Annotated in this window: 115 protein-coding genes and 2 tRNA genes (2 of these 117 running past the window's edge); 63 read left to right on the forward strand and 54 right to left on the reverse strand. The window is 59.2% G+C overall.

The features are described 5' to 3' along the window. The 8 genes from radA to rpsF all read right to left on the reverse strand — a co-directional run. Window positions 1-54, reverse strand: partial view of a DNA repair protein RadA gene (gene radA, locus ACP7B1_RS16870; protein ID WP_346304874.1) — the beginning only. The gene continues 1,347 nt to the left of window position 1, outside the view; 54 of the gene's 1,401 nt are visible here — the first part of the coding sequence; it begins with the start codon at window positions 52-54; its stop codon lies beyond the left edge, outside the window. Beyond that, window positions 54-1,220, reverse strand: coding sequence for an alanine racemase (gene alr, locus ACP7B1_RS16875; RefSeq protein ID WP_346304873.1), 1,167 nt, complete (start codon window positions 1,218-1,220; stop codon window positions 54-56). The genes radA and alr overlap by 1 nt, the downstream gene beginning before the upstream one ends. A gap of 4 nt (window positions 1,221-1,224) precedes the next feature. Then, complete coding sequence (locus ACP7B1_RS16880) at window positions 1,225-2,724, reverse strand: replicative DNA helicase (RefSeq protein ID WP_346304872.1); 1,500 nt, start codon at window positions 2,722-2,724, stop codon at window positions 1,225-1,227. A 314-nt stretch (window positions 2,725-3,038) separates the two neighbouring features. After that, window positions 3,039-4,319, reverse strand: a complete 1,281-nt coding sequence (locus ACP7B1_RS16885) for a class I SAM-dependent methyltransferase (RefSeq protein ID WP_403172094.1) — start codon at window positions 4,317-4,319, stop codon at window positions 3,039-3,041. Between the two features lie 191 nt (window positions 4,320-4,510). Beyond that, window positions 4,511-5,080 (reverse strand): 50S ribosomal protein L9, encoded by a 570-nt coding sequence (gene rplI / locus ACP7B1_RS16890; protein ID WP_288194111.1) that lies wholly within the window; start codon window positions 5,078-5,080, stop codon window positions 4,511-4,513. A 19-nt stretch (window positions 5,081-5,099) separates the two neighbouring features. Further along, entirely contained in the window at window positions 5,100-6,074 is a 975-nt protein-coding gene (locus ACP7B1_RS16895; RefSeq protein ID WP_346307611.1) for a DUF2232 domain-containing protein, read from the reverse strand. A gap of 159 nt (window positions 6,075-6,233) precedes the next feature. Beyond that, a complete protein-coding gene (rpsR, locus tag ACP7B1_RS16900) occupies window positions 6,234-6,482 on the reverse strand; it encodes a 30S ribosomal protein S18 (RefSeq protein WP_027229803.1) in 249 nt (82 codons plus the stop codon). Beyond that, window positions 6,482-6,907: a 30S ribosomal protein S6 gene (rpsF, locus tag ACP7B1_RS16905; RefSeq protein ID WP_105735802.1), complete on the reverse strand. Its 426-nt coding sequence runs from the start codon at window positions 6,905-6,907 to the stop codon at window positions 6,482-6,484. The genes rpsR and rpsF overlap by 1 nt, the downstream gene beginning before the upstream one ends. A gap of 851 nt (window positions 6,908-7,758) precedes the next feature. Here rpsF and fabD point away from each other — a divergent pair. From fabD to gmk, 8 genes are all read left to right on the forward strand, one after another. Further along, the gene (gene fabD / locus ACP7B1_RS16910) at window positions 7,759-8,703 is read left to right on the forward strand and encodes an ACP S-malonyltransferase (RefSeq protein ID WP_346305585.1); all 945 of its coding nucleotides are present in this window, start codon (window positions 7,759-7,761) and stop codon (window positions 8,701-8,703) included. 17 nt (window positions 8,704-8,720) lie between these two features. Next, window positions 8,721-9,458, forward strand: coding sequence for a 3-oxoacyl-[acyl-carrier-protein] reductase (gene fabG, locus ACP7B1_RS16915; RefSeq protein ID WP_346305584.1), 738 nt, complete (start codon window positions 8,721-8,723; stop codon window positions 9,456-9,458). A 106-nt stretch (window positions 9,459-9,564) separates the two neighbouring features. After that, the gene (locus tag ACP7B1_RS16920; protein ID WP_346305583.1) at window positions 9,565-12,045 is read left to right on the forward strand and encodes a beta-glucosidase family protein; all 2,481 of its coding nucleotides are present in this window, start codon (window positions 9,565-9,567) and stop codon (window positions 12,043-12,045) included. A 320-nt stretch (window positions 12,046-12,365) separates the two neighbouring features. Beyond that, a complete protein-coding gene (locus ACP7B1_RS16925; protein ID WP_008128530.1) occupies window positions 12,366-12,602 on the forward strand; it encodes an acyl carrier protein in 237 nt (78 codons plus the stop codon). Window positions 12,603-12,716: 114 nt separating this feature from the next. Next, the gene (fabF, locus tag ACP7B1_RS16930) at window positions 12,717-13,979 is read left to right on the forward strand and encodes a beta-ketoacyl-ACP synthase II (protein WP_223611243.1); all 1,263 of its coding nucleotides are present in this window, start codon (window positions 12,717-12,719) and stop codon (window positions 13,977-13,979) included. Window positions 13,980-14,073: 94 nt separating this feature from the next. Further along, window positions 14,074-15,300, forward strand: coding sequence for an endolytic transglycosylase MltG (gene mltG / locus ACP7B1_RS16935; RefSeq protein WP_223611242.1), 1,227 nt, complete (start codon window positions 14,074-14,076; stop codon window positions 15,298-15,300). 54 nt (window positions 15,301-15,354) lie between these two features. After that, window positions 15,355-16,242, forward strand: a complete 888-nt coding sequence (locus tag ACP7B1_RS16940; protein ID WP_426137139.1) for a YicC/YloC family endoribonuclease — start codon at window positions 15,355-15,357, stop codon at window positions 16,240-16,242. A gap of 2 nt (window positions 16,243-16,244) precedes the next feature. Next, the gene (gmk, locus tag ACP7B1_RS16945) at window positions 16,245-16,901 is read left to right on the forward strand and encodes a guanylate kinase (protein ID WP_105735787.1); all 657 of its coding nucleotides are present in this window, start codon (window positions 16,245-16,247) and stop codon (window positions 16,899-16,901) included. A gap of 200 nt (window positions 16,902-17,101) precedes the next feature. On the opposite strand, the gene rsmA is transcribed toward gmk, so the two are convergent. The 6 genes from rsmA to ACP7B1_RS16975 form a co-directional block, all read right to left on the reverse strand. Further along, on the reverse strand, window positions 17,102-17,923 hold the full coding sequence (gene rsmA / locus ACP7B1_RS16950; RefSeq protein WP_346305581.1) for a 16S rRNA (adenine(1518)-N(6)/adenine(1519)-N(6))-dimethyltransferase RsmA: 822 nt from the start codon (window positions 17,921-17,923) through the stop codon (window positions 17,102-17,104). Continuing rightward, window positions 17,920-18,945, reverse strand: a complete 1,026-nt coding sequence (gene pdxA / locus ACP7B1_RS16955; protein WP_346305580.1) for a 4-hydroxythreonine-4-phosphate dehydrogenase PdxA — start codon at window positions 18,943-18,945, stop codon at window positions 17,920-17,922. The genes rsmA and pdxA overlap by 4 nt, the downstream gene beginning before the upstream one ends. A gap of 15 nt (window positions 18,946-18,960) precedes the next feature. Further along, window positions 18,961-19,908: a peptidylprolyl isomerase gene (locus ACP7B1_RS16960; RefSeq protein WP_346305579.1), complete on the reverse strand. Its 948-nt coding sequence runs from the start codon at window positions 19,906-19,908 to the stop codon at window positions 18,961-18,963. A gap of 155 nt (window positions 19,909-20,063) precedes the next feature. Further along, window positions 20,064-22,409 carry an LPS-assembly protein LptD gene (locus ACP7B1_RS16965; protein ID WP_426137142.1) on the reverse strand — a complete coding sequence of 782 codons (2,346 nt, stop codon included), beginning with the start codon at window positions 22,407-22,409 and terminating at the stop codon, window positions 20,064-20,066. Window position 22,410: 1 nt separating this feature from the next. After that, window positions 22,411-23,499: an LPS export ABC transporter permease LptG gene (gene lptG, locus ACP7B1_RS16970; protein WP_346305547.1), complete on the reverse strand. Its 1,089-nt coding sequence runs from the start codon at window positions 23,497-23,499 to the stop codon at window positions 22,411-22,413. Continuing rightward, entirely contained in the window at window positions 23,496-24,707 is a 1,212-nt protein-coding gene (locus ACP7B1_RS16975) for an LptF/LptG family permease (protein ID WP_346305548.1), read from the reverse strand. The genes lptG and ACP7B1_RS16975 overlap by 4 nt, the downstream gene beginning before the upstream one ends. 269 nt (window positions 24,708-24,976) lie before the next feature. On the opposite strand from ACP7B1_RS16975, the gene ACP7B1_RS16980 reads away from it, so the two are divergent. The 4 genes from ACP7B1_RS16980 (at window position 24,977) to ACP7B1_RS16995 (ending at window position 28,283) form a co-directional block, all read left to right on the forward strand. Beyond that, window positions 24,977-26,473, forward strand: a complete 1,497-nt coding sequence (locus ACP7B1_RS16980) for a leucyl aminopeptidase (RefSeq protein WP_346305549.1) — start codon at window positions 24,977-24,979, stop codon at window positions 26,471-26,473. A gap of 218 nt (window positions 26,474-26,691) precedes the next feature. Continuing rightward, window positions 26,692-27,141 (forward strand): DNA polymerase III subunit chi, encoded by a 450-nt coding sequence (locus ACP7B1_RS16985; RefSeq protein ID WP_105735768.1) that lies wholly within the window; start codon window positions 26,692-26,694, stop codon window positions 27,139-27,141. 3 nt (window positions 27,142-27,144) lie between these two features. Next, window positions 27,145-27,735, forward strand: coding sequence for a hypothetical protein (locus ACP7B1_RS16990; RefSeq protein WP_346305550.1), 591 nt, complete (start codon window positions 27,145-27,147; stop codon window positions 27,733-27,735). Between the two features lie 2 nt (window positions 27,736-27,737). Further along, window positions 27,738-28,283 carry a GNAT family N-acetyltransferase gene (locus tag ACP7B1_RS16995; RefSeq protein ID WP_426137144.1) on the forward strand — a complete coding sequence of 182 codons (546 nt, stop codon included), beginning with the start codon at window positions 27,738-27,740 and terminating at the stop codon, window positions 28,281-28,283. On the opposite strand, the gene ACP7B1_RS17000 is transcribed toward ACP7B1_RS16995, so the two are convergent. Beyond that, window positions 28,262-28,897 (reverse strand): metalloregulator ArsR/SmtB family transcription factor, encoded by a 636-nt coding sequence (locus tag ACP7B1_RS17000; protein WP_346307794.1) that lies wholly within the window; start codon window positions 28,895-28,897, stop codon window positions 28,262-28,264. The genes ACP7B1_RS16995 and ACP7B1_RS17000 overlap by 22 nt on opposite strands. Before the next feature lie 118 nt (window positions 28,898-29,015). Here ACP7B1_RS17000 and ACP7B1_RS17005 point away from each other — a divergent pair, with 118 nt between their 5' ends. Further along, window positions 29,016-30,443 carry an MFS transporter gene (locus tag ACP7B1_RS17005; protein ID WP_346307793.1) on the forward strand — a complete coding sequence of 476 codons (1,428 nt, stop codon included), beginning with the start codon at window positions 29,016-29,018 and terminating at the stop codon, window positions 30,441-30,443. Window positions 30,444-30,709: 266 nt separating this feature from the next. Further along, complete coding sequence (locus ACP7B1_RS17010) at window positions 30,710-31,000, forward strand: GIY-YIG nuclease family protein (RefSeq protein ID WP_346307792.1); 291 nt, start codon at window positions 30,710-30,712, stop codon at window positions 30,998-31,000. A gap of 169 nt (window positions 31,001-31,169) precedes the next feature. On the opposite strand, the gene ACP7B1_RS17015 is transcribed toward ACP7B1_RS17010, so the two are convergent. Beyond that, window positions 31,170-33,068: an ABC-F family ATP-binding cassette domain-containing protein gene (locus ACP7B1_RS17015; protein ID WP_346307791.1), complete on the reverse strand. Its 1,899-nt coding sequence runs from the start codon at window positions 33,066-33,068 to the stop codon at window positions 31,170-31,172. A gap of 216 nt (window positions 33,069-33,284) precedes the next feature. On the opposite strand from ACP7B1_RS17015, the gene ACP7B1_RS17020 reads away from it, so the two are divergent. Then, window positions 33,285-33,977: a glutathione S-transferase family protein gene (locus ACP7B1_RS17020; protein ID WP_346307790.1), complete on the forward strand. Its 693-nt coding sequence runs from the start codon at window positions 33,285-33,287 to the stop codon at window positions 33,975-33,977. 246 nt (window positions 33,978-34,223) lie between these two features. After that, window positions 34,224-34,646 (forward strand): nucleoside-diphosphate kinase, encoded by a 423-nt coding sequence (gene ndk, locus ACP7B1_RS17025; protein ID WP_077114036.1) that lies wholly within the window; start codon window positions 34,224-34,226, stop codon window positions 34,644-34,646. 65 nt (window positions 34,647-34,711) lie between these two features. Here the strand turns inward: ndk and ACP7B1_RS17030 are convergent, their stop codons facing one another. The 6 genes from ACP7B1_RS17030 to ACP7B1_RS17055 all read right to left on the reverse strand — a co-directional run bounded on the left by ACP7B1_RS17030 (window position 34,712) and on the right by ACP7B1_RS17055 (window position 39,451). After that, on the reverse strand, window positions 34,712-35,143 hold the full coding sequence (locus tag ACP7B1_RS17030) for an META domain-containing protein (RefSeq protein ID WP_346306800.1): 432 nt from the start codon (window positions 35,141-35,143) through the stop codon (window positions 34,712-34,714). Then, window positions 35,140-35,619: a molybdenum cofactor biosynthesis protein MoaE gene (locus tag ACP7B1_RS17035; protein WP_346306801.1), complete on the reverse strand. Its 480-nt coding sequence runs from the start codon at window positions 35,617-35,619 to the stop codon at window positions 35,140-35,142. The genes ACP7B1_RS17030 and ACP7B1_RS17035 overlap by 4 nt, the downstream gene beginning before the upstream one ends. 4 nt (window positions 35,620-35,623) lie before the next feature. Then, window positions 35,624-35,881, reverse strand: coding sequence for a molybdopterin converting factor subunit 1 (gene moaD / locus ACP7B1_RS17040; RefSeq protein ID WP_346306802.1), 258 nt, complete (start codon window positions 35,879-35,881; stop codon window positions 35,624-35,626). 4 nt (window positions 35,882-35,885) lie between these two features. Next, on the reverse strand, window positions 35,886-36,470 hold the full coding sequence (gene pgsA / locus ACP7B1_RS17045; protein ID WP_105735750.1) for a CDP-diacylglycerol--glycerol-3-phosphate 3-phosphatidyltransferase: 585 nt from the start codon (window positions 36,468-36,470) through the stop codon (window positions 35,886-35,888). A gap of 111 nt (window positions 36,471-36,581) precedes the next feature. Then, the gene (uvrC, locus tag ACP7B1_RS17050; protein WP_403172477.1) at window positions 36,582-38,690 is read right to left on the reverse strand and encodes an excinuclease ABC subunit UvrC; all 2,109 of its coding nucleotides are present in this window, start codon (window positions 38,688-38,690) and stop codon (window positions 36,582-36,584) included. After that, on the reverse strand, window positions 38,687-39,451 hold the full coding sequence (locus tag ACP7B1_RS17055; protein WP_403177523.1) for an SDR family oxidoreductase: 765 nt from the start codon (window positions 39,449-39,451) through the stop codon (window positions 38,687-38,689). The genes uvrC and ACP7B1_RS17055 overlap by 4 nt, the downstream gene beginning before the upstream one ends. A gap of 501 nt (window positions 39,452-39,952) precedes the next feature. Here ACP7B1_RS17055 and ACP7B1_RS17060 point away from each other — a divergent pair. Further along, window positions 39,953-40,594, forward strand: a complete 642-nt coding sequence (locus tag ACP7B1_RS17060; protein ID WP_223611223.1) for an outer membrane protein — start codon at window positions 39,953-39,955, stop codon at window positions 40,592-40,594. Window positions 40,595-40,657: 63 nt separating this feature from the next. On the opposite strand, the gene ACP7B1_RS17065 is transcribed toward ACP7B1_RS17060, so the two are convergent. From ACP7B1_RS17065 to ACP7B1_RS17080, 4 genes are all read right to left on the reverse strand, one after another. After that, window positions 40,658-41,254 carry a glutathione S-transferase gene (locus tag ACP7B1_RS17065; RefSeq protein ID WP_346307861.1) on the reverse strand — a complete coding sequence of 199 codons (597 nt, stop codon included), beginning with the start codon at window positions 41,252-41,254 and terminating at the stop codon, window positions 40,658-40,660. A 254-nt stretch (window positions 41,255-41,508) separates the two neighbouring features. Further along, window positions 41,509-42,258, reverse strand: a complete 750-nt coding sequence (locus tag ACP7B1_RS17070) for a ribonuclease T2 (protein WP_346305701.1) — start codon at window positions 42,256-42,258, stop codon at window positions 41,509-41,511. Between the two features lie 13 nt (window positions 42,259-42,271). Beyond that, window positions 42,272-42,721, reverse strand: a complete 450-nt coding sequence (locus ACP7B1_RS17075) for a hypothetical protein (RefSeq protein WP_346305702.1) — start codon at window positions 42,719-42,721, stop codon at window positions 42,272-42,274. Between the two features lie 60 nt (window positions 42,722-42,781). Beyond that, on the reverse strand, window positions 42,782-43,642 hold the full coding sequence (locus ACP7B1_RS17080; protein ID WP_346305703.1) for a 23S rRNA (adenine(2030)-N(6))-methyltransferase RlmJ: 861 nt from the start codon (window positions 43,640-43,642) through the stop codon (window positions 42,782-42,784). An 82-nt stretch (window positions 43,643-43,724) separates the two neighbouring features. On the opposite strand from ACP7B1_RS17080, the gene ACP7B1_RS17085 reads away from it, so the two are divergent. Together ACP7B1_RS17085 and ACP7B1_RS17090 are read left to right on the forward strand one after the other, a co-directional pair. Continuing rightward, window positions 43,725-44,255, forward strand: a complete 531-nt coding sequence (locus ACP7B1_RS17085) for an NADPH-dependent FMN reductase (RefSeq protein ID WP_346305704.1) — start codon at window positions 43,725-43,727, stop codon at window positions 44,253-44,255. A gap of 102 nt (window positions 44,256-44,357) precedes the next feature. Next, window positions 44,358-45,200: an EamA family transporter gene (locus tag ACP7B1_RS17090; RefSeq protein WP_346305705.1), complete on the forward strand. Its 843-nt coding sequence runs from the start codon at window positions 44,358-44,360 to the stop codon at window positions 45,198-45,200. 3 nt (window positions 45,201-45,203) lie between these two features. Here the strand turns inward: ACP7B1_RS17090 and ACP7B1_RS17095 are convergent, their stop codons facing one another. Further along, a complete protein-coding gene (locus ACP7B1_RS17095; RefSeq protein WP_346305706.1) occupies window positions 45,204-45,851 on the reverse strand; it encodes a glutathione S-transferase family protein in 648 nt (215 codons plus the stop codon). 159 nt (window positions 45,852-46,010) lie between these two features. Here ACP7B1_RS17095 and ACP7B1_RS17100 point away from each other — a divergent pair, with 159 nt between their 5' ends. The 3 genes from ACP7B1_RS17100 (at window position 46,011) to ACP7B1_RS17110 (ending at window position 48,811) form a co-directional block, all read left to right on the forward strand. Further along, window positions 46,011-48,122, forward strand: coding sequence for a molybdopterin oxidoreductase family protein (locus ACP7B1_RS17100; RefSeq protein WP_426137150.1), 2,112 nt, complete (start codon window positions 46,011-46,013; stop codon window positions 48,120-48,122). An 81-nt stretch (window positions 48,123-48,203) separates the two neighbouring features. Further along, a complete protein-coding gene (locus tag ACP7B1_RS17105; protein WP_346305708.1) occupies window positions 48,204-48,509 on the forward strand; it encodes a type II toxin-antitoxin system RelE/ParE family toxin in 306 nt (101 codons plus the stop codon). Then, the gene (locus tag ACP7B1_RS17110) at window positions 48,506-48,811 is read left to right on the forward strand and encodes an addiction module antidote protein (protein ID WP_346305709.1); all 306 of its coding nucleotides are present in this window, start codon (window positions 48,506-48,508) and stop codon (window positions 48,809-48,811) included. Before ACP7B1_RS17105 ends, ACP7B1_RS17110 begins: the two co-directional genes overlap by 4 nt. Window positions 48,812-48,828: 17 nt before the next feature. Here ACP7B1_RS17110 and purN read toward each other — a convergent pair whose 3' ends face one another. Then, complete coding sequence (purN, locus tag ACP7B1_RS17115) at window positions 48,829-49,452, reverse strand: phosphoribosylglycinamide formyltransferase (protein WP_346305710.1); 624 nt, start codon at window positions 49,450-49,452, stop codon at window positions 48,829-48,831. Continuing rightward, window positions 49,449-50,510 carry a phosphoribosylformylglycinamidine cyclo-ligase gene (gene purM / locus ACP7B1_RS17120; RefSeq protein WP_403172589.1) on the reverse strand — a complete coding sequence of 354 codons (1,062 nt, stop codon included), beginning with the start codon at window positions 50,508-50,510 and terminating at the stop codon, window positions 49,449-49,451. The genes purN and purM overlap by 4 nt, the downstream gene beginning before the upstream one ends. Before the next feature lie 181 nt (window positions 50,511-50,691). On the opposite strand from purM, the gene ACP7B1_RS17125 reads away from it, so the two are divergent. Genes ACP7B1_RS17125 through hdaA form a run of 3 tightly spaced genes read left to right on the forward strand, consistent with a single transcriptional unit; the run spans window position 50,692 to window position 53,116 of the window. Next, window positions 50,692-51,270 carry a CDP-alcohol phosphatidyltransferase family protein gene (locus ACP7B1_RS17125; protein ID WP_346305711.1) on the forward strand — a complete coding sequence of 193 codons (579 nt, stop codon included), beginning with the start codon at window positions 50,692-50,694 and terminating at the stop codon, window positions 51,268-51,270. Beyond that, complete coding sequence (locus tag ACP7B1_RS17130; RefSeq protein ID WP_346305712.1) at window positions 51,221-52,396, forward strand: AI-2E family transporter; 1,176 nt, start codon at window positions 51,221-51,223, stop codon at window positions 52,394-52,396. The genes ACP7B1_RS17125 and ACP7B1_RS17130 overlap by 50 nt, the downstream gene beginning before the upstream one ends. Window positions 52,397-52,429: 33 nt before the next feature. Continuing rightward, window positions 52,430-53,116 carry a DnaA regulatory inactivator HdaA gene (gene hdaA / locus ACP7B1_RS17135; RefSeq protein WP_403172614.1) on the forward strand — a complete coding sequence of 229 codons (687 nt, stop codon included), beginning with the start codon at window positions 52,430-52,432 and terminating at the stop codon, window positions 53,114-53,116. 45 nt (window positions 53,117-53,161) lie between these two features. Here the strand turns inward: hdaA and ACP7B1_RS17140 are convergent, their stop codons facing one another. Next, window positions 53,162-53,557: a hypothetical protein gene (locus tag ACP7B1_RS17140; RefSeq protein ID WP_223611209.1), complete on the reverse strand. Its 396-nt coding sequence runs from the start codon at window positions 53,555-53,557 to the stop codon at window positions 53,162-53,164. A 350-nt stretch (window positions 53,558-53,907) separates the two neighbouring features. Here ACP7B1_RS17140 and ACP7B1_RS17145 point away from each other — a divergent pair, with 350 nt between their 5' ends. From ACP7B1_RS17145 to ACP7B1_RS17160, 4 genes are all read left to right on the forward strand, one after another. Further along, complete coding sequence (locus ACP7B1_RS17145) at window positions 53,908-55,029, forward strand: helix-turn-helix transcriptional regulator (RefSeq protein ID WP_346305524.1); 1,122 nt, start codon at window positions 53,908-53,910, stop codon at window positions 55,027-55,029. 648 nt (window positions 55,030-55,677) lie between these two features. Continuing rightward, window positions 55,678-55,754: transfer RNA gene (locus tag ACP7B1_RS17150), tRNA-Pro, on the forward strand. Between the two features lie 76 nt (window positions 55,755-55,830). After that, on the forward strand, window positions 55,831-56,136 hold the full coding sequence (locus ACP7B1_RS17155; RefSeq protein ID WP_105735719.1) for an ETC complex I subunit: 306 nt from the start codon (window positions 55,831-55,833) through the stop codon (window positions 56,134-56,136). A gap of 72 nt (window positions 56,137-56,208) precedes the next feature. Continuing rightward, window positions 56,209-56,285: transfer RNA gene (locus ACP7B1_RS17160), tRNA-Arg, on the forward strand. Between the two features lie 109 nt (window positions 56,286-56,394). Here ACP7B1_RS17160 and ACP7B1_RS17165 read toward each other — a convergent pair. Beyond that, the gene (locus tag ACP7B1_RS17165) at window positions 56,395-56,820 is read right to left on the reverse strand and encodes a hypothetical protein (RefSeq protein WP_346305523.1); all 426 of its coding nucleotides are present in this window, start codon (window positions 56,818-56,820) and stop codon (window positions 56,395-56,397) included. Between the two features lie 11 nt (window positions 56,821-56,831). Here ACP7B1_RS17165 and ACP7B1_RS17170 point away from each other — a divergent pair, with 11 nt between their 5' ends. Continuing rightward, window positions 56,832-57,074 (forward strand): hypothetical protein, encoded by a 243-nt coding sequence (locus tag ACP7B1_RS17170; protein WP_346305522.1) that lies wholly within the window; start codon window positions 56,832-56,834, stop codon window positions 57,072-57,074. A 245-nt stretch (window positions 57,075-57,319) separates the two neighbouring features. Further along, the gene (locus tag ACP7B1_RS17175) at window positions 57,320-59,140 is read left to right on the forward strand and encodes an HAD-IIIC family phosphatase (RefSeq protein ID WP_346305521.1); all 1,821 of its coding nucleotides are present in this window, start codon (window positions 57,320-57,322) and stop codon (window positions 59,138-59,140) included. Between the two features lie 172 nt (window positions 59,141-59,312). Here ACP7B1_RS17175 and ACP7B1_RS17180 read toward each other — a convergent pair whose 3' ends face one another. Next, on the reverse strand, window positions 59,313-59,945 hold the full coding sequence (locus ACP7B1_RS17180; protein WP_346305520.1) for a LysE family translocator: 633 nt from the start codon (window positions 59,943-59,945) through the stop codon (window positions 59,313-59,315). A 426-nt stretch (window positions 59,946-60,371) separates the two neighbouring features. On the opposite strand from ACP7B1_RS17180, the gene ACP7B1_RS17185 reads away from it, so the two are divergent. Then, window positions 60,372-60,560, forward strand: a complete 189-nt coding sequence (locus ACP7B1_RS17185) for a hypothetical protein (RefSeq protein ID WP_346305519.1) — start codon at window positions 60,372-60,374, stop codon at window positions 60,558-60,560. Window positions 60,561-60,760: 200 nt separating this feature from the next. Beyond that, the gene (locus ACP7B1_RS17190) at window positions 60,761-61,192 is read left to right on the forward strand and encodes a DUF2750 domain-containing protein (protein ID WP_346305518.1); all 432 of its coding nucleotides are present in this window, start codon (window positions 60,761-60,763) and stop codon (window positions 61,190-61,192) included. A 275-nt stretch (window positions 61,193-61,467) separates the two neighbouring features. On the opposite strand, the gene ACP7B1_RS17195 is transcribed toward ACP7B1_RS17190, so the two are convergent. Beyond that, entirely contained in the window at window positions 61,468-61,923 is a 456-nt protein-coding gene (locus ACP7B1_RS17195) for a pyridoxamine 5'-phosphate oxidase family protein (protein WP_346305517.1), read from the reverse strand. A gap of 264 nt (window positions 61,924-62,187) precedes the next feature. Here ACP7B1_RS17195 and ACP7B1_RS17200 point away from each other — a divergent pair, with 264 nt between their 5' ends. The 3 genes from ACP7B1_RS17200 to ACP7B1_RS17210 all read left to right on the forward strand — a co-directional run bounded on the left by ACP7B1_RS17200 (window position 62,188) and on the right by ACP7B1_RS17210 (window position 63,654). Then, a complete protein-coding gene (locus ACP7B1_RS17200; protein WP_346305516.1) occupies window positions 62,188-62,541 on the forward strand; it encodes a hypothetical protein in 354 nt (117 codons plus the stop codon). A gap of 121 nt (window positions 62,542-62,662) precedes the next feature. Beyond that, on the forward strand, window positions 62,663-63,205 hold the full coding sequence (locus ACP7B1_RS17205; protein WP_346305515.1) for a phosphatase PAP2 family protein: 543 nt from the start codon (window positions 62,663-62,665) through the stop codon (window positions 63,203-63,205). Between the two features lie 137 nt (window positions 63,206-63,342). Then, entirely contained in the window at window positions 63,343-63,654 is a 312-nt protein-coding gene (locus tag ACP7B1_RS17210; protein WP_223615683.1) for a PepSY domain-containing protein, read from the forward strand. 88 nt (window positions 63,655-63,742) lie between these two features. Here ACP7B1_RS17210 and ACP7B1_RS17215 read toward each other — a convergent pair whose 3' ends face one another. Then, window positions 63,743-63,976, reverse strand: a complete 234-nt coding sequence (locus tag ACP7B1_RS17215; RefSeq protein ID WP_346305514.1) for a hypothetical protein — start codon at window positions 63,974-63,976, stop codon at window positions 63,743-63,745. A gap of 91 nt (window positions 63,977-64,067) precedes the next feature. Between ACP7B1_RS17215 and ACP7B1_RS17220 the strand changes: the two genes are divergently transcribed. Next, window positions 64,068-64,379, forward strand: coding sequence for a DUF982 domain-containing protein (locus ACP7B1_RS17220; RefSeq protein WP_346305513.1), 312 nt, complete (start codon window positions 64,068-64,070; stop codon window positions 64,377-64,379). Window positions 64,380-64,443: 64 nt separating this feature from the next. Here ACP7B1_RS17220 and ACP7B1_RS17225 read toward each other — a convergent pair whose 3' ends face one another. From ACP7B1_RS17225 to ACP7B1_RS17250, 6 genes are all read right to left on the reverse strand, one after another. Next, complete coding sequence (locus ACP7B1_RS17225) at window positions 64,444-64,572, reverse strand: hypothetical protein (protein WP_264319180.1); 129 nt, start codon at window positions 64,570-64,572, stop codon at window positions 64,444-64,446. Between the two features lie 287 nt (window positions 64,573-64,859). Further along, window positions 64,860-65,135, reverse strand: coding sequence for a hypothetical protein (locus tag ACP7B1_RS17230; RefSeq protein ID WP_346305512.1), 276 nt, complete (start codon window positions 65,133-65,135; stop codon window positions 64,860-64,862). Window positions 65,136-65,189: 54 nt separating this feature from the next. Continuing rightward, window positions 65,190-65,381: a hypothetical protein gene (locus ACP7B1_RS17235; RefSeq protein ID WP_346305511.1), complete on the reverse strand. Its 192-nt coding sequence runs from the start codon at window positions 65,379-65,381 to the stop codon at window positions 65,190-65,192. A 357-nt stretch (window positions 65,382-65,738) separates the two neighbouring features. Beyond that, complete coding sequence (locus ACP7B1_RS17240; RefSeq protein WP_346305510.1) at window positions 65,739-65,888, reverse strand: hypothetical protein; 150 nt, start codon at window positions 65,886-65,888, stop codon at window positions 65,739-65,741. 253 nt (window positions 65,889-66,141) lie between these two features. Next, window positions 66,142-66,615 carry a hypothetical protein gene (locus tag ACP7B1_RS17245; RefSeq protein ID WP_426137152.1) on the reverse strand — a complete coding sequence of 158 codons (474 nt, stop codon included), beginning with the start codon at window positions 66,613-66,615 and terminating at the stop codon, window positions 66,142-66,144. A 346-nt stretch (window positions 66,616-66,961) separates the two neighbouring features. Then, the gene (locus ACP7B1_RS17250; protein WP_163363974.1) at window positions 66,962-67,141 is read right to left on the reverse strand and encodes a Flp family type IVb pilin; all 180 of its coding nucleotides are present in this window, start codon (window positions 67,139-67,141) and stop codon (window positions 66,962-66,964) included. 734 nt (window positions 67,142-67,875) lie between these two features. Between ACP7B1_RS17250 and ACP7B1_RS17255 the strand changes: the two genes are divergently transcribed. Continuing rightward, window positions 67,876-68,589 carry a hypothetical protein gene (locus ACP7B1_RS17255; protein ID WP_403172700.1) on the forward strand — a complete coding sequence of 238 codons (714 nt, stop codon included), beginning with the start codon at window positions 67,876-67,878 and terminating at the stop codon, window positions 68,587-68,589. An 81-nt stretch (window positions 68,590-68,670) separates the two neighbouring features. On the opposite strand, the gene ACP7B1_RS17260 is transcribed toward ACP7B1_RS17255, so the two are convergent. Continuing rightward, window positions 68,671-68,997 (reverse strand): hypothetical protein, encoded by a 327-nt coding sequence (locus ACP7B1_RS17260; protein ID WP_403172707.1) that lies wholly within the window; start codon window positions 68,995-68,997, stop codon window positions 68,671-68,673. A gap of 379 nt (window positions 68,998-69,376) precedes the next feature. On the opposite strand from ACP7B1_RS17260, the gene ACP7B1_RS17265 reads away from it, so the two are divergent. Then, window positions 69,377-69,727 (forward strand): hypothetical protein, encoded by a 351-nt coding sequence (locus tag ACP7B1_RS17265; protein WP_223615692.1) that lies wholly within the window; start codon window positions 69,377-69,379, stop codon window positions 69,725-69,727. A gap of 86 nt (window positions 69,728-69,813) precedes the next feature. Here the strand turns inward: ACP7B1_RS17265 and copM are convergent, their stop codons facing one another. The 3 genes from copM to ACP7B1_RS17280 form a co-directional block, all read right to left on the reverse strand. Continuing rightward, window positions 69,814-70,194 (reverse strand): CopM family metallochaperone, encoded by a 381-nt coding sequence (copM, locus tag ACP7B1_RS17270; protein WP_403172716.1) that lies wholly within the window; start codon window positions 70,192-70,194, stop codon window positions 69,814-69,816. 61 nt (window positions 70,195-70,255) lie between these two features. Next, window positions 70,256-70,615, reverse strand: a complete 360-nt coding sequence (locus ACP7B1_RS17275; RefSeq protein ID WP_346308328.1) for a hypothetical protein — start codon at window positions 70,613-70,615, stop codon at window positions 70,256-70,258. 55 nt (window positions 70,616-70,670) lie between these two features. Further along, complete coding sequence (locus ACP7B1_RS17280) at window positions 70,671-71,849, reverse strand: cystathionine beta-lyase (RefSeq protein ID WP_223615695.1); 1,179 nt, start codon at window positions 71,847-71,849, stop codon at window positions 70,671-70,673. 134 nt (window positions 71,850-71,983) lie between these two features. Here ACP7B1_RS17280 and ACP7B1_RS17285 point away from each other — a divergent pair, with 134 nt between their 5' ends. The 6 genes from ACP7B1_RS17285 to ACP7B1_RS17310 all read left to right on the forward strand — a co-directional run bounded on the left by ACP7B1_RS17285 (window position 71,984) and on the right by ACP7B1_RS17310 (window position 78,061). After that, complete coding sequence (locus ACP7B1_RS17285; RefSeq protein ID WP_346308329.1) at window positions 71,984-72,781, forward strand: phosphatase PAP2 family protein; 798 nt, start codon at window positions 71,984-71,986, stop codon at window positions 72,779-72,781. A 232-nt stretch (window positions 72,782-73,013) separates the two neighbouring features. Continuing rightward, complete coding sequence (locus ACP7B1_RS17290; RefSeq protein WP_223615697.1) at window positions 73,014-74,042, forward strand: amino acid ABC transporter substrate-binding protein; 1,029 nt, start codon at window positions 73,014-73,016, stop codon at window positions 74,040-74,042. Between the two features lie 122 nt (window positions 74,043-74,164). After that, window positions 74,165-75,358, forward strand: coding sequence for an amino acid ABC transporter permease (locus tag ACP7B1_RS17295; protein ID WP_403172745.1), 1,194 nt, complete (start codon window positions 74,165-74,167; stop codon window positions 75,356-75,358). A 2-nt stretch (window positions 75,359-75,360) separates the two neighbouring features. Then, entirely contained in the window at window positions 75,361-76,518 is a 1,158-nt protein-coding gene (locus ACP7B1_RS17300; protein ID WP_346306216.1) for an amino acid ABC transporter permease, read from the forward strand. An 11-nt stretch (window positions 76,519-76,529) separates the two neighbouring features. Beyond that, window positions 76,530-77,333 carry an amino acid ABC transporter ATP-binding protein gene (locus ACP7B1_RS17305; protein ID WP_112524097.1) on the forward strand — a complete coding sequence of 268 codons (804 nt, stop codon included), beginning with the start codon at window positions 76,530-76,532 and terminating at the stop codon, window positions 77,331-77,333. Beyond that, a complete protein-coding gene (locus ACP7B1_RS17310) occupies window positions 77,330-78,061 on the forward strand; it encodes a TIGR02117 family protein (RefSeq protein ID WP_346306214.1) in 732 nt (243 codons plus the stop codon). Before ACP7B1_RS17305 ends, ACP7B1_RS17310 begins: the two co-directional genes overlap by 4 nt. Here the strand turns inward: ACP7B1_RS17310 and ACP7B1_RS17315 are convergent. Together ACP7B1_RS17315 and ACP7B1_RS17320 are read right to left on the reverse strand one after the other, a co-directional pair. Further along, entirely contained in the window at window positions 78,022-79,299 is a 1,278-nt protein-coding gene (locus ACP7B1_RS17315; RefSeq protein ID WP_346306213.1) for an FAD-dependent monooxygenase, read from the reverse strand. The two genes, ACP7B1_RS17310 and ACP7B1_RS17315, sit on opposite strands and share 40 nt — an antisense overlap. Then, on the reverse strand, window positions 79,300-79,548 hold the full coding sequence (locus ACP7B1_RS17320; RefSeq protein WP_288194980.1) for a zinc-finger domain-containing protein: 249 nt from the start codon (window positions 79,546-79,548) through the stop codon (window positions 79,300-79,302). 337 nt (window positions 79,549-79,885) lie between these two features. On the opposite strand from ACP7B1_RS17320, the gene ACP7B1_RS17325 reads away from it, so the two are divergent. Together ACP7B1_RS17325 and ppx are read left to right on the forward strand one after the other, a co-directional pair. Further along, window positions 79,886-82,087 (forward strand): RNA degradosome polyphosphate kinase, encoded by a 2,202-nt coding sequence (locus ACP7B1_RS17325; RefSeq protein ID WP_403172789.1) that lies wholly within the window; start codon window positions 79,886-79,888, stop codon window positions 82,085-82,087. Then, window positions 82,084-83,595: an exopolyphosphatase gene (gene ppx, locus ACP7B1_RS17330; protein WP_346306212.1), complete on the forward strand. Its 1,512-nt coding sequence runs from the start codon at window positions 82,084-82,086 to the stop codon at window positions 83,593-83,595. The genes ACP7B1_RS17325 and ppx overlap by 4 nt, the downstream gene beginning before the upstream one ends. Before the next feature lie 10 nt (window positions 83,596-83,605). On the opposite strand, the gene ACP7B1_RS17335 is transcribed toward ppx, so the two are convergent. After that, window positions 83,606-84,508 carry a DMT family transporter gene (locus ACP7B1_RS17335; protein ID WP_346306217.1) on the reverse strand — a complete coding sequence of 301 codons (903 nt, stop codon included), beginning with the start codon at window positions 84,506-84,508 and terminating at the stop codon, window positions 83,606-83,608. 95 nt (window positions 84,509-84,603) lie between these two features. Then, complete coding sequence (gene rnd, locus ACP7B1_RS17340) at window positions 84,604-85,761, reverse strand: ribonuclease D (RefSeq protein ID WP_223615704.1); 1,158 nt, start codon at window positions 85,759-85,761, stop codon at window positions 84,604-84,606. Window positions 85,762-85,986: 225 nt separating this feature from the next. Between rnd and aspS the strand changes: the two genes are divergently transcribed. Beyond that, window positions 85,987-87,777, forward strand: a complete 1,791-nt coding sequence (gene aspS / locus ACP7B1_RS17345) for an aspartate--tRNA ligase (RefSeq protein WP_346306211.1) — start codon at window positions 85,987-85,989, stop codon at window positions 87,775-87,777. Window positions 87,778-87,854: 77 nt separating this feature from the next. On the opposite strand, the gene ACP7B1_RS17350 is transcribed toward aspS, so the two are convergent. Next, window positions 87,855-89,054, reverse strand: coding sequence for a hypothetical protein (locus tag ACP7B1_RS17350; RefSeq protein ID WP_346306210.1), 1,200 nt, complete (start codon window positions 89,052-89,054; stop codon window positions 87,855-87,857). 221 nt (window positions 89,055-89,275) lie between these two features. On the opposite strand from ACP7B1_RS17350, the gene parC reads away from it, so the two are divergent. The 4 genes from parC (at window position 89,276) to ACP7B1_RS17370 (ending at window position 96,767) form a co-directional block, all read left to right on the forward strand. Beyond that, window positions 89,276-91,558, forward strand: coding sequence for a DNA topoisomerase IV subunit A (gene parC / locus ACP7B1_RS17355; protein ID WP_346306209.1), 2,283 nt, complete (start codon window positions 89,276-89,278; stop codon window positions 91,556-91,558). A gap of 113 nt (window positions 91,559-91,671) precedes the next feature. After that, the gene (locus tag ACP7B1_RS17360; RefSeq protein ID WP_346306208.1) at window positions 91,672-92,370 is read left to right on the forward strand and encodes a TetR/AcrR family transcriptional regulator; all 699 of its coding nucleotides are present in this window, start codon (window positions 91,672-91,674) and stop codon (window positions 92,368-92,370) included. A gap of 48 nt (window positions 92,371-92,418) precedes the next feature. After that, on the forward strand, window positions 92,419-93,621 hold the full coding sequence (locus ACP7B1_RS17365) for an efflux RND transporter periplasmic adaptor subunit (protein WP_346306207.1): 1,203 nt from the start codon (window positions 92,419-92,421) through the stop codon (window positions 93,619-93,621). Further along, on the forward strand, window positions 93,618-96,767 hold the full coding sequence (locus ACP7B1_RS17370; RefSeq protein ID WP_346306206.1) for an efflux RND transporter permease subunit: 3,150 nt from the start codon (window positions 93,618-93,620) through the stop codon (window positions 96,765-96,767). The genes ACP7B1_RS17365 and ACP7B1_RS17370 overlap by 4 nt, the downstream gene beginning before the upstream one ends. 6 nt (window positions 96,768-96,773) lie before the next feature. Here the strand turns inward: ACP7B1_RS17370 and ACP7B1_RS17375 are convergent, their stop codons facing one another. From ACP7B1_RS17375 to hemB, 5 genes are all read right to left on the reverse strand, one after another. Further along, window positions 96,774-97,673 (reverse strand): DMT family transporter, encoded by a 900-nt coding sequence (locus ACP7B1_RS17375; RefSeq protein WP_346306205.1) that lies wholly within the window; start codon window positions 97,671-97,673, stop codon window positions 96,774-96,776. Between the two features lie 262 nt (window positions 97,674-97,935). Beyond that, window positions 97,936-98,682, reverse strand: a complete 747-nt coding sequence (locus ACP7B1_RS17380; RefSeq protein WP_223615712.1) for an arginyltransferase — start codon at window positions 98,680-98,682, stop codon at window positions 97,936-97,938. A gap of 142 nt (window positions 98,683-98,824) precedes the next feature. Further along, a complete protein-coding gene (locus ACP7B1_RS17385; protein ID WP_346305626.1) occupies window positions 98,825-99,253 on the reverse strand; it encodes a hypothetical protein in 429 nt (142 codons plus the stop codon). A 47-nt stretch (window positions 99,254-99,300) separates the two neighbouring features. Further along, a complete protein-coding gene (locus tag ACP7B1_RS17390; protein ID WP_426137167.1) occupies window positions 99,301-99,714 on the reverse strand; it encodes an RDD family protein in 414 nt (137 codons plus the stop codon). A 140-nt stretch (window positions 99,715-99,854) separates the two neighbouring features. After that, on the reverse strand, window positions 99,855-100,892 hold the full coding sequence (hemB, locus tag ACP7B1_RS17395) for a porphobilinogen synthase (RefSeq protein ID WP_403172845.1): 1,038 nt from the start codon (window positions 100,890-100,892) through the stop codon (window positions 99,855-99,857). Window positions 100,893-101,051: 159 nt separating this feature from the next. Between hemB and ACP7B1_RS17400 the strand changes: the two genes are divergently transcribed. The 11 genes from ACP7B1_RS17400 to ACP7B1_RS17450 all read left to right on the forward strand — a co-directional run. Beyond that, window positions 101,052-102,107 carry an enoyl-CoA hydratase/isomerase family protein gene (locus ACP7B1_RS17400; protein ID WP_346306100.1) on the forward strand — a complete coding sequence of 352 codons (1,056 nt, stop codon included), beginning with the start codon at window positions 101,052-101,054 and terminating at the stop codon, window positions 102,105-102,107. Continuing rightward, window positions 102,104-102,532: a DUF6163 family protein gene (locus tag ACP7B1_RS17405; RefSeq protein ID WP_346306101.1), complete on the forward strand. Its 429-nt coding sequence runs from the start codon at window positions 102,104-102,106 to the stop codon at window positions 102,530-102,532. The genes ACP7B1_RS17400 and ACP7B1_RS17405 overlap by 4 nt, the downstream gene beginning before the upstream one ends. Before the next feature lie 138 nt (window positions 102,533-102,670). Beyond that, window positions 102,671-103,186: a transcriptional regulator LdtR gene (gene ldtR, locus ACP7B1_RS17410; protein WP_105735615.1), complete on the forward strand. Its 516-nt coding sequence runs from the start codon at window positions 102,671-102,673 to the stop codon at window positions 103,184-103,186. 314 nt (window positions 103,187-103,500) lie between these two features. Next, window positions 103,501-104,790, forward strand: a complete 1,290-nt coding sequence (locus ACP7B1_RS17415; protein ID WP_374042779.1) for a L,D-transpeptidase family protein — start codon at window positions 103,501-103,503, stop codon at window positions 104,788-104,790. 187 nt (window positions 104,791-104,977) lie between these two features. Further along, on the forward strand, window positions 104,978-106,288 hold the full coding sequence (gene glyA / locus ACP7B1_RS17420) for a serine hydroxymethyltransferase (RefSeq protein ID WP_403172868.1): 1,311 nt from the start codon (window positions 104,978-104,980) through the stop codon (window positions 106,286-106,288). Between the two features lie 499 nt (window positions 106,289-106,787). After that, window positions 106,788-107,270: a transcriptional regulator NrdR gene (gene nrdR, locus ACP7B1_RS17425; protein ID WP_105735609.1), complete on the forward strand. Its 483-nt coding sequence runs from the start codon at window positions 106,788-106,790 to the stop codon at window positions 107,268-107,270. Window positions 107,271-107,275: 5 nt separating this feature from the next. After that, window positions 107,276-108,385, forward strand: a complete 1,110-nt coding sequence (gene ribD, locus ACP7B1_RS17430) for a bifunctional diaminohydroxyphosphoribosylaminopyrimidine deaminase/5-amino-6-(5-phosphoribosylamino)uracil reductase RibD (protein ID WP_346306103.1) — start codon at window positions 107,276-107,278, stop codon at window positions 108,383-108,385. 10 nt (window positions 108,386-108,395) lie between these two features. Continuing rightward, window positions 108,396-109,010, forward strand: coding sequence for a riboflavin synthase (locus tag ACP7B1_RS17435; RefSeq protein ID WP_223615720.1), 615 nt, complete (start codon window positions 108,396-108,398; stop codon window positions 109,008-109,010). A 56-nt stretch (window positions 109,011-109,066) separates the two neighbouring features. Further along, the gene (gene ribH / locus ACP7B1_RS17440; protein WP_091883905.1) at window positions 109,067-109,528 is read left to right on the forward strand and encodes a 6,7-dimethyl-8-ribityllumazine synthase; all 462 of its coding nucleotides are present in this window, start codon (window positions 109,067-109,069) and stop codon (window positions 109,526-109,528) included. Between the two features lie 4 nt (window positions 109,529-109,532). Further along, on the forward strand, window positions 109,533-110,039 hold the full coding sequence (nusB, locus tag ACP7B1_RS17445; protein WP_223615721.1) for a transcription antitermination factor NusB: 507 nt from the start codon (window positions 109,533-109,535) through the stop codon (window positions 110,037-110,039). Between the two features lie 366 nt (window positions 110,040-110,405). Next, window positions 110,406-112,371 carry the 5' portion of a sodium-translocating pyrophosphatase gene (locus ACP7B1_RS17450; RefSeq protein WP_346306621.1) on the forward strand. The gene runs 191 nt beyond the window's last position, so 1,966 of the gene's 2,157 nt are visible here — the first part of the coding sequence; it begins with the start codon at window positions 110,406-110,408; the stop codon falls past the right edge of the window.

The following is a 112,371-nucleotide window of genomic DNA, read 5'->3' on the forward strand; positions in this document are numbered from 1 at the left end:
CGTATGCACGGCACCGCAGTTCTGGCAGATGAATTGAATTCTTGCCTTGGCCATCAGGCGCCTTTTCCGGAATAGAGGTAGCGGCGGTGATAGCGGTTGCCCAGGCTGGTCAAAAGTTCGAAGCCGATGGACCCGGCGGCGCGCGCCGCGTCATCCAGGGCGATATTGCCACCGAACAGCTCGACGTGATCGCCGGGTTTGACGGCGTCCTCGGGAAGATCGGTGATGTCGAACGACGTCAGGTCCATGGTCACCCGGCCGATCACCGGCACCTTGCGTCCGGCGACAAAGCCTTCGCCGCCCTTGGGCACGACGTTGCGCAGGGGCGTGCCGCTGCCCGACAGCGAGCGCAGATAGCCATCGGCGTAGCCGGTCGAGCAGATGGCAATCCGGGTTTCGCGTTCCAAGAGCGCGGTGGCGCCGTAACCGGTCGTCTCACCCTTGGGGCTGGTGCGGATCTGCACGACGCGCGCTTCCAGCGTCACCACGGGGCGCATGGGATTGGCGACGCCGGCCAGCGCCTCGCCGCCATACATCGCAATGCCCGGACGGCTCAGGTCACCGCCATTGCTGATCGTGTGAAAAATGCCGGAGGAGTTGGACGCGCTTGATTCAATGCCTGCAAAAGCGGTGCGAAGCATTTGAAATGACTCGATCTGCTGCCGGGTGAGGCGATGACCGGGTTCATCGCCGGTTGCCAGATGCGTCATCACCAGCACCGGCATTTCGCGGCCAGCGGCAGCAAAGTCGAGTGCTTCGGCCATGGTCAGTCCCAGCCGGTTCATGCCGGTATCCACATGCAGGGCGTAGGGCAGCGTCAATCCGCTCGCGGCATTGGCGCGGCTCCACAGGCCGATTTCGTGCAGTGAGCCGAGGACGGGGATCAGCCCCGATGCTTCGAACACCGGGCGCGCGTCGGCAAACAGGCCGTTCAGAACGAAAACCCGTGCATCCGGCGCGGCGGCCTTGACCCGCAGGCCCTCCTCGACCAGTGCCACGAAGAAGGTCCGGCAGCCGGCGTCGCGCAGGACAGGCACGACATGGCCGATGCCGAGCCCGTAGGCGTCGGCCTTGACGACGGCGCTCGCCTGCGCCGGTTTCGATTTTTCCGCAAGGAACGTCCAGTTGGCCACGAGCGCATCGAGATCGATGGTAAGCCGCCCGCCCGCGAGACGAGGATCGGCGCCTGCGGTGGTGACGTGAGGTTTTGTGCTGTTCAATTGATTACTCGAAGCGTTCTGGCAGGTGTGAATCTTCCGCAAGGTCGGTGAACCGGGTGAATTCCGCCTGGAAGGCCAGCTTCACCGTGCCCGTCGGGCCGTGACGCTGCTTGGCGATGATGACTTCCGCCTTGCCCATGGCCTCCTTGAGGTCGGCCTGCCACTTGAAATGCTCCTCGGTGCCTTCCTTCGGCTCCTTGTTCTTGATGTAGTATTCGTCGCGATAAACAAAGATCACCACGTCGGCGTCCTGCTCGATCGACCCGGATTCGCGCAGGTCGGAGAGCTGCGGGCGCTTGTCTTCGCGGCTTTCCACCTGACGGGAGAGCTGTGACAGCGCGATAATCGGGGTGTTGAGTTCCTTGCCGAGAGCCTTCAAGCCCGTGGTGATTTCGGTGATTTCCTGAACGCGGTTTTCCGACGCCTTTTTGGACGAGCCCTGCATCAGCTGGATATAGTCGATGACCAGAACGTCAAGGCCGCGCTGGCGCTTCAAACGCCGGGCGCGGGCGGCCAGCTGCGCAATGGAAATACCACCGGTCTGGTCGATATAGAGCGGCACCTTCTGCATGTGCTGCGAGCAGGCGACGAGCTTTTCAAATTCGGCCTCGTTGATTTCACCGCGGCGGATTTTCGATGAACTGATCTCCGACTGCTCGGAAATGATACGCGTCGCCAGCTGTTCCGACGACATTTCGAGCGAGAAGAAGCCGACAACGCCGCCATTCTTGGCCTTGATCGTCCCGTCCGCCAATTGCTCGGACTCGTAAGCCGCGGCGATGTTGAAGGCGATGTTGGTGGCAAGCGAGGTCTTGCCCATGCCGGGTCGTCCTGCAAGCACGATCAGATCCGACGGCTGCAGGCCGCCCATGCGGTTGTCGAGAGAATGGATGCCGGTGGAAACGCCGGACAGGTGCCCGTCGCGCATGAAGGCGGCGTTGGCCATGTCGACGGCGGTTTTCACCGCATCGGTGAAGGTCTGGAAGCCGCCATCGTAGCGGCCGGTTTCCGCCAGTTCGAACAGGCGGCGCTCGGCATCCTCGATCTGGCCCTGCGGCGCCACGTCCACCGGCGCGTCATAGGCGATATTGACCATGTCCTCGCCGATGGTGATCAGCGCGCGGCGCGTGGCAAGATCATAGATGGCGCGGCCATAGTCCTCGGCATTGATGATGGTCACAGCTTCGGCGGCAAGGCGCGCCAGATACTGCATCACCGTCATCTCGCCGACTTTTTCCTCCACGGGCAGGAACGTCTTCAGCGTGACGGGATTGGCCATCTTGCCCATGCGGATCATGTCCGACGACACGTCGAAAATCTTGCGGTGCAGTGGCTCGTAGAAATGCACTGGCTTGAGGAAGTCGGAGACCCGGTAAAACGCATCATTGTTGATGAGAATGGCCCCGAGCAGCGCCTGTTCGGCTTCGATATTGTTCGGTGCTTCACGGTAAAGCTTGTCCGCGTTGTCCCGTACCTCGATGAATTTGCGTGCTGCCTCAGCCATGGTATTTTTTCCCGTTCGAATTAACTATGGCCTTCGGCGTGAATCCTAAGCAATGGAGCATTGCCAAAGCACAGGCTTAACCCCGCTATCCACAGCAGCGGAAAAGATTGGCTTTATTTCTTACCTGATTCGCGCCTCGATGATTCTAAGCCATCTGGCAGCCCGTGGGGAGGCTTAAGCGCGTTCTCCTGCCAATGTCCACCGCGCACTTGCCAGAATGCGCGATCACGATACAAAAACCGGGCGCGATTCATGCATTGGCCCGCCGCGATCAGCACGATCGCGACGGGCCAATGGGTTTGCTGCGGCGGGCGTCAGCGCCCGGCAGCCGATTCCCGGTTGTCGACCTGGGTATTGGCGCAGCTGCGCTCGCTTTCCAGCCGCTTCAGGCGCTTTTCTTCCTTCTCGATGTAGTTGCGCGTCAGCGGCACCGATTCCTGCCGGTGCGCCAGCTGGATCTGGAACACCATCAGGTTCTGCCAGCGGAAGGCTGATTCCGATGCGGCGAGATAGAATTCCCACATGCGGCAGAAACGTTCATCATAGATCGCCTTGGCCTTGTCGCGGTTCGCCATGAACCGCTCACGCCAGATGCGCAGTGTGTCAGCATAGTGCAACCGCAGGATTTCGATGTCGGTGATGACCAGCCCCGCCTTTTCGATCTGCGGAAGCACCTCCGAGAGCGCGGGAATGTAGCCGCCCGGAAAGATGTACTTCTGGATGAAGGCATTGGTATAGGACGGCCCGTCCGACCGGCCGATCGAATGCAGGAGGAAAACCCCGTCCTTCTTCAACAGCCGCGCCGTATGCTGGAAATACTCGGCGAAATGCCCGACGCCGACATGCTCGAACATGCCGACGGAGACAATCCGGTCAAAGCTGTCGTCGATGGTCCGGTAGTCGCGCAGGTCGAAGCGAGCCTGTGTCGACAGGCCCTCGTCGATGGCCCGCTTGTTGGCGATGCCATGCTGTTCGTGCGAGAGGGTGACACCCAGCACATTGGCATCGAGATGACGGGCGAGGTAAAGCCCGAGACCGCCCCAGCCGCAGCCGATATCGAGGGTCCTGTGGCCTTTTTCGACCAGAAGCTTGGCCGCGATATGCCGCTTCTTCGCCAGTTGCGCCTCTTCGAGGGTCGCATCTGGATGCTCGAAATAGGCGCAGGAATACTGCATGTCCGGGTCGAGAAACAGGCGGTAGAGCTCTTCCGACAGGTCGTAGTGCCGCTGCACATTGCTGGATGAACGGGTGAGATTGTTCATCTGGTGCAGGCGGCGGGTGGCACGGCGAATGCCCTCCAGCGCCAGCATCCATGGCTCGCGTGCCGCGGTGGCGCCGGTGTTTTCAAAGATGATCTTTAGGACGTCGTAGATATCGCCGTCGAGAACATCGAGTTCGCCGTTCATATAGGCTTCGGCGAAATGCAGGGACGGGTCGAAGGCAATCCGCCGTTCGGCCGCAGCCGTGTTGATGCGGAAGTGGATCGGTTCTCCGGTCCCGTCACCAAAGGTGCGCTTCTGGCCGGATGAGTCAGTAATCGAAAGTGTACCAGTGTGGATGAGCCGCGAAAGCGCAGCCCTAAGAATGGCATTCATGAACAATCTCCATCATTGACGATAGAGCTCGGCCATTATGAGGCTCGGGATTGAGCCAAGGTCGGGCGTGGGTAGGATAAACAAATTTACCCGTTTTTTTGATTCTGCAAAGCAAAAAAACACCCGGCATCTCTGCCGGGTGTTTTATGGTAAAGCAAACACCACTCCTGCGAGCGGTTTTTGCTTTGAAATCAGGCGTTTTCTTCGCCTTCTTCGTCTTCGTCGAAGAATTCGTCGGAAAGCGGTGCTTCTTCAATGCCATAGATCGCTTCGGCGGAGGTGAGGTCTTCACCCTTTACCTGACGCTCGGCTTCATCGGCCGTACGGGCAATGTTGATCGTAACCGTTGCTTCAACTTCCGGATGCAGAACCAGAACGATCTTGTGCAGGCCGATCGTCTTGATTGGCGTGTTCAGTTCAACCTGGTTGCGGTTGATCGAGAAACCTTCCGCCGTGATCAGGTCGGCAATGTCGCGGGTCGTTACTGAACCGTAGAGCTGACCGGTTTCACCGGCGGAGCGAACGGCGACGAATGTCTTGCCGTCGAGCTTGTCGGCGATTGCCTGAGCTTCGGTCTTGCGCTCGAGGTTGCGGGCTTCGAGCTGGGCGCGCTGGCCTTCGAACTTCTTCTTGTTGGCTTCGTTGGCACGAAGCGCCTTGCCCTGCGGCAGAAGGAAGTTACGGGCAAAGCCGTCCTTTACCTTGACTGTTTCACCCATCTGGCCGAGGCGGCTGATGCGTTCGAGAAGAATGACTTCCATGTGAGTTTTCCTTTCAAGTTCAATTGTCGTTATTGGGTGGGGTATCGGTATTCACAGCCTTCGAAACCGGCGCGTTGCGCGATGTGTCAAACAGACCGGCGAGAAGGAAGACGAGAAGCGCAAAAATAAAGAGAAACACGGCGAGATAGGCGAACCACAGCGCAAACGGCCGCCAGGTGGCGCCGCGCGTGCGGGCATGCAGCATGCCGAAGCCGGCCAGGACGAACCCGGCGCCGAGGGCACCGGCAACCGCCGTTGCCGCGTAGCCGGGACCGCCCGGCAGAAACGCAGCGGCGCAGGCGACGGCAAAAACGACAAGCGCCGGGCGCGGCATGCGCAGGGCACGCGGCCAGTCGTCCCGCGGGCGGCGCAGTTTGCCCGAGGCAGCGGTCAGGCGCAGGGCGATGTACAGATTGGCGATGATGACGCACAGCCACGCGGCGGGCTGCAGGGCCGGCAGGACGCGCACGACGAATTGCGCCATGCTCTGCGTCAGGTCGGCATTGGCCGCCAGTTCCGGATTGCTCACGGCCAGCTGCTGGGTCAGCGCCTGCGCCAGCTGGCGGGCAAAGTCTTCGCTGAAGCCGATCATGACGCCGATGACGATGAAGGCGGCGGCGACAACAAGCGCCAGCCGCAGCAATGTATCGGCGAGGGGATACCAGACATAGACGTCCTTGGGTCCACCAATCTCGGCGGCCGGACGGGCAAGGCCGGTGAAATAGGCGCCGACGGCGGCGGGCAGGGCGGTGATGAGCACGACGACGACGGCGGCCGTCGGGGCGGCGATGACGGACACCGCAACAGCCACGGTCAGCGCGGCGATGAAGCCGCAGGCCGTGCCCCAGCCCAGCGCCGCGACAAAGATCGGCAGCGGCGAAAACAGCAGCAATATCATGGCAAGGCTGGAATTCACGATAACACCGGTCGTCAGCAGCGCAGCCGCAAGGCCCGCCAGCACACCAATGCCGATATCTGTTCCAGTCAGTTTCATGTCGCTCGCTGTCCTGCTTGTTGAAGCAGTTAGAGGTGGTTTTTCAACCGATCCCTCAACTTGGGTTTTCTGGTGTGCCTGACCGCGCCCATCGCGGAAGGCTGTGTTGCCCCGGAGGGCAGAAGGCGGCGGGATGAAATCCTGCCGCCTTCGATAGTCTTACTTTACCACGTATGGCAGCAGGCCGAGGAAACGGGCGCGCTTGATCGCCTGGGCGAGTTCGCGCTGCTTCTTCTGGCTGACAGCCGTAATACGGGAAGGAACGATCTTGCCACGCTCGGAAATGTAGCGCGACAGGAGCTTGATGTCCTTGTAGTCGATCTTCGGCGCATTGGCACCCGAGAACGGGCAGGTCTTGCGGCGGCGATGGAACGGACGACGGGTCGGGATCTGATTGATATCAACCATTATTCTGCTCCTTCACCGGCTTCGTTGTCACGCGGGCGGCGTGGGCGGCGCGGACGATCGTCATCACGGCCACCGAACTTGTCGTCGCGTTCGCGGCGATCGTCACGGCGTGCAAGCATGGCCGACTGGCCTTCTTCGTGCTCTTCAACGCGGATCGTCATGAAGCGCAGAACGTCTTCATTGATGCGCTGCTGGCGCTCAACTTCGGCAACGGCAGCTGCCGGAGCATCGATGTTGAGAAGCGAGTAATACGCCTTGCGGTTCTTGTTGATGCGGTATGTCAGGGCGCGGAGGCCCCAGCTTTCAATACGCCCGACTTTGCCGCCATTGGCCTCGATGATACCCTTGTACTGTTCTACAAGCGCATCGACCTGCTGCTGCGAAATGTCCTGTCGAGCAAGGAACACATGTTCATAAAGAGCCATTGTCTTTGCCTTTCTTCGTTAATATTGCCCGGAATCAACGGTAAACCTCTGCGAATCTCTCTGCCGGGTGACCGGGGAAGAAAGGACGCTGATGGAGACGATCGAGAGCGGAGACACGGGAGGCTGAAGCTTTTACGCTTCCACGGATCGAAATCCGGCCCTCCGTTCAGCCCCCAGCTGACGCCGAGCAATGAACGGGCGGCTTATACGGGCAAATGGCAAAAGACGCAACCCGCCACGGACGTTTTATATTGCAACGCGACATGCCGGGCAGTTTATGGGGATTTGTAGTCCGTGGTGCGTGGTTCGACAAGCTCACCATGAGGGAATCCGGTGCTCTGCAAAATGCAACTTCCCTCATGGTGAGCTTGTCGAACCACGCACCACAGTTTTGCCATCTCAAATAAAAACCACGCCAACTTATCCACGTTCTCCCAACCTCGCTTATTCTTCTCGTGTCCTTTCCGGCGGGAATGCTTCCGGAAACCTTCGAAAGTCGGGAAAGGATCGGCGCTTCGGCCCTGCAGGGAGGAACCTGTGCGGCCGGGGAGGTTTGGCCCAATGGATGCGCATTGGGTAAAACCCTCAAAAACGCCGAGGCGGGTGGTCCCCAGGATCGCAAGCATTGCATACCACATACCCCAAGACCCGCGTTCCAGGGACCGCCCGTCTTTCCCACCTTTCAACAGCCAGACGCGACAGCGGGCGTGGCGCTGAAAACCCGTTATTCCGCCTATTATAATGTGCATGTGCGGCCGGTACGGCGCATGAAAGCTTGACTTCGGGCTTGCCGATAGGCACATCGCGCGGCAGATTGACGACGATAAAGCAGAAATCCGGAGGCACGCCCCATGTCCATAGCATTCACCTTCCCCGGTCAGGGCAGTCAGGCCGTCGGCATGGGCAAGGCATTGGCCGACAATTTTGCCGAAGCCAAAGCGGTGTTCGACGAGGTCGACGATGCGCTTGGTGAAAAGCTCTCCGCCATCATCTGGGACGGCCCGGAAGAAACCCTGACACTGACCGCCAATGCGCAGCCGGCCCTGATGGCGGTGTCCATCGCTGTCATCCGCGTGCTGGAAGCGCGCGGCATATCGATCAAGGACAAGGTCGCCTATGTCGCCGGTCATTCGCTCGGCGAATATTCGGCGCTGTGCGCTGCCGGTACATTCTCGCTCGCCGATACGGCGCGGCTCCTGCGCATCCGCGGCAATGCCATGCAGCAGGCGGTTCCCGCCGGTGCTGGTGCCATGGCCGCCATCATCGGGCTTGAGCACGAGGTTGTCGCCGCTGTCTGCGCCGATGCCGCGCTCGAAGGCCCGGTGCAGATCGCCAATGACAATGGCGGCGGCCAGATCGTCATTTCCGGGTCGAAGGCACCGGTCGAGGCGGCCGCCGCGCTGGCGACGGAACGGGGCGCCAAGCGCGCCATCATGCTACCGGTCTCCGCACCTTTCCATTCCGCGCTGATGGCGCCGGCCGCCGATGCCATGCGCGAGGCGCTGGCCAATGTGGCCAAGCACGATCCGGTGGTGCCGCTGATCGCCAATGTGCGCGCGGCTCCGGTGACGTCGGCCGATGCAATCGCAGCCTTGCTGGTTGAGCAGGTAACAGGCCAGGTCCGTTGGCGCGAGACGGTCGAGTGGTTCGGCGCCAATGGCGCAACGACACTCTACGAGATTGGCGCAGGCAAGGTTTTGACCGGCCTGGCACGCCGCATCAACAAGGACATTTCCGGTGTCGCCGTCGGCACGCCGGAAGATATCGAAGCAGCTGTTGCTGTACTGAACGTTTGAACGGAAGGGATTGAGCAATGTTTGACCTGACAGGCCGCAAGGCTCTCATAACCGGCGCCAGCGGCGGTATCGGCGAATCCATTGCCCGCGCGCTGCATGCGCAGGGCGCCATTGTCGGCCTGCATGGCACACGCGTCGAAAAACTCGAGGCGCTGGCAAACGAGCTTGGCGACCGGGTCAAGATTTTCCCGGCCAACCTGTCGAACCGCGATGAAGTGAAGGCGCTGGGCGAAAAGGCCGAAGCCGATCTCGAAGGCGTCGAAATCCTCGTCAACAATGCCGGCATCACCAAGGACGGCCTGTTCGTGCGCATGAGCGATGCCGATTGGGACAATGTGCTGGAGGTCAACCTGACCGCCGTGTTCCGCCTGACCCGCGAACTGACCCATCCGATGATGCGCCGCCGCTATGGCCGCATCATCAACATCACCTCCGTTGTCGGCGTGACCGGCAATCCGGGCCAGACCAACTATGTCGCGTCCAAGGCCGGCCTTATCGGTTTTTCCAAGGCGCTCGCGGCTGAGATCGCCAGCCGCAACGTCACGGTCAATTGCGTTGCACCCGGTTTCATCGAATCGGCCATGACGGACAAGCTGAACGACAAGCAGAAGGAAGGCATCATGTCCGCCATCCCGATGCGCCGCATGGGGACAGGCGAAGAGGTGGCATCCTCCGTGGTCTATCTCGCCAGCAACGAGGCTTCCTACGTCACCGGCCAGACGATCCACGTCAACGGCGGCATGGCGATGATCTGAGCCAGGTCAGGTCAGCCAGTATTTGAAAGCCCCGGGCGGAAACGTCCGGGGCTTTGTTTTTCACTGTACGAATGAGCCTGACCCTAGACCTTTGTAGAATTGATTTTTGCCTGAATTATTTCGACCATCAAAACAATTATACCAAGAACATTTCGAGGAGGAAATTGTTTTGAAAAAATCCATATGGAACGCGCTCGTTTTATCTCTCATTCCGATTTTCACGGCCGCTTGCAACAACGACGAAAAATCAGCAAGCGATGGTACGGGAACCTATTCGGCCGGCGCGACGGCTGAAATCAGCCAAAACACCGCTGTTCCGGAGATCGCGCAGCCTCCCGCGGGGGGCGGTGAGCCTAAGCCGAACAAAGCGGATGCCCGGAAAGCAGATGCAGGCAGCGACGAACAGCGTGCAGTTGACCCTGCCGATGTTCGTGCCGCCAGTCTCGTTGCGCAAATGTCGCTCGATGAGAAGCTGCAATTTATCCGCACGGATCACAAGACTATGGGTGATACCGGCGGGGGCGGGGCTGGGCACATTCCGGGGCTGCCACGACTCAATATTCCGGAGCTGACGATAGCCGACTCATCGACGGGCTCGGGCGCGTTGAAGCTCGCCAGCACGACTTTCCCGGCAACGCTTGCTGTTGCGGCAAGTTGGGATGAAAAACTTTCTTATGATTACGGTGTTGAAATCGCCAAACAACTGCGCGCGCAGGGATATGGCATGGGGTTGGGCGGCGGCGCCAACATGGTTCGCGATCCACGTTCGGGTCGCATGTTTGAATATCTGGGAGAGGATCCAGTCCTTGCAGGCAAGCTTTTGGCGTGGCGTACGAAAGGCACCCAGAGCCAGCAGGTAATTGCAACGATCAAACATATGGTGGGTAATGAACAGGAGGCTTATCGCACGACAGGCAGCAGCGCCATCGACGAACGCACGCTGCGGGAGATTTACATGCTGCCCTTCGAGATTGCCGTTCGGGAGGCCGAGCCAGGCAACGTCATGTGCTCGTACAACAAACTCACACTTGATAAATATCCCGCCGGCATACCGGCTTGCCAGCACTATCACACGTTGACAGAAATTCTCAAGAATGAGTGGGGGTTCAAGGGGCAGGTTCAGACTGATTGGAAAGCCATACATTCTACCGCTGGCGCGATCAATGCCGGTGTCGATGAGGAAGAGGATTGGCAGGCGGCTGATTATTTTCTTGCCGAAAAAGTGAAGCCGCTTCTGAATGACGGAACCATCCCCATATCGCGTCTGGACGATATGGTACGGCGCAAGCTGCGAACGATGATTAAGGTCGGTGTCATGGACAATCCGCCGGTCGATAACAAAGTCGCAGACTTTAAACCGCAAACCGATTTCGAAAGCGGGGCAGCCGTCGCGCAAAGAGTGGCTGAAGAATCGATTGTTCTGCTTAAAAATGAGCAAGCACGAGCGCCGCTCAGTGCCGCACCCAATGCACACCTCCTGCCATTGAACGCAGTGAAACTGAAAAAGATCGCGGTTATTGGCGCCCATGCGGATGACGCAGTCTTGTCCGGGGGCGGTTCTGGAACAACCAGACACCCGGTCTGGGGCAATTACGACACGTGCGGGGATGTGAAACTGCATCAAAATGGCTGCGGCTGGTGGGCTGTTCCGTGGGCGCTGGTACGAACGTCGATCGTTCGGGCAATCAAGGACGCCGCACCGAATGCCGAGGTAAGTTATGGCGGAAACAGCGACCGTGCTCAGCCGTTTCGTCCCTACACGGCACAAGAAATAGATGCTGCCGTCGAGCTGGCGAAAACATCAGACGTGGCAATTGTCGTTGTCGCTCAGCCCTCAGGCGAGGACGTGACGTCGCTCTCGCTCAGTTTGAGCGTTGTTCGCGATGGCAAAGGCAATCCCAGCAATCAAGACGAATTGGTAACGAAGGTAGCTGCTGTCAATAAAAACACGATCGTCATCATCGAAAGTGGAAATCCTATCCTGATGCCTTGGATCGATAATGTGTCAGCTGTTCTGGAAACCTGGTATCCTGGTGAAAATGGCGGACCGGCTATTGCGAATATCTTGTTCGGCAAGATCAACCCTTCAGGAAAACTGCCGATTACCTTTCCGAAAAAGGAAACTGACACCCCGACAGGTGGTGGCGCCTGGTCTGAAAATCCGGTTTATTCCGAAAAACTCAATGTCGGGTATCGCTGGTACGATGCGAAAAGCGTGGAGCCGTTGTTTGAATTCGGCTTTGGTCTGTCTTACACCAGTTTTGCATATTCGGATTTACGGATGGATACGGACGGAACGGACGGCACGAAAACAGTATCCTTTTCCGTTGAAAATACCGGTACGGTTTCCGGAAAAGAGGTGCCGCAGGTCTATATCCAGTTTCCTTCAGCAGCGGGGGAGCCACCTAAACGGCTCGTCGGTTGGGAGAAAGTTGATCTGAAGCCTGGCGAAAAGAAAAAAGTGGCTGTTAAAATTCCACCTCGAATGCAGAGCATCTGGGATACCGATAAGAATACATGGAAACTGGTGCCGCCCAGCAAAATTATGGTGGGTGCCTCATCACGCCAGATCAAACTGGAGCTTTGAACTGCGACAACGACCGATTGCATCAAGCTGTTCGCTCGCTCCTTTGGTCACGCGTATTCCGCCCGGCTGCACCTTTGCGCCGGGCGTTTACGTCGCAATCACATTTATGCGATTGAGACCGTGAATAAAGCGTGATAAGTCGCGCACCAAGTCAGGGTGTCAAATCGATTTGATGCCTTTTCCATTCCGCGAGGAAGAAGTGGCTGGGATGAGGGGTTTTAGCTGTTAAACAAGGCTGACCTGCCATCTTATTGCTTGATTAGAGTCATCCGTGCCGCTAACCAAGGCATGGAGAAAAACAAACAGGTTGAGGTTTCCACATGAGTGATACTGCAGAACGCGTCAAGAAAATCGTTATTGAACATCTGGGCGTTGATGCCGAGAAAGTCACCGATGGTGCGAGCTTCATCGACGATCTGGGCGCAGACAGCCTTGATACTGTCGAGCTCGTGATGGCTTTCGAAGAAGAATTCGGCGTTGAAATTCCTGATGATGCTGCCGAGACAATTCTGACAGTCGGCGATGCCGTCAAGTTCATCGATAAAGCACAAGCCTGATTTTCATTCGGCCCGGCAGCGCAGGCATTTTGACAGGCGGCAGATTGCCTTTGTCGGAACCTGCGCAGGGCCCTTGGAAAATATCATGCTGAATATGACATTGAAGGATCGGCCATGAGGCGCGTTGTCATAACCGGCCTTGGGCTGGTTTCTCCTCTTGCATCCGGTGTTGAGCACACATGGTCCCGCCTTCTGGCTGGCCAGAGCGGTGCCCGGCGGGTCACAGAGTTTGAAGTTGAAGATCTGCCTTGCAAGATTGCCTGCCGCATTCCAGTCGGCGATGGCTCCGATGGCACATTCAATCCGGACGATTGGATGGAACCGAAGGAACAGCGCAAGGTTGATCCCTTTATCATTTATGCCATGGCTGCCGCTGATCAGGCGCTTGCCGATGCCAAATGGGCACCGGAAAGCGACGAGGATCAGATCGCCACGGGCGTTCTCATCGGTTCGGGTATCGGCGGTCTCGAGGGCATTGTCGAAGCCGGCTATACGCTGCGCGACAAGGGTCCACGCCGCATTTCGCCGTTCTTCATTCCCGGACGTCTGATCAATCTGGCTTCCGGCCAGGTCTCCATCAAGCACAAGCTGCGCGGCCCGAACCATTCGGTTGTCACCGCCTGCTCGACCGGCGCGCATGCGATCGGTGATGCGTCGCGTCTCATCGCCTTCGGTGATGCCGATGTGATGGTTGCCGGCGGAACGGAATCGCCCGTCAGCCGCATCTCGCTGGCCGGCTTTGCCGCCTGCAAGGCCCTGTCCACAGCCCGCAACGATGATCCGACAGCGGCCTCGCGTCCCTACGACGATGACCGCGATGGTTTCGTCATGGGCGAGGGTGCCGGTATCGTCGTGCTGGAAGAGCTGGAACATGCGCTGGCCCGCGGGGCGAAAATTTACGCCGAGGTCATCGGCTACGGCCTGTCCGGCGATGCCTATCACATCACCGCTCCGTCCGAGAGCGGCGAGGGTGCGCAGCGCTCCATGGAAATGGCGCTGAAGCGCGCAGGCATTACCCCGGATCAGGTCGACTACATCAATTCGCACGGCACATCGACGATGGCCGATACGATTGAGCTGGCGGCCGTTGAACGCGTTCTGGGCGATGCCGCTCCGAAAGTGTCGATGTCGTCGACAAAGTCTTCCATCGGTCATCTTCTGGGTGCAGCCGGTTCGACAGAAGCCATCTTCTGTGCGCTGGCCATTCGCGACAATGTCGCTCCGGCCACGCTCAATCTGCACAAGCCATCGGTCGAGACAAAGATCGATCTGGTCCCGCACAAGCCGCGGCATCGCACCGTCGATGTTGCTCTCTCCAATTCCTTTGGTTTTGGCGGTACCAACGCTTCGCTGGTTTTGCGGCGTTATCAACAGTGATTGAAGCAATGGCGGAAGCGTTTTCGCGCTTTCGCCATATTCGCAATCAAAATAATACCGGTTCCAACCGGAAAAACATGCTCGAGGTGCCCGTGTGAGCTCAGATCAGCAGTCTGAAGAGACGAACGGTTCAGCCGCCGCCAGCGCGCCGGAGCGCAATCCGATTGTCCCGCAGTCGGCATCCGAGGCCTTGCGCCCCGAACCGGGCACGCCGCCGCCCGCACCCCGGCGCCGCTCGCGCCGTGCGCGCAGCCAGATCGTTGTCTTCGCCAATTTCATGCTGTCGCTCGTGGTTCTTCTGGTGATTGCAGCCGCTGCTGCGGTCTATTTCGGCAAAGTTGCCTTCAACGAACCCGGCCCGACGGAAGTCACCACCAATTATGTCGTCAAGAACGGCAGCGGCATCGTCGAAATCGCCGATGGCCTCGAACGCCGCGGCATCATCACCGACGGCCGCGTGTTCAAATATGGCGTTCAGGCCTATGGCTTTCAGCGTGACATGAAGGCCGGCGAGTACGAGATCAAGGCGCACGCCTCGATGCGTGACATCATGGACCTGCTGCGCAGCGGCAAGTCTGTCCTGCATTCGCTGACCGTTCCCGAAGGCCTGACCGTCGACCAGATTCTGCAGCGTGTCAGCGAGGATGATGCGCTGGTGGGGGCATTGCCGGCTGTCGTTCCGGCGGAAGGCACGCTGTTCGCCAACACGCAGCGCTTCTCCCGCGGCATGACGCGCGAGGAAATCATCAAGAAGATGCAGGCCGACCAGAAGAAGCTGGTCGAGGATATCTGGGCGCGCCGCGACCAGAGCATCCCGCTCAAGACCATCGAGGAATTCGTCACGCTGGCGTCCATCGTCGAGAAGGAGACCGGCAAGGCCGATGAGCGTCCGCGCGTCGCCGCCGTGTTCATCAACCGCCTGAACAAGCGGATGCGCCTGCAGTCCGATCCGACGATCATCTATGGCCTGTTCGGCGGCAAGGGCAAACCGGCCGACCGCCCGATCCTGAAATCGGATCTGGAGAAGCCGACGCCCTACAACACCTACACGATCAATGGACTGCCGCCCGGGCCGATTGCCAATCCGGGTCGCGATGCGCTGGAAGCGGTTGCGCATCCCTCGCAGACCAAGGACCTCTACTTCGTGGCCGATGGAACCGGCGGGCATGTCTTCGCCGAAACGCTGGATGACCACAACGACAATGTGAAGCGCTGGCGCACCGTCGAGAAGAACCGTGTCGACGAGGCTGCCAAGGCCGCCACCGGCGACAAGAATGCCAAGCCGTCTGCGGCAGACGACAGCGCGCCGACACAGGAATAATGTCTGAAGGCCTGGTTTCGATCAGGCCTTGTCCTTTCGGACTTTGGGGGAAAAATGTCATTGCAAAGCATGACGGGTTTTGCCCGTCACCTCCGGAACAGCGCCGGGGCGCAGATTTCATGGGAAATCAAATCGGTGAACGGCAAGGGGCTCGATGTGCGGTTCCGGCTGCCCGCGGGGTTCGAAGCCGTGGAGCAGAAGGCGCGCGCGCTGTTCAGCCAGCATTTCAAGCGCGGCAATTTCCAGGCGACCCTGACCGTTGACCGCAGCGCCGGGGATGCCAGGGCGCTCATCAACGAACCGCTGCTGAGGGAACTGGCAGGGATCGCCGCCCAGCTGCGTGCGGACTTCGGTCTGGCACCGTCCACCCCGGAAGGCCTGATGGCGCTGCGCGGCGTTCTGGAAGCGCCGCAGGACGTGCTGACAGATGAAGACCAGGCCGAGATCGAAGCGGCCGTGCTGGCGGTCCTCGACGAGACGCTGGTGCAGCTTGCGCGCAACCGCGAGACCGAGGGCAAGGCGCTGGGTGATATACTGAGCACCCAGATCGATGCGGTGGAACGGCTGACCGGGGAGGCGCGGCGCGATCCGAGCCGGACACTCGACGCCGTCCGGTCGAGACTGGCGGCACAGGTTGCACTGCTGCTCGATGCATCTCCGGCTCTCGATGAAGCGCGCCTGCACATGGAGGCGGCGTTTCTCGCCACCAAGGCCGATATCCAGGAAGAGCTGGACCGTCTGGAGATGCACGTGGCCGCCGCGCGCACGCTGCTGCGCGATGGCAACGGTGTCGGGCGCAAGCTGGATTTTCTGACACAGGAATTTAACCGCGAGGCGAATACACTCTGCTCCAAGTCCAATGCGGCCTCCATCACGTCGATTGGACTTGACCTCAAGGCGGTTGTGGATCAATTGCGCGAGCAAATACAGAATCTGGAGTAAACATGCTCAACGCCTCAAACAGCATCAAGCGCCGCGGCCTCATGCTGGTGCTGTCGTCGCCATCGGGTGCCGGCAAGTCGACGATTGCCCGTCTGCTGCTCAACGACAAGGAAAAGCTCGAGCTGTCGCTGTCGATCAGCGTGACCACCCGTCCGCGCCGCGCCAGCGAGATCGACGGCGTGCATTATCACTTCATTTCGGTGCGCGAATTCGAGCGCCTGCGCGACAGCGATGAACTGATCGAATGGGCTGAAGTGCATGGCAATTTCTACGGCACGCCGCGTGAGGCGGCGGAAAACGCCCTGGCCGACGGGCAGGACATGCTGTTCGACATCGACTGGCAGGGCGCGCTGCAGTTGCAGGACAAGATGAAGGGCGACGTCGTCAGCATCTTCATCCTGCCGCCGTCGATGGCCGACCTGAAGCTGCGGCTGCATCGCCGCGCCGAAGACACCGAAGAAGTCATCGACATGCGCCTGCGCAATGCGCGCAACGAGATCGAGCGCTGGCGTTCCTATGATTACGTCATCGTCAACAAGGATCTGGAACGCGCCTATCACGAGGTCCAGTCCATCGTGACGGCCGAACGCCTGCGCCGCGACCGTTGCCCCGGCCTGTTCGATTTCGTCAGCGGCCTGCTGGATGAGAAGATCGATTAACGGCGCAGGTTATCTGATATCTGCAGGAACATTGTGCGTGGTTCGACAAGCTCACCATGAGGAAGAGTGAGGATTGCAGGGAGCTTTATTCTGCAATGTTTCCGACTAGCCCTGCAGCCCACCCATCTCCCTCATGGTGAGCTTGTCGAACCACGCACAGTGGTTATGCAAGATTTACCAATGGTTTCCCTAACCCATACCTAAACCGCGTTGGCCAGCGCTACAAACTCTGCAATGGACAGTGTTTCGGCGCGGCGTGTGGGATCAATCCCGACTTTGGCCAGAAGCGCTTCACCGCCGAGCGGCTTGATGCTCTGGCGCAGCATCTTGCGGCGCTGGCCGAAGGCGGCCTGCGTGACGCGGCCGAGCATGGTCGCATCGCAGGCGAGCGGCTCGGCGCGCGGAATGAGGTGAACCACCGAGGACGTCACCTTCGGCGGCGGGGTAAAGGCCTGCGGCGGCACGTCAAAGGTTATTTTGGCTTCCGTGCGCCAGCCCGCCAGCACGCCGAGGCGGCCATAGGCATCAGAGCCAGGCTTTGCCACGATGCGCTCGGCCACTTCGCGCTGGAACATCAGCGTCAGCGAGGCATAGAAGGGCGGCCACGGCTCGCTCAACAGCCAGCCGATCAACAGCTGCGTGCCGACATTGTAAGGCAGGTTGGCGACGATCTTGACCGTGCCGTTCCCCGCCAGTGCCTTGAAATCCGTCTCCAGCGCATCGCCTGATATGACCTGCAGGCGGCCGGGATAATGATCGGAAATTTCCTGCAGCGCCGCCAGGCAGCGCTCGTCGCGTTCAATGGCAATCACTTGGGCACCCTGCGCCAGCAGGGCGCGGGTCAGGCCGCCGGGGCCAGGGCCGACCTCGATGACGGTCTGGCCCTGCAGATCGCCGGCCTGCCGCGCGATCTTGGCGGTCAGGTTGAGATCGAGCAGGAAGTTCTGGCCGAGGGATTTCTTGGCCATCAGTTCGTGCCGGTCGATCACATCGCGCAGAGGGGGGAGGCTGTCGATGCTCATGCGGCGTTGTTTTCCGGGCTGGAGCGATGGGAGGCGAGTTCACCCGCCAGGCGCAATGCGGCGATGAAGCTGTCCGGCTTGGCCTTGCCCGATCCGGCGATGTCGAATGCGGTGCCGTGGTCGGGCGAGGTGCGCACGAAGGGCAGGCCGAGCGTCACGTTCACGCTGTCGTCGAAGCCCAGCGTCTTGGCCGGGATGAGCGCCTGGTCGTGATACATGCAGATCGCCGCGTCATAACCGGCACGCGCCGCCGGATGGAACATGGTGTCTGCCGGCAGCGGCCCGCGTGCATCGATGCCTTCCTTGCGCAGGATCTCAACCGCCGGGCGGACGATCTCTTCGTCTTCCAGGCCCATGGCGCCGCCTTCGCCCGCATGCGGATTGAGCCCGGCAATGGCAAGGCGTGGATTGGCGATGCCGAACTGGCTTTTCAGCGCCTGCGCCGTGATGCGTGAAATGGTGACGATCCGGGCGGTATCCAGCACTTCTGGAACACGGGCAAGGGCAATGTGGATGGTCACAGGAACCGCGCGCAGCAGGGGCCCCGCCAGCATCATGACGGGTGTGACCTCGCGGCCGAACCGCTCACTGGCCAGATGCGCCAGGAATTCCGTATGGCCGGGAAAGCGGAACCCTGCCTCATAGAGCGGCTTCTTGGCGATGGGGCAGGTGACGACGGCACTGGCACGGCCGGAAAGCGTGTATTCGACGGCGCGCTCGATCGCCTCGATCGTTCCGGCGGCATTGTCGGCGAGCGGAATGCCGGGACGGTCGATTTGGCGGTTTTGCAGGGGAACAACCGGTAAAGCCTGCCCGAAAACCCTGTCGGCATCCTCCGGCGTGGTGATTTCGATTGGGCAATCCATGCCGAGCCGCGCCGCACGTGCGGCGATGAGCTTTTCGTCGCCAAGCAGAAAAAACGCCGGCAGGCGCGCCGACGCGCGCAATGCCCATGCGGCAAGCGCTATGTCAGGTCCGATTCCGGAGGGATCACCGGAGCTTACGGCGAGGATGCTGCTCATGGGAAGGCAATACCATCATCGATTGACGATGGATGCCTTTTTCCGCAGATCATCGAGATATTGCTTGTTGACCGCTTCCGCCGTGGCATCGGGCTTCTGGTTGGCCGCTGCCGCTTCCTGCGAGAAAACAAGGCGGGCGACGCGGTCATCGGAAAGCTGGCGCGTTGCGCAGACACCGAGGAATTCGACGCCCTTGTCGGTGTCGAGTGTGGTGGTCGCGTGTCCGGCGGAGGTGGCGGTGACCTGTTTCGACCATTCCGGCGGCAGTTCCTGTTCGACGAAACGGCCGAGATCGCGGACGGTCACGTCCAGTATGCCCTTTGCCATATCGCGCGTTGAGTCACAGCCATTGAACTTGGCGCGCAGCGCATTGGCCTCGTTGCGGCGCTTGGCGATGTTGCCGCGATCGGCGGCCGGAACAACGAAAATGACCTGCTGCAATGTGAATTCGGTCGAGACAGGCTTCTTGCCGCCGTCCTTCAGCATGCGCTGCACGGCATCCTGCTCGGACACGCGGCTGCCGCCCTGCGACCGGTTGCGGGTGCCAAGCGCGCGGCCCCAGCCCATCTGCAGGCGGATATATTCCTTGAAATGGTCGGCAGTCACACCTGCCTTGTCGAGGACACCGGTGAGCTGGGCGAGGGTCATCTTGTTGTTGGTGGCAAAGCGCTCGAAGGCCTGATTCACTTCGGTATCGGAAACGACGATGTTCAGCCGCCGCATTTCCTGGCGTTTCAGCATGTCGTCGGTGAGTTCCTCACGCGCCATCTGCGGCAGGTTGCCCTTCTTGTGCTGCAGCTTCAAGAAGGCTGCGCGCCGGGCAATGTCATAATCGGTAATCGGCATTCCATTGACGATTACCTTGACGTCGCTCGCTTGCGCAGGCAACGAAATGCCGGCCGCCAGGCCCGAGCCCAAAGCGGTAACAATCGCCGCCGCAAGAATGTGCTTCCTCACCATCATGTTCCACATTATCCGATCATTATGGATCTCTTTTGACCATTTTGACAAAAATGACCGGTAAAATCCATTCCTGTGAGATTCATTTCCGTCTTATTGCCGTTTTACTAAGGCAAAAGCATGACTGGCCGCAAGGGCGGCCAGTTGAAAAGAAATAATCAAATGCCGCCAATATCGACAGGCTTGCCGAATTCCCACAGCGTACGGAAGGAGATCTGGAAACCGTATGTTGTTGTCGTGTCGCCGGCTGTGCCAGTGCCGGTGATGGGCCGTTGCTGCGTATAGTACATCTGGTAGGTGAAGCACTCATCGTCATAGGCAATCGCTGCCGTGCGCTTCACCAGTGTGTCATGCACGATATCGTAGGTGCCCGAGCCGAGAAGACGCCAGTTCGGTGTCAGCTTGGCCGTGCCGCCAAGGGTGACTTCCTGCCTGTCCTCGGTGAAGCCATAGGTGGGCTGAGCGCCGATGAATGCGTATTTCCCGAAAACCGAGCCGTATTTGCCGGCGCCCGTCGCCGCAACTTCGGCACGATGAACCTCAAATGTGTCTTTGTCGAAGCGGCCGCCCGTCGTCAGCGTATAGGCACCGTAGTTGGCGCCGATCATCGCAACATAGTCGGAACGAGCCGTTTCCAGTCCCGATTCTGCGCCCGCATTGACAAAATCCTGCGAGGCAAAGGAATTCACGCCGCCAAGCTGGAACGATTGACCGGCAATACCGTTGAGCGACAGGCCGTTGTTGAACGTGCCGGAATAGCGAATACCCAGATTGGCGCGTGTGCCACCCTCGACCCGGTCGTAACCGGAGAACTTGTCCCGTTCGAACAGGCTCGAGGCATCGAAGACGAAGCTTTGTGCATCTTCGTTCGGCATCTGGCCGGCATAGGGCTCGTTGTTGCGGACAAAGAGCTGTGCCGTCGGTTCGAGCACGTGGGTTGAATTGGCTGCTGTGAACAGGATCGGGTATTTAGCTTCGAGCCCGGCGGTTGCCATGCCGCGGAAGGCCTGATCGCGGTTTACGCCAACGGAATTCGAGTCGACATACATGCCATCGCCGCGCAGCGCGAGAATGGGTGTCAGGACAAGGCCGCTATCGGTAATGAATGTACGCTTCCACTCGACTTCGCCGGTGATACGGCCGTCATTGCCCTTGATGCCCGAGAGATAGCCGGAGCGTGTCAGACCTGTCGATGCCGTGCCATCTTCCTTGTCGCGATACAGCGCCTGTACGTTCAAGTTGAAGTTCAACTCGCCGCCGGCAAGAGGCTGGGTGGGGATATAGGCATAGTCGAGACTTGGCAGGACCCAGGGCTGCTTGTTCTCAGACGAAGCCGAGTTTGAATCCGAGTAACCTTCCTGAACGTGAAACTTGTAGAGCCGCAGGTCAAAATAGTTCCGGTCATGCAGACCGGTCAGGTAGATCTGGTCGGTCTTGTTGTAGTCCGCATAGCCTTCGAGGCCATAGCGGTAGGCAAAGGCCTTGTCCGACTGCACCATCGCATCCCAGCCGAGGGTCCAGCGCGGGTTGATGTGAATCGCACCCTTCGAACCGATCATTCCGCGGCCGGTATTATCGTGGTCTTCCTGATCGTTGGTCGCGTCGAACTCGCCGGGCTTCTGCTGGCTGATGCCCGCGACACGGATGCTGTACTCGCCGTTTTCCAGGCGATGGCGCCATTCCGCGTCGGCCAGGAAACCCTGCTTCGTATAGCCGGTGCCGGTCAGCGTCAGGTCATAATTGGGGGCGAGCGCCCAGAAGTAGGGAACGCTGACGCCATAGCCGAGATTCGTCTCGTATCTGTAACTCGGCATCAGGAAGCCACTTTTGCGCTTCACGGTCGGATCGGCGATTTCAAACGCCGGCAGGAAGGCCAGGGGCATGCCGAACAGCTCGAAGCGTCCGCGCTCGAACCGGATGGTCTTGTTCTTGCCGTTCCAGACGATCTTCTGGGCGCGCACCTGCCAGAGCGGAGCCTTGCCCGGCTTGTCGCGGCAGGGCTCGCAGGCGGTATAAATACCGTTGTTGAACTTGGTGATTTCACCGCCGATGCGTTCGGCGCTTTCCGCCGCGAAGCGTGTGTTATCCGCAGCCTCGACGCGCAGCGTGTTGACGAAACCTTCCTTGAAATCATCGGTGACATCGAGATTTTCCGCATAGATGCGGTTGCCGTCCTTTTCGACGATCTCGACCTTGCCGACGGCCTTCAGGCGGCCGGTCTTCTGATCATAGGTGACCTGACGGGCAACGAGGCGGTTGCCGTCATATTCGATCTTCACGCCGCCGACGGCTGAAATCGTCTTGGCGTTGATATCATAGACGAGTTCATCCGATTCCAGCAGCATCTGCGCATTCGGATTCGTCTTGAAATTACCTGCGAGGGCATCATTTGTCTGGGCCAAGGCCGGGAACGAAATCCCGCCTGCAAGGCATAGCACGGCCGTCCCGCACATAAGCCGTGCGAGCCACGTCGGCAACACCGAGCGCGTTACATTCAATCCCACTCTAACCATCCTCCTTGTGCAGCAGAAAGGAGACCCCAAAAAAAGTTGCGATCAGGACCGGAGTCCAAGCGGCAACGAAAGGCGGAACGAATCCCGCATTTCCGAAAGCCTTGACCACAACTGTGACGACATAAAGCACGAAGCCCGCGAGGACGCCACCCAGAATCATCGTTCCAGATTGGCCAAAGCGAACAAATTTCAGCGAAACCGTCGCGGCGATTAGGGTCATCGCCATTAAAAGGGCAGGCAAAGCCAGCAAAGACTGGAAATGCATGTCAAAAGCATTGGCTGGATAGCCAAAAGAGCGAGCTGCGGCAATTTTGTTACGCAGCTCAAAAAAAGGAATTGTCTCTGGCCGGGCCAGACTTTCTTCAACGAATTCAGGCCGAAGATGCGTTGCGATGCGGACGTCGCCCGGTGAAACAGGTGTCTCGCCCAGCACGAATTTCGTCACGTCCGTCAACTGCCAGTAGCCATCTTCCAGGTCAGCGGTTTTGGCGTCGAGACGCTCGATAATGTCCTTGTTCTTGTCCAGCCGGATGAAGGAAGCATCGACCAAACGCAACCCGCGGTTGACGATATTCTTGGCACCGATGATGGTCTCGCCTTCATCGGTTTTCTGGCGCAGCCACGGCACACGATCATCGGTTGTATCGTTGGTTTTTCCGCTGCGCCAGGCCGCCTGAACGGCCTCGCTTTTCTCAAAGCCATAGGCGGCGAGGGGATTGACGATCAGGACGGCGAGAAGGCCGAACAAAAACGCACCGGTGCAGGCGGGCAGGAGAAACTGCCAGGCCGAGACACCGACGGAGCGTGCCACGACAAGCTCGTACTTCCGGTTCAGCGAGATCAGCGTGGTCATCGCCGAAAACAGCGCGATGAACGGAAACACCTGCTGCATGATGTAGGGAATGCGCATCACGGACAGGCCGAATGCCTGCATGGAGGAATATTCCGGCAGGGCGGCCAGCTTGCTCGACAGCTCGGTGAAATCGAGGATAAGGGCGAGCGCAAAACTTCCCATGAGGAAATAGCAGGTGATCGTCACGTAGCGGAGAAAGAAGTAACGTCCGAGTGTCCAGCCTATCATTCGTCACGCGCTCCACGTCCGGAGCGGGGATTTAGCAGCTTTGTCCTGACACCTGCAAGGGCCGCCTGTGGTGACGAAAACCCGTTCTTGAAGAAGTCGGCCAGCTTTGCCGGCATGCCGATCTGACGATTCGTCGCCAATGCATAGATGGCCGACAGGGTAACAAGGATCGGGAAAACAAAGAGGAAGGGAATGACGTTTTCATTCTTTTCCGAGGCCTGCCCGCTGGAATAGCTGATCCAGAAGACGATCAGGCTCAACGTGATCGCCGTGAAGGAGGCGGAAATGCGCGCCTCGCGGTGCGAACGCGAATCCGCGGCGGCGGCGAGCGAAATGAAGGCGAAAACGATGGGATACATCCAGTCGGTCAACCGTTTGGCCAGCTCCGAGGTGTAGCGCAGCGGTTTCTGTTGATAGACCGTATCGTTCGGGTCCGGGTTCATCAGATAGTTCAGCGGACGATCCTTCGGGAAGATGGTGACGTCCTTATCGTCCGATGGTAAAAATTCAGCAAGATCAAGAGCATAGGTGTTGAACTTGATGATCGACACATCGCCGGTCTTCACGTCGCGGCGGTCGATTTCGCCGTCCTTCATGACCAAAAGGCTCTGGTTGCCCTTGTCGACGACGAGGCCGTCCTTCGAATAGTAGAGGAGGTCGGTCACCGGATCGCGCGAATCGGACACGAACAGCCCCTTGATGGCGCCGTTGGCATCGCGGCTTTCAATCTGCAGATAGAGATCCTTGTCCAGCCGCTGGAACGAGCCCTGCTGCACGACGAGATTGATCACGTCGGAGCGGGCGTCGGCCAGCATCTGCCGCATGCTCATCTGCGAATACGGGGCGATGAAATTGGCGATGACGAATGAAAGACCGGCAACGAGGACGGCAAAAAGCAGGACGGGCCGGATGACCGTGGAGCGCGGCGCGCCCGAGGCATTGATGACGACGAGTTCCGAATCCTGGTTCATCGTCGACAGCGTCTGCGTCACGGCAATGACCAGCGCGAACGGCATGACGACGGGAAAAGCGGCGGGAAGCAGGTTGGAGCTGAACTTCAGGATGTAGAAGAAGCTCTGGCCGCTGGTGGTCAGGAAGTTGATGCGGCCGAGGACCTGGACGATCCACGTAATGCCGACTGCTGACAGGAGGACTGCCAGAAACATGACGACGATGCGTCGCAAGATGTAATACTCAATCAGGCGCATGTCATGTTTCGCAAAAGAGTTCCGCCACCTTGTTTGTCGACTTGCCGCTCACGGATGAACGACCATTTCATGTATGCCATGCAATCCATGGCATTATTTTGCCGCACTATGGGACGAACCCGTTATATGTTCAATCTAGTCAGGCTTGGCTAAAAATAGGCGAAGAAAGCTGGTTAACAAGGTGTTAGCGCCCGATACCTATCGTTACCCACTTCATTCATCAACTTTGATGAATTAGGAAGTCACAATTTGTTCAATCTGGAGATATCATGTCCAAACGACCATCCATCAGTTTTGCAAAGTTTGCTGCCGTCGAAAACGGAACCGCAATTTTGCTTCTGGCAGCCGAAGGCAAGGCCGCGCAGGAAGCCGAATCTGTCGTCGGGCAGGCGTTGCTGTCGCGTATCATCGATGTCTCGGATTTCAAGGGAAAACTTGCGGCGAGCCTGAGCACGCTTGCGCCTGGCGGCACCGAGCTTGACCGCCTGGTCCTGGTCGGCGCCGGCGATCCGGCCAAGCTGAAAGCCGATGACTGGCTGAAACTGGGCGGTTCGGCCTTCTCGAAGATCGGCAAGGCCAAGCATGTTTCCGTGGTTCTGGCGTTGCCGGATACGGACGTGTCGGGTGAAAATGCCGCGGATTTCGCGCTGGGCATCCTGCTGCGCGCCTATACGTTCGACAAGTACAAGACGAAGAAGGGCAGGAATGACGAGAGCCGGGACGACAAGTCCTCGGCCAAGATCACCCTTCTCGTGGCCGATCCGCAGGCGGCAAAGAAGGCCTTTGCCAATGCCGAAGCCGTGGCGGAAGGCGTTATCCTGGCGCGCGATCTCGTCAATGAACCCGCCAATATTCTCGGACCGGTAGAATTTGCCGAACGTATCGAGGAACTGAAGAAGCTCGATGTGAAGGTCGAGATTCTCGACCCCAAGGATATGAAGAAGCTGGGCATGGGCTCGCTGCTCGGTGTCGCCCAAGGGTCGGTGCGCCCGGCACGGCTTGCGATCATGGAATGGCAGGGCGGTAAGGGCAAGGAAGCGCCCATCGCCTTCGTCGGCAAGGGTGTGGTGTTCGATTCCGGCGGTGTCTCGATCAAACCGGCCGCCGGCATGGACGAGATGAAGGGCGACATGGGCGGCGCGGCCGCCGTCACCGGCCTCCTGCATACGCTGGCAAGCCGCAAGGCCAAGGTCAATGTGGTCGGCATCGTCGGCCTCGTTGAAAACATGGTCGACGGCAATGCCCAGCGTCCCGGCGACATCGTAACCTCCATGTCGGGCCAGACCATCGAGGTGCTCAACACCGACGCGGAAGGCCGGCTGGTGCTGGCGGATGCGCTTTACTATTGCAACGAGCGTTTCCAGCCGAAATTCATGGTTAACCTCGCCACGCTGACCGGTGCGATCATGGTTGCGCTCGGCCAGTCGCATGCGGGGCTGTTCTCTAATGACGACACGCTGGCGGCGCAGCTGTTCGATGCGGGGCAGTCGACCGGCGAGAAAGTGTGGCGCATGCCGCTCGGCGCGGAATATGACAAGCTGATCGATACCAAGAATGCCGACATGAAGAACATCGGCACCCGCTTTGGCGGCGCCATCATCGCAGCGCAGTTTCTGAAGCGGTTTGTCGGGGATACGGCCTGGGCGCATCTGGATATCGCCGGTACCGCCATGGGCACACCGGCCAGCGAGTACAACCAGTCCTGGGCGTCCGGTTTCGGCGTCCGCCTGCTTGACCGGCTGGTCCAGGACAATTTCGAAGGCTGACGAAACTGTGGTGCGTGGTTCGACAAGCTCACCATGAGGGGTGTGGTTTGGTTGCAAAGCCAATCGCGAACGTCGCGGAGTAAGGCTCCCTGCAATCCACTCCGTCCCTCATGGTGAGCTTGTCGAACCACGCACCACGCACCACCCAATCTTTGACGAATCGGTCCAGGACTGCTTCAACGAAGTGACACTGGCGCGTTTTTGAGCCAAGAGAGACAATGACCGAAATCCTCTTCTACCACCTGACTGAATCGACACTGGAAAACGCGCTTCCGGGTCTGGTCGAGCGCTCGCTGAGCCGCCAGTGGAAGGTGGTCATCCAGACCGGATCGCAGGAGCGGCGCGACAGTCTCGACAATCATCTGTGGACCTGGTCGGATGCGTCGTTTCTGGCCCATGCCACGGATCAGGAGCCGCACCCGGAGGAGCAGCCGGTGATACTGACCACGGGCGAGGGCAATCCGAACGGGGCCACGGTACGCTTTCTGGTGGATGGCGCGGTTCCGGCACATGTCGAAGCCTATGAACGGCTGGTGCTGATGTTCGACGGGCATGACCAGATGCAGCTCGAACAGGCGCGAGAGCAGTGGAAGCAGTTGAAGGCCGGGGGGCACACGCTGACTTATTGGCAGCAGAATGCCGAGGGCCGCTGGGAAAAGAAGGCCTGAGAGATGCGCAAGCTGCTGCTGTTGCTCCTGCTCGCCGGCGTGGCGCTTGGAATTGGCTATCCCTGGTACGCCTATAATTTTTCAGGCAGCGAGCTGGGGTCGTGGCGGGTGTTTGACCGGCCCGGCCCGTACAAGCCCGTGACGGTTTCGTTGAAGGCCAGTGACGGCCCGGTGCGGATCTTTGCCGACATGCAGCCGCTGCGCAGTTTCATTCCGGCCGAAGGGCGCACCGCGCTGACCTCGGTCGTATCGCGGGACGGCCGGGATGTGCTGGTCAAGACGCTTTCCTATGTCAATGCGCAGGCCGCCAACCGGGGATCGCCGCAGGGGCCGCGCTTCTATCGCGACCGGATCGGCGATATCGATCCCGTGGTACCGGGCGATTATATCATCAGAATCGGACCCGGCGATGCCGATGGCCTCGACGTGGCGCAGGTGGATATCGTCCTGCGCAAAGGGGCGGTCAGCATCGACAAGCGCTTCGTTCCGGCTGGCCTGACCATGATCGCCGTCGGTATTTTCGGCTTGATCCGCCTGGGACGCCGCAAGGCCAACCCCAACAGCACGCCGCCAACGCCCAAATGGGGACGCTGATCGTGTCGCCGGGCACTGCCTGCCCGACACTGCTGACGCCGCGCTTGCGCCTGCGTCCGTTCGAAAGCCGCGATGAAGCCGGGCTGCACGCCTGCCTCGCGAACGAAACGCTGACGCGGTATTGGGGCTTTACCGCCTGCACGACCATGGAAGAAACGCGGCGTTGCCTGCGCATCCTGGCAAAGACCACGTCGCCCTATGATTCGATGGCCTGGGCTGTGGCCGACAGGACCACGGACGAGTGCATCGGCATGGTGAACTACCATCACCGCGAGGTCAGCAATCACCGGCTTGAAATCGGCTACATCCTGCGCCGCGAGTGGCACGGGCAGGGGCTGATGAGCGAGGCGGTCAAGACGCTGATGGATTACTGTGTGGCCCATCTGAAGGCGCATCGCATCACGGCGATCATCCATCCCGACAACACCGCTTCAATCCGGCTGGCCCTGCGGCTGGGTTTTCGCTGCGAGGGCGGGCCGATGCGCGATTATTGGCGCGTTGGCAGAGGCTATATGAGCCCGATGCTCTACAGCTTCATTGCCAGCTGAGGGCTGTCCCCCGGCCTTTCCGTGATCCGGTAAGCGCAGCGCCGGGCGCCCTTCAATATATGCTCGAAGCGCCTGATCTCGACATCGGGACCGAGCGCCGCCTGAAACACGTCGAGCTCCGACCGGCACAGTTTCTGGCATGCCCTGGCGGCCACGCAGATCGGGCAGTGGTTTTCCACCAGAACCAGCGCACCCGCCGCATCGCGGGTTGTTTCTGCCATATACCCTTCGGCGGAGCGTATGTCCGCCAGATGCTGCACCCGTTGCTCGAGGGAGCCCGCGTCGGCGAGTTCCCTGCGATAGTGGTCGAGCGTGGTGGCCTCGCGGTGCGCGATCAGCTTGTCAAGCCCCGCATCGCCGAACACGGCTGATATGGACGCCAGGATATCGGCTGTCAGCGCCGCGTGATTGTCGGGAAACTGCCCGTTGCCACTGTCGGTCAGGTGCCAGAAGCGTTTCGGGCGGCCGACGGTCTCGCGGCTGTCTTCAAAGGCGACGAGGCCATCCTCATGCAGCCGCCCAAGCATCTGCCGCACCGCAACGGAGGTAATGCCGAGACGATCCGCCAGGGACGCGGCGGTCTGCGCGCCGGCGACTTTCAGGGAATAGAGCATGCGATTTGTCGTTCGATCCTGCATACCGGCAATGTAACAAAAATCTTTTTAAAAAGCGATTGCTTATTTTATTAAGCGGAATATAAAAACATAAAACTTATTTAATTGAGGTGACGCCATGCATGACCCCGACGATACAGCCAGCGATGCCCGCTGGTCCGAGCTGCTGACCCCGCAGTTTTCCGCCGCAACCACGACGCTTTGCCTCGGCGTGGCGCTGTTTGCCTTCAACGGGTTTCTCGTTTCCACCTCCCTGCCGACGGCCGTGCGCGAGATCGGCGGGCTAAAACTGATTTCCTGGGCCTTCACGCTCTATCTCGTCCTGTCCATCGTCGGCGGTGCCAGCGGCGCGCTGCTGAAGGGCAGGCTCGGCCCGCGCCGGGCATTGGTCGGCGCTGCCATCGTCTTTCTCGCGGGCACGCTGATCGCCGCCTTTGCTTCGTCGATGACGGAAGTGCTGATCGGCCGCGCCCTGCAGGGGCTGGGCGAGGGCGTGATCGCCGCCATCTGCTATGCGCTCATTCCCGACCTGTTCCCGTCGCGCCTGGTGGCAAAAGTGTTTGGCGCCGAAGCCGTCGTCTGGGCCATCGCGGCCTTCGGCGGTCCGCTGGTTGCCGGGCTTTTGACGGAAACCGTATCCTGGCGCGCCGCTTTCCTCGTCAATGTTCCCATGGCGCTGATCTTCATCGCGCTGGTGTTCCGCATCGTACCGCGTTCGGCGGCCGAAGCGGCAGCGCTGTCCGTGCCTTTCCTGCGGCTGGGGGCGATTGGCGGCGGCATCATGCTGGTGGCGCTTGCCGGCATCATGCAGACGCTGACGCTGGAAGTCCTGTGTGTCGCCGGCGCCGCGGCCGTTCTCATTGCCGTCGTTGCGGTTGACCGCCGCAGCCGCACGCCGCTGTTCCCGTCCGATGCCTTTGCCCTGACGTCGACGGTCGGCATCGGCCTGTGGATCGTGCTGCTGATGCCCGTCGCCCAGGCCTCCACCTCGGTCTATCTCGTCATGACCCTGCAGAATCTCTGGGGTTATGGCCCGACCATGGCCGGTGCGTTCAGCGCCAGCTTTGCCGTCGCCTGGAGCAGCATTGCCATTCTGGTGGCCAATGTGCAGGACCCGCGCCGCCGCTCGCGGATGATCCGGCTCGGACCGGTATTGCTGGTGACGGGACTTGCGGTTCTCGTGCTCGGTTTCTCCGCCGATCTGCCGGGTGTGGTTCTGGTCGGCCAGATGAGCATCGGCGCGGGGTTCGGGGTCAGCTGGGGCTTTTTGAGCCAGAGCGTGATGGAATCGGCGCGCGACGGCGAGCGCGACCGCGCTTCCGCCCTCCTGCCGACGCTGCAATCCGCCGGTTATGCCATCGGGGCTGCGGTGGCCGGTCTGGTCGCCAATGCCGCCAGCTATCCGCAGGCAACAAGCCCCGAAGCCTTGCGCGGCGCAACGATGATCATCTTTGCGGTCTCGACGATGATCGGCCTTGCCGCCATGATCGCCGGTTTCGCCCTGCCGCTGCGCAGGAAGACGGTGTTCGCGGCCGATCTGCCGTAGCGGCACGAAAAAGCCCGCCCTGACGAGGGGCGGGCGACAGTTCCGGACGATCCGGAAAATCCAGGAGAGGGGAGGATTTCGACCTGCAAATCCCCTCTCTTGCGATTTTTGCTGTTGGTGAGAATGAGTGACGGTGCGTGGTGCAATCCTCCACCTCCCTCATGGTGAGCTTGTCGAACCACGCACTGTGCATATTGCAACTTTTGTCGAATTGCCTGTTGTGATCCGTTTTCCTAGCATTCAGCGCCGCATATGGAGAGCCAGGCTTGGAGGTCACAGTCTATATTCTGCTGTGCTCGGATGGATCATATTATACGGGGCTGACGAAACAGGACGTTGACGCCCGCGTTTGGGAACATAATGCAGGAATTTGCGATGGATACACAAAACGCCGCCGCCCTGTCCAACTTGTCTTCACCGAGACTTACGACCGTATCCTTGATGCCATAGCACGGGAACGCCAGATCAAGGGGTGGTCACGCGTGAAAAAGCAGGCGCTGATCGCATTGGATTATGAACGCCTGTCTCAACTCTCAAAAAACCGCAGCAAAATTTGAACAGTTAAACCGGCTGCATATGGCTGGTGCGTGGTTCGACAACCTCACCATGAGGGAGGTGGGGGATTGCAGGGAACTCTATTCTGCAACTTCTAAGATCAGCTTTGCAGTCAACTCACTTCCCTCATGGTGAGCTTGTCGAACCACGCACTGCGGGGTAACGTTCCCGTTACAGATCGGCCATCGCCTCTTCATATTCGGTCGACAGCGTCAGCCATTCCTCTTCCGCCCGGGCGAGCGAGGATTTGGCATAGCCGATTTCCTTGCCGATCTGCGTCGCCTTGGCCGGCTCGCGGCTGTAGATGACCGGATCGGCCAGCTGGTCCTGCAGGGTCTCGATCTTCTTCTGGAAGCGCTGCACCATGGCATCGGCTTCCTGGATTTTTTTCTGCAAGGGCTTCAAGGCTTCGCGCTTCTGCGCCGACAGCTTGCGCTGCTCGGCCTTGGTCAGCTTCTGTCCGTCATCGGCGTTGATCTTGCTGTTGCCGGAGCGCTCGGCCTTGGCATCGGCCAGAACCAGCGAACGGTAGGCGTCGAGATCGCCGTCATAGGGCGCAACCGCGCCGTCACGCACCAGCCAGAGCCGGTCCATCGTGGCTTCGATCAGGTGCCTGTCGTGCGCAATCAGGATGACGGCGCCGTCGAAATCGTTGAGCGCATGCATCAGCGCTTCGCGGCTGTCGATATCCAGATGGTTGGTCGGCTCGTCCAGGATGAGCAGGTTCGGACCCTGGAAGGTCGCAAGCCCCATCAAAAGACGCGCCTTTTCACCGCCGGAAAGGTCCTTTGCCGCCGTGTTCATCTTCACCGTGGCCAGGCCCATCTGCGAGACGCGCGCGCGCACCTTGGATTCCGGCGCATCGGGCATCAGCTTGCGCACATGCTCGATGGCATTGTCCTCGGGCACCAGATCGTCGAGCTGGTGCTGGGCAAAGAAGGAAATCTTCAGGTTCGGCGCCACCGTCATCCGGCCGCTCTGCAGCGCGAGACGTCCGCTGATCAGCTTGGCCAGTGTCGACTTGCCGTTACCGTTCGAACCCAGCAGCGCGATACGGTCATCCGCATCGATGCGCAGGTTGAGATGTTTCAGCACCGGCTTGCCCGGCGTGTAGCCGACTTCACCGCTTTCAACGGCGATGATCGGCGATGCCACCACCTTTTCCGGCTCGGGAAAATGGAACGGCGCCACATGGTCTTCGATGACGGACGAAATCGGCTTCAGCTTCTGCAGCGCCTTCAGGCGGGACTGCGCCTGCTTGGCCTTGGATGCCTTGGCGCGGAAACGCTCCACGAAGGCCTCCATATGTTTGCGGTGCGCTTCCTGCTTGGTGCGCTGCTTCTGCTGCAGCTCCAGCGCTTCGCTGCGCAGCCGTTCGAACTGGTCGTAATTGCCCTGCCACAGCGTCAGCTTGGTCTGGTCGAGATGAATGATCGAATTGACGGCCGAGTTGAGAAGGTCGCGGTCATGGCTGATCAGGATGACCGTGTGCGGATAGCGGCGGACATAATCCTCCAGCCACAGCGTGCCTTCCAGATCGAGATAGTTGGTCGGCTCGTCCAGCAGCAAGAGGTCCGGCTCGGCGAAGAGCACAGCCGCCAGCGCCACGCGCATGCGCCAGCCGCCGGAAAAGGACGAGGCCGGGCGCTTCTGCGCTTCGGAATCGAAGCCGAGGCCGGAGAGGATCGCACCGGCGCGCGCTTCGGCCGAATGCGCGTCGATATCGACCAGACGGATGTGGATTTCGGCGATGCGGTGCGGGTCCGTGGCGGTTTCGGCTTCCGCGAGAAGGGCGGTGCGCTCCTGGTCGGCGGCCAGCACGATCTCGAGCAGGGAATCTTCCGTTCCCGGCGCTTCCTGCGCCACCTGGCCGATGCGGATGTTCTTGGGCAGGAAGAAATCGCCGGTTTCCGCCGGCATCTCGCCGGTGATCACCTTGAACAGGGTGGATTTGCCCGCGCCATTGCGCCCGACCAGTCCAGCCTTCGTGCCCGACGGCAGGTTGAGGTTGGCGTGATCGATCAGCAGGCGTCCGGCCATACGCACGGATATGTCGTTGAGAATAAGCATGGCCGCGCTTTTGCACGGGAAATGCGCATTTCGCAAGCCGTGCATGCTGCAGATATCGCCCGATTGCGCGGGAAAGTGGGGTTAGGCGATATCTGTGTCCGATTGGGCACGTTCGCACAGAGCGGCGCGCATGCGAAAATGCTGTTGCAGCAAATTGACTTTCTGCCGAAATGCGTCAGTCTTGCTGCCATAATATCCAAACAGAGGCGCCTTTCCATGGGAATCATTCTGCACGAACTCGTCGGTACGGATCTGAACAGGCCATTCAGCCCGCATTGCTGGAAAACCGTGATGTCGCTGGCCCACAAGGGCCTGCCATTCAACCGCAATCGCGTGTCGTTCAAGGGTATTCCGGAGCTCGAAGGCGCGTTCTCGCCAAAGGTGCCCATCATCCGCGATGGCGATACGCGTGTGGCGGATTCCTTCGAGATCGCCCTGTATCTGGAAGACACCTATCCCGACCGGCCGTCGCTGTTCAAGGGCGAGGGTGGCCGGGCCATGGCCCGGTTCGTCGAGGGCTGGTCGCAGATGACACTGCATCCCTATCTGAACCTCGTCATCCTCATGCCGGTGCACGATATTCTCGATGCGCCGAACCAGGCCTATTTCCGCGAAAGCCGCGAGAAAATCTTCGGCCGTCCGCTGGAGGAGGTGGCTGCCGAACGTGACGCCAGGCACGACGCCTTCACCAAGAGCCTCGAACCGCTGCGCAAGATGCTGCTGTCGCAGCCGTTCATCGGCGGCGAGGGCCCGCTGTTCAGCGATTACATCGTGTTCGGGGCGTTCCAGTGGGTGCGGGTGCTGACGCCGTTCAAGCTTGTGGACGAGAAGGATCCGGTGCATGCGTGGTTCGAGCGCTGCCTCGATCTGCATGGCGGCATTGCCCGCGAGATCAGCGCTGCTGCATAGGTTTGCAATTTGGGCAGCAGGGTTGTGCGTGGTTCGACAGGCTCACCATGAGGGAGATTGAGGATTGCAGGGGGTATATTCTGCAACATCTGAGATGAGCCTTGCAATCAAACCACCGCCCTCATGGTGAGCCTGTCGAACCACGCACCATGCCATTGCCTGTTTCTCGGCACAGCCCCTTGGCAAAGGGGCTGCCTGACGCTATAGAGCCGCCATCCAATTCCCCTAACGACAAGGTTTTATTCCATGGCGATTGAACGCACTTTCTCGATGATCAAGCCCGACGCGACGCGCCGCAACCTGACCGGTGCCATCACACAGAAGCTGGAAGAGGCTGGTCTTCGTGTTGTTGCTTCCAAGCGCGTCTGGATGAGCCGCCGCGAAGCCGAAGGCTTCTACGCCGTTCACAAGGAACGTCCTTTCTTCGGCGAACTCGTTGAATTCATGTCCTCCGCACCGACCATCGTCCAGGTTCTGGAAGGCGAAAACGCCATTGCCCGCAACCGCGAAGTCATGGGCGCCACCAACCCGGCCAATGCCGATGAAGGCACCATCCGCAAGACATTCGCCCTGTCGATCGGCGAAAACTCGGTTCACGGTTCCGATGCGCCTGAGACAGCCGCTGAAGAAATCGCCTACTGGTTCTCCGGTACGGAAGTCGTCGGCTGATTGTTTCAGATCAGACAGCGAGAAGCCGGGATTTTCCCGGCTTTTTGTTTTAAAGGGCTGTGAATTCAGTCCTGCCGCGCCAGCTGCGCAATGGTTTTGCCCGATGCATCGCGCAAGATGAGTTTGCCGCCGACGACCGAAAAGGAACGGGTGCGTTCCAGCGCCGTAAAGAACTTGTGTTCCTGATCCATCAGGGCAGGCGGGCAGAGTTTGCGCGTTGCCGCCGCCGGCTTGAATGTGAGCTTGCGGCCTTTGACCACAGCCTTGCTCATGAAACGGTTGCAGCCGCCGGAACCGCTCACCGCACCGTCACGGCCGATCGTGAGGGTTGTCTGGGCGAAGTCGATGACGCCGCCGCCATTGATGTCTTCCGCCAGCCAGGACACACCGGTGATATCAGGCACGCGGCTTTCGCTGTGTGCCTTGAACGACAGGCCGAACAGCGCGATCACGCCGGCGAAGCCGATGAAGAGTGACAGAATGGCAAGCCGTCTCATTTCTCAATCTCCTGCCAGCGCGTAAGTGCCGCCGCATCGGTCGATTTGGCCTCGACCCAGCCGCTTGCCGCACCACTGGCAAGGTGTTCCTTCTTCCAGAAGGGTGCGGCATTCTTCAGATAATCCATCAGGAAGGCGGCAGCGTCAAAGGCGGCGCGGCGATGGGCGGAGGCAGCCACGACCAGCACGATGTTCTCGCCCGGCCGGATCATGCCATAGCGGTGGATGACCGTGAGCCCCGTCAGCGGCCAGCGGCCGAGCGCTTCGCCGGCAATGCGGGTGATTTCGCGGGCGGCCATTTCGGGATAATGCTCGATTTCAAGCGCCTGCAGCGTCCCGGCTTCATCCCGGCACAGGCCGCTGAAGGTGACGACGGCGCCAATGTCATGGCGTCCCGATGTCAGGCGGGCAATTTCAGCGGCCGTATCGAAATCGTCGCTCTGGATGGCGACGCGCGGTCGGATCGCGCCGGACATGGCTTCAGCCGCCGGTCATGGGCGGGAACAGGGCAATCTCATGCGCGCCGCCAATCGGCGTCTTGTGGTCGACATGTTCCTGGTTGATGGCCACGCGGATGACGTCCTGATATTCCAGCGCCGCCTCATATTCCTCGCCGCGGGTTTTGAGGTGGCTCAGGAGATCGCCGACGGTCACGATGGAGGGCGCGAGATCGATGATCTCCTCGCCCTTGCCGATGCGTTCGCGCACCCACGCGAAATATACAAGTTTCACTGCCATGGCTCTAGTCTACCACATGTTTGAGGCCGGCACGGAAATAGTCCCAGCCGGTATAGAGTGTCACGAGGGCCGCCACCCACAACAGCGCGATGCCGAACTGCGTCGTATGCGGCACGATCTTGTCGCCGGCGGGCCCTGCCAGAAGGATGGCCACGGCAAACATCTGGATCGTCGTCTTCCATTTCGCCAGCTGGCTCACCGGCACGCTGACCTTCAGTTCCGCCAGATATTCGCGCAGGCCCGAAACGAGAATTTCGCGGCACAGGATGATGATCGCCGCCCACAGCGTCCAGCCGGCAATGGTTCCGTCCGCCGCCAACAGCAAAAGGCAGGCCGATACCAGCAGTTTGTCGGCTATCGGATCGAGCATGCGGCCGATGGTCGAGGTCTGTTTCCAGATGCGTGCGAGATAGCCGTCGAAGAAGTCGGTGATGCTGGCAATGGCGAAGATGACCAGCGCGCCCCAGCGCGCCGCATCGCTGGATTGCAGGCTGCCTTCAAGGAAAAAGCACAGCACGACCAGCGGCACCGCGAGAATGCGCCCATAGGTCAACAGGTTCGGCAAGGAGTAGGCGTTGTTCTTGGGCATATTTCCAACCAATCAAATCAGTGCCGATCAAACGGGCTTGTCCGCCAAACGTCAAGCTCATCATTCCGGAGTCGGGCGCAATTGTGTCCCGATTTCAATAAGTAAACCAAACTAGGTGCGAAAATGATCGCGAATGGTGATGGCCATTGCTTCCGATATCCCGTCCACCTTCATCAGATCCTCCACAGCGGCCTGCGATACAGCTTTAGCCGTGCCAAACTGATGAAGCAGTGCACGTTTGCGTGAAGGGCCGATCCCGGCGATCTCATCCAGCGGATTCTTGACCATTTCCTTCTTGCGCTTGGCGCGGTGCGTGCCGATGGCAAAGCGGTGCGCCTCGTCGCGCAGCCGCTGCAGGAAATACAGGACGGGATCGCGCGGCGGCAGGGTGAAGGACTGCTTGCCCTCCATGAAAAACCGCTCGCGCCCGGCATCGCGGTCCACGCCCTTGGCAACGCCGATGGCCGTCACCTTGTCGGCAATCCCCATCTCCTGCAGAATGCCGCGCACCGCGCTCATCTGGCCCTGGCCGCCGTCGATCAGGATGATGTCAGGCCATGCGGGGAAGGCATCGGACTCCTCGTCGAATTCATCGATCTCCTCATCCGCCGGTGCATCCGGCATGTCCTTGTTCTCCGGCGTGCCGTGTTCCTTGACGAGGCGGCTGAACCGGCGCTCGATCACTTCGCGCATCATGCCGAAATCGTCGCCCGGCGTGATCTCCGTCGAGCGGATATTGAACTTGCGGTACTGGTTTTTGACAAACCCCTCCGGCCCCGCGACGATCATGCCGCCGATGGCATTGGTGCCCATGATGTGGGAGTTGTCGTAGACCTCAATGCGGCGCGGTGTCTTTTCCAGACCGAAGGTTTCGGCGACCCCCTTGAGCAGGCGCGACTGCGACGAGGTCTCGGCCAGCTGGCGGCCAAGCGCCTCGCGGGCATTGCTGAGCGCGTGTTCGACAAGATCCTTCTTCTCGCCGCGCTGCGGCACGGTGATCGTCACCTTGCGGTCGGATTTCGCCGTCAGGGCAACACCGAGCAGTTCCTGATCCTCCACCGTTTCCGACAGCATGATCAGCGAGGGGCAGGGCTTGTCGTCGTAGAACTGCGCCAGAAAGGCCCCGAGCACCTCGGCGCTCGACAGCGACGAATCGGCCTTGGGATAATAGGCGCGGTTGCCCCAGTTCTGGCCCGTGCGGAAGAAGAACACCTGAATGCAGGTGGTGCCGCCATCCTGATAGATGGCAAAGACATCGGCCTCTTCAACCGATTGCGGGTTGATGCCCGAATGCGACTGGACGTGGGAGAGAGCAGACAGGCGGTCGCGATAGACCGCCGCGCGCTCGAAATCGAGTTCGGCGGAGGCTTCGCGCATGGCATCGGACAGATGGGTTTTCACCGCCTGGCTCTTGCCGGACAGAAACGCCTTGGTCTCGGTGACCAGCTCGTCATAATCCGCTTCGCTGATTTCACCGGTGCAGGGACCCGAGCAGCGCTTGATCTGGTAGAGCAGGCACGGACGCGTGCGGTTTTCGTAGAACGAATCGGTGCAGGTGCGCAGCAGGAAGGCGCGTTGCAGCGCGTTGATCGTGCGCCCGACAGCACCCGCCGAGGCAAAGGGGCCGAAATAATCGCCCTTCGAGGAGCGGGCACCGCGATGCTTGAAAATGCCCGGTGCCAGCCGCCGGTCGGTCTGCTTGGGCGCCGTCAGCAGGATATAGGGAAACGACTTGTCGTCCCGCATCAGAACATTAAAGCGCGGGCGCAAGCGCTTGATGAGATTCGCTTCCAGCAGCAGCGCTTCGGTCTCGGTGCGGGTGACGACGAATTCCATTTTCATGGTTTCGCGGATCATGCGGGCGATGCGGTTGTTGTGGCCCTGACCGCGTGCATAGTTGGAAACGCGCTTCTTCAGGTTGCGGGCCTTGCCCACATAGAGCACATCGCCGTCCCCGTTGAACATGCGGTAGACACCGGGCTTGTTGGGCAGGCGCTTGACCAGTTCGCCAATAACATCGGCACCGCTGGTTCCGTCGCTTTCGACGCTGGAATCCCATTCGATCGCATTGATCAGCGCGGCGACATCGCGGATCGGCTCGCTGTTTTCCTCGGCGAGCGGACCGTCGTCATCCAGCATCACATCGCTATCCTCCGCGTTCCCGTCGGGGGAAAGCGGCGGGGCCGGATCGATTGCCGGATGATTGCGTGCGTTGGTCATTCTGCCATTCCCGTGACATCCGGCGTCTCCCACGCCAGATGCTGCCCGCCATCCAGGGCAATCATTTGCCCGGTGATGGAGCGCGTCTGCCAGAGATAGCGGATCGTGTTGCCGAATTCTGCCAGATCGGGCCCGTGTTTCAACAGCAGGCCGTCAACTTGTTGTTCAAAATCGATTCTCTCCTGACGTTCGCCCTGCATGGTCGGGCCCGGACCGATGGCATTGACCCGGATATGCGGGGCCAGCGCCTGCGCCATGGTCTGGGTCGCGGCCCACAATGCGGCCTTCGACAGGGTGTAGGAGGTGAATTTCGGCGTGAGTCTCCACACGCGCTGGTCGATAATATTGACGATGAGGCCGTTCTCCCCGTCGGGAAGCGCTGATTTCATCGCATCCGCCAGCAGGACCGGGGCCTTCACGTGCACGGCGAAATGCCTGTCCCAGACGCTGTTGTCGAAATTGCCGAACCCGTCGTCATGAAAGATCGACGCATTGTTGACAAGAATTTCCACCGGACCGAGCGCATCCTCGGCGCTGCCGATCAGGCCGCGAACCGCGTCGCCGTCGGTCAGATCCGCCTGGACCACCGCCGCGGTGCCTCCGGCCGCCTCTACTGCACGCAGCAGAGCTTGACCCTCTTCGAGCGAATGATTGCAATGAATAGCCACAGCAAAACCGTTGGCGGCAAGATTCTCTACAATCGCCTTACCAACGCGCCTTGCGCCGCCTGTGACAAGGGCAACGGTCTTATCTCTGTGCAAATGGCTCTCCCAATCCTGCGATTCATGCTCGAATATAGGGACGATATCGGCAAAGCGCGAGGGTTTGGCGGCATCTGCACTGACAAATGAGAAATACCAGTTATTCATCTCATTCATGGCATTTTCGCCAGATGAAGGTGCGTATAGCCACGAAAATCGGCCGAGAAATGCAAGAATAATGCAGAGTTTAAGTATCGGTTAAGTATACTATATTGAAATCGACGGATTGCGGACTTTTCAATAAAATTTTCTCAAATATTTCGTAAAATCTATTTTGTCGTACTATTTTTACGCCGTTGAAATCATTGGCTAATTCAAAATGTTGCATAATGAACACATCGCATTTCTGCCATTTTCTCGACAGTTTCTTTTCACAGTCTGGCGCGAGTGCCGCCACAATGAGAAGCGAATGTTCCTCTCGTTCAGCGGACGCAACTTTTGGTTCATCCCCCCGACCAAGTGCCCGCTCCGTGTAGAAGAGTTTAAAAAAAGGAGATTGCCATGCGCACTCTTAAGACAATGATCCTCGCTTCGGCGGCTGTGCTGACGCTCTCCGCCCCCGTTCTCGCTGCTGACGTCATCACCGAACAGGCTCCTGCGCCTGAAGCTGCATACCAGGCGCCCCAGGCCGATTGGTCTGGTGCATATCTCGGTGTTTACGGCGGTTATGGCTGGAACAAGAACAAGACCAGTGTTGGCAAGCTCGATGCCGACGGCCTGAAGGGTGGCGCTTACGGCGGCTACAACCTGCAGAACGGCCAGTTCGTATACGGTGCTGAAGGCGACATCGGCTACTCCGGTGCCAAGGAAAACAACTTCGGCTACAAGGCCAAGCAGGGCGTAGAAGGTTCTATCCGTGCCCGTGCCGGTATCGCTCTTGATCCGGTCCTGCTCTACGGTACAGGCGGTGTTGCCATTACCGACAGCAAGCTGTCCGGTCCTCTCGGCAGCGAAAGCAAGACCCACGTCGGCTGGACAGCCGGTGCCGGTGCAGAAGCCAAGATCACCCAGAACATCGTTGGCCGCGTTGAATATCGCTACACCGACTTTGGCAAGAAGGACTATGATCTGGGCGGCATCGACAGCGTATCGAACAAGATCACCACGAACGAAGTTCGCGTTGGTGTTGGCTACAAGTTCTAATCTGGACTTGACCTCCAGAAAAAGCCGGGCAGGAAACTGCCCGGCTTTTTTGTTGTTCCGGATTTACTTCGGCAGCAGTGCCGCAAGCTCGGGATGCAGTTCTTCGAACCGCTTCTGCCAGCGCTTGAGTTTCGAACGGCCCTTTTCCCATTTGCCTTCGAACCGCAGGGTCGCATAGGCGAGGGCGGCGGCCAGCGCGATATGGCCGCCATGCAGCTTCTTGCCGAGGCGCGGCGGCGCCGCATTGAGATAGTCGAGCACGCGGATCGCCTTGGCCCACTGCCAGTCGAGCCACGGCTGATGGATTTTTTCTTCCGGATGGAAGCGCCGCTCATAGACATGGGCAAGCAGGACATCGCACAGGCCGTCCGCAACGGATTCCAGCTGTTCCGCCTCCAGCCGCTTTTCGGCATTGCGCGGGAAAATCTTGTTGCCCGACACGCGGTTGAAATACTGGGTGATGACGCGGCTGTCGTAGAGCGCCTTGCCGTCGTCGAGAATGAGTGTCGGAATCTTGCCGAGCGGATTGGCGTTGATCAGTTCAGCCGGGGCCGTATTGGTGTCCACGAGGACACTTTCAATCGGAATGCCGGCGTAATGGGCAGCCATGCGCACCTTGGTGCTGTAGGGCGAGGCGGGGGAATACAGAACTTTCGTCACGATGACGCTCCTCGGTTGACGATTCGATGGCAAACGGTAAACGCCCGGCGGCTTTTCGCAAAGCGTTCAGATCAGATTGACAACACCCCCCTCTGTCCTACCGGACATCTCCCCCACAAGGGGGGAGATCACATCGACATCAATGATTTCAGGAAACATTCAACCGTTCAAGATTGGATGAAACGATAGTGAAGGCTGATCTCCCCCCTTGTGGGGGAGATGGGCGGCAGCCCAGAGGGGGGTGATCGGCAGCTCTACCGCGTTCCCGGCATGTCGACGGAGCGTCGGCGGCAAGAGGAGCGGTCCACCTCCGGGCAACTGCGGAACTGCAGGTCCTTGGTCAGGCAGACGCGCACCTCGCGCAGGTATGTGCTGTCGCAGGTGACGGAGACCGCATCCCGCGTCATTCCCGGATTGGCCGCGACAAAGGCCTGTTCGACAAGTTGCGGATTGACGGGCGCCCGCTGGGTGGGCTGGCTATAGGCGGACGGGATGGCGACGCGCGATACCGCCTGCCGCATCACGGAAAAATAGTCTTTCTGCGTCAATCCGGTGCAGGTGCCGTGCTTGCGCCATTCGTAGGTGACGAGCCCGGCGGACGGCATGATGTCGGAAATCTGCCTGGCCTGGCTGAACGGTACGTCGCGCGGCTCGTCGGTGGTGCAGTCCTGCGGATAGCCCTGTTCATATTGCGGCCAGAGCCCGTGCACGACGAAGCCATAGGGGCGTCCTGTCGAGCATTGCTGCCGGTTGGCATTCGAGCCCTCGGCGGCGCAATAGCTGGGCGACCAGGACAATGCGAGAACGTAGAAATCAAAACCGCTGCCCGCCGGCACGGATGCGGCGGGCGCGCCGGTTGTCTGGCGTTCGCCCGCGGCAATCACCCCGGGCGTCTGCGAGGGAACAAGACTTTCGCGCGGCTGCTGCTCACGCAGATAGGTCAGTACCGACACGCCGAGAAGCGCTGCAAACAGGGCATAGCGCGCCAGGCTGCCGAGCTGCATCAGCGGTCACGGATCATTTCAGGCTGCGGCAGCTGCCATTGTAAACGTTCCAGCGGTCGAACCCGGCCACGCAGAACTCGACATTGTTGCCGATGGAAGCGTAACCCAAGCCTTCTTCGACCACATACCAGACTGGACGCTGCCTGCCATCGGAGAGATGAGCGGTCGCCTGGCAATAATAGCGCGGGACGGCCGACATTTCCGGATTGCGGCTCGGCTCATAGCGCTGCTGATGAACGTCGCTGAAATCCTGGATTGCCACCTGCTGCAGGCCCGGCACGTGATGCACCTGATAGGAGAACCGGTTGACGATGCGATTGAGGACACCGGATTTGCCGCAGGTGTCGTCATAGGTCTGGCTGGGCGCGCGTTGCAGGAAATCGGCGGAAAACGCCGGAACGGCGGACGAAATTGCCAATGCAGCGCCAAGGGTCGTGGCGAGAAGGGTGGAAACGCGTGCCATAGGGGTCACTCTCCATGAGGTATCGATTTGCGACCAATGTCGGACAGCCGATGCGCGCGGTCAAGCACCAACTTGCTCGCCGCGGATCCAATCGACGGTGAAACCGGCATTCTGCCCGTCACTGAGGACTTTTGACAACGCCGGGAAAACGCTGCGCAGCTCGCCCTCCAGCGTGAAAGGCGGATTGACGATGATCATGCCGGTGCCATCGAGCCGCGGTTCCGGCGAGGGCGTTCGAATCATCAGCTCCGCGCGCAGGATTTTGGGAATGCCGGTATCGTGCAGGAGGGAGGCGAAACGCTTGACCTCCTGGCGGTCCTTGACCGGATACCAGAAGGCATAGGTGCCGCCGGCAAAACGCCGGTGCGCCTTGACCAGGCCTTCCGCCAGGCGGTCGAATTCCCCGCCGATTTCGAACGGCGGGTCGACGAGGATGAGGCCGCGCTTTTCCTTGGGCGGCAGGTGGGCGCCCAGCGCCAGCCAGCCGTCCAGCTGTGTCACGCGCACCTGCACGTCGCCTTCGAACACCTCGGCAAGGAGCCGGGCATCGTCCGGATGCAGTTCAAGTGCCGACAGCCGGTCCTGCTTGCGCAGCAAGTGCCGCACGATCAGCGGCGAACCGGGATAGTGGCGGATGGCGCCATCGGGATTTTCGGCGCGCACAATGTCCAGATAGGGCTGGATGAGGCCGGCGACATCCGTATCCAGTTTGGCCTCGAGCAGGCGGCCGATGCCGCTCTGCCATTCGCCTGTCTTGCCCGCTTCCGTTCCCTTGAGATCATAGCGGCCGATACCCGCATGGGTATCGATGACGCGAAAGCCATGGTCCTTGCGCTGCATATAGAGCACAATCCGCGTCAGGATAATGTGTTTGACGACATCGGCGAAATTGCCGGCGTGATAGGCGTGACGGTAGTTCATGGCCCTGCTTGTTTCACGATGTTGGTGCTATCGCAAGCATCTCGCTATGCTGATTGTCAAATTGATTCCCGAAGGTCTTCCAATGACAAAACTTCTCGCCATGTCCGGCAGCCTGCGCGCCGTTTCCATGAACAAGTCGGTGCTGGAAGCCTGCAGTCAATTGGTACCCGCCGGTGTCAGCGTGGCGCTTTATGCGGGGCTGGCGGGGTTGCCGCCCTTCAATCCCGATCTCGACGGCGACAACCCGCCCAAGAAGATTGTGGCGTTGCGCAAGCAGGTCGGTGCGGCGGATGGTCTGATCATTTCCTGTCCGGAATATGCCCATGGCATTCCCGGCAGCTTCAAGAACATGCTGGATTGGCTCGTGTCGTGCATCGAATTCCCGGGAAAGCCGGTGCTTCTGATCAATACTTCGCCGCACTCGGAGCGCATCACGCCGCTTCTCATGGAAGTCCTGATGACGATGTCGGCGCATGTGGTCACGAGTGCGTCGCTCACCCTGCCGCTCAAGGGCAAGAAGCTGGACGCGGACGGCATCGCCAAAAGCGCGGAATTCGGTGCGCCGCTGCGCGCGGGTCTTGCCAGTTTTGTCGACGGTATCAATGCCGTTTAGAACTTCTCATTTTAAAGATGAGATTATCGAATTTGCCTTATGACCCAAATGTGTCATTGAGCGCGGAGAGCACGCGCATTTCGGGCGTGCCGGGGTCTGATCATGTCCGGAACGGTTGTTCTCATTGTCCTGTTTGCCGCATTCCTGCATGCAAGCTGGAATGCTGTCGTCAAATCCGAGGGCGATAAATTCCTCAACACCGTCGTGGTCGTGACTTCGGCGGGGGTGATCGCCATGGTCTGCCTGCCGTTCCTGCCGGTACCGGCGCGCGAAAGCTGGCCGTTTCTGGCGGCATCGGGCGTGGTCCAGCTCATCTATCTCGCGCTTGTCGCGGCGGCCTACCGCAGCGGCGACATGAGCCAGGCCTATCCCATCATGCGCGGCACGGCGCCGCTCTTCGTCGCCATTGCCAGCGGTCCGCTGGTCGGCGAATTCCTGTCGGCGCAGAAATGGTCGGGCATTGCACTGATCTGCTGCGGCGTGCTGGTGCTGGCGCTGGAGGCGCGGCGGCGGGCAGGGGCCAACCGCGCCACGACGGTCTTTGCTTTGATCAATGCTTTGGTCATCGCCACCTACACCCTGATCGACGGCATCGGCGTCCGGCATTCCGGCACACCGGCGGCCTATACGATGTGGGTTTTCACCCTCAACGCCATTCCTCTGTTTCTCTGGACCGTCGTGACCCGCAAGGGCGAGCTCTGGCCGCATTTCCTCAAGCGGACGCGTCTGGCTACGGTCGGCGGCGTCGGCACGCTCGGCTCCTACGGTCTTGCCCTGTGGGCGATGACCATGGCCCCGGTTGCAGCCGTGGCCGCCTTGCGCGAAACGTCAATCCTGTTTGCGGTCGCCATCTCCGCCCTGGTTCTCAAGGAGAATGTCGGCGCCAAGCGCCTGATCGCCGTGGCGCTGATCGCCGCGGGCGCCGCCGTGATGCGCCTTGCCTGACGCCTATTTCGGCACCATGTCGAAATAGGGCTTTGCCTCTTCCAGCGCGCGGGCAAAGGACGGCCGGTTCATCAGGCGATCGCGATAAGCGGTCAGCACGGGATATCCCTCGCCGATCGGCACGGCCATGTCGCCATAGAACAGCGCGGGGGAAGCGGCGCAGTCCGCCATCGTATAGGCGTTGCCTGCCGCCCAGGTCCGGCCTTTGAGACGGTCCTCGAGCACATCATAGGCGGTTCGCAGCTTCTGTCTGGCATGGTCAACGCCCAGCGTATCGTTCTGGCCCGCGGGACGCAGCCTGTCGGTGACGACCTTCTGCATCGGCACATGCACGTGCAGATCGAAGAAGCGGTCGTAGAAGCGTGTTTCCAGTGCCGGCTCCCGCTCGGAGGGCAAAAGCGGCGTCCTGCCGGGAAAATGCTCGGCGAGATATTCGATGATGATGCTGGATTCAGGAACGGTCTGGCCCCGGGCTTCGTCGCGCAAGACCGGAAACTGCCGGATCGGCCACATCTTGCGGAATTCAGCGCTTGCCTCTTCGTTCATGAAATCGACCATGCAGGGCTCGAAGGGCGTGTCGTTCTCGTACAGCGCGGTCAGCACTTTCATACAGAACGACGATAGCGGGTGAAAATACAGTTTCAGTGACATTTCGGGCCTCCCATGCAAAGCTTGACCAGTATTCAATACTAAAGTGATTACTTAAGTATCAAGTCCGCTCGCCAGCGTCAAGCGTGGTCGCGACATTTTGCGTCTGCAGCCGCTATCCAGCCCATTCCGGCGGCGCGAAAACTGCGCTATGGATAGGCCATGAACAAAGCTGTCATTCTCCGCACGGGCCATTCGGCCTGTCCTCACGATTGCCCTTCGACCTGCGCGCTCGATGTCGAGGTGCTCGATTCCGGCCAGATCGGCCGTGTGCGCGGCGCCAAGGACAACAGCTATACGGCCGGTGTCATCTGCGCCAAAGTTGCCCGCTATGCCGAGCGCATCCATCATCCCGACCGGCTGCTGAAGCCGCTTGTCCGCGGCGGTTCCAAAGGCGAGGGCGTGTGGAAAGAGGCAAGCTGGGATGCAGCGCTTGATCTGGTCGCTGAACGCTTCCTCAAGGCCGAAGCGGAATACGGCTCGCAAAGCATCTGGCCCTATATCTATGCCGGTACGATGGGGCTGGTGCAGCGCGATTCCATGCACCGCCTGCGGCACGCCAAGAAATATTCCAACCAGTTCGACAGTTTTTGCACCAACATGGCCTGGACCGGGTTTTTCGCTGGGACCGGCAAGCTTGGCGGCGTCGATCCGCGCGAAATGGCCAAGTCCGATTGTGTGGTGATCTGGGGCACCAATGCGGCGGCCACGCAGGTCAATGTGATGACCCACGCGGTACGCGCCCGCAAGGAGCGCGGCGCCAAGATCGTTGTCATCGACATCTATGAAAACGCCACCGTGCGGCAGGCGGATCTCGGCCTCGTGCTGAAGCCGGGCACCGACGGGGCGCTGGCTTGCGCGGTCATGCATGTGCTGTTCCGCGATGGCCTTGCCGACTGGGACTATCTCAACGCCTATACGGACGATCCGAAGGGACTGGAAGCGCATCTTGCCGGCCGCACGCCGGAATGGGCGGCGGCGCTGACCGGCCTGACGGTCGCGGAGATCGAAGCGTTCGCCCGGCTGGTCGGTACGACGAAGAAGACATTCTTCCGGCTTGGCTACGGCTTCACCCGGCAGCGCAACGGTGCTGTGAACATGCATGCGGCGCTGTCCATTGCGGCCGTCACCGGCGCCTGGAAGCATGAGGGCGGCGGGGCATTTCACTCCAACTCCGGCATTTTCCGCATGGACAAGCGGGAAATCGAAGGGCAGGCCTTCAAGGATTCCTCCGTTCGCCATATCGACCAGTCGAAAATCGGTCTGGCGCTGAACGGCGACAAGGAGACGCTTTATGGCGGGCCGCCCGTCATGGCGATGCTGATCCAGAACACCAATCCGGCCAATGTCGCGCCGCAGCAGCGCCTGATCAAGCAGGGCATGCTGCGCGAGGACCTGTTTATGGTCGTGCATGAACAGTTCATGACCGACACGGCAAAGCTGGCCGATGTGGTGCTGCCGGCCACCATGTTCATGGAACATGACGACATCTATCGCGGCGGCGGCCAGCAGCATATCGTGCTCGGTCCCAAGCTGATCGACGGTCCGGGCGAAACGCGGCCCAATCTCTACGTCATCAACGAACTGGCAAAACGCCTCGGCGTCGGCGACCTGCCGGGCTTCGATCTCGATGCCAGGACGCTGATCGACCATATGATGGCGGCGAGCAATCTGCCGGGCTATGACGTGCTGAAGGAAATCCGCTGGCTTGATGTACAGCCGGATTACGAAACCGCGCATTACGAGAAGGGTTTCAACTGGCCCGACGGCAAATTCCGCTTCAAGCCGGATTGGACCGGCAGCCCGTCGCCGAACCGTCCGCCGCAGTCCATGGGCACGCAGGGACCGTTCGCGACTCTGCCGCAATGGCCGGATTATTGGGAAGCCATCGAAGTCGCGGATGCAAAACATCCGTTCCGGCTGGGCACGTCACCCGCGCATAATTTCCTCAACTCGACCTTTGCCGAAACGCCGACCTCGATGCTGAAAGAGGGCCGCCCGGAGCTGCTGATCCATCCGGACGATGCGAGCGGTCTCGGCATCGAGGAGGGCATGCGTGTCGAAATCGGCAATGAGCGCGGCGAAGTGGTGGTGCATGCCCGCCTGAACGCTGGTCTCAAGCGCGGCGTCGTGATCTCGGAAGGCCTGTTCCGCAATTCGGCATTCGAGCGCGGCGAGGGCATCAACGTCCTGACGGGCTCGGACGCGTCGGCGCCCTACGGCGGCGCAGCCTTCCACGACAGCAAGGTTTGGGTTCGCCCGGCAATGAATTGATTTTATTGATGTTTTCGACTGTTTTTTGAATTTGCGATTTTGAGTATCTATACATTTTGACAACTATGGTTTACAAGACTGATGAAGAACTTTCTGGAAACAGAGGTGTTCACCGCGTGGCTTGACAACTTGCGGGATGGCCGTGCGCGCGTGCGAATAGTGGAAAGATTGCGCCGGTTCTCCGGCGGTAACCCCGGCGACGTCAAAGCCGTGGGTGAAGGTGTGAGTGAACTCCGAATTGATTATGGGCCCGGCTATCGAGTCTATTTTTGTGTGCGTGGCGACATCGTGATCATTCTGCTCTGCGGCGGTGACAAAGCCTCGCAAGATCGGGATATTAAAAGAGCAAAAGTACTGGCGCGGGAATTCAAGGAGCGTAGATCATGACCAAGCTGCGGAAATTTGATCCGGTGCGGTATCTCGATTCCGACGACATGATTGAGGAATATCTGCTGGCAGCGTGTGAGGGCGGAGATGCCTCCCATATAGCCCGTGCGCTGGGCGATGTGGCCCGTGCACGGGGTATCAGCGATCTTGCCCGCAAAACCGGGCTGACGCGTCAGGCGCTTTACAAAGCCTTGAGCGGTGAGGGCAATCCGGAACTGGCGACGATTACCAAAGTCGCCGACGCACTTGGACTGCAACTGAAAATTGTGTCTGCGACAAAGAACAAGAAAGATGCTGCGTAAGCAGCGGCGTCACGCGATCAATCGCTGAAAACCGTGCGTCCGTCCTGCATGACGGCCTTGCCGGATGCCACCTGCGCCAGGGCGCGGGCATAGGTCTCGTGCTCCACGGACAGCACCCGCAATGCAAGACTGTCTGCTGTATCGCCATTGAGCACCGGCACGGCTGTCTGGGCAATGATCGGTCCCTCATCCATGCCCGCCGTGACGAAGTGCACGGTGCAGCCATGCACGCGGACACCGGCTTCAAGCGCCTGTTCATGCGTATGCAGGCCCTTGAACAGCGGCAAGAGCGACGGATGGATATTGATCATCCGGCCCTCCCAGGCCTGAACGAACTCCGCCGACATCAGCCGCATGTAACCGGCGAGACAGACGATTTCCGCTCCCGCTGCATGCAGCGCAGCGGAGACGGCGGCCTCATGCGCCTGCTTTGTCGGATAATCACGATGGGCAATGGCATGGGCGGCAATGCCATGCGCTTTTGCCGTTTCCAGTCCGCCGGCATCAAGCTTGTTGGCAATCACGGCGACGATCTCGGCGGGATAGTCAGCCGCCTTGGCTGCTTCAATCAGAGCGGTCATGTTGGAGCCGCGGCCCGATATCAGGACCGCGACGCGCTTTTTGCGGGCTGCGCTGCTCACAGCGCTAGGTTGCCCTGATAGACAACACCGCTGTCGGCGCGGGCAACCATGGTGCCAAGACGCACGGCATCCTCGCCCTGCGCTTTCAGCGCAGCGAGCACAGCATCGGCATTTTCGGGGGCGACAACGGCGATCATGCCGATGCCGCAATTGAACGTGCGCAGCATTTCATCGCGCGCGACGCCGCCGACCTTTGCCAGCCAGGAGAAGACCGGCGGCACCGAAATGGCGGAAAGATCGATGCTGGCCGTCAGCTCTTTCGGCAGAACCCGGGGAATATTGTCGGGGAAACCGCCGCCGGTGATGTGGGCAAGCGCCTTGATCGCATTGGTTTCGCGGATCGCCGCCAGCAGCGGCTTCACATAGATGCGCGTCGGCGTCAGCAGCGCCTGTCCGAGCGATGTGCCCGGCTTGAAGGGTGCATCGGCATCCCAGCCAAGGCCTGACAGTTCGACGATGCGCCGGACCAGCGAAAAGCCGTTGGAATGAACGCCCGAGGAGGAAAGGCCGAGAATGACATCGCCTTCGGCAACATCGCCCGACGGCAGCAGCTGGTTGCGTTCGGCGGCGCCAACGGCAAAGCCTGCAAGATCGTAATCGCCATCGCGGTACATGCCCGGCATTTCAGCGGTTTCACCGCCGATCAGCGCGCATCCGGCCTGCAGGCAGCCCTCGGCGATGCCGCTGACAATGGCTGCGCCCTGATCCGGGTCGAGCTTGCCGGTGGCAAAATAGTCGAGGAAGAACAGCGGTTCCGCGCCCTGAACCACCAGATCGTTGACGCACATGGCGACGAGATCGATACCGACCGTGTCATGCACACCCGCATCAATGGCGATCTTCAGCTTGGTGCCGACGCCGTCATTGGCGGCAACGAGGACCGGATCGGTAAAACCGGCGGCTTTCAGGTCGAACAGGCCGCCAAAACCACCGATCTCGCCATCGGCACCGGGACGGCGCGTCGAGCGCACGATCGGCTTGATCTTTTCGACAAGCAGATTGCCGGCATCGATATCGACGCCTGCCTGCGCATAGGTGAGGCCATTTTTGATCGTCATTGTCAGCTCCGGATTGTTGCTGGCGAAATGGCACGACTCCGCCGTCGCTGCAAGCTCTGAGTGCCCCAAGCCGGGTGAAAACACCAGATATCGACAGTTTGGCCGCCGGAAAGGGGTTGAGCAATACCGCTGCCGCGTCCATCTAGAGCGTAACAATAGAAAATGCGAGGAAGCCGGCCGAGTGACAATTCCCAACTACATCACCATCTTCCGCTTCATCCTCGTGCCGTTCATCGTCATGGCGCTGCTGTCCGGTTCCGTCGGTGCGGCGCTTGTCGGTTTCGTCATCGCCGGCGTTTCCGATGGTGTCGATGGCTACATCGCCCGGCGCTACGACCAGCGTTCGGAGCTGGGCGCCTATCTCGATCCCATGGCCGACAAGCTGCTGCTGGTCACCCTGTTCGTCGTTCTCGGGTTCCTGAACGAGCTGCCGGTCTGGCTGGTTGTCATCGTTGTTTCGCGTGACATCCTCATTATCAGTGCGGTGCTGCTGTCGACGGTGATGGCCAATCCGGTGGAAATGCGCCCGCTGTTCGTGTCCAAGGCGAACACGGCGCTGCAGATCGTGCTGGTGGCGTTTACACTGGCTGATATGACCTTCCAATTTTCGTTCGGCGCGGGGCGGACGATTCTGGTATGGATGGTTGCACTCTTGACCGCAGCGTCCTCCACTGCCTATCTCGTGGCATGGACACAACACATGGCTGGCTATGAGCAAAACCGTAAGCAAGACGAAGACGACACCACCGGCCGAACGTGACATCCACGTGGATGTGCAGGTGAACACGCTGGCAACCGCCGTGCGGCGTCAGGCGTTTTTCTGGACCGGCGCCGTGGTGTTCCTGGCGCTGTTCCTCTACATTTTCTCGTCGATCCTGCTGCCCTTCGTGGCCGGGCTCGTGCTTGCCTACTTCCTCGATCCGGTCGCCGACCGGCTGGAACGCCTGGGTATGTCGCGCCTTCTGGCAACCATCGTCATCCTGATCCTGTTCCTGGTGACCTTTGCGCTGCTGCTGATGATCCTCGTGCCGATCCTCGCCTCACAGATGACCGATTTCATCGCCCGCCTGCCGAGCTATGTCGCCCGGCTGCAGGAACTGATCGCCAACCGCGATTCCCAGTGGCTGAAGGATTTCATCGGCGTCGATGCATCCGTCATCCGCAACAGCCTCGATTCCCTGCTGCAGCAGGGTGCCGGTTTCCTGTCCACCCTGCTGCAGTCGATCTGGAGTTCGGGCAAGACGCTCATCGATGTCGCGGCGCTGTTCGTCGTCACGCCCGTCGTGGCATTCTACATGCTGCTCGATTGGGACCGCATGGTGCAGAGCATCGACAACCTGACGCCGCGCGACCATGTGCAGACGGTGCGCGAAATCGCCCGCGACATGAACAAGGCCATTGCCGGCTTCGTGCGCGGGCAGGGCACGGTGTGCCTGCTGCTCGGTATGATCTATGCGGTGGGGCTGACCATCGTCGGGCTGAATTTCGGGCTGCTGATCGGGCTGTTTGCCGGTCTCATCAGTTTCATCCCCTATGTCGGTTCGCTGGTCGGGCTGGTGCTGGCGATCGGCGTGGCGCTGGTGCAGTTCTGGCCGGACTATTTCTATGTGGGTGCCGTGGCCGTGGTGTTCTTCATCGGCCAGTTCTTCGAGGGCAATATTCTCCAGCCGAAACTGGTGGGCTCCTCCGTCGGGCTGCATCCGGTCTGGCTGATGTTCGCGCTGTTTGCCTTCGGTTCGCTCATGGGCTTCACCGGCATGCTGATCGCCGTGCCGACGGCTGCGGCCATGGGTGTGCTCGTGCGCTTTGTCATCGGCCGTTACCGGCAATCCCCGCTCTACACAGGCGATTACGGCAAAAGCGGGCGGTCCAAAGAAATCCGGTGACATCCGGGCGGCATTGACTGTATTTCACCTGACATGACCGATGCACCGCGACAACTGCCGCTCGATCTTGGCCATGAGCCGGGATATTCGCGCGACGACCTGATTGTCACCGCCTCCAACATGGCGGCGGTGGACATTGTCGACCGCTGGCCGGGCTGGATTTCTCCCGTCGTCATTCTGGCCGGGCCGACCGGGTCGGGCAAGACGCATCTGGCGGCGGTCTGGAAGGCCGAATCGGAGGCAACCGTGATCGATGCCGCGCATATCGGCGATGCCTCGGGCAGGACCGGTCCGTTCCTGATCGATGCCATCGGCGACGGTCCGATCGATGAAGCCGGGCTTTTCCATCTGATCAACAGCGTGCGCCAGAGCGGATCGAGCCTGCTGATGACGTCGCGCCGCTGGCCGGGCACCTGGCCGGTAAAACTGCCTGACCTTGCCTCACGCCTGAAGGCGGCAACGACGGTGGAGATCGGCGAGCCGGATGACATGCTCCTGTCCGGGGTGATGTACAAGCTGTTTGCCGACCGGCAGATCGCCGTCGATCCCAATGTGATCAGCTTTCTGGTCAGCCATATCGAGCGGTCGCTGTCCACCGCCAGCCGCGTTGTCGAGCGCCTCGACCGCGCGGCGCTGGAGAAAAAATCGAAAATCACCCGCGCGCTGGCCGCCAGCGTCGTCACGGCCCTCGACGAGGGGCAGGCGACCTTCGATCTTTAGCGCGTCCGGCCTTCCATGATCTGAATTGCTTTGACGCGGAAAGCGTCAATGGTTCTTGATGGCATTGAGAAAGATGGCGGCGATCTTGCTCAGATGATGGTCGCCGTCTTCGTGATAGGCCTGCCGGCCGGCGGTGGAAATCGCGTTGAACAGCTGGTTGCCCTCGCTGTCGAGCGCAAGCGTATCCCTGACGATTTTGGCAATGTCGCCGCGCGGCTGGATTTTCCGGGCGAGATAATCGGCCAGCAGTTTCTGCTGCCGCGGGCGATCATCGGTGATGGCGCTGAAGATGCCCCAGACAAACCAGGTTTCACCGACCTGCATGTCGTCATCGCTGATCTGGTGCATCTGCTGCTCCCGCAGTTTCGCCTTCTGGGTATCGGCGATGCTTTGGGCCAGGTCGAATGCTGCCGAATCTGTGATCTCGATATGTGCTGACATGATGAAACTCCAACGGTTTGAAATATGCGCCGGCATGGAAATCAAGGCTGGCGACGGGCGTTCCCTGCAAAACCAGTCCCGGGGGGATTGCCCCGGATCAAGGACATATCTTCAACGTGGCTCATCGGCCCGTCAAAGGCTGGTGTGTTCGAGCAGCAGGGAGTGTTCCAAAGTCGGACGTTACAATCAAGCCATTTGTCGCCGAGCCGTCGGGACGACGGGCAATCTTGCCGGTCTCTGCCTGTGGGTCTGCGACCCTGCAGGGGATGCCATCCTTTTTGCTTATTGAGCTTTTGGATCATTCTGATCAATACTTCATGTATATCGAAGAATAGGCTTTGGGGGATACAATGGTTGAAATCACGATGAATGATTTTAACAACCTTGTTCAAACGATTTACAATGCAGCTGTCGACCAGAGTAAATGGTCAAAATTCCTTGAGGACACATCCAATCTTTTGGATGGTACCAACATATGTATCCAGGCACACGACGTTGTCGAGCGAGCCAGCCTGGGTTTAATAACGTCTGAGATCGATGAAAATTTCAAATCCGCTTACAATGAATACTATGCGGCGAAAAATGTATGGGTGCCTCATCTGACTTGCAAGCCGGTTGGCCTGACATTTCATTCCGAAGAGTTCTGTGACCGGAACGCGCTCATAAAAACCGAATTCTACAATGATTTTTTGAGAACCCAGGATATTGTAGCTGCCAGTGGCGTCATACTGAAGCGCAATGCCGGCAGGTTGTTGATTTTATCGGGCAATATGCGCGGCAAACAGGCGGAATATTTGCAGGCATCGGTAAGTAATATATTCAATTTACTCGGATCGCATATAGCGCGCTCGTTTGAGATCATGAGGTCCGTTCCAAGTTTGGTGCAGAACGAAGATTATCGGTCCGCGTTGGAGGGTACGACCGGCGCTATATTTTTCATCGACCGGCTCGGGGGTGTCATTCATAGCAACCAGGCGGTTGCCACCGTTCCTCAGGCAACGACGGTGTTCCGCATCGAGCGTTCGGGACGATTGAAATTGCTCGACGAGCAAGCAGACATCATGTTGCAATCCGCATTGGGGGCTATCGCAAGAACCGACTATCGCCGTTTAAAAGGAACTTTTGCCGTTAAATCCCAAAACGGCAGCGCCTTGCACGCAACAGTCGCGCCCCTTTCTCGCAATACCATCGAAACCGTTTTCGATCGGGTGTTCGAGGATATCCCGGTAGCACTCCTCATCCTGCATCCCGTTTCATCGGAACCGGATGCGTCGGCGCTTCAGGGCTATGGATTGACGCCCGCTGAAACGGCTCTGGCACATGCCATAGCGAGAGGTATCTCACCTCTCGAATATGCCGATACGAAGAAAATCAGTGTTCAAACGGTAAGGACGCAATTGAAAGCGATTTTCCTGAAAACGGAAACGCGGCGGCAAAGTCAGATCGCCGCCTTGTTCTTGAGTCGCCGCTGATCAGTTATGTCAGGTCCTAGGGACGTTTGTTCTTGTTCGAGATCAACGAGTCGAGGCCATTGCAGACCCGTTGTACCTGGGAGCAATCTTGATAAGCGACGGGGTAGGGGGAACGGATCGGGCGCGACGAGCAAAATGTGCGTGGAACCAAGACACCGCCTTCAAACTGTCTCACCGTATCGCAACTGCGCTGGTATTGAGTGCGGTATTCTATCCGTTGCTTGAGCACACACTGCCTCTGCATCTGGCATCCGGCTTCAGCGATACTCGGGAAAAGGGCCAAACCACCAATGGCGACCATAACTATATTGATTGCACTCTTCATGATACCTCCTATGGAACATCTCTGTTGTTTGGAGTTATTTGAAGTGAATTCTGTCGATTGCGCATCACCCATTTAAGGTACGTCGATGCAATTCTTGCTCGGTAATGGAGTGGAGGGGGCGAAACACCGGAATTCGAATCATTCTGTTCAGGAGGTTGAGGATAGGGCGATACGGTGGAGCGTCGCCGGTTGGGCTTTGGCGGGGCTTTCGGCGCCGTAAGGTCCCGCCGCGTGGCTTATTTTCCATTTTTGTTTCTTTTGTCGATTTAGGCCCTTGCGTTCTCAGGGCTAAAACTCTAGGGAAGCCAACGTTGAACATGATACGGAGCGTAGCGCAGCCTGGTAGCGCATCTGGTTTGGGACCAGAGGGTCGGGAGTTCGAATCTCTCCGCTCCGACCATTTCAACCGATGATGCTGCTGGTACTGAACCGAAGCCTGTACTATATCGGGATTTCAGACAAAGGGATTTCTTCTAATGGCAGCACGTATTTACCGCCCCGCAAAAACAGCCATGCAGTCCGGCAAGGCCAAGACCGAAAGCTGGATGCTGGAATTCGAGCCGGAACAGCCGCGCAAGGTTGAGCCGCTGATGGGCTATACGTCGTCGCGCGACATGAAGAGCCAGATCCGCCTGTCCTTCGAAACGAAGGAAGAGGCAATCGCCTATGCACAGAAGAACGGCATTGCCTATTCGGTGCAGGAACCCAAGGAAACAAGACGGCGCGTTGTCTCCTATTCGGAAAACTTCCGCTTTGACCGCAAGCAGCCCTGGACGCACTGATTCTTTGACGTTTGGCCTTGTTTGCAGTTTGTTCGGATTTCCCGGCGATACTGTGATCGCCGGTGTAAAACTGGTCCCGTAGCTCAGCTGGATAGAGCACCGGCCTTCTAAGCCGACGGTCGCTGGTTCGAATCCAGCCGGGATCGCCACTTACCAAAGAGAACCAGTTCTGTTTCCCGGATAGCGAGGCAATCCGGCTGTTGATTTGCTGTGCAAACCAACAAGCTTTCATAGAGGCCGGTCGAAGCAGGAACGGTGTTAGCCGCCGAGTTCGGCAACTTTCTTGCGAAGCGCCAATACTTCCTCCACCAGCGTACTGACAACGTCTTTGAGAAACGCCACCTTGTGCTCCGGATCGTCAACAGTGTTGATAAGTTCGAGAGCACCGGGCAGAGAGTCAATCTCATCAAATCTGTTGTTGTCGCCCACGCTTCTTCTCCCACTTTTTTGGAAGACAGAACAACATAGTCCAAATCGGGAAATCAAGGTGACAACGATGTCCCTGTCTGTGTGTCGCGCCCAGCGCCGAAGCCGTGTCGGCGGGCGACGTTGACACCTATCGTCTGTGTCCGCCGCCGTTACCACCGCCGCCGTTACCGCCGCCACCGTTACCACCGCCACCGTGACCGCCACCACCGTGACCGCCACCACCGTGACCCCCACCACCGTGACCCCCACCACCACGGGAGCTTCCCTTGCCCGGGTTGCTGCTCTTTGCCTTTCCGCTTTCCTTGGCGACGCTTTTGCGGGGCCCGCCAAAACTCAATCCAAATCGCGCTGCGTCCGCTGTGCTGACAAGCACAACGCTTGATAGGGTAAGGGCGGATATGGCGATAACGAGTATTTTCATCATTTTCGTTGCAATCCAAACAGGTGACAAGTTGCACGAAATCGAGATGGCTATGGCCGCCGTGTCAATGCAATTGTTGTTAAAATGACCACAAAATTGCGCAAAACATGGTCTTTCCGGTGAAGTGAACACGTCCTGATACCGCCCAGCCGCCTGTGGTGCCTGTCGTCCACGCTATTCCCCGGAGAAGGCGGTTATGCGGCAGGGCCGCGAGAATGCGCGTTTACTCCAATTCTCAATACCGCGTTTTTCGTCCTTTGTCTTCGCGATCTGTCTTGCGGTGATTGGATGGCACCGCTTAGTTTGATCTGCGATTGATTGGAGAGGCTCTGAATGCTTGAAACCACGGCTTCTGTGCGAAATCAACAGGTTGCCTATAAATTCAGAACACCCGACACATTGGAGGCAACACCCGTCGCTGTGAAGCGGATCCTCGTTGTCGGATCGTGCATGGCGGCGGGTCTCTTCCACTACGCCCATGTCATCTTCAAGGGCGCGGAAGTCGATCATGTCCTGTACAATTATCCCGGTGATTTGTCAGAACCGCCGCATCCAATCGAAGAATATGCCTTCCAGCTTATACATTTGCCCTTGCGGACGATTGTGCCGGAAACCATGCTTTCGGATATACCGCACACCAGCGAGGAACCGTTCAGGGAAAAATTGTGGGAATGCGAGCAGCGTCTGATCCAGACATTTACCGGCGCGCTGGCATTCACGAAAGACACCAGGCTCACGACCTTCGTATCCGAGTATTTTACGCCGCAGCAGAATCACATGGGGCGGCTTCTGCCGCGCTATGACCTGCGCAACCCCACCTATTTCGTCGAGCAGTTGAACCGCAAACTGCATGAGCTGGCGCGGGAACATGGGGCGCATATGGTCCAGGCCGATGCCATCGCGCAGACATTCGGCCGAAAGTTCATTCAAGAGGATCTCGTCTGGAACTGGTCGCATGCCAGCTATGCCAATGACTGGGATTCCATCCACGATACAACCCGTATTGTCCAGCCAACCAAACTCACCAGCCTTTACCCGATCAACATAGAAGATTTCATCTTCGGGTTTTGGAGCGAGATACATGCCATGTATCGGACGCTCACGCAGCAAGACAGCGTGAAGCTGGTCATCCTTGATCTGGACGATACGCTCTGGCGCGGGGTTATCGCGGAAGAAGGCATACACAATCGCGTTCTCCTGGAAGGATGGCCGCTCGGCCTGATCGAAGCCCTGAAATTTCTCAAGCAGCGCGGTATCGTCCTGGCGATCGTCAGCAAGAATGACGAAGCGACAATCCTCGACCTGTGGCCTCAGTTCCTGAAGCACAGACTGGATATCGATGACTTCGCGGTCCGGAAAATAAACTGGCGGCCAAAAGCGGAAAACATCCAGGATATTCTCAGCGAAACCAATCTCTTGCCGAAGAATGCTCTCTTCATTGACGATAATCCCGTGGAGCGGGAAAGCGTGCAAGCGGCATTTCCGGGCATGCGGGTACTTGGCGACGAGTTGTATTCGATCCGCAGCACATTGCTTTGGGCCCCGGAAACGCAGGTTCCGTACGTCACGCAGGAGTCAAGCAGGCGCACCGAGATGATCCAGGCTCAGGTGCAGCGGGAAGCCGCGAAGGCCGTTATGACCCGGGAAGAGTTCCTGGCTTCCCTCGACGTTTCTGTCGGCATCCGCCCGATCAACACCACAGATGACGAGCGTTTTCCACGCGCGCTGGAGCTGCTCAACAAATCCAACCAGTTCAACACCACGGGCAAGCGCTGGACCATCGGTGAATGTCAGCAGGCCTTTCTCTCGGGTGCCATCTTCGAGACGTTCGAAGTCGGCGACAAATACACCGATTATGGCCTGGTGGGAATCGCCATTGTCAAAGATCACATCATCATCCAGTTCGTGATGAGTTGCCGGGTGGTTGGCCTTGGCGTCGAGCAGGCGGTTATCGCCGGGCTTGCCGCAAACCACCTTCCCCTGAAGGGCGTCTACACGCCGACCGAAGCCAACGGCCTATGCCGCGACCTGTACCAAAAACACGGATTTACATTGGACGGCGGGATATGGACGCTGCAGGACAGTACCGTCACAGCTCCGCCGCACGTCAAATTCCGCGAGATGTCAGATTTGGCGCGTGGCGACCCTTGTTGAGTCGGGGCCGACCAACGACCGGCCCCACACATGATGGACGGCACCGCGGTTCGGAGAGCCTCACAGGCTCCCCGGTGCAATGCGGGATGAACGACGTGTCCAAGGCTTGCTTTGCAGCGGGTCTCGCATGGGCTGCCGCTAAAATCCGGCTGCCACACCGTGTCAGACTTGCCTAGTTCCGGCTGCCAAGCGCAAGGCGGCAGGCAAGTCCGGTGAAGACCGTTGCCAGCAAATATTGCGGCAGTTTGCGGAAGCGAGGGAAGCTGCCGACCCGGCTGCGGATATGGCCGCTCAGCAGAATCACCGTGCCATTGACGATAAAGCCGATGCCATTGAGCACGGTGGCGAGAATAAGCATCTGCACGACCAGAGAACCGGCTTCGGGTTTGACGAACTGCGGAAACAGCGCCAGCACGAACAGTGCCATTTTGGGATTGAGCAGATTGGTGAAGAGACCTTCGCCGAAAATCCGTTTCATCGAAAAACGTTTGAGGCGGGATGTCGGCGAGAATACCATCCCTTCCGAACGTATTGTTTTCCATGCGAGATAAAGCAGATAGGCGCAGCCCGCCCAGCGAATGATTTCGTAAGCCACGGGAACCGCAAGAAAAAGCTGGGAAAGCCCAAGCGCTGCGGCCATCGCATGGCAATAGGTGCCGAGCGCTATGCCGGCATAGGTCAGAAACCCTGCGCCCCGTCCCTGGCTGATGCTGCGGGAGGCAATGAGAAGCATATCGGGACCGGGCGTGGCCGTAAGAACCACGGACGCGGCGGCAAAAAGCATGAGTGTCGAAAAGTCCGGCATATCGTTTTCCTTCGAGTTTACCGGAATTCCTGTCTAGCATTTATGCGTTGATTGACAAGGGCTTGGCTCGTCATTCCTGTAAAGACAGCCGTGGGTGCTCTTTGCCCGATAATACCGGTCTGATCCGGGATTTCGGTCACGCTCACGTCACGCCGGTTTTGATGATATGTCCATGACTGGCAACGTTGTTCTGTTGCCCGTCAATAATTCAAGTATGCCGGAAACGACACTGCCACAACACGTTCCCTGAGAAGAACGAAATCCAAGCTCCCATCGGGTGCAGGGAGTTGGGTCAATTGACTTATCGATGGAAGGAAGTGCTGCAAAATCCTGTTCCAGACACACTTTACCCCACCGTCTTTCGGGATGGTGGGGTTTTTACAGCGCCAGCTTTCCCCGCTCAATGCCGTCACCCTGGAGTTTAGAATGCATTCGATTGATCCGCAGCCATATCAAGCCAATGCTTGGAAATATATCGGCGTTGTCCTGTTTCTGGCGGCACTGTCATTTGGCCTCGGCCGATATTATGCGGCAACAAGAACTGCGGCAGAAACAGGCGTTCATCGTTTGAATGCCGAGCAGCAAGATAAAATCACTTTGCAGAGGGTGAATTAAATGGACCCAGCGGGGGTGCGCAACATGGTTGCGTCGCTCCCATCCACATAAAACCGATCGTCCCCAGGCGCTGGAATAAGCGCTTCACCAACCCTCGATCATCAATTTCGGTCTACGCGGCCGGAATAAACCTTCGTTTTGGAATAATTGTCCTTCAATCTTTAATATTCTGGTCTATCCTCAGCAGCGAGGGTGGGCACATGGAGTCAACAAAGAGTATTGAAGAGGCAACAAGAGTTCTCAAACTCTCACACGCCATGCGTTACAGATATTTCATCAAGAAGTCGGTTGAGACCTACAAAGTATACACCATCAACCTTGGTTCGAATTATCTCATTCTCAATGACCCGGCGGGGACATCGATGTGCTGCCCGCTCTGGCCGGATGCCATCTTTGCGGAGCTGTGGCTGGGGCCGCTGGACCGCGGTACCGGCTTGCATATCAAAACCGAAATCGTTGAGATGGAACTTGACGCGGTGCTGAAAGATTTTCTGCCGGCTTTGCGGCAGCGCGGACTTAAAGTCGGGATCTGCTTCGATCAGGCAAGCGACGGACGCATTGAGTCCGTTCACAAGGTGATCGCCGATATCAGGCATGAGATCCAGACGGGGTTTTCCTACCTGAAACCATGAGGGCAGCTCCCGCCGCATCGAACAGGCGTCCCGTTCAGCGGCGCCGCAAAAAGATGAAGAAAATCAAGACGACAACAATGAGCGGAACGCCCAGCCACCATAAAACTGCTGCTGTAAGCATCGTATTACCTCCAATTGAATGGGGTAAACGGCGGGGGGCGTGAGAGGTTCCGCCGCAATTTTGGGCGATACGATCATTCGCCGCGTCAAGTCCCGCAGGACGGTGCCGTTGAAAAGTGCCGGCGCCAATGCCTTTGCCGGCTTGTGCCGGACCGTTAGCTCGTGGTTTTGACGGCTTTGTGCCCGCTTGTTTCGAGGATCGATATCCGGAAAAACACGGGTTCAAGCGGGCGCTCCGCATCGCGAATGACCGTCTTCGTGTACCCGGGCTGCCACCATTCGGCGGATGCGCTCAGAAGGTGGTGCGCGGTTGCGCGCGCGTCGACATGGGACGGATCGTTCGACAGTTCTTCATACAGCCCGTTGACGATCACGCTTTGCCAGCGATTGGTTGCGTCGATCTCATCGAACGCGACACAGACGTGCGGATTGTTGCGCATCCATTCGACCTTTTGGCCGACCGTTGTAAAAGAATAGAGAAAGACGGAGTGATAGGCGAACCTGAGCGGAACGATGTAGGGATGATCATCCCTGGAGCAGGCCAGGCGGCCAATGCTCGCGCGGCTCAGCAAGGCATTGATCTCTGCCTTCGTCATCTCATTAATGATCATCAAGGTTGCTCCTGGACTTCTTGAACAGGCGGACTGCCGCCGCGATAATTATTGAGGGCGCTTTGTTCGTTGTCAAACAGGTGAATGACTTTGGCAGGGCAATGTGATGCGTCGCCCAATGTGCTGGGATGCAGGGGGAGGCGTCAGGGGCTTGGGAGGCGTGGGTTGACTAGCCTTCATGCTTGCGTGGTCACGCAAACGAGGCGATCAGTATAAAAACCTGCGCGCTTTGTCGTCTCAGGTTTTGTCGATACGACCGCGGCCGTGCCTGAACAGCATTACGCCGAGATCGACCTGAACGACCTGACCGCCCTCTTGCTGGCCGGTGTGATCCGGGTGCAGAGCCGCGGCCGGTCGCTCCGTGCTGTTGCGGGTGTGCTGTTCCAGCCGCGCGGCCAATTCGGGGTGCAGACCTTCGCCGCGTCGGGCGGCCATTGCATGCAAAGCATTCAAGAGAGACAACATAGAAATCACACTCCCTTCGGCGTGGATTCAGTGTATCGCTTGCCCTTGATGGCCAGCCACCCGATTCATGCCGCAGGTGGCGGCCATGCCAGGAATGCGAAACATCCGGCAATCCGCAGCGTGCCGGTCGACGGAACCAGTTCTCCGCCATGAAATCGTTGCGATTCACGGTCAGTGAGGTCGCAGGAAAAACCGATTCGAAAGACCGGATGGACAGGACATGCCACTCCGGGGCTTTCGCAGTCCGCTCAAGGCTAAGGAAGCAGAGAAGAGAATGGATCAGACGATCACGCAATGGCTCAATTCGCCCGCTGGCCACACTCCGGTTCTCGACGGAATAATGTTGACCGTCACCAGCTTCGGCGTACCGCTGATGATCGTGGCCGTCATTGGCCAATGGTGGAGCAAGGCGGACAGGCTGCATGTGCGGCATACCTGCGTCTCGGCCGGACTGACCTTTCTCATCGGACTGGGCTTGAACCAGATCATTCTGTTGTTTGTGCAGCGCATCCGGCCCTATGACGTTGATATCACGCATCTTCTCGTTCCCCCAAGCGCCGACTGGTCATTTCCGTCGGACCATGCGACGGCATCGCTTGCCATCGTCGCGGCCTTTGCGCTTCACGGTCTGGCGCGCCGCACCATTCTGCTCGGGCTGATGGCCCTTCTCGTCTGCTGGTCGCGCATCTATGTTGGCACGCACTATGTTTCCGACGTGATCGGCGGCGGTGTGACGGCCTTGCTGGCGGCCCTGGCGGTTGCCATTTTTTATCGGGAGGGGTCGAAAATCGATCGCTTCGTAACACGCGTATTCTGAAAGTTATCCGGAACGCAATGCCGCGGCAAATTCAGCCACACTATAGCCCTAAACTAATCATTAACCCTGCTTCGGGGGCGTCGGCAAAGGCATATGTGATGTATGGTTTTGGTGGGTCGTGTTAAGGAGAGAGTGTCATGTTCAAAGTTCTGGCAATGGCGGGTGTAACGGCTCTGACGCTATTGGCTTCAGCGCCGTCATTCGCGCAATCAATCGAAATAGGTCCCGGCGGCGTTCGCCTCGTCGATCCGCAAATGGATCGTCCCTATCGCAGCGTCAGCATCACTGACCGGACGGCGGTGCGCATCGCCCGCTCCGAAGGCGTGCGCGAGGTCGACGATATCCGGCGGACACGGTCGCGCATCATCGTGGAAGGAACGGACTATCAGGGCGACGACATCAGCGTCTCCATTGATCGTCGAACCGGAGAAGTGATTTCGGTCAATTAACGCCGGGTTGAAGCTTTATCCGCCCCGCTGCCCCCTGGGGATGGCGGGGCGTTTCCTTTTGCTTGCCGTCACACCCGCGCGGTGGTCGTCAGAGAATTCTCTTGATCTCCACCCAGTCATTCATGTCGTTGATCTTGAGTTTTCCGATGTTTCCGGCCGTATCGAGCAGAACTTCCGGCATGAACTGGTGCAGATACTCGTCATCGCTGCTGGTCTGCTCCCATACCTGGCCATTGGTGAGTTCGAACTTTACCCCAAGCCCGTAGCCATTGGTCGAGCCTTTGATCGTCTCCTTGTCATATTCCATGGGCAGCCCTTTCATCCGGAAAAACCCAGTGTCATTCAAGCCGGACAGTTCGTCAATCAAGGGTGATGGAACCACTTGCCTTCTGATGCATTTGAAGCTTATGGAAATGCTTTCATTCACGCATGTGACCATCAAGTCGCCGCGTACCGGCCGCGTGATCGTTGTGCGCAATGTGCGCGACGCGCTGACCATGCTGACGCAGTACTGGTCGCGGCGCCGGGGTGAAAAGCACAGGATTGCCTGTGACGCATGCCGCAATGCACTTGATGAAAAATTGTCCGCCGAGGATGCACGCGCAGCCTTTGTCGCCGCATCGCTGGAAGCGGGTATCGATGTCAGCGAGCGCACCGGATCGCAATTGGGGACCACGCTCGGCGCATCGACCGATCAGCCGGGAAAACCTGCGAATACGATCTAGGGTCAGGTTAGGGTCTTATGGGACAGTATCCCGATGGGGCGATGGTTGAACTGACGGGAGCCCGTCAGGCCATGGAAGAACAAATCTGACTAATCAGCACGGCGATTGCCAGCGCAAAGCCAAACACAAGCAAATGGCACCACGCGGGCGTGGTATAGTGCAAGTGCTGTTCGTCCTCATCATCTTCATACATTCGAATGTTCCCCTAATTCGTCTGCAGGTGCCTATTCCATCAACATGAAAGTTAAATGTCAAAGCGTGTGCATGAAAATAATTCAGAAAATGCACCGAAAATGACCTGTTGGGCAGAGAAGTGTTGCGGAATCGACCCACAGAAGCGTGCTGCAGTGCATCAAAAACGGAGATTCTCAGGTGCCGTCACCGATGCGGGCAGGGGATGGCGATTGCAGGCGCAGCCGGAATGCATCCCGCCGGAGCGGTAATATCCGGTTGAATCACAGTTTACTAAACCTAGGGTTGTTATGCGAAGGCGCGTCCGAGTATCCAGACAGCGGCCAGAATGACAAGCATGATAATCGCAAGCCGCCAGGAACCTGCGAATACGCCGGGTTGTTTGTTATCATCAGACATTGAAGATTCCAGAGCGATTAAAATTTTATCGAAATGAATACAACTATTGCGCGAATATGCAATGAGAACTTCTGTAACTATGGAAGGTGAAATGTTGCGTCCGGCCGCCGACGCCAGCGTTTCGAGCTGAGGCGCCGTGAACAGATCCGGTCGAATGCCGGGCATCGATGGCACCGGTCATCGCTCCATTGCACCGGTGCCGTGTCGGATACCGAGGTCCTATTTGGTCAGAAACCTCACCTTGAGCTTGCGAACGATATGGCGCGATCTCAGCTTCTTGATAAGCCTGTCTTCGAGCTTGACGTTCCGGGCGATAAGTTCATCCCAGTTCGTCACCGCCGCGGCTTTGACGGGTTTGATTTTCCCGGCCTTTTTGACTGGCTTTGGGTTCTCGGGGCGATGTGTTGCCATTTCGGTCTCGCGATTTGAATGGCCCGGATTACGGTAGTCTTCCAAAAAGTACAAAGTAAGCACTCAGATGACCCTTTCCAAACATCCCCTGCCAACGCAATGCAGGTGGGTGTCAGCAAATTGGACGACGGGGTGAAGCACAAGACGATATGCGCCACAAAAGGCCCGCCAGCGACAAGCTTTGGTACTTTTGTCGTCATTCTCCAGTTGTGTCGTGTTGCACGGCTCCACGCGGGGATGAATATGACAAAACCACGTGAAATCCGTTGGATAAGCCACATTGCGTGGCCTGGTTTTCCTGCCGGCGAACCGCAATTTCGCCATTGGCGGGCCGGGGCAAAGACCGATGGAACGGAGTCATCGCCCGAATTTGCGGCCGAGAATCAGCACAAGGGGAATGATGATCAGGAAGACGACGAGATAGCCCCATATGGATGTCATATAGGGCGCGTAGTCGTCCTTCTCCCTGCTTTCCTCGTCCTCCTCCTCCATTGCTTTCTCCTGCATGGGCTTGGCCAGGCAGGGGTTAACGGACTTTGAACCTGCAATTGCGGTGAGGAGCAAGTCACGTTCGACCAGCATGGCAATTCGAGAACAATTTCAAGACGCGATCATAACACTGACCCGGCGGCATCGGGAGGTGTAATATTCTAGTACATCCGATTGAGAAGCTCGGCCCTTCGATGGGCCGGGGAGAGCGGCAGAGCGCAGGCCGGTGCGGTGAGGCGACCCGGAGCTGCCGGGTATCCTGTCCGGGTTTTCACCGTATGACGGGATGAAACCGTCGCAGGCAGGCAAAGCCGGCGGCAATGAACAGGAGCAGCACAATCCCTTGCACGATCGCAAAAGGCGGCTCCGAGCCGGTGGGCGCCAGGGCATTCAATGCGGGTATTTTCTGGAATGACTGGGCGACCAGCACGAAAACATTGAAGTACAGCGAGATCACGGCGCCGACCACATAGACCCACCGCCACGGCCCGGCGAGATGCAGGGGGTAACGGGCGGCGATCGCGACGATGAGAATGATGATCGAGAGGATACCCACGCCGATGGCGGGCGTAAAACCTTGGTAGGGAAAGCCGAAGCCCGTCAGGCTCGTCGCTGCCGTGCTCACCAGAAAGATCAGTGTCCATCCGTCCTTTCTGTCGGACGCAAGCAGTCCGGCGAGAACGATCAGCCCCGATATGATCCCGATCAGGCTGATCAGGACGTGAACGAAAGTATAGAAAGTCATGCCAAAGATCATGATGCGGTCCCCTCCATGATTTTGTTCAAGCGCATTCTGAATCAAAACTGGGGAGACGAAACAACGTTTACGGGAAATTGTAAATATACAGCATCGTGAAACGATATATGAGTAAAATAGTCAATATTATTAGGAGGAATAGATCAAAGCCCGAAGTAATCAGCAGGCATATGCAAGCATATGGGTGATCGGGCTGATTTTGGTCCATGGGCCGAGCGGAGCCATGGAAATGGCGGGCAGGGGCCAGTCCGGATAATTTCATATCCAACGTCAACGGCATTGGCGTTGGATATGAAATTAGGGTTGCCCGTTGCCAGGCAACCCCAACGACTTGTTAGTTAACAGTCGTATTCTTGAACTTTGTGCCGAGGTTGGTGAACAGCGTGCCGAGGTTTGTGCCAAGCGAGGTTGCACCTGCGATGATGCCGACGGAGATGAGGGCAGCAATCAGGCCGTATTCGATGGCTGTTGCGCCGGACTCATCCTTGAGAAAACGTGTGAAAAGAGTTGTCATGTTCTGTATCCCTGTTGAAGCGTTGCTTTTGACGCGGTTTCGTTGAACCGTCGTGAACTTAGGCTTTCAACAATTTCGGCTGACTTAAAAAAACTGGTTAGCAAAGTATCACCGGATTTCTTGCTTAATCATCGCTTACATCGCCCTGAACATTTTAAGTAAAATGAAAGTCATGACCGCAGGGCGTGCATTTCCCGCGCCGTGCCGTGCGGCGTACCCCGACGCTGGCCCCTCAAAACCGCTGCGCTATCGCCTGATCCCCGGCAATGCCTTCGCTTGGGCAAGCAGATGCAATCCTCCGGTGGCGTTCGAGGGAGCCCTTCAAAATAAGTTTTCATTAAAAATGTAAGTAATCATGTGCTTTTCCAATTTTATCATGCGCTTACTTAAAGAAGGCATGGTGTAGTTTACAATAATAAAGAAAAAATATTGAGAAGTGAAACTAAAACCCATGTTCTTACGTATCGACTATATCCATTCCAGCTTATGTTGGAGGTTTTTGCGATGGAGATCGATGGAAGTTTAGAATTTTAAGAAAATATATGAATAGATATAAGTAACAATGCGAAGCACATCGTTGTCTCGCGTAAAAATCTTTGTGTTTTAATAATTTTATTTAGAAAATATCTATTGAATAATAAGTGTTGTATTGATTTATTTCAAATAGTGATGCATATATCGGTGTTCTTGGTTTGTGAATGCTTGGGTACAATAGTAATAATCGGGAGGTTGTAATGAATAAGTTCGAAAAGAAGACGAGCTGCATTGTAGCTGGCTCTTTCATACTTGCGGTGCTTACGACGTCGGCGCTTGCCGGAGGTTTGTCGGTAGGCGGGGTTTCAGTCGGCGGTTCGCAGAATGGCGGTCTGGGCGTTGGTGCCAGCGCCAATCTCGGCGGCGTAAAGGCGGGTGCTGATGCATCGGTTGGCGGCTCCAAGGGTGTTGCTGCGGGCGTCGGCGCATCGATCGGCGGTTCAAACGGAATCAATGCGGGGGCGGGCGCCAGCGTCAACAATGGCGTTAGTGCCGGACTTGGCGCCAATGTCGGCGGATCCAAAGGTGTGACAGCTGGAGCTGGCGCAAATATCGGATCAGGCGGGATCGGTGCAGGGGTTGGAGCCAATGTCGGTGGAACCGGCGGCATTGGCGCCGGGGTCGGCGTTGGCATTGGTGGTGGCAGCAATACGGGCGGCACCAGCCCGGGCGGTACCAGTCCCGGCGGTGTCAGTACCGGCGGGGTCACGACGGGTGGTGGTATTCTTGGCGGCGGCACCAAGCCGGGCAGCCTCAATCCCGGCGTAAACAACAAGGCGATCGCTGCCAGACTGGCACAGCTCACGGCGCAGGACAGGATGAAGCTGAAAATCCGCTGTGCGGAAATTTCATCCAACGCGACGAGCTATGACAGCTCGCTGGTTGCCCTGTGCAAGCTGCTGCGCGGCTCATGAGAACAGGCGCATGAGACAAGAATGGCCCCGGAAGGGGCCATTTCTTTGCCAGGACCGGCGCGGCGGGTGTCTGCCGGGCAATCAGCCCGTGCATTTCCGCCGTGCGATGGAGCGGGTCATGGAATCAACCTGTCCCTGCAGAGCGCCGGCCTTCTTCTGGTTGGCGGTGCGATAATCCGGCAGAATGGGACCGAAGCCCGTGATCACGCTCGGTTCCCGGTAGCCTGCGCCATTGGTCAGGCTGCTGATCTGGGCCATTGCGCTGTTCTTTTGCGCAATCAAAGCGGGGCACTCGACCGTATCGTAGTGCAGGGATGAAATTTTCTCGCGATCAAGCTGCCCCTGTATATTGCCGCAGCCGGCCAGCAGCACAGCCACAATAATCAGCGGAAGGTGTTTCGTCGTCATGTGCCAATTTCCTCGATCACGAATAGCGGGACATGAATGGGCCAATGCCGCCGTTTTGGCAAGATGGCAGCGTGAATCAGTTCGCCGGCACTTGCGGCAGCGCAGCATCACTCCGGACCAGGGGATGGCGGTGGACGGCGGCAACGCCGCTGCCGTATGATCTGTCTGTAAATTCAAACTAATCAGAGTGTTGTGCTGATTTTCATAATGAATATATCAACGTCGATGTTTAAAACTGTAGTGAAATATCGATTTAATCAGAAATCTCTAGCCAATTGGTCTTGTATTGAAGTTTTGGCTTGCTGATGACGCCCGCTCGCCCTTATGATTCTGTTTCCGGGAGCACCCGGCATTGCAACGCAAGAGTGAGGAGACAGGAATGCCTGGTTTGCTGCACCCACTTCATGACGGCCACGCGCCCATCATATTGCATAGTGCCTTTCAAGACGCCCTTGATGCTTTGGAGGATTGGGAACTCGGGCACGATGAACCTCAGATCGAGGTCAACGACCGGCAGGTTCTGATCAGCGCCGTGTTCCGGCGTCTGTGGACCTGCACCGATATTCTTCCATCGAGAACGCTGGATGTCGTGGAAGACTTACTGCCATTGCGTTCGGCGGAGTTCAAGGCCGGCACGTCAACCTATGCCGATGCTGCCCATAGTCTATGGGAATTGAGCCTGCAGAAACGCGCGGCCTCTTACGAAATGCAGCATCACAACGCCTCCTGAGACACATTGGACGCTTTTTGAATTACCCGCCGCTTTGACCCGGCGGGTAATTTGTTTTTCGCATGCCTTATGGATGGCGCGGCGGTTTAGCCGCCATGTTTGGCCAGCCAGGCCTTCATCTGTTTGATTTCGCCTTCCTGCGCGGCGATGATATCGGTCGCAAGCTTGCGGATTTCTTCATCCTTGCCGTATTTCAGCTCCACCTTGGCCATGTCGATTGCGCCCTGATGGTGCGCAACCATGCCGCGGACAAAATCCTTGTCGGCATCGCCGGAAAATTTGATGGACATGTCCTTGTGCATCTTGGTGTTTGCCTGCGCAAATGCCTTGGATGACGGGCCCTGATCGCCGGTTGGCTGCATTGCCATGGCATCATGCTTCATCATCTTGTGCTCCTGCGCCAGGGCTGGTGCGGTGAAGGCGAGGGCGCAGACAAGGGCTGTGGCGGAGAAATAAGAGGTTTTCATCGAATTGATCTTTCCTTAGGTCAGACAGACAAGCACAGGCTATGACCTGTTCACCCGTGCGTTATGAAGGATAGGAAGCGATCAACAGTGGTTTGGGCGGCGGCGACAGCGGTGCGCTGGCCTGGGCAATGAGGGGCAGTTCCATGCCGTGCGGCACCAGCATTCGGGTCGAGGCCGTGGTCACGGCGGCAATGCCGATGGCGGGAATGGCGATGCAGGCGGAGCATAGCGCGGGATGGGGCAGCTTGGCCGTGTCCGTGCAATGCTTCTGGTCGCCGGCACAGGCATGGGCGTGGCCGGCCATCTGACCGGTCGATTGTACCGCCATTTCGCCCGCCAACCGGACGGGCGCCGCAAACACGGGCACCCAGCCGACGGAAAACGCCGTGAGGAACGTCAGAAGAATGGCAAGCCTGCTCATGGCGTTTTCATAACAGGAACAATCGGGAAGACGAAATCACCTTCTGTTTATTGCGTTATTGCGCACTCCTTGCCGCAGCGAGCGCCTTTTCCAGATCGGCGATGAGGTCTTTGGTATCCTCAAGGCCAACCTGCAGGCGGATGAGCGGACCCTTGTAATGCTTGCCTGTCAGCACCCGGTCGGACAGGTTGACCTGAAGCGCGAGGCTCTCATAGCCGCCCCAGGAATATCCGAGCGCGAAAATATCAAGGGCATTGAGGAAAGCCCGGGCCTGTTTCGTCTCGCCTTCGATGACAATCGAGAACACACCGGCAGCGCCGCTGAAATCCCGCTTCCACAGGGCGTGCCCCGCATGGCTCTCAAGCGCGGGATGCAGGACCTCGATCACGCCAGGCTGCTTTTCCAGCCATCGCGCTATTTCGAGCGCATTTTCGCCATGGCGCTCGAGGCGCAGTGCCATCGTGCGCAAGCCGCGCAGGACATAATAGGCATCATCGCCGCCCACGCACAGACCGATGGCCGTATAGGTATCGTCCAGCTGCCTGAAGCATTTTTCATTGGCGGAAATCGTGCCCATGAGAATATCGGAATGGCCGGACGGATATTTCGTTGCCGCGTGAATGGAGATATCGACGCCGAAATCCAGCGGCTTCAGGTAGAGCGGCGTTGCCCAGGTGTTGTCCATCATGACGATGGCGCCTGCCGCGTGCGCCTTCTCGACGATTGCCGGAATATCCTGAATTTCGAACGTGTTGGAGCCGGGGGATTCGGTAAAGACAACGGCCGTGTTGGGGCGGATGAGCTTTTCGATGCCGGCACCGACCAGCGGATCATAGTACTCGACCTCGATGCCGAGCCGCTTGAGCGTCGTATCGCAGAAATAGCGCGTGTTGCCGTAGACGCTGTCGACCATCAGCAGGTGATCGCCTGGCGACAGGAACGCCAGAAGGGGAATGGTTACCGCGGCAAGGCCGGACGGCACGAGCAGCGTGCCGAACGAGCCCTCCAGTTCGTCGATGGCCTGGCAAAGCGCGTCGGTCGTGGGGGTTCCGTGTGTGCCATAGCCATATTTCTGCTTGTGGCTGGCCATGGTTTCCGCATCGGGGAACAGCACCGTCGAGGCATGGACAATGGGCGGATTGACGAAACCGTGATAATCCCTGGGATCATAGCCTCCATGGGCCAGGCGTGTGTTGATCCCGAATTTTGCCATTTTGTCCGACTCTCTGCCCATGGAATATCCTCTGCACTGCGATGCCAACAATTGTAACTGCTGGGAGAAGTCGATAAAGCCACGGCGTTCCTGTTGCAACAGGCGAGCACAGCGGGCGTGGAAGAATAAGGCCGCTTGGGTCGATGGGAGAAACAATGACTGATGCCAGCAATCCGCAATCCCTGTCCGGCCTGAAGCGCGCGCGCCGCTCGATCGTCAATTTCCTGCGCCGCATGCGGGCACCGGCCTATCCGAACAGCCCGGCGGCCTGGACCGGGGGCATGTCGATGGCGGCGGTCCTGATCTTTTTCTTCATTCTGCTGCTGCATCCCTTCGACGATCCGCTGTCGCGCAACCTGTCCTCGCATCAGGGGCCGCTGAGTTCCCTGCGGCTGCTGACGGATATCGGTTTGTCGCAATGGTATCTGATCCCGGCCTTTTTCATTGCGGTTTGTCTGATCGGCATCGACTGGCGCAAGCTGCCCCATGCCAAGCGCGTGCGTCTCGGCCTCATCTATGCCCAGGCAACGTTTGCCTTCTGGTCCGTGGCGCTGTCGGGAATTCTCACCAATATCGCCAAGTTCTGCATCGGGCGGGCCCGGCCGAAATTCATCGACACCCTTGGGGCCAACGGCTTTTCGCCGTTTCACGCAGGGTATGATTTCGCCAGTTTCCCCTCGGGGCACTCAACCACGATGGGGGCGGTGGGCGCGGTTCTGGCGCTTTGGTTTCCGCGCTGGCGCGTGCCGATCATCCTGGCGACCATGTTCATTGCCTTTACGCGCATCATCGCCAGGGCGCATTATCCGACGGATGTGGTCGCGGGCTACAGCTTGGGCTTCCTGTTCACCCTTGCGCTTGCCAGATTCCTCGCCGGGCGCCGGGCAGCTTTTCTGTTCGATGGCACTCGATTCTTCCCGGTTTTGCGTTTTCGCGAGCGCTTCTGGCGCTGATCGGGGTTTTTGACCAAGAAATAATCGAAAATTCCATTCCGAAGCAGCCATTCCGCTGTTTCTGCAAAAATATTGAGCAAAGATTATCCCTTGACCAAACACGTAGAATGGCCTTCGATACAGGGGTGAATGGGAGACATGCTGGAGCCTTAAAAGGGTGTGGGGGAACCCGCTGGCATGTAAAATTTCTCTCTTGGGAACCACGGGCAACAATTAAAAGGGTTTAGTCGTTATGAAAAATCTCGTTTTGAAGAGCGTTCTGGGGGTATCGGCGCTGCTCTTGCTGGCTTCTGCGGCCTCTGCCGGCACGCTGGATGACGTCAAGAAAAAGGGCTTTCTGCAATGTGGCGTCAACACCGGTCTGGCCGGATTTGCTTCGCCGAACGACAAGGGCGAATGGTCCGGTTTTGACGTCGACTATTGCCGCGCTGTCGCCGCCGCCATTTTTGGCGATGCAACCAAGGTGAAATTTACGCCGCTTTCCGCCAAGGACCGCCTGCCAGCGCTGCAGTCCGGTGAAATCGACGTTCTGATTCGCAACACCACATGGACGCTGAGCCGTGACTCGCAGGGCTTTGATTTCACCGGCGTCAATTATTATGACGGCCAGGGCTTCATGATCAACGCCAAGAAGCTGTCGGGTATCAATTCCGCATTGCAGCTTTCGGGCGCTTCGGTCTGCGTTCAGTCCGGCACCACGACGGAACTCAATCTGGCCGACTATTTCAAGGCCAACAAGATGGAATACAATCCCGTCGTGTTCGAGAAGCTTGAAGAGGTCAACGCCGCCTACGATGCCGGACGTTGCGACGTGTACACGACGGACCAGTCCGGCCTGTACGCCATTCGCCTGACGCTCTCGGCGCCGGACGATCACGTCGTTCTGCCGGAAATCATTTCCAAGGAGCCGCTCGGTCCCGTTGTCCGTCAGGGCGACAGCCAGTGGGCGCACGTCATCCGCTGGGTGCATTACGCCATGCTGACGGCCGAAGAGCTTGGCATCACCAAGGCCAATGTCCAGGATCTGATCAAGAGCGACAGCCCGGAAATCAAGCGCGTGCTCGGCCAGGAAGCCAACACCAAGCTTGGCACCGATCTCGGCCTGACCAATGATTGGGTCGTCAACATCGTCAAGGCCGTGGGCAATTACGGCGAAGTGTTCGAATCCAATATCGGTTCCGGCAGCAAGCTGAAGATTGCGCGCGGCATCAATGCTCAGTGGAGCAAGGGCGGCCTGCAATACGCAATGCCGATCCGCTGATTCTTTGCAGTCATCGATCTGAAATCCGGGAAGGGGGCTCGTCCTCCTTTCCGGGGGAACAATTAAAAAAATAACAAAAATAAAAATAATAAAAATAAACGGTTAAAAGAAATGAGGGGTCAATGGCATCGCAGGATATTACGCCTGCCGGTACAGGCAGCGCCAAAGTATCACTTTTGAACGATCCGAGAATTCGCGGCTATATCTATCAGCTCGTCGTTCTGGTTGTACTGGTTGCTGTGGGTTACTGGTTTGTCAACAACACTATCGCCAATCTGCAGCGCGCCAATCTGGCAACGGGTTTCGGTTTTCTCGACGGCCGCTCCGGATTTGATATCAGCTCGCATCCGTTCACCGAATACTCAAGCGACTCGACCTATATAAAGGCGCTTTATGTCGGTATTTTGAACACGATGCTGGTTGCCGTCGTCGGTATCATCACCGCGACCATCATCGGCTTCATCATCGGCGTCGGGCGGCTTTCGCACAATTGGCTCATCCGCAAACTGTGCACGGTCTATGTCGAGGTTTTCCGCAATATTCCGCCGCTGCTGGTTATTTTCTTCTGGTATTCCGGCGTTTTGGCGGTTTTGCCCCAGGCACGCCAGAGCATCGCGCTGCCGTTCAGTTTCCTGAACAATCGCGGTTTCTTCTTTGCCGTGCCGGTTTTCGGCCAGGGTGCCTGGCTGGCTGGCGTTGCCTTTGTGCTTGCCGTCATCGGCGCCTTTCTGGTCCGTCGCTGGGCCTATAAACGGCAGATGGCGACCGGCCAGCGCTTTCCGGTGTTGTGGACATCGCTGGCGCTGATCATCGGCCTGCCTTTCCTGGCATTCGCGCTCAAGGGCTTTCCGGTTACCATGAATTATCCGGAACTCGGCGGCTTCAACATCAAGGGCGGCGCTCTGGTCGGACCGGAGTTCATGTCGCTCTATCTCGCGCTGTCCTTCTACACCGCATCCTTCATTGCCGAGATCGTCCGCGCCGGCATTCGCGGTGTGGGAAAAGGCCAGAGTGAGGCGTCGCATGCGCTCGGGCTGCGTGCAGGGACAACAACGCGGCTTGTCGTCGTGCCGCAGGCCCTGCGCATCATCATTCCGCCGCTGACCAGCCAGTATCTCAACCTGACGAAGAACTCGTCGCTTGCGGTCGCGGTCGGCTATCCCGATCTGTTTGCCGTCGGCGGAACCATCCTCAACCAGACCGGCCGTTCCATTGAAGTGGTGGCGATTTTCATTGTGATCTATCTCAGCCTGAGCGTGCTCACATCGCTGTTCATGAACTGGTTCAACGCCAAAATGGCATTGGTGGAGCGCTGATCATGGCCGATAACAATCTGAGTTTCGTTCGTACCGAAATGCTGCAGGGCCAGACGCCGCCGCTGGGCGAGCGGGGAATCGTCCGCTGGATACGCATCAACCTGATGGCAACGCCCGTCGATGCCGCTCTGACGGTGTTTGCGCTCTTCCTTCTCGTCTGGTTCGTGCCGCCGATGATCAACTGGCTGTTCGTCCAGGCTTCCTGGTCAGGGGTGGATCGGGCGGTCTGCGCGACGGTTTCCCAGGGCGGTACCCAGCCGGAAGGCTGGTCGGGTGCCTGCTGGGCCTATGTGAACGCCAATTTCAACCAGTTCATGTATGGCCGCTATCCGCAGGACCAGCACTGGCGTGTCAACATTGTCGGCGTCATGTTCGTCGTCCTGTTGGTTCCGCTGCTGATCCCGAGGATTCCCTTCAAATCCGCCAATGCGATCGTGTTTTTCTTTGTCTTCCCGATCGTTGCATTCTTCCTGCTGGTTGGCGGCTGGTTTGGCCTTCCCTATATCGAAACGGCGACGTGGGGCGGTCTGCTTGTCACGCTGGTCCTGTCTTTCGTCGGCATTTCCGTGTCCTTGCCGCTCGGCATCGTCCTGGCCTTGGGACGCCGGTCGAAAATGCCCATCATCAAGATGCTGTGCGTCGTTTTCATCGAAATGGTGCGGGGCATCCCTCTGGTGACCGTGCTGTTCATGGCCAGTTACATGCTGCCATTGTTCCTGCCGCCGGGCGTGACCTTCGACAAGTTCCTGCGTGCCCTGATCGGCGTGGCGCTGTTCGCATCGGCCTATATGGCGGAAGTGGTGCGCGGCGGCCTGCAGGCAATTCCCAAAGGACAGTACGAAGGCGCTGACTCGCTGGGATTGAGCTACTGGCAGAAAACCGGCCTCATCATCCTGCCGCAGGCGCTGAAGATGGTGATCCCGGGGATCGTCAACACCTTCATCGGTCTGTTCAAGGATACATCGCTGGTGTCCATCATCAGCATGTTCGATCTGCTCGGAACCGTGCGTCAGCACTTCAACGATGCCAATTGGGCATCTCCGCAAACCCCCATATCCGGCCTGATTTTCGCCGGTTTCGTATTCTGGATTTTCTGTTTCGGCATGTCGCGTTATTCCATCTTCATGGAACGCAGGCTGGACACAGGACATAAACGCTAAGGAGCATACGCATGACCACTGAAAACGTTGTCGATCCATCCGAACTTCATGTCGACCGCTCGCTCATGCAGGTCTCCAAGACCGATGTAGCCGTCGAGATTACCAACATGAACAAGTGGTATGGCGATTTCCACGTCCTCAAGGACATCAACCTCAAGGTGATGCGCGGCGAGCGCATCGTCATTGCCGGACCTTCGGGATCGGGCAAGTCGACGATGATCCGCTGCATCAACCGCCTCGAAGAGCACCAGAGCGGCAAGATCCTTGTCGACGGCATCGAACTGACCAACGACCTGAAAAAGATCGATGAAGTCCGGCGCGAAGTCGGCATGGTGTTCCAGCACTTCAACCTGTTTCCGCACCTGACGATTCTGGAAAATTGCACGCTCGCGCCGATCTGGGTGCGCAAGATGCCGAAGAAGAAGGCGGATGAGATTGCCATGCATTACCTCGAGCGCGTCAAGATTCCGGAGCAGGCCAACAAATATCCCGGCCAGCTGTCCGGCGGCCAGCAGCAGCGCGTGGCCATCGCCCGTTCGCTGTGCATGAACCCGCGCATCATGCTGTTCGACGAGCCGACGTCGGCGCTCGATCCGGAAATGATCAAGGAAGTGCTCGACACCATGGTTCAACTGGCTGAAGAAGGCATGACCATGGTGTGCGTCACCCACGAAATGGGCTTTGCCCGCCAGGTGGCAAACCGTGTGATCTTCATGGATCAGGGCCAGATCGTCGAGCAGAACGAACCGGCGGCATTCTTCGACAACCCGCAGCACGAGCGCACCAAGCTGTTCCTCAGCCAGATCCTGCATTGAGAATTCTGCGCATCGTCGGGACATTCATCGCAGCGGCCCTCGTGGCCGCTGTTTTGCTGTTTGTGGCCGGTGCCCTGATACCGCGGTCGTTCTTCGCGCAGACAGCCCCTCCGCCGCTCGCTGGTCGTACCGTCCTTCTCTTGTCCAATCCCATTCACACGGACATAGCCTTTCCCGCCGATCCCGATGTCATGGCGCGGCTGTCCATCCTGAACGGGGAGAATTTCCAACTGACCGACCCACGCATCGCCTGGGTTGTTGTGGGCTGGGGAGGGCGCAGCTTCTATCTTGAAACCCCCACCTGGGCCGAACTCAAATTCATGCCCCTGATGCGTGGTTTGACGCTTGATCGTTCCACGATGCATGTCGAGCCCATCGGGGTAGTCAACACGGACCAGCCCGGTATCGAGCGGTTGACGGTCGGCCCCGAAGCCTTCGAAGCGATGCTTGCGCATATGCTCGGCAGTTTCCGGCTGAACACCGAAGGCAAGGCGATGATGATCGAAGGCGCCGGATATGGTCTGAATGACCGCTTCTTCGAAGCCAATGGTTATTTCACCGCATTGCTCGGCTGCAATACCTGGACCGGCGCCGTATTGCGGGCAGGCGGCCTGCGCACCGGCGCCTGGAATCCCTTGCCGCAAAGCCTGGTCTGGTCACTCAAGCGCTACAACAATGCGACTGGCGATCAAATCTCGCCGTTGGGCTTTTCCGCATCAAATCCATAAAGCCAGTCGAAACCCGCCACGAATTTTTCAGCCGGCCGGTTGCGCAGCAGCAGGTTGCGGGCAAGCGCCACCGGCCCCTTGGCGTGATAGGCCAGCTGATTGAGCGCGCCGCGCCGCACCACGGACTCGATGCGCTTTGTCCGGTTTTTGGCATAGGCCGCCAAGGCGGAAGGCCAATCCTCGCTGTCATGGCCAAGGGTGGCGGCAAGCGCACAGGCATCCTCGATGGCCATGGCTGCGCCTTGGGCCGCATAGGGCGTCATCGCATGGGCCGCGTCGCCGATCAGCACAAGCCGCTCATCCCGCAGGAAGCTGCACCGCCTCATTTCGAACAGGCGCCAGGGTGTCCATTGGCCCGCCGACAGCACCAGATCGCGGATACCCGGATGCCAACGGTAGAAATCCCTGGTAAAATTCTGGTTCGGCGCCTGCGGGTTGACTTCGATGTCCCAGCGCCCGGGGTTTTTCCGGTCGCGCGCCACCGCCACGAAATTCATCAGCTCGCCCGAACGGATGGGGTAGGCGATGAGGTGCGCATTGCTGCCGGTCCAGGCAACGACATTGGTTCCTTCAGGCAGGAGGGCGCTGAACGAAGCAGGGAGGCGATGGGCAGGCACGGACACGCGCCAGGCGATGGAGCCGGCATAGCGGGCACGATCAAGGTCTGACAGCGCATTGCGGGTGTTCGACCAGACACCGTCGGATCCCACCAGCAGGGCGCCGCGATGCTCTTCGATGCGGTCGTTGTATTGCACGCGAACCAGCACGCCCTGCGCGTCGCTGTTGTGATGGGTAACGGCCGATTCCAGCTGCATGGCGATGTTGCCGCGCTGGCGCACTTCGGTAAGGAGTGCCTGCTGCAGATCGGCGCGGTGACAGACGATGTAGGGCGCGTGCCAGCGTTGTAGCGCGGCCTTGCCGATGGGCAGGTGCAGCAGCTTTTCCCCGCTCACACCGTCCTGCAGGCAGACCGCATCCGGCTGCACGGCATGGGGCATCAGCCTGTCCAGGACGCCGAGGCGGCCGAGCAGGCGGGTGGCATTGGGCGAAAGCTGCAATCCGGCGCCCGCTTCGGCCAGAATGGCGCTCTTCTCAAAGATCTGGACGGCAAAGCCTTTGGCGCTCAGCGCCAGCGCTAGTGTCAGGCCGGCGATACCGGCACCCGCAATGATGATTTGATCAGGATTGGGAGTTCGCCTGTTGCGAGCCGTCTTCAGATCGATGACGGGCGTTTGCAATCAGGCAGCCTTGTTGTCCACATAGGTGCAGCCGGCAGGAACCGTTTCCCCGGCGGAGAGCGACGCATCGTAACGGTAGAGCGTCGAGCAGTAGGGGCAGACCTTTTCATTGTCATCGCCGAGGTCGAGGAAGACATGCGGATGATCGAAAGGCGGATTGGCGCCCACGCACATGAATTCCTTGACGCCAATGCTGATGGCGGCGTGACCAGCGCTGTTCTGGAAGTGGGGAATGCTGTGTCCGGCCATGTGTCGCTCCTGGGCTTTCAGTCGATAGGCAATGGTGTTGCCTTTCTCATAGAGCAATTCCGCGGCGAAGAAAATCGCTTCTGCTGCGCTAAAGCGAGGCAATCTGACACAAGTGGCGGCTGGTTGCGCCGCAACCGGCATTGTGGCGGGTCTTCAGCCTGATGCCGCATGAGAAATTCATCGCGAAAGGCTTTGGTTCCGGTGTAAGCTGCCGCGTGCCGATTTTTATCGGGCTGAGGAGGGATTGGGCCGCGATTGCTATAAAACCTTCAAGAGACTTGACTAATATGGCCTGTGATTCCGCCTTTGACGGGACTATTCCAATCGGAGAATGACAATGAACGATCAGTCACCCGCCATAACGAATGCAGTCGAAGCCATCGGTCTGCCGGATCTGCACACCAGTGTCGACCGTTTCGTCAATCGCGAGTTCTCCTGGCTGCAATTCAACCGCCGCGTACTGGAAGAAGCCCACAATGTGCACCAGCCGCTGCTGGAGCGCCTGCGCTTCCTGTCCATCTCCGCCGCCAATCTCGACGAATTCTTCATGGTGCGCATTGCCGGTCTCGCCGGGCAGGTGCGTGCCGGAGTAGCCAATCGCAGCCCGGATGGGCGCACGCCGCAGGAGCAGCTGGAATTCGTGCTCGATGAAGTTGGCAAACTGCAGGCCGCCCAGCAGCTGCGCCTGAACGAACTGCGCGTCGAGATGCTGGCCGAAAATATTGAAATCGTCCGCCCGGACAAGCTGACCAAAGGCGAGCGCCTCTGGCTCGAGGATCACTTTCTCGAAACCATCTATCCCGTCCTGACCCCGCTTTCCATCGATCCGGCGCATCCGTTCCCGTTCATTCCCAATCTCGGTTTCACCATCGCCATGCTGTTGAGCCGCAGCATCGACAACCGTCCGATGACCGCGCTGTTGCGCCTGCCGCAGGCGTTGAAACGTTTCATCCAGATTCCCGACGATGCCGGCCGTTTCCGCTTCCTGACGCTTGAGGATGCCATCAGCCTGTTCACCGGGCGGCTGTTCCCGGGCTACGAGGTGAAGGGCGCCGGCACATTCCGCATCATCCGCGACAGCGATATCGAGGTGGAGGAAGAAGCCGAAGATCTGGTGCGCCTGTTCGAAAGCGCGCTGAAGCGCCGCCGCCGCGGCCAGGTGATCCGCATCGAGTTCGATGATGAAATGCCGGAATCGCTGCGTGCTTTCGTGGCGACGGAACTCGGTGTTCCCGACAACCGCATCAGCGTGCTCGAAGGTCTTCTGGCGCTCAACACCATCTCCGAAATCGTCGGCATTCCGCGCGCCGACCTGAAATTCGTGCCCTACAACCCGCGCTTCCCCGAGCGGGTGCGCGAGCATGGCGGCGATTGCTTTGCCGCGATCCGCGAAAAGGACATCGTGGTGCACCACCCCTACGAATCCTTCGACGTCGTCGTGCAGTTCCTGCGCCAGGCGGCGGCGGACCCGGAAGTGGTTGCCATCAAGCAGACGCTCTACCGCACCTCCAATGACAGCCCCATCGTGCGCGCACTGATCGACGCCGCCGATGCCGGCAAGTCTGTGACGGCGCTGGTCGAGCTCAAGGCGCGCTTCGACGAAGAAGCCAATATCCGCTGGGCGCGCGATCTGGAACGCGCCGGCGTTCAGGTCGTCTTCGGCTTCATCGAGCTGAAAACCCATGCAAAAATGTCGCTGGTCGTGCGCCGCGAGGAACAGAAGCTGCGCAGCTACGTGCATCTCGGCACGGGCAATTACCACCCGATCACCGCCAAGATCTATACGGATCTGTCGTTCTTCACGTGCGAGCCATCCATCGGCCGCGACGTTGCCCAGATCTTCAATTTCATCACCGGTTATACCCAGCCATCCGGCGAGATGGGCATTGCCGTGTCGCCGACCACCCTGCGCCCGCGCATTCTCCAGCATATCGCCGAAGAAATCGAGCATGCCAAGGCCGGCCGTCCGGCAGCAATATGGATGAAGATGAATTCTCTGGTCGATCCGCAGATCATCGATGCGCTCTACAATGCCAGCACGCATGGCGTCGACATCGACCTCATCGTGCGCGGCATCTGCTGCCTGCGCCCGCAGGTTCCGGGGCTTTCCGACACGATCCGGGCGAAATCCATCGTCGGCCGCTTTCTCGAACACAGCCGTATTTTCTGCTTCGGCAACGGTGCGGGACTGCCGTCGGAAAAGGCGCTCGTCTATATCGGTTCAGCCGATATGATGACCCGCAACCTCGACCGCCGCGTCGAAACGCTGGTTCCGATCACCAATCCAACTGTGCATCAACAGCTTCTTTCACAGATTATGCTGGCAAACCTTCTCGACAACCAGCAGAGTTACGAGTTACTAGCAGACGGTACATCGCGCCGGATTGTTCCGGCGGATGGAGAAGATGCTTTTAACGCGCAGGAATATTTCATGACAAATCCCAGCCTGTCCGGCCGCGGCAAGTCGCTGAAGTCTTCAGCACCACGCTTGATCGCTCACCGCAAGCGATCCAAAGCAGCGAAAAACAAGACTGCATGATATCCGCAGCGCAGGGGCGTGTGCAAGGACGCCATCCGGCCGGTGTCATCGACATCGGCTCGAACTCTGTACGTCTGGTCGTCTATGAGGGGGTTACCCGTTCGCCGACCGTCCTTTTCAACGAAAAGATTCTCTGCGGCCTTGGCAAAGGCCTGGTAAAAACCGGCAAGCTGAATGAAAAGGCCGTGCAAAGCGCCTTGCGGGCGCTGCGCCGGTTCCGCGCCCTGGCCGATCAGGCGGGCGCCCGCTCGCTGGATGTGCTGGCGACGGCGGCAGCGCGCGAAGCCGAAAACGGTCCCGATTTCATCGCCCAGGCCGAAATCGTTCTGGGGGAACCGATCAAGGTTCTGTCGGGCCGGGAAGAGGCCTATTATTCCGCGCTGGGGATCATCTCCGGTTTTCATGATCCCGATGGTATCGCAGGTGATCTGGGCGGCGGCAGTCTCGAACTGGTCGACGTCAAGGGCCGCACCATCGGCGACGGCATCACCCTGCCGCTGGGCGGCCTGCGTCTGCAGGATATGTCGAACGGCGATCTTTCCGCCGCGTCCGATATCGCCAAGAAGACGCTGGAATCGGCCAAGCTTTTGGCCAAGGGCAAGGGCCGGGCGTTCTACGCCGTGGGCGGCACGTGGCGAAACCTCGCCAAGCTGCACATGAGTGCCGAGCACTATCCGCTGCACGTCATGCACCACTATGAAATTCCTTTCGAGGAAGCACAGCGCTTTCTCAAGCGCGTCGCGGACGGCAATCTCGACAATATGCGCGGGATCGAGGATGTCTCGAAGAACCGCCGTGCGCTCTTGTCCTATGGCGCCATCGCGCTGCTTGAGACCATCCGCAAGATGCGTCCGTCCAAGGTTGTCTTTTCGGCCCTTGGCGTGCGGGAAGGGTTTCTGTTCTCGCTGCTGTCGGAATCCGAACAGCTGGAAGACCCGCTGATTGCCGCCGCCGATGAACTGGCCGTCCTGCGCGCCCGCTCGCCCGCCTATGCGCGCGAACTGGCGGACTGGAGCGGCGATGCCTTTGCCGCACTCGGCTATGACGAGACGGAGGACGAGAAGCGCTACCGCCGCGCAGCCTGCCTGATCGCCGATATCAGCTGGCGTGCCCACCCCGATTATCGCGGTTCGCAGGCGCTGAACATGATCTCCAACGCCGCTTTTGTCGGCATTGATCATCCGGGCCGTGCCTATATCGCGCTTGCCAATTTCTTCCGCCATGAGGGCATTGCCAACAACGCGGCAGACCCGGAACTGGCGGCACTCGCTACGCCGCGGCTGCTGGAATATTCGAAGATACTGGCGGCGATCATGCGGATTGTTTATCCGTTTTCCGCGTCGATGGCCGGGGTGGTTCCCAACCTCTCGTGGAAACAGGCGTCTGACGGCATCTATCTCGAAGTGGCGGCAAGGAATGCCGACCTGATCGGCGACGTGCCGGAAGGCCGCTTGCAGCAATTGGCGAAACTGACGGGCAAGCCGCTGAAAATGGCCATCGGCAAATAAGTGCCGGTGCTCAGGCGGCGATAGCCGCCTTCTTGCGTCCGGGCAGGGTCATCGCCGCGACACCGGCAATCACGCAGACCAGACCGATCCATGCGGTCGATGCCAGGCTTTCGCCGAGAAACAGCACGCCGATGCCGACGCCGATCGGTACGCGCAGATAGGCCTGCGATGTCGTGCCGACCGTGCCCAGCGTATTGATCAGCCGGAAATAGATCACGAAGGCGAGGGCGGTGGAGAAGACGGCAAGGCCAAGCAGCGCGAGCAGGGAGTGGGCAGAGGGCGCCAGCGTCCATGGCCGGTCGACCACGAGGCTGACCGGAATGAGGATGACGGCACCGCAGAGCATCGAGCCAGCGGCGGGCATCATCGGATCGAGATTTTTGAAACCCTTGCCGAGGATGGCGGCCGCCGCATAGGAAATCGTTGCCGCAACGATGGCAAGCTGCGCCACCAGTTCCTTGCCGATGCCGTTGAATGCCTCGAGCCCGATGATCAGGGAAATACCGATGACACCGGCCGCCACGCCGAAGACTTTTCGCGTGGTCACGGCTTCGTGGCGGGTGATCAGGACCGTCAGCAGAAAGGCGAAGATCGGCGTTGTCGAATTGAGAATAGTGGCAAGACCGGCATTGACGGTCAATTCCGCCCAGGCGATCAGTGTGAAGGGGATCACGCTGTTGATGCAGGCCTGGATGAGAAAGCGTTTCCAAATCGCCGGATCGCGCGGCAGGGCAAGGCCGCGCAGCTTGATGATGGCCAGCAGCAGTCCGCCGGCGATCAGCGTGCGGGCGGCGATGAATGTGACAGGCGGGATCGTCTCGACCCCGACCCGGATGAAGGTGTAGGAGGCACCCCACAGCGTGGCAAGAATGGCGAGAAGCGCCAGTTCTTTGGCCAGAGACGGGGTTTGCACGGGGGTAGCAGACATCATTGCCTCACATCAGCATGTTTCAACGGGCCGATGCTAGCCAGTTTTGGCGGGCCGGTACTTCGGTTTAGGCCGAAGTATCAGTCCGTGCAGGGCACGGCGCGGATCCGCTTGTTCTCGAACTTCAGGCACAACTCGCCATTGATCAGCTGCAGCGCCTTTTCACCAAAAACTTCGCGGCGCCAGCCCTGCAGGGCCGGAATATCGTCCGCATCGCCTTCCGCGGCAATCCGGTCGATCTCGTCTGACGTCGCGACAACCTTGGCGGCAACGCCGTGTTCTTCCGTCACGAGACGCAGCAGAACCTTCAGCAGTTCGGCCGCTGCTCCTGCGCCTTCCGGCGACTGCACGGATTTCGGCAGGCGCGGCATGTCTTCCTTTGGCAGGTCCAGCGCGATGTTGACGGCATTGAGCAGCCCCGTGGCGATGCTGGAGCGCTCCCAGCCCTTGGGGATGGTGCGCAGCCGGCCCATCGCTTCCACGTCACGAGGCTGCTGCTGGGCGATCTCGTAAATGGCGTCGTCCTTGAGCACGCGGCCGCGCGGCACGTTGCGCTCGCGCGCTTCGCGTTCGCGCCAGGCGGCAACGCTGCGCAGCACGGCAAGCTCCTGCGGTTTGCGCAGGCGCATCTTCAGGCGCTTCCACGCATCGTCGGGATGCATGTCATAGGTCTCGCGCGCCGTCAGCACCTTCATCTCGTCGAGCACCCAGTCGGTGCGGCCTTCTTCCTCAAGCTTTGCTTTGAGGTGCAGATAGATGTCGCGCAGATGGGTGACATCGGCCAGCGCATAGTCGAGCTGCTTGTCGGAGAGCGGGCGGCGGCGCCAGTCGGTGAAGCGCGATGACTTGTCGATCTGCGCGCCATTCACCCGCTGCACCAGCTGGTCATAGGCAATGGCATCGCCGAAGCCGCAGACCATGGCCGCCACCTGCGTGTCGAAGACCGGGTGGGGGATCAGATTGCCGAGATGGAAAACGATCTCGATATCCTGCCGCGCCGCGTGGAACACCTTGACGATGGTCTCATCCGCCATCAGCCGGAAAAACGGCGCAAGATCGAGACCCGGGGCGAGGGCATCGACAATGGCAGTATGATCAGGGGATGCGAGCTGGATAACGCAAAGCTCCGGCCAGAACGTGGTCTCCCGGATGAACTCCGTGTCGACTGTTACGAAATCGGATTGCGAAAGGGCGGCTACAGCCTGGTCAAGCTGATCTGTGGTTGTAATCATGGTCATGAAATTTCTATAGCGAATGGAAATGCATTTGTCTCGCCTGTCCGAGTTTCTTCGCTGCTTGTCGCGTCTATATGGTTGATAGGCCCACAAAACGGGCTTCCAGTCATTCGCAATCTTGACAAATCGCCGTCAAAATGCGCTTGTCCGCGCAAATTCCAAGATCATGGCCGGGGCTTTCTTCACACCTCCCGGCAGCAAGCATCAAGCATCTCAGAGGCACATATCATGCACCGTTACCGCAGCCATACCTGCGCCGCCCTGCGGAAATCCGACGTTGGTTCGACAGTTCGTCTTTCCGGCTGGGTTCATCGCGTCCGCGATCATGGCGGCATTCTCTTCATCGACATCCGCGATCACTACGGTCTGACCCAGATCGTCGCCAGCCCCGACTCGCCCGCCTTCAAGCTGGCCGAGACCGTGCGCGGCGAATGGGTGATCCGCGTCGACGGTGAAGTGAAGGCCCGCACGGACGACACGGTCAATGCCAACATGCCGACGGGCGAGATCGAAGTGTTTGCCCGCGAGATCGAAATCCTGTCCGCCGCCAAGGAACTGCCGCTGCCAGTGTTCGGCGAGCTGGACTATCCGGAAGACATCCGCCTGAAGTACCGCTTCCTCGATCTGCGCCGCGACACGCTGCACAAGAACATCATGTCGCGCACCAAGATCATCGCCGCCATGCGCCGCCGCATGACCGAGATCGGCTTCACCGAATTCTCGACGCCGATCCTGACGGCATCGTCGCCGGAAGGTGCGCGCGACTTCCTCGTGCCCAGCCGCATTCATCCCGGCAAGTTCTATGCCCTGCCGCAGGCGCCGCAGCAGTACAAGCAGCTGATCATGATGTCCGGTTTCGACCGCTACTTCCAGATCGCACCGTGCTTCCGCGACGAAGACCCGCGCGCCGACCGCCTGCCGGGCGAGTTCTACCAGCTCGACATCGAAATGAGCTTTGTCGAACAGGAAGACGTGCTGTCGACGATGGAGCCAGTCCTGCGCGGCGTGTTCGAGGAATTCGCCGAGGGCAAGCCGGTCACGCAGCAGTTCCCGCGCATCGCCTATGACGATGCCATGCGCAAATACGGTTCGGACAAGCCCGACCTGCGCAACCCGATCGAGATGCAGGCGGTGACCGAGCATTTCGCCGGTTCCGGCTTCAAGGTTTTCGCCAACATGATCGCCAACGATCCGAAGGTGGAAATCTGGGCGATCCCGGCCAAGACAGGCGGCTCGCGCGCCTTCTGCGACCGCATGAACTCCTGGGCGCAGGGCGAGGGCCAGCCGGGCCTCGGCTATATCTTCTGGCGCAAGGAAGGTGAAGCGCTTGAGGGTGCCGGTCCGCTGGCCAAGAACATCGGACCGGAACGCACCGAAGCCTTGCGCGTGCAGCTGGGTCTGGACGATGGCGATGCGGCGTTCTTCGTTGCGGGCGATCCCAAGAAGTTCGTCTCCTTTGCCGGTGCCGCACGTACCCGTGCGGGCGAAGAACTCAACCTCGTCGACCGCGACCAGTTCAAGCTTGCCTGGATTGTCGACTTCCCGTTCTTCGAATGGCTGGAAGACGAGAAGAAGATCGATTTCGCCCACAACCCGTTCTCCATGCCGCAGGGCGGCATGGACGCGCTGGAGCACCAGGACCCGCTGACGATCAAGGCGTTCCAGTACGATCTCGTCTGCAACGGCTTCGAGATTTCCTCGGGCGGCATCCGCAACCATCTGCCGGAAACCATGGTGAAGGCGTTCGAGGCGGTCGGCCATTCGCGGGAAACCGTGGAAGAACGCTTTGGCGGCCTCTACCGCGCGTTCCAGTATGGCGCACCGCCGCATGGCGGCATGGCGGCCGGTATCGACCGCATCGTGATGCTGCTCGTGGGTGCCAAGAACCTGCGCGAGATCACCATGTTCCCGATGAACCAGCAGGCCTACGATCTTCTGATGAATGCGCCGTCGGATGTGTCGCCCGCGCAGCTGCGCGACCTCAACATCCGCCTCGCGCCGATGAAGAAAGAGGATTAAAAACCCTTTCCAACCGACTCTGGACAAACAAAAAAGCCCGGCATCTCGCCGGGCTTTTTCATTGCCGTCTCTATCGATTACTGGTTGGCGTTGACCGTGACGCCGAGCGTCTTGATCAGCGACTTCGGATCGGCCATGCCGCCGGCTGCAATGATGGCAAACGGCACGGGCTTGGCCGGGGCGGCCTTGATCTCGATGTTCTTCGGGCTGTCGAGATAGGCGCTGACCGCTGTTCCCAGGGCCTGGGCGAATTCGGCATTGCCGAGCTGCGCTGCCATCATCGGAAGGATGGCCTTGCCCTGGTTGACCAGGTCGGTGCGCTTGGCACCCTGCTGCTTGGCAGCGTAGTCGAGAGCCTTGTTGGTGAGCGAAGCATCGTCGAAGCGGATCGATGCGCCGGTGAAGCTGAGCTGCTGCATCAGGCCGAGCATGGCCATGCCCTTGGCATCGTCAGGCTTGCCGTCGCCGCTCTTTACAGCGTCCTGAATGCCCTTGATGAAGTCGAGCGTGTAACCGGAAATGTCGAACTTCATGCCCAGCGTGCCGGCATTGTCGGCGGCAAAGGCGAACTTGTCGACGTTGAGACGGCCGTCGGGGATGTTCCACGAGCCGTTCATGTCGATCTTGCCCGAAAGCGTTTCATAACCAAGCGCCTTGATCGTGTCCTTGGTCTTTGGGTCTTCCACACCCGACAGGTCCGCTTTGAAGCTTGCGACATTGGATGTGAAGACGACCGGCGCCGACGCGGTGAACGGCGAAACGGAAACGGTCAGGTTGTCAGCCGAAAAGACATCCTTGCCCTTGCTGTTGACGTTGAAGTGCTTCAGCCCGCCCTTCTGGTACTGGAGCATTTTCGCCAGCGGTTCGGTTGCGCCTTCGGCCGGCAGGGTGATGCCTTCAAGCTTGATGCCTTCGACACTGATCTTGCTGTCCGGTTCATCGGCTGGGCTGAACTTGATATCCGGTACGGTTACCGATCCGATCTTGAAGCCGCCGCCCGAAACGTCGCTGACATCACTCAATGTCACGTCGCCGGCATTGAAGCTCTCCTTGGCGCCCGCTGCGGACAGCTTGGTGTCCTTGAGGGTGACGGTCGAGCCGTTGGTTTCAACATTGGCGTATTCGAGGGTGCCGCCCTGTTCGCCGTAAACGGCCTTCAAACGGGCCGCCACCGCATTGCCGTCCACCGCATAGGCTGAACCGGCAAAGACAACGACAAGTGCAGTGGTCGCAGCCATGAGGTGCAAGCCGGATTTCAGAGAGTAGGTTGGACGCATAGTGTGTTCCTTGTTTGCTCGGTAAACAAATCTATCCCATGCCGCGCGGCAAAACTATGACAGTCTTTCCCTGCGAAATCGGGCCAATTGGGCGGTAGAAAGTCAGATTTGGCGGATGGACGCAAGCCCTGCCCATTTTTTGCTCATCACGATAGGCAACAGACTGTGATCTGAGCGAATCATTGCTTGCCCGTGAATCGGTGAGTTGATAACCCATTGACATGGGAAAAAGCCTGATTCCGCCAGACAATGGCGACGATAATATTGAACCGGTTGATCTGAAAGCCGCGCTGGAAGAACGCTATCTGGCCTACGCGCTTTCGACAATCATGAACCGTGCCCTGCCGGATGTGCGCGACGGGCTCAAACCCGTCCACCGCAGAATCATGCATGCGATGCGGCTGTTGCGGCTTTCGCCCGACCAGTCCTATGCCAAATGCGCCCGCATCGTCGGCGAGGTCATGGGCAAGTTCCACCCGCATGGCGATCAGTCGATCTATGACGCGCTGGTGCGCCTGTCGCAGGATTTCGCCGTGCGTTATCCGGTTGTCGACGGGCAGGGCAATTTCGGCAATATCGACGGCGATAACCCGGCGGCCATGCGCTATACCGAAGCGCGGATGACCGACGTTGCCATGCTGCTTCTCGAAGGCATCACCGAGGATGCCGTCGATTTCCGCCCGACCTATAACGAGGAAGACGAAGAACCGATCGTTCTTCCCGGCGCCTTCCCGAACCTGCTCGCCAACGGCTCGTCCGGCATTGCGGTTGGCATGGCCACATCGATCCCGCCACACAATGTGTCGGAGCTCTGCGCCGCCGCCCTGCACCTGATCAAGCATCCCGAGGCGACGGTCGAAGAGCTGATGTCGCTGGAGGACGATCCCGAGGATCACACCAGAACCAGGGTGCGCGGGCCGGATTTCCCGACCGGTGGCGTGCTTGTCGAAAGCGCCGATGCCATTCTCGATGCCTACAAGACCGGGCGCGGTGGTTTCCGCCTGCGCGCCCGCTGGCATGTGGAGGATCAGGGGCGCGGCACCTGGATCGTCGTCATCACCGAAATTCCCTATCAGGTGCAGAAATCACGGCTGATCGAAAAGATCGCCGAGCTCCTGATCGCCAAGAAAATTCCCTTGCTGGATGACGTGCGCGACGAATCCACCGAGGATGTGCGCATCGTGCTCGAACCGAAGAGCCGCAGCGTCAATCCCGATATTCTGATGGAATCCCTGTTCAAGCTGTCCGAGCTGGAAACACGTTTTCCCCTGAATATGAATGTTCTCTCGAACGGCAAGGTGCCCAACGTCCTGTCGCTGCGCGACGTGCTCAAGCAATGGCTCGAACACCGCAAGGATGTCCTCATCCGCCGTTCGCGTCACCGGCTGGCTGAGATCGAGCGCCGCCTGGAAATTCTCGGCGGTTTCCTGATTGCCTATCTCAATCTGGACGAGGTGATCCGCATTATCCGCGAGGAGGATGAGCCCAAGCAGGAAATGATGGCCCGTTTCGGGCTGAGCGATGTTCAGGCGGAAGCGGTCCTGAATATGCGCCTGCGGTCGTTGCGCAAGCTCGAGGAATTCGAGATCCGCAAGGAATTCGACGGGCTGACCGCCGAAAAGGGCGAAATCGAGCAGTTGCTGGGTTCCGATGCCAAGCAGTGGCAGACCATTTCCTGGCAGATCGCCGAAATGCAGAAGAAATATGCGGCCGACACACCGCTCGGCAAGCGACGCACCACCTTTGCCGATGCGCCGCAGCATGACCAGGCCGATATTCACCACGCCATGATCGAGAAGGAACCGGTGACGGTCGTTGTCTCGGAAAAGGGCTGGCTGCGCGCCATGAAGGGGCATCTGCCCGATTTCTCGTCGCTAACCTTCAAGGAGGGCGACAAGCTCAAGCTGGCATTCCACGCGGAAACCACGGACCGGATTCTGATCCTGACCACCGGCGGCAAGTTCTACACCATCGGCGCCAACAGCCTGCCCGGCGGGCGCGGTCATGGCGAGCCGATCCGCATCATCGTGGATATGGAGAACGATCAGGACATCGTCACGGCCTTTGTGCACAACCCCGGACGCCAGCTGCTGCTGTCATCCCATGACGGCAATGGCTTCCTCGTGCCGGAGGCGGATGTCATGGCCAATACCCGCAAGGGCAGGCAGGTGATGAACGTCAAGGCGCCGGATGAGGCGCGCCATTGCATTCCCGTCGCTGGTGACAGCGTGGCGATCGTCGGCGAGAACCGCAAGATGCTGGTGTTCCCGCTGGCGGAAATCCCCGAACTCGGGCGCGGTAAAGGCGTACGCTTGCAGCGCTACAAGGATGGCGGCGTCTCCGACATCCGCGTCTTTGCCATGGAGCGGGGACTCACATGGCAGGATGCGGCGGACCGGACGTTCACGCGCAGCCGGGAGGAACTGGCCGAATGGATTGGGCCGCGTGCTTCCGCCGGCCGCATGGTGCCGAAGGGTTTCCCGCGCTCGGGCAAGTTTTCCTGACATCGACGTGACGGCTGATTGAAAAATTAAACGAGAACGTTCATTCTCGTATTGACCGGTTTTTCGTTTCGCTGTAAATGAGAGTGAACATTCGCTCTTTTTTGTGGTGCCTTGTGACCGACAGTATTCTGCCAAATCAATCGAAGCTCCTGACCGATGACGGATCGGACAGGGAATCCGGTTGTTTTGTCGCCAAGCTGTTCGGCAAACGGGCGCAGAACCGCGAAGTGCAGGAAGCGCGCATCCTTGAAGCCGCCACCAACTGTTTTGTCCGTGCGGGCTTTCGTGGCGCATCGATGAATGACATCTGCTCCGAGGCCGGCATGAGCCCCGGTGCGCTTTACCGTTACTTCCCCTCGAAAGAATCCCTGATCGAAGCCATCGTCGCGGGCCATCGCAAGGCAAGCGCCGAAATTCTCGACCGCATGAGCGGTTACGGCAACATCATCGATGCGCTTGTGATGGTGGGCCTCGATCACGTTCGCCAGAAGTCGGCGAACGGCGTTGACGACGCCAGCGCGCGGCTTTTTGCCGAGGTACGGGCGGAAGCCATCCGCAACGAGGCCGTTGCGGCCCAATGCGAGCTTTATGAAGGGCAGATGCGCGAAAAGCTTCTGTCAGCCGTCGGCGCCGCCAAGGCCCGGGGCGAGATTGATCCCGTCGGTGACCTGGAGCTTGTCGTGGCCAGCCTTGCCGCCATGGGCGAGGGGATCATCATGCGGAATTTTCCGGCACAGGGTGTGCCTGTCGAGGCGCTGGAGCCGATGTTCCGCGCTCTTGCGGTCGGCATCCTGCGCCCCGTGCAAGCATAAATACTGACATACCGATCCAGCAAATACCTCTTTTGATCAGGTAATCCGATGCGCAACCGTCGCACTAAACTTCTGGCATCCGTCGTTCTGGCCCTCGGCCTTACCGCCGCGCTTGTCCCTGCCGCCATGGCCGAGGACAAGACGGCCGTACAGGCGGTCAAGCCGCCCGTCATCAATGTCATTCCGGCCGTCGAAGCCGAGATGGTCGCGTCCATCACCGTCACCGGCACCATCGTTCCGCGTCAGGAGGTTGCAGTGGGAACCGATGTGGCGGGGCTGATCGTGCTCGAACTCAGCGCCGATCAGGGTGACCGGGTGAAGGAGGGCGAGATCATCGCCCGCCTCGACAAATCGTCCCTCGAAATCCAGCTGGCGCAGATCGAGGCGCAGCGCGCCCAGGCCGAAGCGTCCATCGCCCAGTCGGAGGCGCAGATCGTCGATGCGCAGATCGCCGTCCGGCAGGCCCAGGAAGCGCTCGACCGTGCCCGCGCCCTGTCGGCCAAGGGCATCACCTCCAAAGCCGATTTCGACAATGCCACCAATGCCTATGACAGCGCCAATGCCCGGCTCAACACATCCCGGCAGGCGCTGGTCGCCAGCCAGTCACAGCTGCAATTGGTCGCCGCGCAGAAGCGCGACGTCCTGCTGCGCATCGAAAAGGCCGACGTCAAGGCACCGACGACCGGCGTCGTCCTCAGCCGTAATGCGCTGCTTGGCGGCATTGTGTCGATGAATGCCGGTCCGCTGTTCCGCATCGCCCGAGACGGCGAATTCGAACTTTCGGCCAATATACCGGAAGTGGATTTGCCGCGCCTCAAGCCTGACATGCCGGTGGCTGTGCGCGTGTCCGGCATGGAACAGCCGGTTTCCGGCCGGGTGCGCCTCATCTCCCCGGAAATCACCGCAAGCTCGCGCCTCGGTGCGGTGAAGATTTCACTGGAGCGCAATGACGCGATCCGGCCCGGCAACTTTGCCCGTGCGGTCATCGAATTGACCCGGCGCAATGGCGTCAGCGTCCCGCTCTCGGCTGTTGTCTATCGCGGCCCGACGGCCCTTGTGCAGGTGGTCAAGGACGGCGTGGTCGACACGCGCAAGGTCACCCTCGGCATCCGCAATGACCGCGCTGTGGAAGTGCTCGACGGCCTTGCCGACGGCGAAGACGTTGTCGCGCGGGCCGGTACGTTCGTTGCCAATGGCGACCGGGTGACGCCCATGCGCATTGCCGCGGAAACGACGGGGGCAGTCAAATGAACTGGAACATTTCCGCCTGGTCGATCCGCAATCCGGTTCCATCGATCCTGCTGTTTGTCGTGCTCGTCGTTCTCGGCCTGATGAGTTTTTCCAAGCTGCCGATCACCCGCTTTCCCAATATCGATGTTCCCCTGATTTCCGTAGCGGTCACCGATCCCGGCGTTGCGCCGAGCGAGCTGGAAACCCAGATCGCCAAGCGTGTCGAGGATTCGGTTGCCAACATCACCGGCGTGAAGAACGTCACCACCACGCTGACCGAAGGCATTTCGACAACGCTCGTCGAGTTCCGCCTCGAAGTGGATACGCAGAAGGCGCTCAACGATGTCAAGGATGCGGTCACCCGCATCCGCAGCGATCTGCCTGCCACGATCAAGGAACCCATTGTCAGCTCTGTCGATGTCGAGGGCTCGTCGATCCTGACCTATGCGATTTCCGCGCCGGCGATGACATCCGAGGAACTGTCCTGGTTCGTCGACGACAAGATTCTGCGCGATATCCAGGGCGTCAAGGGTGTCGGCCGTGTCGAACGCTATGGCGGCGTGACGCGGGAAATCCGCGTCTCGCTCGATCCGGACCGTCTGACGGCATTGGGCGTGACCGCATTTGACGTCAACCGCGCGCTGAAATCGATGAATGCCGATCTGACCGGCGGGCGCGGCGATCTGGGTTCAACCCAGCAGACCATCCGTACCCTTGGCGCATCCCGCACGCTGGACGACCTGCGCAGCGTCGAAATTCCGCTGGCGGGCGGGCGCTCTGTCCGGCTGGATGCCATCGGCACCGTGTCGGATTCGTTCCAGGAACCCAAATCCTTTGCCCGCGTCAACAACCAGACCGTGGTGTCCCTCGGCGTGTTCCGCGCCAAGGGTGCCAGCGATGCGGATGTGTTCAAGCGGGTTCAGGACCGCATGGACCTGCTGACGCAGAAATACCCCGATGTGCGGTTCAGCATCATCGACAATGCAGTGAACTACACCTACGGCAATTATGAAGCCGCCATGAGCTCGCTGGTCGAAGGCGCGCTATTGTCGATCGTCGTGGTCTTCCTGTTCCTGCGCAATATCCGCGCGACGCTGATCGCGGCGATTGCCCTGCCGCTGTCGGCCATCCCGACATTCTGGGCCATCGATATGCTCGGCTTCTCGCTGAACCTGATCAGCCTGCTCGGCATCACGCTGGTGACGGGTATTCTCGTCGACGACGCCATCGTGGAGATCGAGAACATCGTCCGGCACATGCGGTCGGGCAAATCGCCTTACCGCGCGTCGCTGGAAGCGGCCGACGAAATCGGACTTGCGGTTATCGCCATTTCCGTGACGATCATTGCGGTGTTTGCGCCGGTCAGCTTCATGAGCGGCATTGCCGGACAATATTTCAAGCAGTTCGGCCTGACGGTCGCCGTGGCGGTGTTCTTCTCGCTGCTGGTCGCCCGCCTGATCACGCCGATGATGACCGCCTATCTCCTGCGCGACGGCAAGAACCTGCACCATGAGGACAATGACACCGGCTGGGTTGGCGCCTATACGCGCTTCCTTGGCGTGACGCTGCGCTATCGCTGGCTGACGCTGATCAGCGGCGTCCTGCTGTTCGCTACAGCCATCTGGGCCATGGGGTTCCTGCCATCCGGGTTTGTCCCGGCACAGGACGAGGCGCGCGTGGCGGTCAATCTCGAACTGACGCCGGGTTCGCGCATCGATGAAACCCGCCGCGTCACCGATGAAGCGGCGCTGCGGGTCAGGGAAATCCCGGAAGTGCAGCAGACCTATGTCGTCGGCGGGTCGTCGCCAAAGGGCGAGACGGATACGCGCCGCGCGACCATGATCGTCAAGCTCAGCCACAAGAGCGAGCGCAACCGAAGCCAGAAGCAGATCGAAGCCGAGATTTTCGCCAAGCTTTCCGAAGTGCCGGATCTGCGCGCCAACTTTGTCAATGATCGCGGCGAGCGCGAATTTGCCGTCGGCGTCATCGGCGCGGACGGCCAGAAGGTGAGCGAGCAGGCCCGGTCCATGCAGAGCGGCATGACGGCAACGGGCAGCTTCCAGGCGGTGTCCTCCAGCGCTGCGCTGGACCGTCCGGAAATCATCGTGACACCGCGCATGGACAAGCTGGCCGAGCTTGGCCTGTCCACGGCTGCCGTTTCCGATGCGCTGCGCGTGGCAACCCTTGGCGACCTCGACGCCAATCTGGCGAAATACACCGTGGGTGACCGACAGATTCCGATCCGGGTTCAGCTGACCGAGGACGCCCGCCGCGATCTGACCGTCTTGAACACGCTGACCGTGACCGCCCCATCCGGCGTCGTGGTGCCGCTGGCATCCATCGCGCAGGTCAGTTTCGGCCAGGGACCGTCGTCCATCGAACGCTTCAACCGCGAACGGCGCGTCGTCGTCGGCGCCAACATGGCCGGTGGCAAGGAGATCGGCGAGGGGCTTTCCATCGTCAAGGGCTTGCCGCAGGTCAAATCCATGCCGGATGGCGTGCGCATTCAGGAAACCGGCGACGCCGAAGTCATGGGCGAAGTGTTCGCGGGGTTCCGCAATGCGATGATCATGGGCCTGATGCTGGTGTTCGTGGTGCTGATCCTGCTGTTCGGCAGTATCTTCCATGCCTTCACCATTCTGATGTCATTGCCGTTGTCGATTGCCGGTGTGGCCGCCGCCCTGCTGCTCACCAACAATTCCGTATCCATGGCCGTGGTCATCGGTATTCTCATGCTGATGGGCATTGTCACCAAGAACGCCATCATGCTGGTCGATTTTGCCATTGAAGAGGTCAAGCACGGCATACCGCGCAATGAGGCGATCATCGACGCGGGCCGCAAGCGCATCCGTCCCATTGTCATGACGACGATTGCCATGTCCGCGGGCATGGTGCCGGCGGCGCTGGCCTTCGGCGATGGCGGCGAGTTCCGGGCACCCATGGCCATCGCGGTGATCGGCGGGCTGCTGATCTCGACCGTCCTGTCGCTGGTGTTCGTGCCGTCCTTCTACACGATCATGGACGATCTCAGCCGCTGGATGGCGCGTGCGTTCCATTGGGGCTTCCGCCCGAACAAGCCGGACGAAGCCGAAGCGGCCGCACGCCCTGGCGTGCGCACCGTGCCCGCCTATCCGGCACCGGGCTATGCCAGCGAGGCAGCCGAATAGGGGTTCTCAGATCGGGTGGCGGAACGCCGCCATCCGCGAGCGCTTGCGGGCGCTGTGCATCTGCCAGATCGAATGGCTGACCAGCGTGGTGATGATGATGATGCCGCCAAGCAGGGTGGGGTCGCTTGGACGTTCGGCAAAGACCAGCCAGACCCAGATCGGCGCCAGAACCGTCTCCAGGAGATAGAACATCGCCACTTCAGGCCCGGACAGGAAGCGCGGGCCGGTCGCCAGGCAGGCAAAGGCGATTGTCGTCACCACGGCGCCGTTGAAGATGATCCAGCCGGGCGCGGCGACGGAAAAGCCATGCTGTGAAACCATGAAAATCGCCACGATCATCGGCAGGACGGTGCCGATAATGGCGGCAAAGCTCATATCCTTCTTCGAGGCGCGGGTCACCGTGATGGCGGAGGCGAGGAAGAATGTCGACATCAGGGCGATGATGTTGCCGAACAGGTGCCCCGATGACAGGCCCTCGCGCACGATGATCCCGACGCCGATCAGCATGAAGAACATGGCGACGAAGGTTGCGGTTTTCGGGCGCTCCTTCAGGAAAATCCAGGAAAGCAGCGCCGCAAACACCGTGTTGAACGCCAGGATGAAGACAAGGTTGGCGGTCGAGGTGTTGTAGACGGCGATCATGAAGAAGATCGAGCCCAGGCCGTAAAGCCCGGCCACGGCAAAGCCGATCCGTCCCGGCAGGATGGTTTTGACCCGGCCGGTCACCATGCTCCACACCGCCCAGATGATCAGGGCGCAGATGAAGGTCGTGCCGCTGCGCAAAAGCAGCGTCGACCAGGTTTCCCCCTGGCCGAGGCGCAGCAGCGGGATATCGACGGAGAGTATCAGCCCGCCTATGCCCGTGATGAGCAGGCCCTTGCGGTGATCGAGATGCGGTTGGGACATTTCCTCTGACTTTCCAAGTCTTTTTCTTGTTTTGAGGCCCGAGCATTAGCCGCAAGCGCTGGCTTATTCTAGGTCGCCTGCACATAAATCTGTTTCAAACGGCAGAAGGCAGTTTCGTGGTGCGTGGTTCGACAAGCTCACCATGAGGGATATGGTTTGGTGCAAGGTTGGTCACAAACGTTGCAGAATAGTGCTCCCCTGCAATCCTCACCCTCCCTCATGGTGAGCTTGTCGAACCACGCATCACCAAAGTGCACATGAACTAATCGCGGCGTTCCCAGCCCTTCGGGCCCAGATGTTCCTGGGGCTTGTAGCGGATTTTGTACTGCATCTTGCGCGAGCCCTCGACCCAGTAGCCGAGATAGACATGCGGGAGGCCGGCGGCAGCGGCGCGCTGGATGTGATCGAGGATCATGAAGGTGCCGAGCGAACGGTCGGCGTAATCCGGATTGAAGAAGGAATAGACCATCGACAATCCGTCGCCCATGACATCGGTCAGTGCCACGGCGATCAGCTCGCCTTCGCCTTTCTTGGTGATGAAGGAATCCGGCCCGCGGCGGCGGTATTCGATGATCTGGGTGGGGACGTGGGTGTCTTCGACCATCATCGCATAGTCGAGCACCGTCATTTCCGACATGCCGCCCTTGTTGTGCCGCGCATCGAGATAGCGCCGGAAGAGGGCGTATTGTTCCGTCGAAGGTTCCGCCTGGTGGATATTGCCGATCAGGTCCCGGTTGTGGTTCCAGACCCGGCGCATGGATTTGTCCTGCTTGAACTCCCCGGCCAGAATGCGCACGGAAACGCAGGCCCGGCAATTCTCGCAGGCCGGACGGTAGGCAATGTTCTGGGAGCGGCGGAAACCGCCCTGGGTCAGGAGATCATTCAGCTCGGCGGCGCGCCCGCCGACAAGGTGTGTAAAAACCTTACGCTCCAATTGCCCTTCCAGATAAGGACAGGGCGAGGGTGCTGTAAGGAAGAACTGCGGTGATTGCTGCGGTTGATGCGTCATTCGTTATCCTGGAACAGTCTGCAACCCCTATAGAATCGTAAGACCCCCGAAAACGTCAATTCAATTATATTGCATTCAGATGTGAATGTCGCGGGTCGTCGTTGCAAACGTTACGGCCAGGACCGAGGTGCCAAGCTTAATGTCAGCCGTGGTCGTCATTGAGATTGTAGCAGGGCTGGCCGTTCCATGAATGGCTCGGCGCATCCACCTTGCCGTCGACCGTACGGCCCCAGCGGCCGGCGAAGGAACGGTAATCGTTGGAAAAGCGGATGGTCAGCAGACCCGAGCCGTATTTGTCGACCCAGACCATCGTGCGCTCGGTACCTTTGGCCGGATCTTTTTCCGCGAGGGTTCCCATGACGAGGCCATCGCGCGCTTCGATCTGGTATGTGCCCGATATGCGGCCATCACGATCCACATTGAGCGCCGTGACGACATCCCGGTAGTCGCCGCTTGAAATCACCTCGCCGCAAAATCGTCCGGCCGGTGAAGCAGCGATGCTGTCGCCAAGTCCGGAACCATAGAATGCAAATGCCATTGCGGCGAGAGCAGCAAGCCTGAGATGTGTCATGGATGTGGCCGGTAAAGCAAGAAGGCTCCCGATGGGAGCCTTCTGGATTAATGATATGCGCGTACGACGACCGTACCAAGAAGAAGATCGTGGACCGTGCGTTTGCGGTCGACAACGAAAGTTGCAAGCAGGATCAGCGGTGTCAGCACCACATTCAATCCCCAGAACAGCACCGTATGAACGACCGCAAGCAGGCCATCGACCTTCTGGCCGTCAAGACGTTCGAGCCTGAGGCCCATCATCTGCATGCCCTTGGTTGCCTGGCGCGGTCCGCCGAGTGTTGTCGCCACATAGGCGAGCGCCACGGCCGGGAACATGATGCCATAAAGCATCCATCCAAGGCCAAGCGTTGCAACACCCAGAATGGCGATGACGATCGCGACCGGGATGCACAGGAAAAACACGATGACATAATCCATCAGGAACGCAAAAATGCGGCTGGACCGCACGCCCTGATACATCCGCCAGTCATCCAGGCGGTTGGTGATTATTTCGCCGTCAAGCGCGCTCGTATTCATTTCGTTTCCCGTTTCAAACACACGGACACAGTGCCGTGCTGCAGAACGTGGGAACTCCAGAATGGAAATTCAAGCAGATTTTTTTACAGGCCGGCTTTCAGGCGCTCGGCGACAAGCGGGGCGAAATAGGTCAGGATGCCGTCGCAACCGGCACGCTTGAACGCCAGCAGCGTTTCCATCATCACCCGTTCCTCGTCGATCCAGCCATTGGCGCCGGCGGCCTTGATCATCGTGTATTCGCCGGACACCTGATAGGCGAATGTCGGGACGGAGAATGTCTGCTTGAGCCGGTGGATGATGTCGAGATAGGGCAGGCCGGGCTTGACCATCAGTGAATCCGCGCCTTCCGCCAGATCCTGCTCCGCTTCGCGGACCGCCTCGTCCGTATTGGCCGGGTCGATGTAGTAGGTCTTCTTGTCGCCCTTCAGGCGTCCCGACGTGCCGATTGCTTCGCGGTAGGGGCCATAGAAGGCCGATGCGAACTTGGTGGCATAGGCCATGATCGCCACATCCTGGAAACCATTCTGGTCCAGCGCTTCGCGGATGGCACCGATACGGCCATCCATCATGTCGGACGGCGCAATGATATCGGCACCGGCCGCTGCCTGCAGCACGGCGCCACGGGTGATCTGCGCCACCGTCTCGTCATTGACGATGATGCCGTCGCGCAGAATGCCATCATGGCCATGGCTGGTGAACGGGTCGAGCGCCACGTCGGTGATCATGCCGATTTCCGGCACCGCGTCCTTGATGGCGCGGGTGGCGCGGTTGATCAGGTTGTCGGCATCGAGAATGCCCGATCCCGTCTCATCGCGCAGGGCCGGGTCGATATTGGCGAAGGTGGCAATGGCCGGAATGCCAAGCTTTGCGGCGCGTTCCGCCTCGCGCGCGGCCATATCCACAGAAAAGCGCTGCACGCCGGGCATGGCGGCAATGTCTTCACGGCGATTCGTCCCCTCGCACAGAAAGATCGGCCAGATCAGGTCATTCACCGTCAGCTGGTTCTCCTGAACCAGGCGGCGCGACCAGTCGGCCTTGCGCATGCGGCGCAGTCGCCGGCTCTGCGTGATTTCATCGACGGTCCTGCCGGTGCTGGCATGAAAAGGGGAAACTTTGTTCATGATGGCTGCCTTATCCGCGTGCAGCGGACTTTCTGCTGTTGTTGAGAAGTGTTTTAACAGGCTTCCCCCCTCGGACCAAGATGCTTGGCAACAGATGTGATCCATTGACGCGGTGCGCCGGAGTTTCCTAACCTCATCATAATCAATGAGGAGGGGTGCATGGAAATCGATTTCGGCGGCGAAGGCGAAATAGTATTCGAAACCAGCGGCAAGGCCGGACTGGTTCGTTTGACACGCCCGAAAGCCCTCAATGCGCTGACCCCGATCATGGTCCGGGCGATGCATCGCGCCCTGCAGGCCTGGGCCGTCGATCCCGATATCGCCTGCGTTATCGTTGAGGGGGAAGGCCGCGCCTTTTGTGCGGGCGGCGATATTCTTGCCGTCTACCATGCGGGGCAGGCGGGCAAGCCGCTCTACGACTTCTTTTACGACGAGTACCGGCTCAACGCCTTCATCCGCCATTTTCCAAAACCTTATGTTTCCCTGATCGACGGCATCGTCATGGGCGGCGGTGTCGGCATTTCCGTGCATGGCTCGCACCGGATCGTCACGGAAAATGTCATGTTCGCCATGCCGGAAGTCGGGATCGGCTTCTTTCCCGACGTGGGCGGCAGCGCCTTCCTGCCGCACTTGCCCGAACATTTCGGCACCTATCTTGCCCTGACAGGCAACCGTATCCGCCAGGGCGATTGCCTGCAGAGCGGCATTGCCACCCATGCGATCCGGGCGCAGGACAAGGAGGCGATCCGCCATAGCCTGATCAAAACAGGCGACCCGGCGGAAGCCTTGCACGGCAAAACGATCAATCCGGACTATGAAACCAGTGAAAAAATACGCGATATGATCGGCGTGCTCTTCGATTCGCAAACGCTTGGCGGTTGTCTCATCCGCCTGGCTGCCGCCGGCGTGAACGGAAACGAGGATGCGCAGCGCGTTCTGGATATTGTCAGGACACGTTCTCCCACCAGCCTGCACGTGACGTTCAGGCAGATCGAAGAAGGACGTGATCTCGACATGGATCAATGCATGCAGATGGAATACCGGATCCTGTCCCGAATGCTGGAAAACCATGATTTCTATGAAGGTGTCCGGGCGCTGCTGGTCGATAAGGACAATGCGCCGCTCTGGCAGCCGGCAACGGTTGAAGACGTGACGCCTGAGATGGTGGACGCTTATTTCGCGCCATTGGGCGAGCGGGAACTGCAGCTTACATGATCGAGAAGCCCACCCATCTGCCCTTCGATTCGACGCTGGCCCAGACCGGATTCATCTGGCTGCTGCGTTTGGTGTCGCTGTATTGCCTCGCGGCCGGTGTCGGTTACTGGGTGCAGATCATGGGCTACTACGACGGGCTGCTCTGGCGCTTCGACCTGATGCCCTGGCAATGGAAGGTGGCGTCGGTGTCGCTGGCCATGCTGTTTCCCGTGGCGGCGACTGGGCTTTGGATGATGGTTTCGTGGGGTCCCGTCATCTGGTTCGTGGCCGCCGCGGGTGAGACGCTGATGTTCACGGTGTTCTGGGAATACTTTTATTTCCGGCCGGCAATTGCCGTTATCCATGGCTGCGTCGCCTTGCTCTATATCGCCTTCCGTATCGTGCTTTTGCTGCAGAAGCGCCAGCAGGCCATGCCGCAGCGGTAAGTCTTCATTAAGCCTGAAATTGCATGCCTCGTGGTAAGGTACTGTTAAGTCTGAGTTTTAATTCGAATTTTATGCGTATTCGATAGTGTTGCCTCAACGGTGAGAAAAATACACCGAAACAACAGTGAGGCAGGTATTATGAACAACATACAGAGAAAGTCTGGCACGAGCCCGCATGCGACCGTCAATGATACAGCATTGCGGACTCTTTATCTTGAAGCACTTCAGTTGGTCGAACGTCTGCATCGTCGTTTACTTGACGTTGTCAAAGATGAATTCGACCGCAACGGCCGCAGCGACATCAACGCCATCCAGGCATTGCTGCTTTTCAACATCGGCAATGCTGAACTGACCGCCGGTGAACTGCGCAGCCGCGGTTACTATCTCGGTTCGAACGTGTCCTACAATCTGAAGAAACTGGTCGAGCTCGGCTTCATCTCCCACGAGCGTTCCCGCACCGACCGCCGTTCGGTTCGCGTCAGCCTGACGGAGAAGGGCAATGAAGTGGCCGAACTGGTTGCAGGCCTTTACGAGCGTCACGTGGCTTCGATCGAGCATGTCGGCGGCATCAAGGCGGAAGAATTCCAGTCGATGAACAAGGCGTTGCAGCGTCTCGACCGCTTCTGGAACGATACCATCGCCTACCGCATGTAATCCTCGAGACTACTGTCAAACAAAAGCCCGGCTTCGCGTGACTGCGAAGGCGGGCTTTGCTGTGCAGGGCTGTGCCAACGGGCCAAAAGTCATCAATCCGCCATAATGGCGTGGAAAGGCGTTTTGAGTTATTCCATAATTCAGTGAAGCTTAAATAGCGGCCTCCGCACGGGCTGATCGGCGCTCGAACCATCACGATAACGCGATCAGTGCAAAAGTTGCTGTTTATTAAGGGTGTTCCTGATAATTTTGGAAACCATAATCCGTGTTCTGCGTTATGAGGCGACGGGTTGGTTACAGAACTTCCAATTGGGTTGGGCAATACTATGAAGAAACTAGGATCATCAGCGCTTGATCGCCGCACATTCCTCACGGGCGTGGCAACAGCTGGTTTGGCTGCCATTGCATCGTCCGCCTGGGCAGAAGATGCCGCAATCAACGACATCCTTGCTTCTCCACGCCGCGGCAACTGGGACGACCAGTTCGACGCACGCTCCAGCGCCCATGCCAAGGTGGCCAGCTTTCAGCCGATTGCCAGCCCCGAGACAGTGTCCTTCATTCAGGCGGCCATCAACAGCTACAACCAGATCGTTGCCGGTGGCGGCTGGCCGAACGTGCCGGTTACCACCAAACTGCAACTCGGCGTTGTCGATCCTTCCGTTTCCATCCTGCGCAAGCGCCTGATGGTATCGGGCGATCTGTCCGCGAGCGCCGGCATTTCCAATTCGTTCGACACTTACGTCGATGCGGCGGTGAAGCGTTTCCAGACCCGTCACGGCCTTCCCGCTGATGGTGTCATGGGCCAGTTCACCATTGCTGCCATGAACATTCCGGCCAATATCCGGCTCGGCCAGCTGCAGACCAATCTGGAGCGCGTGCGCACGCTCGCCGCTGCCAACCAGGGCGCCCGCTATGTCATGGTCAATATTCCGGCCGCGCAGATCGAGGCCGTCGAGGGTGGCCGCGTCGTGCAGCGCCATACGGCCATTGTCGGCAAGATCGACCGCCAGACGCCGATTCTCGACTCCAAGATCTCCGAAGTCATTCTCAACCCTTACTGGACGGCACCGAAGTCGATCATCCAGAAGGATATTATCCCGCTGATGCGCAAGGACCCGACATACCTCACGCGCAACAAGATCCGCCTGTTCAACGAACAGCGCCAGGAAGTGCCGCCGGAAAGCGTCGACTGGAACACCGACGATGCGGTCAAGCTGATGTTCCGTCAGGACCCGGGCAAGATCAACGCCATGTCCTCGACCAAGATCAACTTCCCCAATCCCTACGCGGTTTACATGCATGACACGCCGCAGCAGGGCAATTTCAACAAGCTGATGCGCTTCGATTCTTCCGGCTGCGTGCGCGTGCAGAATGTGCGCGACCTGAATGTCTGGCTGCTGCGCAACACACCGGGCTGGGACCGCCAGACCATGGATGCGACGATCAAATCCGGCGTCAACACGCCGATTGCCGTTGCCGATCCGGTTCCCCTGCATTTCGTCTATGTCAGCGCCTGGTCGACCGGCGACGGTGTCGTCCAGCTGCGCGACGATATTTACGAGCGCGATGGCCAGCAGGCCCTGTCGATCGGCACCAATACCTGATCGCTGCATCTGCTTGAATTTGCTGATATTGCAAAGACCGCCTCCGGGCGGTCTTTTTGCATTTGAATGGTGGATGGCGGTTTCGGGCTAGTGCTTTTCGCCCACCGGCCATTGGCCTTGATCGTTTAAGTATGATAATGCGCCGGAAATACCTACTCACTTACCGGCAAATGAGGGTCCAGGCACCATGTCGAATGCAAGCGCTTCCGTTGCAGATACATTTTTCAACGCATCACTCGAAGACATCGATCCGGAAATTTTTGGCTCCATCCGCAAGGAACTGGGCCGCCAGCGCCACGAGATCGAGCTGATCGCCTCGGAAAACATCGTTTCGCGTGCCGTGCTTGAGGCACAGGGCTCGATCATGACCAACAAATATGCCGAGGGCTATCCGGGCAAGCGCTATTATGGCGGCTGCCAGTTTGTCGATATCGCAGAAGAACTGGCCATCGAACGCGCCAAAAAACTGTTCAACTGCGAATATGCCAATGTGCAGCCGAATTCCGGCAGCCAGATGAACCAGGCCGTATTCCTGGCGCTGCTGCAGCCGGGTGACACCTTCATGGGCCTCGACCTCAATTCCGGCGGGCACCTGACCCACGGTTCGCCCGTCAACATGTCCGGCAAGTGGTTCAACGTCGTGTCCTACGGCGTGCGCCAGGACGACAACCTGCTCGACATGGCCGAAATCGAACGCCTGGCACATCAGCACAAGCCAAAGCTGATCATTGCCGGCGGCACGGCCTATTCGCGCGTCTGGGATTTCGAGCGTTTCCGCCAGATCGCCGACGCGATCGGCGCCTATCTGATGGTCGACATGGCGCACATCGCCGGTCTCGTGGCTGCCGGTGTGCACCCGTCGCCGCTGCCGCATGCGCACGTCACCACCACCACGACGCACAAATCCCTGCGCGGCCCGCGCGGCGGCATGATCCTGACCAACGACGCTGATATCGCCAAGAAGATCAATTCGGCTGTCTTCCCCGGTCTGCAGGGCGGACCGCTGATGCATGTCATCGCCGCCAAGGCCGTGGCTTTCGGTGAAGCGCTGAAGCCGGAATTCAAGACCTACGGCCAGAATGTCGTGAACAATGCCCGTACCCTGGCAGAATCGCTGAAGAAGAACGGCCTCAACATCGTTTCGGGCGGCACCGACAACCATCTGATGCTGGTGGACCTGCGTCCCAAGAACGCCACCGGCAAGCGTGCGGAAGCTGCGCTTGGCCGCGCCAACATCACCTGCAACAAGAACGGCATCCCGTTCGACCCCGAAAAGCCGTTCGTCACCTCGGGCGTGCGCCTGGGCACACCGGCCGGCACGACGCGCGGTTTCGGCGCGGCCGAATTCACCGAGATCGGCAATCTGATTTCGGAAGTGCTCGATGGCCTGAAGGTCGCCAATTCCGACGAGGGCAATGCAGCGGTGGAAAAGGCCGTGCAGACCAAGGTGGTCGAGCTGACCGGGCGTTTCCCGCTTTACCCCTACCTCGGACAGTAATTCCGGGAGAAATATTGGAAATGGCGGTGCTTGAGCGCCGCCATTTTTGTTTGCGGGTGCGGGAGGAAGTGCGTGGTTCGACAAGCTCACCATGAGGGAGGCGAGTTGGCTTCAAGCTACTCGCAAAGGTTGTAGGGTATGGCTCTCTGCAATCCTCACTCTCCCTCATGGTGAGCTTGTCGAACCACGCAATGTGACTCTGCCATCCGCCAGCCACAAACAGTCACACCAACCGTTTCTTTGACACATCGTTGCGGCCAGGGTGCTTTTATATCGTACCGAAAGCCACTATCTTCCCATAGTGGAACGAATTTGACATCCGCACCCCGTTTGACATCACCCGCAACATGCGGATGTCAAATTCAAAGTTCCACTAGTATCATAGACTTGCTAGTGGTCCTTTGATTCTGACATTTGCCTGAATGGCCTGTATCAAAGGGACGCAAATGTCAGAATCGGACCACTACCGATTTCAGAATCATCTCCGGAAAGCCAAACGATGCGTTGTCCCTACTGCCAGTCTGAGGATACTCAGGTGAAAGATTCCCGCCCCGCCGAAGATGGGGCGGTGATCCGCAGACGGCGCATCTGTACCGTGTGCGGCGGGCGCTTCACCACCTTCGAGCGCGTGCAGTTGCGCGATCTCAGCGTGATCAAGAAGAGCGGCCGCAAGGTGGCTTTCGACCGCGACAAGCTGATGCGTTCGGTTGAAGTGGCGCTGCGCAAGCGGCAGGTCGATCCGGAACGGGTGGAGCGCGCGGTGTCGGGCATCGTCCGCCAGCTCGAAAGCTCCGGCGAACCGGAGGTCAGCTCCGACGAAATCGGCCGGCTGGTCATGGATGCGCTGAAAGGCATCGACGACATCGCCTACATCCGCTTTGCCTCGGTCTACCGCAATTTCCGCGAGGCCAAGGATTTCCACAATGTGATCGACGAAATCACCGCTGGCGATGTTGCGTCCGATCCGGTCGAGGATGAGTGAACCGCATGAACCCATCGGAGCAGAGTGCGCTTGACCGGCGCTACATGGCTGCGGCCATTCGTCTGTCGCGCAGCCATCAGGGGCTGACGGGAACAAACCCGTCCGTCGCGACGCTCATTGTCGACAAGGATGGTGTCATTGCCGGGCGCGGCGTGACCGCCATCGGCGGGCGGCCGCATGCGGAAACACAAGCCCTGGCCGAGGCTGGCGACCGGGCGAGGGGCGCTACGGCCTATGTCACGCTGGAACCCTGCGCCCATCACGGCAAGACGCCGCCCTGTGCCGATGCGCTTGTGACAGCTGGCGTCAGCCGCGTCGTTGCCGCCGCCAATGACCCGGATGACCGGGTGGCGGGCAGGGGCTATGCCATCCTGCGCAATGGCGGCATCGAGGTGGTGACCGGCGTTCTGGCAGCGGAAGCCGCCGATTATCTCGCCGGCTACCTGATTCGATCATCGAAAAAACGCCCGGAAGTGACTCTGAAACTTGCACTTTCCGCCGATGGCTATATCGGCAGGCACGGGACGGGCCAGATCACCATCACCGGGCCGGCCGCGCGGGCGCAGGTACACCTGATGCGGGCTGAATCCGACGCCATTCTCGTGGGGATCGGCACGGCGCTGGCCGATGACCCCATCTTGACCTGCCGCCTGCCGGGGCTGGAAAACCGTTCGCCGGTGCGCGTCGTGCTCGACAGCCGGCTGCGTCTGCCGCTGGACAGCAAGCTGGTGCAATCGGCGGGTAGCGTTCCCCTGTGGATTGCCGCCAGCGCCCAGGCCGATCCGGCCAAGCGCCAGGCGCTGGTCGCGGCGGGCTGCCGAATTCTCGCGACCGAAACCGACTGCGGCGCAACCGCGCTGCCGGAACTGCTCGATGATCTGGCGGCGCAGGGCATCGCCACGCTGATGGTGGAGGGCGGTGCTGCCGTCGCGTCCGCGCTTCTGCAGGACGATCTCGTTGACCGCATTGCGCTTTTTGAAGGCCCGCTGGCAATCGGATCAGACGGCGGTCTTGCAGTACCGGAACTTTCTTCCCATATCGCTCGTGACTTCACACTGTCGCGGGATGACCGCTTCGGTGATGATCGCTATCGCGAATACGTAAGACCCATCTGAGGAACCATGCATGTTTACGGGAATTGTAACGGATATCGGCAAGATAGGTCAGGTCAAGCCGCTCAATGAAGGCGTGCTTCTGCGCGTGGAAACCAATTACGATCCGCAGACGATCGAGATCGGCGCCTCCATCTCCTGTTCAGGCGTGTGCCTGACCGTCGTGACGCTGCCGGAAAAGGGTTCGAATGCCCGCTGGTTCGAGGTGGAAGCCTGGGAAGAGGCTTTGCGCCTGACCAGCATCGCCAACTGGAAGAACGGCACGCGCATCAATCTGGAACGCTCGCTCAAGCTGGGCGACGAGATGGGCGGGCACCTTGTCTCCGGCCATATCGATGCCATGGCCGAGATCGTCAAGCGCGAGGATGAGGGCGATGCCGTCCGCTTCACGCTGCGGGTGCCGGAAGAACTGGCGCGGTTCATCGCGCCGAAAGGCTCCGTGGCGCTCGACGGTACGTCGCTGACGGTCAATGCCGTCAATGGCAATGAATTCGACGTCCTGTTGATCCGCCATTCGCTCGAAGTCACCACCTGGGGTGACCGCAAGGCCGGTGACAAGGTGAATATCGAGATCGATCAGATGGCGAGATACGCTGCACGGCTTGCAGAATATCCGAAATCAGCCTAGGACCACACGCAGAGGCGGAGCATCTTCGCCACCCCCATTGAGTTCTGGAGTTTTCCATGTCCAAAAAAAAGGCGCATGCGCCCCATCTGTTGATCGTGGAAGCGCGATTCTACGACGACCTGTCGGATGCCCTGCTGAACGGCGCCAAGCTGGCGCTCGATGAAGGCAAGGCAACCTATGATGTCGTGACCGTTCCCGGCGCGCTTGAAGTGCCTGCCGCCATTTCCTTTGCCCTGGATGCAGCGGAAGACGGCGGAACGGAGTATGATGGCTTCGTGGCGCTTGGTACGGTCATTCGCGGCGAAACCTATCATTTCGATATCGTTGCCAATGAATCCTGCCGTGCTCTGATGGAGCTTGCCGTGGATGAAAGCATTGCCATCGGCAACGGCATTCTCACCGTCGAGAACGAAGAGCAGGCCTGGGCCCGTGCCCGCCGCGAGGACAAGGACAAGGGTGGTTTTGCAGCGCGCGCTGCCTTGACCATGATTGCCCTCAAGGAAAAACTCGGAGCCTGACCGGATGCCTGCTTCCAAAGATGGGGAAAGTCCCGCTGTAAAGCCCGCCAACAAGCGCGGCGTTGCCCGCCTGGCGGCGGTGCAGGCACTGTACCAGATGGATGTTGCCGGAACCGGCGTGATCGAGGTTGTGGCGGAATATGAAGCGCACCGTCTCGGCAAGGAAGTCGACGGTACGCAGTATCTGGATGCCGATCCGCAATGGTTCCGCGCCATTGTCGCCGGTGTGGTTGCCGAGCAGACATCCCTCGACCCGATGATCCGCCAGGCCCTGACCGAAGACTGGCCGCTGTCGCGGCTCGATTCCACGCTGCGGGCGATCCTGCGCGCCGGTATCTGGGAACTGAAGAACCGTCCCGATGTGCCGACGGCGGTTATCGTTTCGGAATATATCGACATCGCCAAGGCCTTCTACACGGAAGACGAACCCAAACTGGTCAATGCCGTGCTCGACCGTCTCGCCTTCGAATTGCGCGGTGAAAGCCGCGGCGCGAAGAACCCGCGCGGCTGACGTCCATTCATTGAAAGTGGCGGACACACCCCTCTGTGCGTGGTTCGACAAGCTCACCATGAGGGGCGGCGCAGGCTGCAGGGAGCCATATCCTGCACCGCACCTATGGTTGTGTAGCCAACCACATCCTTCATGGTGAGCTTGTCGAACCACGCACCAGCCGGAACACAATGCGCCAAACCTGCTGAATCAGATCGGTTTATCCCAACCCTGAGCCGCCTCAGCGAAAGGCCTTGACCTTTTCGCATCCGCTTCGTTACTCCTAGTACATACGGTCGCGTTTCTGCCGGCCTGGCAGATTTTGCGTGCCGTACCGAACCTGACCTGGGGAGGGGTATTTTTCGGGTCAAAATCTGAGGGAGTGGCATGACTATACTGTTTCTCGTCATCGCCTGCGGTCTGCTGTCTGTCGTTTACGCTTTCTGGGCTACCCAATCGGTGCTCGCAGCGGACCAGGGCAATGCGCGCATGCAAGAAATCGCCGGTGCAATTCGCGAAGGTGCACAGGCCTATCTCACACGTCAGTATACCACGATCGCCATGGTTGGCGTCGTTGTCTTTCTAGCAGTCTGGTACCTCTTGTCTTCCACCGCGGCAGTCGGCTTCATGATCGGTGCCGTCTTGTCGGGGCTTGCCGGTTTCATCGGCATGCATGTTTCCGTCCGTGCCAATGTGCGCACGGCGCAGGCATCGTCCCGCAGTCTCGCCGCCGGTCTCGAGATCGCGTTCAAATCCGGGGCGATCACCGGCATGCTCGTGGCCGGTCTCGCGCTTCTGGGCGTCTCGGTCTATTATTATATCCTGACCGGCCCGATGGGCCATCTGCCTGCGGACCGTGTTGTCATTGACGCGCTTGTCTCCCTCGGGTTCGGTGCGTCGCTTATTTCCATCTTCGCCCGTCTTGGCGGTGGCATCTTCACCAAGGGTGCCGATGTCGGCGGCGATCTCGTCGGCAAGGTCGAAGCCGGAATTCCCGAAGATGACCCGCGCAACCCGGCAACCATTGCCGACAATGTGGGCGACAATGTCGGCGACTGCGCCGGCATGGCCGCCGACCTTTTCGAAACCTATGCGGTGACCATTGTTGCCACGATGGTTCTGGGTGCCATCTTCTTTGCCGCAACGCCCGTCCTGGGCACGGTCATGCTCTATCCGCTCGCCATCTGCGGCGCCTGCATCATCACCTCGATTGCCGGGACATTCTTCGTCAAGCTCGGCGCGAACAACTCGATCATGGGCGCGCTCTACAAGGGCCTCATCGTGACAGGTCTTCTGTCGATTGCCGGTCTTGCCCTTGCCACGTCGATGACTGTCGGCTGGGGCGAGGTGGGAACGGTCGCAGGCAAGTCGATCACCGGCATCAACCTCTTCTATTGCGGCCTAGTCGGGCTCGTGGTGACGGGCTTGATCGTGGTGATCACCGAATATTATACCGGCACCAACAAGCGTCCGGTCAATTCGATTGCCCAGGCGTCGGTGACCGGCCACGGCACCAACGTCATCCAGGGTCTGGCCGTGTCGCTTGAATCGACGGCGCTGCCCGCCCTGGTCATCGTCGGCGGCATCATTTCGACCTACCAGCTTGCCGGGCTGTTCGGCACCGGCATCGCCGTTACCGCCATGCTCGGCATTGCCGGCATGATCGTTGCGCTCGATGCCTTTGGTCCGGTGACGGACAATGCCGGCGGTATCGCGGAAATGGCCGGGCTTGATCCGGACGTGCGCAAGTCCACCGACGCGCTGGATGCCGTCGGCAACACGACGAAAGCCGTGACGAAGGGCTATGCCATCGGTTCGGCCGGTTTGGGCGCGCTGGTGCTGTTTGCCGCCTATTCCAACGACCTGCAGTTCTTCATCAGCGAAGCGAACAAGGATGGTTCGACGGCCTTCTCCTATTTCAAGGGAATAGGCGCCGTATCGTTCGAGCTTTCCAATCCCTACGTTGTCGCCGGTCTGATCTTCGGCGGTCTCATCCCCTATCTCTTCGGCGGTATCGCGATGACGGCCGTTGGCCGGGCAGCAGGGTCCGTGGTGGAAGAGGTGCGCAGGCAGTTCCGTGAAAAGCCGGGCATCATGGCCGGTACGGAGCGTCCGGACTATGCGCGGGCGGTGGATATTCTCACCCGCGCCGCCATCAAGGAAATGGTCGTGCCGTCGCTGCTGCCGGTATTGGCGCCGCTCGTCGTCTATTTCGGCGTGCTGCTGATTTCCGGTTCGAAAGCCTCGGCCTTCGCTGCGCTCGGTGCTTCGCTTCTCGGCGTGATCATCAATGGCATTTTCGTTGCCATTTCGATGACATCCGGCGGCGGGGCCTGGGACAATGCCAAGAAGT

The organism is Phyllobacterium sp. SL163 (assembly GCF_049896885.1).
Lineage (GTDB): Bacteria > Pseudomonadota > Alphaproteobacteria > Rhizobiales > Rhizobiaceae > Phyllobacterium > Phyllobacterium calauticae.

Coding starts and splice junctions, on each gene's coding strand:
- ACP7B1_RS17100 (WP_426137150.1), top strand. CDS start 46,011: ATGAACAAAGCTGTCATTCTCCGCACGGGCCATTCGGCCTGTCCTCAC.
- ACP7B1_RS17300 (WP_346306216.1), top strand. CDS start 75,361: ATGGCCGATAACAATCTGAGTTTCGTTCGTACCGAAATGCTGCAGGGC.
- ACP7B1_RS17365 (WP_346306207.1), top strand. CDS start 92,419: ATGCGCAACCGTCGCACTAAACTTCTGGCATCCGTCGTTCTGGCCCTC.
- ACP7B1_RS17305 (WP_112524097.1), top strand. CDS start 76,530: ATGACCACTGAAAACGTTGTCGATCCATCCGAACTTCATGTCGACCGC.
- ACP7B1_RS16940 (WP_426137139.1), top strand. CDS start 15,355: ATGTCATTGCAAAGCATGACGGGTTTTGCCCGTCACCTCCGGAACAGC.
- ACP7B1_RS17060 (WP_223611223.1), top strand. CDS start 39,953: ATGCGCACTCTTAAGACAATGATCCTCGCTTCGGCGGCTGTGCTGACG.
- ACP7B1_RS17240 (WP_346305510.1), bottom strand. CDS start 65,888: ATGCAGGAGAAAGCAATGGAGGAGGAGGACGAGGAAAGCAGGGAGAAG.
- fabF (WP_223611243.1), top strand. CDS start 12,717: ATGAGGCGCGTTGTCATAACCGGCCTTGGGCTGGTTTCTCCTCTTGCA.
- ACP7B1_RS17285 (WP_346308329.1), top strand. CDS start 71,984: ATGACTGATGCCAGCAATCCGCAATCCCTGTCCGGCCTGAAGCGCGCG.
- ACP7B1_RS17280 (WP_223615695.1), bottom strand. CDS start 71,849: ATGGGCAGAGAGTCGGACAAAATGGCAAAATTCGGGATCAACACACGC.
- ACP7B1_RS17070 (WP_346305701.1), bottom strand. CDS start 42,258: ATGCAGCTCGGCAGCCTGGCGCGCTATGCCCTGTTTGCAGCGCTTCTC.
- gmk (WP_105735787.1), top strand. CDS start 16,245: ATGCTCAACGCCTCAAACAGCATCAAGCGCCGCGGCCTCATGCTGGTG.
- ACP7B1_RS17005 (WP_346307793.1), top strand. CDS start 29,016: ATGCATGACCCCGACGATACAGCCAGCGATGCCCGCTGGTCCGAGCTG.
- fabD (WP_346305585.1), top strand. CDS start 7,759: ATGTCCATAGCATTCACCTTCCCCGGTCAGGGCAGTCAGGCCGTCGGC.
- ACP7B1_RS17260 (WP_403172707.1), bottom strand. CDS start 68,997: ATGACGACGAAACACCTTCCGCTGATTATTGTGGCTGTGCTGCTGGCC.
- ACP7B1_RS17110 (WP_346305709.1), top strand. CDS start 48,506: ATGACCAAGCTGCGGAAATTTGATCCGGTGCGGTATCTCGATTCCGAC.
- ACP7B1_RS17175 (WP_346305521.1), top strand. CDS start 57,320: ATGCTTGAAACCACGGCTTCTGTGCGAAATCAACAGGTTGCCTATAAA.
- nusB (WP_223615721.1), top strand. CDS start 109,533: ATGCCTGCTTCCAAAGATGGGGAAAGTCCCGCTGTAAAGCCCGCCAAC.
- rpsF (WP_105735802.1), bottom strand. CDS start 6,907: ATGGCTCTTTATGAACATGTGTTCCTTGCTCGACAGGACATTTCGCAG.
- ACP7B1_RS16885 (WP_403172094.1), bottom strand. CDS start 4,319: ATGAATGCCATTCTTAGGGCTGCGCTTTCGCGGCTCATCCACACTGGT.
- ACP7B1_RS17370 (WP_346306206.1), top strand. CDS start 93,618: ATGAACTGGAACATTTCCGCCTGGTCGATCCGCAATCCGGTTCCATCG.
- rsmA (WP_346305581.1), bottom strand. CDS start 17,923: ATGAGCATCGACAGCCTCCCCCCTCTGCGCGATGTGATCGACCGGCAC.
- ACP7B1_RS17380 (WP_223615712.1), bottom strand. CDS start 98,682: ATGACGCATCAACCGCAGCAATCACCGCAGTTCTTCCTTACAGCACCC.
- ACP7B1_RS16990 (WP_346305550.1), top strand. CDS start 27,145: ATGCGCAAGCTGCTGCTGTTGCTCCTGCTCGCCGGCGTGGCGCTTGGA.
- ACP7B1_RS17155 (WP_105735719.1), top strand. CDS start 55,831: ATGGCAGCACGTATTTACCGCCCCGCAAAAACAGCCATGCAGTCCGGC.
- ACP7B1_RS17195 (WP_346305517.1), bottom strand. CDS start 61,923: ATGATCATTAATGAGATGACGAAGGCAGAGATCAATGCCTTGCTGAGC.
- ACP7B1_RS17085 (WP_346305704.1), top strand. CDS start 43,725: ATGACAAAACTTCTCGCCATGTCCGGCAGCCTGCGCGCCGTTTCCATG.
- ACP7B1_RS17245 (WP_426137152.1), bottom strand. CDS start 66,615: ATGACTTTCTATACTTTCGTTCACGTCCTGATCAGCCTGATCGGGATC.
- ACP7B1_RS17105 (WP_346305708.1), top strand. CDS start 48,204: ATGAAGAACTTTCTGGAAACAGAGGTGTTCACCGCGTGGCTTGACAAC.
- ndk (WP_077114036.1), top strand. CDS start 34,224: ATGGCGATTGAACGCACTTTCTCGATGATCAAGCCCGACGCGACGCGC.
- rnd (WP_223615704.1), bottom strand. CDS start 85,761: ATGACCATGATTACAACCACAGATCAGCTTGACCAGGCTGTAGCCGCC.
- ACP7B1_RS17210 (WP_223615683.1), top strand. CDS start 63,343: ATGTTCAAAGTTCTGGCAATGGCGGGTGTAACGGCTCTGACGCTATTG.
- aspS (WP_346306211.1), top strand. CDS start 85,987: ATGCACCGTTACCGCAGCCATACCTGCGCCGCCCTGCGGAAATCCGAC.
- ACP7B1_RS17405 (WP_346306101.1), top strand. CDS start 102,104: ATGATCGAGAAGCCCACCCATCTGCCCTTCGATTCGACGCTGGCCCAG.
- hdaA (WP_403172614.1), top strand. CDS start 52,430: ATGACCGATGCACCGCGACAACTGCCGCTCGATCTTGGCCATGAGCCG.
- ACP7B1_RS17035 (WP_346306801.1), bottom strand. CDS start 35,619: ATGTCCGGCGCGATCCGACCGCGCGTCGCCATCCAGAGCGACGATTTC.
- ACP7B1_RS17325 (WP_403172789.1), top strand. CDS start 79,886: ATGAACGATCAGTCACCCGCCATAACGAATGCAGTCGAAGCCATCGGT.
- ribH (WP_091883905.1), top strand. CDS start 109,067: ATGTCCAAAAAAAAGGCGCATGCGCCCCATCTGTTGATCGTGGAAGCG.
- ACP7B1_RS17295 (WP_403172745.1), top strand. CDS start 74,165: ATGGCATCGCAGGATATTACGCCTGCCGGTACAGGCAGCGCCAAAGTA.
- ACP7B1_RS17145 (WP_346305524.1), top strand. CDS start 53,908: ATGGTTGAAATCACGATGAATGATTTTAACAACCTTGTTCAAACGATT.
- ACP7B1_RS17290 (WP_223615697.1), top strand. CDS start 73,014: ATGAAAAATCTCGTTTTGAAGAGCGTTCTGGGGGTATCGGCGCTGCTC.
- ACP7B1_RS17350 (WP_346306210.1), bottom strand. CDS start 89,054: ATGCGTCCAACCTACTCTCTGAAATCCGGCTTGCACCTCATGGCTGCG.
- uvrC (WP_403172477.1), bottom strand. CDS start 38,690: ATGACCAACGCACGCAATCATCCGGCAATCGATCCGGCCCCGCCGCTT.
- ACP7B1_RS17250 (WP_163363974.1), bottom strand. CDS start 67,141: ATGACAACTCTTTTCACACGTTTTCTCAAGGATGAGTCCGGCGCAACA.
- purM (WP_403172589.1), bottom strand. CDS start 50,510: ATGACGATCAAAAATGGCCTCACCTATGCGCAGGCAGGCGTCGATATC.
- pdxA (WP_346305580.1), bottom strand. CDS start 18,945: ATGAGCAGCATCCTCGCCGTAAGCTCCGGTGATCCCTCCGGAATCGGA.
- ACP7B1_RS17180 (WP_346305520.1), bottom strand. CDS start 59,945: ATGCCGGACTTTTCGACACTCATGCTTTTTGCCGCCGCGTCCGTGGTT.
- ACP7B1_RS17080 (WP_346305703.1), bottom strand. CDS start 43,642: ATGAACTACCGTCACGCCTATCACGCCGGCAATTTCGCCGATGTCGTC.
- ACP7B1_RS17090 (WP_346305705.1), top strand. CDS start 44,358: ATGTCCGGAACGGTTGTTCTCATTGTCCTGTTTGCCGCATTCCTGCAT.
- ACP7B1_RS17235 (WP_346305511.1), bottom strand. CDS start 65,381: ATGGCAACACATCGCCCCGAGAACCCAAAGCCAGTCAAAAAGGCCGGG.
- ACP7B1_RS17095 (WP_346305706.1), bottom strand. CDS start 45,851: ATGTCACTGAAACTGTATTTTCACCCGCTATCGTCGTTCTGTATGAAA.
- ACP7B1_RS17385 (WP_346305626.1), bottom strand. CDS start 99,253: ATGACACATCTCAGGCTTGCTGCTCTCGCCGCAATGGCATTTGCATTC.
- ACP7B1_RS17030 (WP_346306800.1), bottom strand. CDS start 35,143: ATGAGACGGCTTGCCATTCTGTCACTCTTCATCGGCTTCGCCGGCGTG.
- hemB (WP_403172845.1), bottom strand. CDS start 100,892: ATGAACAAAGTTTCCCCTTTTCATGCCAGCACCGGCAGGACCGTCGAT.
- rpsR (WP_027229803.1), bottom strand. CDS start 6,482: ATGGTTGATATCAATCAGATCCCGACCCGTCGTCCGTTCCATCGCCGC.
- ACP7B1_RS17015 (WP_346307791.1), bottom strand. CDS start 33,068: ATGCTTATTCTCAACGACATATCCGTGCGTATGGCCGGACGCCTGCTG.
- moaD (WP_346306802.1), bottom strand. CDS start 35,881: ATGGCAGTGAAACTTGTATATTTCGCGTGGGTGCGCGAACGCATCGGC.
- nrdR (WP_105735609.1), top strand. CDS start 106,788: ATGCGTTGTCCCTACTGCCAGTCTGAGGATACTCAGGTGAAAGATTCC.
- rplI (WP_288194111.1), bottom strand. CDS start 5,080: ATGGAAGTCATTCTTCTCGAACGCATCAGCCGCCTCGGCCAGATGGGT.
- ldtR (WP_105735615.1), top strand. CDS start 102,671: ATGAACAACATACAGAGAAAGTCTGGCACGAGCCCGCATGCGACCGTC.
- ACP7B1_RS16880 (WP_346304872.1), bottom strand. CDS start 2,724: ATGGCTGAGGCAGCACGCAAATTCATCGAGGTACGGGACAACGCGGAC.
- ACP7B1_RS16960 (WP_346305579.1), bottom strand. CDS start 19,908: ATGATGGTGAGGAAGCACATTCTTGCGGCGGCGATTGTTACCGCTTTG.
- glyA (WP_403172868.1), top strand. CDS start 104,978: ATGTCGAATGCAAGCGCTTCCGTTGCAGATACATTTTTCAACGCATCA.
- fabG (WP_346305584.1), top strand. CDS start 8,721: ATGTTTGACCTGACAGGCCGCAAGGCTCTCATAACCGGCGCCAGCGGC.
- ACP7B1_RS16895 (WP_346307611.1), bottom strand. CDS start 6,074: ATGAAACTGACTGGAACAGATATCGGCATTGGTGTGCTGGCGGGCCTT.
- ACP7B1_RS17215 (WP_346305514.1), bottom strand. CDS start 63,976: ATGAAAGGGCTGCCCATGGAATATGACAAGGAGACGATCAAAGGCTCG.
- ACP7B1_RS17205 (WP_346305515.1), top strand. CDS start 62,663: ATGGATCAGACGATCACGCAATGGCTCAATTCGCCCGCTGGCCACACT.
- ACP7B1_RS17375 (WP_346306205.1), bottom strand. CDS start 97,673: ATGTCCCAACCGCATCTCGATCACCGCAAGGGCCTGCTCATCACGGGC.
- ACP7B1_RS17130 (WP_346305712.1), top strand. CDS start 51,221: ATGAGCAAAACCGTAAGCAAGACGAAGACGACACCACCGGCCGAACGT.
- ACP7B1_RS17320 (WP_288194980.1), bottom strand. CDS start 79,548: ATGGCCGGACACAGCATTCCCCACTTCCAGAACAGCGCTGGTCACGCC.
- ACP7B1_RS17390 (WP_426137167.1), bottom strand. CDS start 99,714: ATGTATCAGGGCGTGCGGTCCAGCCGCATTTTTGCGTTCCTGATGGAT.
- ACP7B1_RS16985 (WP_105735768.1), top strand. CDS start 26,692: ATGACCGAAATCCTCTTCTACCACCTGACTGAATCGACACTGGAAAAC.
- copM (WP_403172716.1), bottom strand. CDS start 70,194: ATGAAAACCTCTTATTTCTCCGCCACAGCCCTTGTCTGCGCCCTCGCC.
- ACP7B1_RS17275 (WP_346308328.1), bottom strand. CDS start 70,615: ATGAGCAGGCTTGCCATTCTTCTGACGTTCCTCACGGCGTTTTCCGTC.
- ACP7B1_RS17225 (WP_264319180.1), bottom strand. CDS start 64,572: ATGTATGAAGATGATGAGGACGAACAGCACTTGCACTATACCACGCCC.
- ACP7B1_RS17400 (WP_346306100.1), top strand. CDS start 101,052: ATGGAAATCGATTTCGGCGGCGAAGGCGAAATAGTATTCGAAACCAGC.
- lptG (WP_346305547.1), bottom strand. CDS start 23,499: ATGATAGGCTGGACACTCGGACGTTACTTCTTTCTCCGCTACGTGACG.
- ACP7B1_RS16975 (WP_346305548.1), bottom strand. CDS start 24,707: ATGCGCCTGATTGAGTATTACATCTTGCGACGCATCGTCGTCATGTTT.
- ACP7B1_RS17020 (WP_346307790.1), top strand. CDS start 33,285: ATGGGAATCATTCTGCACGAACTCGTCGGTACGGATCTGAACAGGCCA.
- pgsA (WP_105735750.1), bottom strand. CDS start 36,470: ATGCCCAAGAACAACGCCTACTCCTTGCCGAACCTGTTGACCTATGGG.
- ACP7B1_RS17185 (WP_346305519.1), top strand. CDS start 60,372: ATGCATTCGATTGATCCGCAGCCATATCAAGCCAATGCTTGGAAATAT.
- ppx (WP_346306212.1), top strand. CDS start 82,084: ATGATATCCGCAGCGCAGGGGCGTGTGCAAGGACGCCATCCGGCCGGT.
- ACP7B1_RS17435 (WP_223615720.1), top strand. CDS start 108,396: ATGTTTACGGGAATTGTAACGGATATCGGCAAGATAGGTCAGGTCAAG.
- parC (WP_346306209.1), top strand. CDS start 89,276: ATGGGAAAAAGCCTGATTCCGCCAGACAATGGCGACGATAATATTGAA.
- ACP7B1_RS17255 (WP_403172700.1), top strand. CDS start 67,876: ATGAATAAGTTCGAAAAGAAGACGAGCTGCATTGTAGCTGGCTCTTTC.
- ACP7B1_RS17230 (WP_346305512.1), bottom strand. CDS start 65,135: ATGCCCGGCATTCGACCGGATCTGTTCACGGCGCCTCAGCTCGAAACG.
- ribD (WP_346306103.1), top strand. CDS start 107,276: ATGAACCCATCGGAGCAGAGTGCGCTTGACCGGCGCTACATGGCTGCG.
- ACP7B1_RS17075 (WP_346305702.1), bottom strand. CDS start 42,721: ATGGCACGCGTTTCCACCCTTCTCGCCACGACCCTTGGCGCTGCATTG.
- ACP7B1_RS16980 (WP_346305549.1), top strand. CDS start 24,977: ATGTCCAAACGACCATCCATCAGTTTTGCAAAGTTTGCTGCCGTCGAA.
- ACP7B1_RS16925 (WP_008128530.1), top strand. CDS start 12,366: ATGAGTGATACTGCAGAACGCGTCAAGAAAATCGTTATTGAACATCTG.
- ACP7B1_RS17265 (WP_223615692.1), top strand. CDS start 69,377: ATGCCTGGTTTGCTGCACCCACTTCATGACGGCCACGCGCCCATCATA.
- ACP7B1_RS17000 (WP_346307794.1), bottom strand. CDS start 28,897: ATGCTCTATTCCCTGAAAGTCGCCGGCGCGCAGACCGCCGCGTCCCTG.
- ACP7B1_RS17140 (WP_223611209.1), bottom strand. CDS start 53,557: ATGTCAGCACATATCGAGATCACAGATTCGGCAGCATTCGACCTGGCC.
- ACP7B1_RS17190 (WP_346305518.1), top strand. CDS start 60,761: ATGGAGTCAACAAAGAGTATTGAAGAGGCAACAAGAGTTCTCAAACTC.
- ACP7B1_RS17220 (WP_346305513.1), top strand. CDS start 64,068: ATGCTTTCATTCACGCATGTGACCATCAAGTCGCCGCGTACCGGCCGC.